The 115,343-nt window shown below is 65.1% G+C and carries 97 protein-coding genes (1 of these 97 cut by a window edge); 60 read left to right on the top strand and 37 right to left on the bottom strand.

Annotation, left to right across the window (positions count from 1 at the left end; translation table 11 throughout):
* Positions 1-212: 212 nt before the first annotated feature.
* Together ACQR1B_RS15675 and ACQR1B_RS15680 are read left to right on the top strand one after the other, a co-directional pair.
* Positions 213-1,715, top strand: a complete 1,503-nt coding sequence (locus ACQR1B_RS15675) for an MBOAT family O-acyltransferase (protein ID WP_434832418.1) — start codon at positions 213-215, stop codon at positions 1,713-1,715.
* Positions 1,716-1,949: 234 nt separating this feature from the next.
* Positions 1,950-3,062 carry a hypothetical protein gene (locus tag ACQR1B_RS15680; RefSeq protein WP_434832419.1) on the top strand — a complete coding sequence of 371 codons (1,113 nt, stop codon included), beginning with the start codon at positions 1,950-1,952 and terminating at the stop codon, positions 3,060-3,062.
* 23 nt (positions 3,063-3,085) lie between these two features.
* On the opposite strand, the gene ACQR1B_RS15685 is transcribed toward ACQR1B_RS15680, so the two are convergent.
* Positions 3,086-4,141 carry a hypothetical protein gene (locus ACQR1B_RS15685; protein ID WP_434832420.1) on the bottom strand — a complete coding sequence of 352 codons (1,056 nt, stop codon included), beginning with the start codon at positions 4,139-4,141 and terminating at the stop codon, positions 3,086-3,088.
* Between the two features lie 488 nt (positions 4,142-4,629).
* On the opposite strand from ACQR1B_RS15685, the gene ACQR1B_RS15690 reads away from it, so the two are divergent.
* The 16 genes from ACQR1B_RS15690 (at position 4,630) to ACQR1B_RS15765 (ending at position 20,536) form a co-directional block, all read left to right on the top strand.
* Positions 4,630-6,135 (top strand): PfkB family carbohydrate kinase, encoded by a 1,506-nt coding sequence (locus ACQR1B_RS15690; RefSeq protein WP_434832421.1) that lies wholly within the window; start codon positions 4,630-4,632, stop codon positions 6,133-6,135.
* A 9-nt stretch (positions 6,136-6,144) separates the two neighbouring features.
* On the top strand, positions 6,145-6,867 hold the full coding sequence (locus tag ACQR1B_RS15695; protein WP_434832422.1) for a nucleotidyltransferase family protein: 723 nt from the start codon (positions 6,145-6,147) through the stop codon (positions 6,865-6,867).
* A gap of 108 nt (positions 6,868-6,975) precedes the next feature.
* Positions 6,976-7,914 carry an NAD-dependent epimerase/dehydratase family protein gene (locus ACQR1B_RS15700; RefSeq protein WP_434832423.1) on the top strand — a complete coding sequence of 313 codons (939 nt, stop codon included), beginning with the start codon at positions 6,976-6,978 and terminating at the stop codon, positions 7,912-7,914.
* Positions 7,911-8,519, top strand: a complete 609-nt coding sequence (locus tag ACQR1B_RS15705) for an SIS domain-containing protein (protein WP_006608947.1) — start codon at positions 7,911-7,913, stop codon at positions 8,517-8,519. The genes ACQR1B_RS15700 and ACQR1B_RS15705 overlap by 4 nt, the downstream gene beginning before the upstream one ends.
* A gap of 12 nt (positions 8,520-8,531) precedes the next feature.
* The gene (locus ACQR1B_RS15710; protein WP_434832424.1) at positions 8,532-9,530 is read left to right on the top strand and encodes an NAD-dependent epimerase/dehydratase family protein; all 999 of its coding nucleotides are present in this window, start codon (positions 8,532-8,534) and stop codon (positions 9,528-9,530) included.
* Between the two features lie 42 nt (positions 9,531-9,572).
* Positions 9,573-10,421 carry a transketolase gene (locus ACQR1B_RS15715; RefSeq protein ID WP_434832425.1) on the top strand — a complete coding sequence of 283 codons (849 nt, stop codon included), beginning with the start codon at positions 9,573-9,575 and terminating at the stop codon, positions 10,419-10,421.
* Positions 10,418-11,341 (top strand): transketolase family protein, encoded by a 924-nt coding sequence (locus ACQR1B_RS15720; protein WP_434832426.1) that lies wholly within the window; start codon positions 10,418-10,420, stop codon positions 11,339-11,341. Before ACQR1B_RS15715 ends, ACQR1B_RS15720 begins: the two co-directional genes overlap by 4 nt.
* 8 nt (positions 11,342-11,349) lie before the next feature.
* A complete protein-coding gene (locus ACQR1B_RS15725; protein ID WP_434832427.1) occupies positions 11,350-12,387 on the top strand; it encodes a zinc-binding dehydrogenase in 1,038 nt (345 codons plus the stop codon).
* 24 nt (positions 12,388-12,411) lie between these two features.
* A complete protein-coding gene (locus ACQR1B_RS15730) occupies positions 12,412-13,029 on the top strand; it encodes a hypothetical protein (protein WP_434832428.1) in 618 nt (205 codons plus the stop codon).
* Positions 13,007-14,059, top strand: a complete 1,053-nt coding sequence (locus ACQR1B_RS15735; protein ID WP_434832429.1) for an aminoglycoside phosphotransferase family protein — start codon at positions 13,007-13,009, stop codon at positions 14,057-14,059. Before ACQR1B_RS15730 ends, ACQR1B_RS15735 begins: the two co-directional genes overlap by 23 nt.
* A gap of 27 nt (positions 14,060-14,086) precedes the next feature.
* Positions 14,087-14,749 carry a class I SAM-dependent methyltransferase gene (locus tag ACQR1B_RS15740; RefSeq protein ID WP_434832430.1) on the top strand — a complete coding sequence of 221 codons (663 nt, stop codon included), beginning with the start codon at positions 14,087-14,089 and terminating at the stop codon, positions 14,747-14,749.
* Positions 14,750-15,452: 703 nt separating this feature from the next.
* A complete protein-coding gene (locus tag ACQR1B_RS15745) occupies positions 15,453-16,391 on the top strand; it encodes a TylF/MycF/NovP-related O-methyltransferase (RefSeq protein ID WP_434832431.1) in 939 nt (312 codons plus the stop codon).
* A gap of 58 nt (positions 16,392-16,449) precedes the next feature.
* Positions 16,450-17,535 (top strand): GSCFA domain-containing protein, encoded by a 1,086-nt coding sequence (locus tag ACQR1B_RS15750; protein WP_434832432.1) that lies wholly within the window; start codon positions 16,450-16,452, stop codon positions 17,533-17,535.
* Positions 17,536-17,585: 50 nt separating this feature from the next.
* Positions 17,586-18,479, top strand: a complete 894-nt coding sequence (locus ACQR1B_RS15755; RefSeq protein ID WP_434832433.1) for a hypothetical protein — start codon at positions 17,586-17,588, stop codon at positions 18,477-18,479.
* A 7-nt stretch (positions 18,480-18,486) separates the two neighbouring features.
* Positions 18,487-19,473: a hypothetical protein gene (locus ACQR1B_RS15760; protein ID WP_434832434.1), complete on the top strand. Its 987-nt coding sequence runs from the start codon at positions 18,487-18,489 to the stop codon at positions 19,471-19,473.
* 82 nt (positions 19,474-19,555) lie between these two features.
* Positions 19,556-20,536, top strand: coding sequence for a TylF/MycF/NovP-related O-methyltransferase (locus ACQR1B_RS15765; protein WP_434832435.1), 981 nt, complete (start codon positions 19,556-19,558; stop codon positions 20,534-20,536).
* 6 nt (positions 20,537-20,542) lie between these two features.
* Here ACQR1B_RS15765 and ACQR1B_RS15770 read toward each other — a convergent pair whose 3' ends face one another.
* The 3 genes from ACQR1B_RS15770 to ACQR1B_RS15780 are packed head-to-tail and all read right to left on the bottom strand — an operon-like array spanning position 20,543 to position 25,571.
* Entirely contained in the window at positions 20,543-22,522 is a 1,980-nt protein-coding gene (locus ACQR1B_RS15770) for an acyltransferase family protein (RefSeq protein ID WP_434832436.1), read from the bottom strand.
* Positions 22,500-23,579: a hypothetical protein gene (locus ACQR1B_RS15775; RefSeq protein WP_434832437.1), complete on the bottom strand. Its 1,080-nt coding sequence runs from the start codon at positions 23,577-23,579 to the stop codon at positions 22,500-22,502. Before ACQR1B_RS15775 ends, ACQR1B_RS15770 begins: the two co-directional genes overlap by 23 nt.
* Positions 23,580-23,606: 27 nt before the next feature.
* Positions 23,607-25,571: an acyltransferase family protein gene (locus ACQR1B_RS15780; RefSeq protein WP_434832438.1), complete on the bottom strand. Its 1,965-nt coding sequence runs from the start codon at positions 25,569-25,571 to the stop codon at positions 23,607-23,609.
* A gap of 644 nt (positions 25,572-26,215) precedes the next feature.
* Here ACQR1B_RS15780 and ACQR1B_RS15785 point away from each other — a divergent pair.
* Positions 26,216-28,270, top strand: a complete 2,055-nt coding sequence (locus ACQR1B_RS15785; protein ID WP_434832439.1) for a TIGR04372 family glycosyltransferase — start codon at positions 26,216-26,218, stop codon at positions 28,268-28,270.
* Position 28,271: 1 nt separating this feature from the next.
* Here the strand turns inward: ACQR1B_RS15785 and ACQR1B_RS15790 are convergent, their stop codons facing one another.
* The gene (locus ACQR1B_RS15790) at positions 28,272-30,260 is read right to left on the bottom strand and encodes a TIGR04372 family glycosyltransferase (protein WP_434832624.1); all 1,989 of its coding nucleotides are present in this window, start codon (positions 30,258-30,260) and stop codon (positions 28,272-28,274) included.
* 263 nt (positions 30,261-30,523) lie between these two features.
* Positions 30,524-30,793: a hypothetical protein gene (locus ACQR1B_RS15795; protein ID WP_434832625.1), complete on the bottom strand. Its 270-nt coding sequence runs from the start codon at positions 30,791-30,793 to the stop codon at positions 30,524-30,526.
* A 444-nt stretch (positions 30,794-31,237) separates the two neighbouring features.
* Between ACQR1B_RS15795 and ACQR1B_RS15800 the strand changes: the two genes are divergently transcribed.
* The 12 genes from ACQR1B_RS15800 to ACQR1B_RS15855 all read left to right on the top strand — a co-directional run bounded on the left by ACQR1B_RS15800 (position 31,238) and on the right by ACQR1B_RS15855 (position 49,642).
* On the top strand, positions 31,238-32,443 hold the full coding sequence (locus ACQR1B_RS15800) for a methyltransferase domain-containing protein (protein WP_434832440.1): 1,206 nt from the start codon (positions 31,238-31,240) through the stop codon (positions 32,441-32,443).
* Positions 32,443-32,979, top strand: coding sequence for a WbuC family cupin fold metalloprotein (locus ACQR1B_RS15805; protein WP_434832441.1), 537 nt, complete (start codon positions 32,443-32,445; stop codon positions 32,977-32,979). Before ACQR1B_RS15800 ends, ACQR1B_RS15805 begins: the two co-directional genes overlap by 1 nt.
* Entirely contained in the window at positions 32,976-33,716 is a 741-nt protein-coding gene (locus ACQR1B_RS15810) for an SDR family NAD(P)-dependent oxidoreductase (RefSeq protein ID WP_434832442.1), read from the top strand. Before ACQR1B_RS15805 ends, ACQR1B_RS15810 begins: the two co-directional genes overlap by 4 nt.
* Before the next feature lie 70 nt (positions 33,717-33,786).
* Positions 33,787-35,052 (top strand): methyltransferase domain-containing protein, encoded by a 1,266-nt coding sequence (locus tag ACQR1B_RS15815; RefSeq protein WP_434832443.1) that lies wholly within the window; start codon positions 33,787-33,789, stop codon positions 35,050-35,052.
* Positions 35,053-35,210: 158 nt separating this feature from the next.
* Positions 35,211-36,053 carry an ABC transporter permease gene (locus ACQR1B_RS15820; protein ID WP_434832444.1) on the top strand — a complete coding sequence of 281 codons (843 nt, stop codon included), beginning with the start codon at positions 35,211-35,213 and terminating at the stop codon, positions 36,051-36,053.
* A gap of 33 nt (positions 36,054-36,086) precedes the next feature.
* A complete protein-coding gene (locus ACQR1B_RS15825; RefSeq protein ID WP_434832445.1) occupies positions 36,087-36,836 on the top strand; it encodes an ABC transporter ATP-binding protein in 750 nt (249 codons plus the stop codon).
* Positions 36,837-36,878: 42 nt separating this feature from the next.
* Positions 36,879-37,946 carry a glycosyltransferase family 2 protein gene (locus ACQR1B_RS15830; RefSeq protein ID WP_434832446.1) on the top strand — a complete coding sequence of 356 codons (1,068 nt, stop codon included), beginning with the start codon at positions 36,879-36,881 and terminating at the stop codon, positions 37,944-37,946.
* Positions 37,943-40,054: a TIGR04372 family glycosyltransferase gene (locus ACQR1B_RS15835; RefSeq protein ID WP_434832447.1), complete on the top strand. Its 2,112-nt coding sequence runs from the start codon at positions 37,943-37,945 to the stop codon at positions 40,052-40,054. The genes ACQR1B_RS15830 and ACQR1B_RS15835 overlap by 4 nt, the downstream gene beginning before the upstream one ends.
* Positions 40,055-40,240: 186 nt before the next feature.
* On the top strand, positions 40,241-43,129 hold the full coding sequence (locus ACQR1B_RS15840) for an NF038122 family metalloprotease (protein ID WP_434832448.1): 2,889 nt from the start codon (positions 40,241-40,243) through the stop codon (positions 43,127-43,129).
* A 296-nt stretch (positions 43,130-43,425) separates the two neighbouring features.
* Positions 43,426-47,334 (top strand): S8 family serine peptidase, encoded by a 3,909-nt coding sequence (locus tag ACQR1B_RS15845; RefSeq protein WP_434832449.1) that lies wholly within the window; start codon positions 43,426-43,428, stop codon positions 47,332-47,334.
* 143 nt (positions 47,335-47,477) lie between these two features.
* Entirely contained in the window at positions 47,478-48,632 is a 1,155-nt protein-coding gene (locus ACQR1B_RS15850; RefSeq protein ID WP_434832450.1) for a glycosyltransferase family 4 protein, read from the top strand.
* Positions 48,632-49,642: a glycosyl transferase gene (locus ACQR1B_RS15855; RefSeq protein WP_434832626.1), complete on the top strand. Its 1,011-nt coding sequence runs from the start codon at positions 48,632-48,634 to the stop codon at positions 49,640-49,642. Before ACQR1B_RS15850 ends, ACQR1B_RS15855 begins: the two co-directional genes overlap by 1 nt.
* Here the strand turns inward: ACQR1B_RS15855 and ACQR1B_RS15860 are convergent.
* From ACQR1B_RS15860 to rfaD, 4 genes are read right to left on the bottom strand one after another with little or no spacing between them, the layout of a single operon-like run.
* The gene (locus ACQR1B_RS15860) at positions 49,628-51,541 is read right to left on the bottom strand and encodes a polysaccharide biosynthesis protein (protein WP_434832451.1); all 1,914 of its coding nucleotides are present in this window, start codon (positions 51,539-51,541) and stop codon (positions 49,628-49,630) included. The two genes, ACQR1B_RS15855 and ACQR1B_RS15860, sit on opposite strands and share 15 nt — an antisense overlap.
* Positions 51,538-52,821 (bottom strand): O-antigen ligase family protein, encoded by a 1,284-nt coding sequence (locus ACQR1B_RS15865; protein WP_434832452.1) that lies wholly within the window; start codon positions 52,819-52,821, stop codon positions 51,538-51,540. Before ACQR1B_RS15865 ends, ACQR1B_RS15860 begins: the two co-directional genes overlap by 4 nt.
* Positions 52,818-54,290 (bottom strand): D-glycero-beta-D-manno-heptose-7-phosphate kinase, encoded by a 1,473-nt coding sequence (gene rfaE1, locus ACQR1B_RS15870; protein WP_434832453.1) that lies wholly within the window; start codon positions 54,288-54,290, stop codon positions 52,818-52,820. The genes ACQR1B_RS15865 and rfaE1 overlap by 4 nt, the downstream gene beginning before the upstream one ends.
* 37 nt (positions 54,291-54,327) lie before the next feature.
* Positions 54,328-55,308, bottom strand: coding sequence for an ADP-glyceromanno-heptose 6-epimerase (gene rfaD / locus ACQR1B_RS15875; RefSeq protein WP_434832454.1), 981 nt, complete (start codon positions 55,306-55,308; stop codon positions 54,328-54,330).
* 149 nt (positions 55,309-55,457) lie between these two features.
* Between rfaD and waaF the strand changes: the two genes are divergently transcribed.
* From waaF to ACQR1B_RS15890, 3 genes are read left to right on the top strand one after another with little or no spacing between them, the layout of a single operon-like run.
* Positions 55,458-56,522 (top strand): lipopolysaccharide heptosyltransferase II, encoded by a 1,065-nt coding sequence (gene waaF, locus ACQR1B_RS15880; protein WP_434832455.1) that lies wholly within the window; start codon positions 55,458-55,460, stop codon positions 56,520-56,522.
* Between the two features lie 57 nt (positions 56,523-56,579).
* Complete coding sequence (locus tag ACQR1B_RS15885) at positions 56,580-57,176, top strand: D-sedoheptulose 7-phosphate isomerase (RefSeq protein WP_434832456.1); 597 nt, start codon at positions 56,580-56,582, stop codon at positions 57,174-57,176.
* On the top strand, positions 57,177-57,704 hold the full coding sequence (locus tag ACQR1B_RS15890; protein ID WP_434832457.1) for a D-glycero-alpha-D-manno-heptose-1,7-bisphosphate 7-phosphatase: 528 nt from the start codon (positions 57,177-57,179) through the stop codon (positions 57,702-57,704).
* On the opposite strand, the gene ACQR1B_RS15895 is transcribed toward ACQR1B_RS15890, so the two are convergent.
* The gene (locus ACQR1B_RS15895; protein ID WP_434832458.1) at positions 57,686-58,732 is read right to left on the bottom strand and encodes a glycosyltransferase family 4 protein; all 1,047 of its coding nucleotides are present in this window, start codon (positions 58,730-58,732) and stop codon (positions 57,686-57,688) included. The genes ACQR1B_RS15890 and ACQR1B_RS15895 overlap by 19 nt on opposite strands.
* Before the next feature lie 130 nt (positions 58,733-58,862).
* Between ACQR1B_RS15895 and galE the strand changes: the two genes are divergently transcribed.
* From galE to ACQR1B_RS15910, 3 genes are all read left to right on the top strand, one after another.
* Complete coding sequence (gene galE, locus ACQR1B_RS15900) at positions 58,863-59,876, top strand: UDP-glucose 4-epimerase GalE (RefSeq protein WP_434832459.1); 1,014 nt, start codon at positions 58,863-58,865, stop codon at positions 59,874-59,876.
* Positions 59,877-59,978: 102 nt separating this feature from the next.
* Positions 59,979-61,784: an ABC transporter ATP-binding protein gene (locus ACQR1B_RS15905; protein WP_434832460.1), complete on the top strand. Its 1,806-nt coding sequence runs from the start codon at positions 59,979-59,981 to the stop codon at positions 61,782-61,784.
* 44 nt (positions 61,785-61,828) lie between these two features.
* Complete coding sequence (locus ACQR1B_RS15910; protein WP_434832461.1) at positions 61,829-62,527, top strand: fumarylacetoacetate hydrolase family protein; 699 nt, start codon at positions 61,829-61,831, stop codon at positions 62,525-62,527.
* A gap of 306 nt (positions 62,528-62,833) precedes the next feature.
* On the opposite strand, the gene ACQR1B_RS15915 is transcribed toward ACQR1B_RS15910, so the two are convergent.
* The 3 genes from ACQR1B_RS15915 to ACQR1B_RS15925 form a co-directional block, all read right to left on the bottom strand.
* A complete protein-coding gene (locus ACQR1B_RS15915) occupies positions 62,834-63,058 on the bottom strand; it encodes a hypothetical protein (protein WP_434832462.1) in 225 nt (74 codons plus the stop codon).
* Positions 63,059-63,552: 494 nt separating this feature from the next.
* Complete coding sequence (locus ACQR1B_RS15920; RefSeq protein ID WP_434832463.1) at positions 63,553-66,684, bottom strand: HD domain-containing protein; 3,132 nt, start codon at positions 66,682-66,684, stop codon at positions 63,553-63,555.
* A gap of 335 nt (positions 66,685-67,019) precedes the next feature.
* On the bottom strand, positions 67,020-68,138 hold the full coding sequence (locus ACQR1B_RS15925) for a cyclase family protein (RefSeq protein WP_434832464.1): 1,119 nt from the start codon (positions 68,136-68,138) through the stop codon (positions 67,020-67,022).
* Between the two features lie 75 nt (positions 68,139-68,213).
* Between ACQR1B_RS15925 and ACQR1B_RS15930 the strand changes: the two genes are divergently transcribed.
* A complete protein-coding gene (locus ACQR1B_RS15930) occupies positions 68,214-69,326 on the top strand; it encodes a CobW family GTP-binding protein (RefSeq protein ID WP_434832465.1) in 1,113 nt (370 codons plus the stop codon).
* A 236-nt stretch (positions 69,327-69,562) separates the two neighbouring features.
* On the opposite strand, the gene ACQR1B_RS15935 is transcribed toward ACQR1B_RS15930, so the two are convergent.
* The 3 genes from ACQR1B_RS15935 to ACQR1B_RS15945 all read right to left on the bottom strand — a co-directional run bounded on the left by ACQR1B_RS15935 (position 69,563) and on the right by ACQR1B_RS15945 (position 71,720).
* Positions 69,563-70,492 carry an aspartyl/asparaginyl beta-hydroxylase domain-containing protein gene (locus ACQR1B_RS15935; RefSeq protein ID WP_434832466.1) on the bottom strand — a complete coding sequence of 310 codons (930 nt, stop codon included), beginning with the start codon at positions 70,490-70,492 and terminating at the stop codon, positions 69,563-69,565.
* Positions 70,493-70,695: 203 nt separating this feature from the next.
* Entirely contained in the window at positions 70,696-70,851 is a 156-nt protein-coding gene (locus tag ACQR1B_RS15940) for a hypothetical protein (RefSeq protein WP_434832467.1), read from the bottom strand.
* A 176-nt stretch (positions 70,852-71,027) separates the two neighbouring features.
* On the bottom strand, positions 71,028-71,720 hold the full coding sequence (locus ACQR1B_RS15945; protein ID WP_434832468.1) for a PilZ domain-containing protein: 693 nt from the start codon (positions 71,718-71,720) through the stop codon (positions 71,028-71,030).
* Between the two features lie 633 nt (positions 71,721-72,353).
* On the opposite strand from ACQR1B_RS15945, the gene cpaB reads away from it, so the two are divergent.
* The 4 genes from cpaB to ACQR1B_RS15965 are packed head-to-tail and all read left to right on the top strand — an operon-like array spanning position 72,354 to position 76,667.
* The gene (gene cpaB / locus ACQR1B_RS15950; protein ID WP_434832469.1) at positions 72,354-73,157 is read left to right on the top strand and encodes a Flp pilus assembly protein CpaB; all 804 of its coding nucleotides are present in this window, start codon (positions 72,354-72,356) and stop codon (positions 73,155-73,157) included.
* Between the two features lie 11 nt (positions 73,158-73,168).
* Positions 73,169-74,638 (top strand): type II and III secretion system protein family protein, encoded by a 1,470-nt coding sequence (locus ACQR1B_RS15955; protein WP_434832470.1) that lies wholly within the window; start codon positions 73,169-73,171, stop codon positions 74,636-74,638.
* 26 nt (positions 74,639-74,664) lie between these two features.
* On the top strand, positions 74,665-75,402 hold the full coding sequence (locus ACQR1B_RS15960) for a CpaD family pilus assembly protein (RefSeq protein WP_434832471.1): 738 nt from the start codon (positions 74,665-74,667) through the stop codon (positions 75,400-75,402).
* Positions 75,399-76,667 carry an AAA family ATPase gene (locus tag ACQR1B_RS15965; RefSeq protein WP_434832472.1) on the top strand — a complete coding sequence of 423 codons (1,269 nt, stop codon included), beginning with the start codon at positions 75,399-75,401 and terminating at the stop codon, positions 76,665-76,667. Before ACQR1B_RS15960 ends, ACQR1B_RS15965 begins: the two co-directional genes overlap by 4 nt.
* A 4-nt stretch (positions 76,668-76,671) precedes the next feature.
* On the opposite strand, the gene ACQR1B_RS15970 is transcribed toward ACQR1B_RS15965, so the two are convergent.
* The 3 genes from ACQR1B_RS15970 to ACQR1B_RS15980 all read right to left on the bottom strand — a co-directional run bounded on the left by ACQR1B_RS15970 (position 76,672) and on the right by ACQR1B_RS15980 (position 79,935).
* Positions 76,672-77,538 carry a tetratricopeptide repeat protein gene (locus ACQR1B_RS15970; RefSeq protein ID WP_434832473.1) on the bottom strand — a complete coding sequence of 289 codons (867 nt, stop codon included), beginning with the start codon at positions 77,536-77,538 and terminating at the stop codon, positions 76,672-76,674.
* Positions 77,539-77,631: 93 nt separating this feature from the next.
* The gene (locus ACQR1B_RS15975) at positions 77,632-77,877 is read right to left on the bottom strand and encodes a PilZ domain-containing protein (RefSeq protein WP_172112826.1); all 246 of its coding nucleotides are present in this window, start codon (positions 77,875-77,877) and stop codon (positions 77,632-77,634) included.
* Between the two features lie 135 nt (positions 77,878-78,012).
* Positions 78,013-79,935 carry an FAD-binding monooxygenase gene (locus ACQR1B_RS15980; RefSeq protein ID WP_434832474.1) on the bottom strand — a complete coding sequence of 641 codons (1,923 nt, stop codon included), beginning with the start codon at positions 79,933-79,935 and terminating at the stop codon, positions 78,013-78,015.
* A gap of 101 nt (positions 79,936-80,036) precedes the next feature.
* On the opposite strand from ACQR1B_RS15980, the gene ACQR1B_RS15985 reads away from it, so the two are divergent.
* The 3 genes from ACQR1B_RS15985 to ACQR1B_RS15995 all read left to right on the top strand — a co-directional run bounded on the left by ACQR1B_RS15985 (position 80,037) and on the right by ACQR1B_RS15995 (position 82,547).
* Positions 80,037-80,495 (top strand): MarR family winged helix-turn-helix transcriptional regulator, encoded by a 459-nt coding sequence (locus ACQR1B_RS15985; RefSeq protein ID WP_434832627.1) that lies wholly within the window; start codon positions 80,037-80,039, stop codon positions 80,493-80,495.
* Between the two features lie 203 nt (positions 80,496-80,698).
* Positions 80,699-80,962, top strand: a complete 264-nt coding sequence (locus ACQR1B_RS15990; RefSeq protein ID WP_434832475.1) for a hypothetical protein — start codon at positions 80,699-80,701, stop codon at positions 80,960-80,962.
* Between the two features lies 1 nt (position 80,963).
* Positions 80,964-82,547, top strand: coding sequence for a peptidoglycan recognition protein family protein (locus tag ACQR1B_RS15995; RefSeq protein ID WP_434832476.1), 1,584 nt, complete (start codon positions 80,964-80,966; stop codon positions 82,545-82,547).
* A 37-nt stretch (positions 82,548-82,584) separates the two neighbouring features.
* On the opposite strand, the gene ACQR1B_RS16000 is transcribed toward ACQR1B_RS15995, so the two are convergent.
* Positions 82,585-84,045: a flavin-containing monooxygenase gene (locus tag ACQR1B_RS16000; RefSeq protein WP_434832477.1), complete on the bottom strand. Its 1,461-nt coding sequence runs from the start codon at positions 84,043-84,045 to the stop codon at positions 82,585-82,587.
* Positions 84,046-84,213: 168 nt separating this feature from the next.
* Between ACQR1B_RS16000 and ACQR1B_RS16005 the strand changes: the two genes are divergently transcribed.
* A complete protein-coding gene (locus ACQR1B_RS16005) occupies positions 84,214-84,939 on the top strand; it encodes a hypothetical protein (protein ID WP_434832478.1) in 726 nt (241 codons plus the stop codon).
* A gap of 177 nt (positions 84,940-85,116) precedes the next feature.
* Entirely contained in the window at positions 85,117-85,848 is a 732-nt protein-coding gene (locus ACQR1B_RS16010) for an alanyl-tRNA editing protein (RefSeq protein WP_434832479.1), read from the top strand.
* A gap of 27 nt (positions 85,849-85,875) precedes the next feature.
* Here the strand turns inward: ACQR1B_RS16010 and ACQR1B_RS16015 are convergent, their stop codons facing one another.
* A complete protein-coding gene (locus ACQR1B_RS16015; RefSeq protein WP_434832480.1) occupies positions 85,876-86,415 on the bottom strand; it encodes a hypothetical protein in 540 nt (179 codons plus the stop codon).
* Between the two features lie 259 nt (positions 86,416-86,674).
* On the bottom strand, positions 86,675-87,190 hold the full coding sequence (locus ACQR1B_RS16020; RefSeq protein ID WP_434832481.1) for an AAA family ATPase: 516 nt from the start codon (positions 87,188-87,190) through the stop codon (positions 86,675-86,677).
* A 587-nt stretch (positions 87,191-87,777) separates the two neighbouring features.
* Here ACQR1B_RS16020 and ACQR1B_RS16025 point away from each other — a divergent pair.
* The 4 genes from ACQR1B_RS16025 (at position 87,778) to ACQR1B_RS16040 (ending at position 90,896) form a co-directional block, all read left to right on the top strand.
* The gene (locus tag ACQR1B_RS16025) at positions 87,778-88,056 is read left to right on the top strand and encodes a PepSY domain-containing protein (RefSeq protein ID WP_434832482.1); all 279 of its coding nucleotides are present in this window, start codon (positions 87,778-87,780) and stop codon (positions 88,054-88,056) included.
* A gap of 43 nt (positions 88,057-88,099) precedes the next feature.
* Positions 88,100-88,681: a cytochrome b/b6 domain-containing protein gene (locus ACQR1B_RS16030; protein ID WP_434832483.1), complete on the top strand. Its 582-nt coding sequence runs from the start codon at positions 88,100-88,102 to the stop codon at positions 88,679-88,681.
* Between the two features lie 185 nt (positions 88,682-88,866).
* The gene (locus tag ACQR1B_RS16035; RefSeq protein ID WP_434832484.1) at positions 88,867-89,907 is read left to right on the top strand and encodes a hypothetical protein; all 1,041 of its coding nucleotides are present in this window, start codon (positions 88,867-88,869) and stop codon (positions 89,905-89,907) included.
* A 119-nt stretch (positions 89,908-90,026) separates the two neighbouring features.
* A complete protein-coding gene (locus ACQR1B_RS16040; RefSeq protein WP_434832485.1) occupies positions 90,027-90,896 on the top strand; it encodes an urea carboxylase-associated family protein in 870 nt (289 codons plus the stop codon).
* 79 nt (positions 90,897-90,975) lie between these two features.
* Here the strand turns inward: ACQR1B_RS16040 and ahcY are convergent, their stop codons facing one another.
* The 3 genes from ahcY to ACQR1B_RS16055 form a co-directional block, all read right to left on the bottom strand.
* Positions 90,976-92,397: an adenosylhomocysteinase gene (ahcY, locus tag ACQR1B_RS16045; RefSeq protein WP_434832486.1), complete on the bottom strand. Its 1,422-nt coding sequence runs from the start codon at positions 92,395-92,397 to the stop codon at positions 90,976-90,978.
* Between the two features lie 204 nt (positions 92,398-92,601).
* Entirely contained in the window at positions 92,602-93,798 is a 1,197-nt protein-coding gene (metK, locus tag ACQR1B_RS16050) for a methionine adenosyltransferase (protein ID WP_434832487.1), read from the bottom strand.
* An 85-nt stretch (positions 93,799-93,883) separates the two neighbouring features.
* Positions 93,884-95,233, bottom strand: a complete 1,350-nt coding sequence (locus ACQR1B_RS16055; protein ID WP_434832488.1) for a hypothetical protein — start codon at positions 95,231-95,233, stop codon at positions 93,884-93,886.
* Positions 95,234-95,631: 398 nt separating this feature from the next.
* Between ACQR1B_RS16055 and ACQR1B_RS16060 the strand changes: the two genes are divergently transcribed.
* A complete protein-coding gene (locus tag ACQR1B_RS16060; protein WP_434832489.1) occupies positions 95,632-96,009 on the top strand; it encodes a DUF2147 domain-containing protein in 378 nt (125 codons plus the stop codon).
* Positions 96,010-96,012: 3 nt separating this feature from the next.
* Here the strand turns inward: ACQR1B_RS16060 and ACQR1B_RS16065 are convergent, their stop codons facing one another.
* Positions 96,013-96,732, bottom strand: coding sequence for an IclR family transcriptional regulator (locus tag ACQR1B_RS16065; protein ID WP_434832628.1), 720 nt, complete (start codon positions 96,730-96,732; stop codon positions 96,013-96,015).
* Between the two features lie 91 nt (positions 96,733-96,823).
* The gene (locus tag ACQR1B_RS16070; protein WP_434832490.1) at positions 96,824-97,504 is read right to left on the bottom strand and encodes an RraA family protein; all 681 of its coding nucleotides are present in this window, start codon (positions 97,502-97,504) and stop codon (positions 96,824-96,826) included.
* A 185-nt stretch (positions 97,505-97,689) separates the two neighbouring features.
* Here ACQR1B_RS16070 and ACQR1B_RS16075 point away from each other — a divergent pair, with 185 nt between their 5' ends.
* The 4 genes from ACQR1B_RS16075 to ACQR1B_RS16090 are packed head-to-tail and all read left to right on the top strand — an operon-like array spanning position 97,690 to position 101,954.
* On the top strand, positions 97,690-98,724 hold the full coding sequence (locus ACQR1B_RS16075) for a hydroxyacid dehydrogenase (RefSeq protein WP_434832491.1): 1,035 nt from the start codon (positions 97,690-97,692) through the stop codon (positions 98,722-98,724).
* A gap of 32 nt (positions 98,725-98,756) precedes the next feature.
* Positions 98,757-100,094 carry an MFS transporter gene (locus ACQR1B_RS16080; protein ID WP_434832492.1) on the top strand — a complete coding sequence of 446 codons (1,338 nt, stop codon included), beginning with the start codon at positions 98,757-98,759 and terminating at the stop codon, positions 100,092-100,094.
* Position 100,095: 1 nt separating this feature from the next.
* Entirely contained in the window at positions 100,096-101,037 is a 942-nt protein-coding gene (locus ACQR1B_RS16085) for an amidohydrolase family protein (protein WP_434832493.1), read from the top strand.
* Positions 101,034-101,954: an SMP-30/gluconolactonase/LRE family protein gene (locus ACQR1B_RS16090; protein ID WP_434832494.1), complete on the top strand. Its 921-nt coding sequence runs from the start codon at positions 101,034-101,036 to the stop codon at positions 101,952-101,954. The genes ACQR1B_RS16085 and ACQR1B_RS16090 overlap by 4 nt, the downstream gene beginning before the upstream one ends.
* 14 nt (positions 101,955-101,968) lie before the next feature.
* On the opposite strand, the gene ACQR1B_RS16095 is transcribed toward ACQR1B_RS16090, so the two are convergent.
* Both ACQR1B_RS16095 and ACQR1B_RS16100 read right to left on the bottom strand, forming a co-directional pair.
* Positions 101,969-102,898 (bottom strand): amidohydrolase family protein, encoded by a 930-nt coding sequence (locus tag ACQR1B_RS16095; RefSeq protein WP_434832495.1) that lies wholly within the window; start codon positions 102,896-102,898, stop codon positions 101,969-101,971.
* Positions 102,895-104,208 carry an MFS transporter gene (locus tag ACQR1B_RS16100; RefSeq protein ID WP_434832496.1) on the bottom strand — a complete coding sequence of 438 codons (1,314 nt, stop codon included), beginning with the start codon at positions 104,206-104,208 and terminating at the stop codon, positions 102,895-102,897. Before ACQR1B_RS16100 ends, ACQR1B_RS16095 begins: the two co-directional genes overlap by 4 nt.
* A gap of 378 nt (positions 104,209-104,586) precedes the next feature.
* On the opposite strand from ACQR1B_RS16100, the gene ACQR1B_RS16105 reads away from it, so the two are divergent.
* Positions 104,587-105,279, top strand: a complete 693-nt coding sequence (locus ACQR1B_RS16105) for an SGNH/GDSL hydrolase family protein (RefSeq protein ID WP_434832497.1) — start codon at positions 104,587-104,589, stop codon at positions 105,277-105,279.
* Between the two features lie 112 nt (positions 105,280-105,391).
* Positions 105,392-106,522, top strand: coding sequence for an acyltransferase family protein (locus ACQR1B_RS16110; RefSeq protein WP_434832498.1), 1,131 nt, complete (start codon positions 105,392-105,394; stop codon positions 106,520-106,522).
* 46 nt (positions 106,523-106,568) lie between these two features.
* Here ACQR1B_RS16110 and ACQR1B_RS16115 read toward each other — a convergent pair whose 3' ends face one another.
* From ACQR1B_RS16115 to ACQR1B_RS16140, 6 genes are all read right to left on the bottom strand, one after another.
* Positions 106,569-107,687, bottom strand: coding sequence for a cobalamin-independent methionine synthase II family protein (locus ACQR1B_RS16115; protein ID WP_434832499.1), 1,119 nt, complete (start codon positions 107,685-107,687; stop codon positions 106,569-106,571).
* Positions 107,688-108,135: 448 nt separating this feature from the next.
* Positions 108,136-108,852, bottom strand: coding sequence for an ABC transporter ATP-binding protein (locus ACQR1B_RS16120; protein WP_434832500.1), 717 nt, complete (start codon positions 108,850-108,852; stop codon positions 108,136-108,138).
* Positions 108,852-109,598: an ABC transporter ATP-binding protein gene (locus tag ACQR1B_RS16125; RefSeq protein ID WP_434832501.1), complete on the bottom strand. Its 747-nt coding sequence runs from the start codon at positions 109,596-109,598 to the stop codon at positions 108,852-108,854. The genes ACQR1B_RS16120 and ACQR1B_RS16125 overlap by 1 nt, the downstream gene beginning before the upstream one ends.
* Positions 109,595-110,632, bottom strand: a complete 1,038-nt coding sequence (locus ACQR1B_RS16130; protein ID WP_434832502.1) for a branched-chain amino acid ABC transporter permease — start codon at positions 110,630-110,632, stop codon at positions 109,595-109,597. The genes ACQR1B_RS16125 and ACQR1B_RS16130 overlap by 4 nt, the downstream gene beginning before the upstream one ends.
* A gap of 7 nt (positions 110,633-110,639) precedes the next feature.
* Positions 110,640-111,509: a branched-chain amino acid ABC transporter permease gene (locus ACQR1B_RS16135; protein WP_434832503.1), complete on the bottom strand. Its 870-nt coding sequence runs from the start codon at positions 111,507-111,509 to the stop codon at positions 110,640-110,642.
* Positions 111,510-111,748: 239 nt separating this feature from the next.
* On the bottom strand, positions 111,749-112,930 hold the full coding sequence (locus ACQR1B_RS16140; protein WP_434832504.1) for an ABC transporter substrate-binding protein: 1,182 nt from the start codon (positions 112,928-112,930) through the stop codon (positions 111,749-111,751).
* A 314-nt stretch (positions 112,931-113,244) separates the two neighbouring features.
* On the opposite strand from ACQR1B_RS16140, the gene ACQR1B_RS16145 reads away from it, so the two are divergent.
* Positions 113,245-113,499 carry a hypothetical protein gene (locus ACQR1B_RS16145; protein ID WP_434832505.1) on the top strand — a complete coding sequence of 85 codons (255 nt, stop codon included), beginning with the start codon at positions 113,245-113,247 and terminating at the stop codon, positions 113,497-113,499.
* Positions 113,500-113,512: 13 nt separating this feature from the next.
* Here ACQR1B_RS16145 and purU read toward each other — a convergent pair whose 3' ends face one another.
* A complete protein-coding gene (gene purU / locus ACQR1B_RS16150; RefSeq protein WP_434832506.1) occupies positions 113,513-114,376 on the bottom strand; it encodes a formyltetrahydrofolate deformylase in 864 nt (287 codons plus the stop codon).
* Between the two features lie 156 nt (positions 114,377-114,532).
* Here purU and ACQR1B_RS16155 point away from each other — a divergent pair, with 156 nt between their 5' ends.
* A protein-coding gene (locus ACQR1B_RS16155) for a uroporphyrinogen-III synthase (protein ID WP_434832507.1) crosses the window boundary here: on the top strand, positions 114,533-115,343 show its 5' portion. 56 nt of this gene lie beyond the right edge of the window; 811 of the gene's 867 nt are visible here — the first part of the coding sequence; it begins with the start codon at positions 114,533-114,535; its stop codon lies beyond the right edge, outside the window.

The following is a 115,343-nucleotide window of genomic DNA, read 5'->3' on the forward strand; positions in this document are numbered from 1 at the left end:
ACGGGACGTCGCGTCCATTGTCCAGACCTCGGGGATCGCCATGCAGCTGGGAAGACGCCCTGGGCGATGGCCCGTTCGGCCAGCCTGCGGCGCAGTCGGCGCACCGCGGCAAAATACGCGGGATTTCCCGCAATTTGTCCGCGATCAGCTTGGCAGCCCCCGCAATCGTTGGTAAAGCAACGCCACGCGCGGCAACATCAAGAAACCCTGTTATGCTTTTCACGCAATTCGAGTTTCTGTTCCTGTTTCTGCCGGTGACCTTCGCTGGCTACTTTCTGCTGGCGCGCTTTGTCGCTTCGCCGGCGGCCCGCCTGGGCTGGCTTGCCGCGGCGTCGCTCGCCTTCTACGGCTATTGGGACATTCACTTCGTTCCGATCATCCTCGTCTCCATCGTCTTCAATTACACGATGGGCCTCCTGATCGCCGGACAGAGCGGCAAGGGGCGCAGCGGACTTTTCGCAACAGCCATCGTCCTCAATCTCGGAGCGCTGGCGTTCTACAAATATACGAACTTCGGCATTCAGATCCTCAACGCGCTCACCGCGTCGAAATACCCCTTTCTCGCGATCGTGTTGCCCCTCGGCATCTCGTTCTTTACCTTCACGCAGATCGCATATCTCGCAGACGTCTATGGCGGCTATTCCAGCGAGCGGAGCTTCGTCAAATACGGGCTGTTCGTCACCTATTTTCCGCATCTGATCGCCGGACCGATCCTGCATCATCGCGAGATGATGCCGCAATTCGGCTCGGAGGACAGCAGGAAGATCTCGATCGAGAACGTCGCGATCGGCCTCACGATTCTGACAATCGGCCTGTTCAAGAAGTCGTTCATCGCCGACGGTTTTGGGCTGATCGCCAATCCCGTATTCCAGGCCGCCAACTCCAGCCACCTTCATCTCATGGACGCCTGGGGCGGCGCGCTCGCCTACTCGCTCCAGATCTATTTCGACTTCTCCGGCTACTCCGACATGGCGATCGGCATTTCGATCATGTTCGGAATCAAGCTGCCCTTCAATTTCGACTCCCCCTACAAGTCGCAGAGCATCGTCGAATTCTGGCGGCGCTGGCATATCTCGCTGTCGCGGTTCCTGCGCGACTATCTCTACATTCCGCTTGGCGGCAACCGCCATGGTGAGCACCGGCGAAACGCCAACCTGTTCACCACGATGCTGCTCGGCGGCCTGTGGCACGGCGCCGGGTTCACATTCGTGATCTGGGGCGCCCTGCACGGACTGTTCCTCATCATCAACCATCGGTGGGGCAAGTTCGTGCAGGCCAGACCGGCCCTCGCCCGCCATTCCGACTCCGTCTGGTACGCGGCGGCAGCGCTGCTGGTCACACAGTTCGCCGTCGTTCTCGCCTGGGTCTTCTTTCGCGCCGACAATCCGAATGCGGCCGTCCGGCTGATCAAGGGCATGATCGGCCTGTCCTCGCCGGAAAAGATCACGATGACCAATCTCGTCGATCCGCGGTTGATGGTCGCGATTCTGGCCGGCTACGCCGCATGTCTGGCGCTGCCGAACGTCAATGCGATGTTCGAACGATGGAAAGTGGGGCTGGAGACCTATCACAATCCGCGGCCCTGGAGCGTTCTCGCTTTGAAATGGCGTCCCTCCCTCACCTGGGCAATCGGCACGTCGGTGGCGCTGGTCGCGGCCGTACTCATGAACATCATCGCAGGCGACACCTCCCAGTTCCTGTATTTTCAGTTCTGATTGACCAGCGAGGATGAACTGCGGTGCTCTGCGCTGATCTGTCGAACAACATCTGCGCGCACCGAGCGCCTTTGCCGGGACTCAATCGATCTTCAGTCAGAAGGGGGGCCGCAACCGCGCCTGCCGATGGGCATACGAACCCCGGGACAATGCGGATTGCGCGTCAACCTTGCTGCGTCGAGCAAGATACGATCAAGCAGGTATGAAGCAGTGGGCCGGTATGTTGCGATCGTAGTGGCGCTGTTTGCCGTCGTTTTCGTGCCGCCGCTCGCCGTCATTGAATGGGTCGGGTGGGGTCTGGGCGCGACCGTTCCACTGTCCGTCATCGCGGCCGAGCAATCGCGGCATGAACGGCTCGTCTGGCTGGGCGCGTTCAAGGACTATGCGCCCTACAAGCTCGAGCGAATCAAGCAGGTCCAGCCCGAGGTGCTGCTGGTCGGCAGTTCGCGCTGCGGCCAGGCACGCGCGCAGATCTTCCGCCCGTATGCTACCTACAATGCCTGCCTGACCGCCTGGCCGCTGACCCATGTGGTTGATTTCATCGACCGTGCGACGACGGCGGCCAAGCCGCGCGTCGTCATCGTGGCGCTGGACTACTTCCTGTTCGGTGATTTCCTTGCCGATGCATGGCGAAAAGAGCGAACGATGGACTTCAGCCAGGGCATCGAGTCGCACCGGCGGAAGCTGCACGACGTCGCCGACTTCGCAATGCGGATGGGCCTGGACAGCCGTACGATCTTGACGGCCGCCATGTCTCCCCAATTCGAACCGGTTGACAACAACCGGCTGATCGGAACGGAGGCGATCCGCGGAAAGTTCGGCTTTCGCAGCGACGGATCGGTCATGGTGGCTCCGCCCTATCGCGCCGTCGCGGCCGAAACATTGTCCCGCGGCGCTCAATATGTGACGTCTTCGTTCCCGGGAGCCCCTCATTTGAGCGAGCGGCAAATGGGGGAAATCGAGCGGCTGTCCCGGCTGTCGCAGGAACGCGGCTTCGCGGTGGTTGCCATTCAATACCCATTCCTGGAAAGTGCCGCAGCGTTCCTCGACACGAACGAAGCGTACTGGCCCTATTCGGGGCTTTGGCGCGAGCTCCGGAGCAAGCAGACGGCCGAGCGGTTTTCGACGCTGGGAATCCAGTTCTTCGACATGAGCCGCACCCAGATCTCTCAGGACACCGAGAACTTCTTCGATCCCGCGCACCCCTCGGAAAGAGGCATGCTGAAGACCTTTCTCGCCCTGATGGCGCAGCCCGAGTTCGGGAAACTGTTCCCGAAGATCGACCGGGATGCCTTGGCGACTGATCTCGACCGCACCAGGGACGAGCAGTTCGACCTCTATCACTGAAGCTGCGCCGGCGCGTCGGGCCTTCACTCCGCCCTGCTCGTTCTTGACGAAAAAGCGTCCTTGAAAGCTCTCGTCTTGACGATTTCCGCGGCAAGATAGCTGGTGAAGATTTCCGCCCCGTTCTTGTCGAGATGACCTCCGCCATCGAGCGTCGTCAGCCCATCGAAGGGCGGCGCAATGAGCTCGACATCGAGCGCATTCGCCAGTTGCTCGGCCTGACCGCGGCAGGACTGGCTGTGCGGGACCAGCATGAACACGACCCGACCGCCGATCTCCTTCAGGAACGTTCTGGCATAGCTGACGATCTCAGCAGAGGTGCCACAGTCCTGGTCACGCGCGGATCGCATGGCGCCATTGTTGCGCGCGACATAGCCCGGATTGACGTCAAGCGCCATGTCGCCGGTGGAGACGCTCCGGTAGAGACCACTATCGGAGAAATGCCCCGTCTGGACCGCCGAAACGACATCCTCGAGGCGCCAGCGCAGATTGCGTCCGATGACCGTGAGATAGCCTCGGAGCCGGTCGCGGGAAACCGCTGCCACGGGAACCTTTTGGGGACCAAGGGTTACATTCAAGTCGCTGCTGAAGAAATGGGCGAACTGATCATCAACGTTGATGACCCACAGCGGCACGCGCATGTCCCAGCGGGCGATCACGCGACGTGAGAACTCTCCGCCGCGAATTCCGACGAAAGCCATGTTGTAGAGCTTCAGGCGGTCGACTTGGTCCGATGATTGCAGGGTGTGCCGATCGATCGCATAGCTGACGAAGGAGGGCCCGAGAAACACGACGTCGGCATGCTTGGCGGCCGCAATCGATGACCCGATATTGCTATAGAAGACATCCTGATCCTGAATCTGCGGGATGCGCTGGCCACCAAAATTCCGATACCAGTTTCGATCTCCTGCCCGCTCGATCTGAGAGAAATGGTCGGGAAGAGCCCGTGCGTCGAAAACGATCATGAAGGCAGCAGCAAGCGCCAGAATGCCCAGAACGCAGCTTCCGACAACCACGACGTATTTGCGCAGAGCTCCCTTCGAGGCAGCACTTTCAGGCGTGCTTTCGGCCCGTCTCAACATGACCAGCCTCTCAACTCTGGGCGCGTGACGCCCGCCTACCCTGCGCCACACGAGCGATACAGACTGGCCGCCGTCAACTCAAGACGCCCGGGGGCAGACCAGGGATTCGCACCTTGACCTGAGGCCGACAGATTTCGGCATCGCAACTACACCGCCCCTCCTCGCTCGGGACCGAAGCGTGCCCGGAACATGCCCTGCAAGTTCCCGAAGCGCGGTGCACCTCAGAAGGGTTTGTGCTGCTGCGCACACCTGATAAAGAGGTGAGATGAAAGCAGGGACACGCCGTGTTGACCTGAACCGGCCATGAGAATGCATTGACTTTTCACAATGAAATCAACGTCGATAATTAAAGTGAAACATGACGGATCCGGTTCTCCAAAGCCGAAGCCCGAAGCTCACCCTGCATTCTCGCGCCGGCGATTCGGTCAGGCCGCCAGCGCGGTGACCGGTCACACCACCACAGCCCGTTCGAGCCGGAGGCGAATTCGTTGGACCAAGTGATCGATACAGCGCAGATGGATCTGGCGTGCCAGACCATTCGCGCCTCCTGCGAACCTGGGCAGACGATTGCCTTCGTGTCGGGCAATTTCAATGTCGTGCACCCCGGACATTTGCGGCTGTTGAAGTTTGCAGCCGAGCAGGCCGACGTCCTCGTGGTCGGCGTGAACCCGGATTCCACGCCCGGCGTGACCCTGGCGCAGGACATGCGTCTGGAAAACGTGCGGTCGATTGCCTTTGTGCACCATGCCGTGCGTTTGGAGGGATCGGCCTCCGATTTCATTTCTCACCTGAAGCCGACGGTCGTCGTCAAAGGCAAGGAGTTCGAAGACCGCGCCAATCCCGAAAAGGAAGCGGTGGACGCCTATGGCGGTCGCCTGATCTTCTCGTCCGGCGAGTTGCGCTTCGCGTCGCTGTCGCTGCTGGAACGCGACGCGAACATCGATATCTCCACGGTCCGAAAGCCGCAGGAATTCCCCAAGCGCCACGGCTTCGAGATCTCGAATCTGAAAGACCTGCTCCGCAAGCTCTCGGGCATGCGGGTGGCCGTCATCGGCGACCTGATCATTGACGAATACGTCACCTGCGACGCGGTCGGCATGTCCCAGGAGGATCCGACCATCGTCGTGACGCCGCTGATGACCCGCACCTTCGTCGGCGGCGCCGGCGCGGTTGCGGCGCATGCGCATGGCCTCGGCGCAGACGTCAAGTTCTTCACCCTCGTGGGTGACGACGAGGCGGCGCGGTTCGCGCGCAACAACCTGGAACAGCACGGCGTGAACTTCAACGCCTTCACCGACCAGAGCCGGCCGACCACGCGCAAACAGCGCTTCCGGGCGCTGAACAAGACCCTGCTGCGCGTCAACCATCTGCGCCAGCATGCCTCCGACGCCGAACTGCAGCGGCAGATGCTGACATCGGTGGAACGCGCGCTGAAGACGTGCGATCTGCTGCTGTTTTCGTGCTTCAACTACGGCTGCCTGCCGCAGGATCTGGTCGACGCAATCGCTGATCGCGCCCGCTCCAAGGGCGTGATGATGGCGGCCGACAGCCAAGTGTCCTCGCAGACCGGCGACGTCTCCCGCTTCAAGGGCATGACCCTGCTGACGCCGACCGAGCGCGAGGCGCGCGTCGCGCTGAACGATTTCATTTCCGGCCTCGCCGTGATCAGTGAACGTCTGGTCGAGCGGGCCCGGACCAGCAATCTGGTGATCACGCTGGGCGCCGAAGGCGCGCTGATCAACACCATGGCGGACGGTACCTTCACCTCGGACCGGCTGCCCGCGTTCAATCCATCGCCGAAGGACGTCTCCGGCGCCGGCGACAGCTTCTTCATGGCCTGTTCCATGGGCCTGCGCGCAGGCGCCGACATCTGGCAGGCCTCCTATCTCGGCTCGCTGGCCGCGGCCCTCCAGGTCTCCCGCGTCGGCAACCTGCCGCTGACGACGGCGGAGTTGGTCCGGGAGATCGACGAAGCCGGCTTCAGCCAGGAATAGGATGCCGTCATGCGTGCCCTTCTGCTCGCGGCCGGGGTCGGAAGCCGGCTGCGCCCGCTGACGAATACGACGCCGAAATGCCTCGTGCGTGTGCACGACCGGCCTTTGCTGGACTACTGGCTCGACCTCGTCTTCGAAGGCGGCATCGAGCGGGCGCTGCTGAACACGCACTGGCTCGCCGAACAGGTGCGTGCCCACGTCGCGCAGTCGCGCTGGCGCGACCGCATCGACCTCGTTCACGAAGATGAATTGCTCGGGACGGGCGGGACCGTGCTCGCCAACCGCGCCTGGTTCGGCGACCAGCCGTTCCTCGTGGCGCATGCGGACAATTTGACCGATTTCGACGTCAAGGGACTGCTCGACGCCCATCGGGGCCGCCCCGAGGGCTGCATCATGACGATGCTGGCTTTCCGGACCGACGACCCGAGCTCCTGCGGGATTCTCGAGCTGGATGACCAGAACCGGGTCCTCGCCTTCCACGAGAAGGTCGAGAATCCGCCCGGGAACCTCGCCAATGGCGCCGTCTATGTGTTCGATCCCGCCGTGATCGCCGACATCGCCGCGCTCGGAAAGCCGATCGTCGATCTCTCCACCGAAATCATCCCCAACTATCTTGGACGGATATTGTGCATGGAAACCAGCGGTTATCATCGGGATATCGGCAACCCGGAAAGCTTGCGCCGGGCCCATTTGGAGTTTAATCACAAGCCGCGCCGTGGCGGGGACGCTTGACGGACGGCCTTTGCTACTGAGCTGGTCGCCTTTCTCTGCCAATTTGTATAAAGGTGCGCGCGACGCGCCAGCCGGCGAGACGACAGGCGAGCCACGGGGATTGCACAGATGAAGATATTCGTGACCGGAGCGTGCGGCTACAAGGGCAGCGTGCTCGTGCCGAAGCTCTTGAAGGCCGGCCACAAGGTCGTCGCGTTCGACATCATGTGGTTCGGCAATTTCCTCGAGCCGCATCCGGACCTCACGGTGGTCCAGGGCGACGTCCGCAATCCGGACGACATCGACCTCACCGGCGTCGACGCGATCATCCATCTCTCCAGCGTCGCCAACGACCCCTGCGGCGATCTCGACCCGAAGCTGACCTGGGAGATTTCCTGTCTCGCCACGATGCAGCTCGCCGACCGGGCCTATCGCCACGGCATCAAGCGCTTCATCTACGCCTCCTCCGGCAGCGTCTACGGCGTCAAGGAAGAGGAGCAGGTCACCGAGGACCTCGAGCTGCTGCCGATCTCCGAATACAACAAGACCAAGATGTGCGGCGAGCGCATCGTGCTGTCCTACAAGGACGACATGGTGGTGCAGATCGTGCGCCCCGCCACTGTCTGCGGCTACTCTCCGCGCCAGCGGCTCGACGTCTCCGTCAACATGCTGACGATGCAGGCGCTGATGAACGGCCGCATCACCGTGTTCGGCGGCGACCAGACCCGGCCCAACATCCATATCGACGACATCACCGACCTCTATCTGTTCCTGCTCGATCATCCTGAACACACCGGTGTCTACAATGCGGGCTTCGAGAACATCTCGATTCTCGACATTGCCAATCTGGTCACCAAGCACGTGCCGGCCGAGGTCGTGGTGACGCCCTCGAACGACCCGCGCAGCTATCGCGTCAACTCCGACCGCCTGCTCGCCACCGGCTTCCGCCCGAAGAAGACGGTGGAGGACGCGATCAAGGAAATCATCGGCATGTACTCGCAAGGCCAGCTCAAGAACGACGACCGCTGGTACAATCTGAAATGGATGGAGAAGGAGGTCGTGAAATGAACGTCCTGGCCTTCAAGACCCCCGGCAGCCTGTTCGCCGACTACACCAGCCGCTTCAGCACCGTGCTGAAGGATTTCGACTGGAGCCCGGTCGAGAAACTCGCCTATGACCTGCGCGACTGCTGGCAGACCGGCCGGCAGGTGTTCTTCTGCGGCAATGGTGGCAGCGGCGGTAACGCCAACCACCTCGCCAACGACTTCCTCTACGCGCTGTCGAAGACGCCCGGCTCCGGCCTGCGCGTGCATTCGCTGTCGTCCAACCCGTCCGTGATCACCTGCCTCGCCAACGACGAAGGCTACGACCAGGTGTTCTCGCTGCAGCTCGCGGTGCTCGCGCGCAAGGGCGACGTGCTGATCACCTTCTCCGGCTCCGGCAACTCGCCGAACATCCTGAAGGCGCTCGAAGAGGGCAAGAAGATCGGCATGACCTCCTATGCCGTGCTCGGCTTCACCGGCGGCAAGGCCAAGGCGCTGGCCGACGTGCCGATCCATTTTGCCGTCGACGACATGCAGATCGCCGAGGACGCGCAGATGGTGATCGGCCACATGATCATGCAGTGGCTGTACGCCCAGCGTGGCGACATCATCACGACGCGCGAGGTCTGACGGACAGAGACGATGGCTGCGAACGAAAAGTACCTGATCCTCGGCTCGAACTCCTTCTCGGGCGCAACCTTCGTCGACTTCCTGGCCGCGGCAGGTCACGACGTGATCGCGACCAGCCGCTCCGACGAGCCGCATGACGCCTTCCTGCCCTACAAATGGCAGAAGCGCCCTGGCAAGGTCCGCTTCCAGCGCGTCGACCTCAACCACGATCTCGATGCGCTGAAGGCGCTGCTCGCCGCCGAGCGACCGACGCATGTCGTGAACTTTGCCGCGCAGAGCATGGTCGGCGAGAGCTGGCTGTACCCGGACCATTGGATGATGACCAACGTCGTCTCCGCGGTCCGCCTGCACGATATCCTGCGCAACTATGACGGCCTCGACCGTTACGTCCACGTGACGACGCCGGAAGTCTACGGCTCGACCGAGGGCTGGGTGCGCGAGGACGCGCCGTTCAATCCGTCGACGCCTTATGCCGTGTCGCGCGCGGCCGGCGACATGAGCCTGCGCACCTACTTCGCCAACTATCAATTCCCGGTCGTGTTCACCCGCGCGGCCAATGTCTACGGCCCGGGCCAGCAGCTCTACCGCATCGTGCCGCGGACCATCGTCGCGGCCATGACCGGGCAGAAGCTGCGGCTCGACGGCGGCGGCAAGTCGGTGCGCGTGTTCATCCACATGACCGACGTGTCGGACGCGACCGTGAAGATCGGCCGCAGCGGCAAGCTCGGCGAGACCTATCACATCTCCGGCTACGAGCTGGTGTCGATCCGCACGCTGGTCGAGATGATCCTCGCCCGCCTCGGCAAGAACTTCGAGGACTGCGTCGAGATCGGCCCCGAACGGCCCGGCAAGGATACCGCCTACACGCTCGACAGCTTCAAGCTGCGCACCGAGCTCGGCTGGCGCGACACCTTCTCGCTGGAACAGGGCATCGACGACGTCATCGCCTGGGCGCGACGCTTCGGGGATGTCATGGCCAAGCTGCCGACCAAGTACGAACATAAACCCTGATCGACCCCTGCGCTTCCGAACGGGGCGCGACTGGAGAGCACGATGAACGTGGCAGTCCGGAGCACAGCGGCCAAGCCTGACGCCGCCGCCCTGAAGGCGCAGGCGGCGAAGCTGCGCGGCAAGATCATCCAGATGTCGCACAACGCCCAGGCCGCGCATCTCGCCTCGTCGCTGTCCTGCGCCGATGCGATGACCGCGGCCTATTGGCACGTGCTGAACATCGACCCGGCAAATCCGGCCGATCCGCTGCGCGACCGCTTCATCCTGTCCAAGGGCCACGCCGCTGCGGCGCTGTTCGCGACCTTGGCGATGAAGGGCTATTTCCCGATCGAGGAACTGGACACCTACTGCCAGGACGGCGGCCGGCTCGCGGAGCATCCGCCGGCCAATCTGCTGCCCGGCGTCGAGGCGGCCACCGGCTCGCTCGGCCACGGCCTGCCGCTCGGCTGCGGCATGGCGCTCGCGGGGCGCATCAAGGGCGAGAACTACCGCGTCTACGCCCTGCTCTCGGACGGCGAGAACAACGAAGGCTCGGTGTGGGAAGCGGCGATGTTCGCCGCCGCCCAGAAGCTGGAGAATGTCTGTGTCGTCGTCGACTACAACAAGTGGCAGGCGACCGCGCGCTCCAACGAGACCCTGATGCTGGCACCGCTGCGCGACAAATGGGCCGCCTTCGGCTGGGACGCGCACGAGATCGACGGCCATGACGTCGGCGCGCTGGCGGAAGCCATGCAGAACATCCCGAACGGCTCGGGCAAGCCGGTGGCCCTGATTGCACACACAGTGAAGGGCAAGGGTGTGTCGTTCATGGAGGACGACAACAACTGGCATTATCGCGCCCCCACCGCTGATGAAGTGACGAAGGCGTTCAAGGAGCTCGGCCTGTCATGAGAAACGCTTTCGCTGACGAACTGACCAAGCTCGGTAACGAGGACAGCCGCGTCGTCATGCTCTCGGGCGACATCGGCAACCGCCTGTTCGACAAGTTCAAGGACAAGCATCCCAGCCGGTTCTTCAACTGCGGCGTCGCCGAGGCCAACATGATGGGCGTCGCCGCCGGCATGGCCATGAACGGTCTGCGCCCGGTCGCCTACACCATCACCCCGTTCGTGACGACGCGCTGCCTGGAGCAGATCCGCACCGACGTCTGCTATCACGAAGCCCCCGTGACGATCGTCGCGGTCGGCGCCGGCCTCGCTTATTCCGGCCTGGGCCCGACCCATCACGCCTGCGAGGACATCTCGTTCCTGCGCTCGATCCCGAACATGGTCGTGATCTGCCCGGGCGATGCCTTCGAGGTGCGCGGCGCGCTGCGCGCAGCCATGCAGCAGGACCGGCCGGTCTATATCCGCATGGGCAAAAAGGGTGAGCCCGTCGTTCACAAGGGCCCTCTCGCGGATTTCAAGATCGGCAAGGCCATCACGATCGAGGAAGGCTCCGACGTCTGCCTGCTCTCGACCGGCAACATGCTGCCGGAAGTCATTGAAGCCGCACATAAGTTGAAGGAGAAGGGCATCTCCGCCGAGGTCGTCAGCTTCCACACCGTGAAGCCGCTGGATGAGGACAAGCTCAAGCAGGCCTTCAGCCGCTTCAAGCTGGTCGCGACCATCGAAGAGCATTCGCTGATCGGCGGCTTCGGCGCGGCAGTTTCCGAATGGCTCGTCGACAGCGAGACGCAGGCGAAGAAGTTTCTGCGCTTCGGCACGCCAGACGCCTTCTTCAAGAAATCAGGCGAACAGGAATATGCCCGCGAGGTGCTGGGACTAACCGGCCACCAGATCGCGGACAAGATCATCCACGCGTTGAGCTGAGACATCACATGAAGACCCAAGCTGCCCTCCTGGTCCAGACCGGCCAGCCGCTCGTGCTGGCCGAGATCGAGACCCCCGCCCTGAAGCCCGGGCAGGTCCTGGTCGAGATCGCCTATTCCGGCGCCTGCGGCACGCAGGTGATGGAGTGGCGCGGCGACAAGGGCGAGGACAAATGGGTCCCGCACTGCCTCGGCCACGAGGGCACCGGCACCGTGATCGAGGCCGGCAGCGCCGTCACCAAGGTCAAGGTCGGCGACAAGGTCGTGCTGTCCTGGATCAAGGGCTCCGGCATCGAGGCTGGCGGCGCGGTCTATGACTGGGACGGCAAGAAGGTCAACGCCGGTGGCGTCACCACCTTCCAGCGCCATGCGGTCGTCAGCGAGAACCGCCTGACCCTGCTGCCGCCGGACCTGCCGATGGACGTCGCGGTGCTGCTCGGCTGCGCCGCCCCGACCGGCATGGGCGCGGTGTACAACGTGCTGAAGGTGCAGCCGGGCGACGCGGTCGCCGTGTTCGGCACCGGCGGCATCGGCCTCAACGCGCTGATGGCAGCGGCATTGGCCGGCGCGATGCCGGTGATCGGCATCGATCCCAACCCGACCCGCCGCGCGCTCGCGCAGATCTACGGCGCGACTCATGTCATCGACGCAGCCGGTGACGTGCTGGCCGAGATCAAGAAGATCGTGCCGCAGGGCGTTGATCTGGCGGTCGAATCCTCCGGCATTCCCGGCGTCATGGATCAGGCGATCAATTCCACCCGCCAGCAGGGCGGCCGCGCGGTCGTCATCGGCAACGCCAAGCACGGCGCGGCGCTCACGCTGAATCCCGGCGTCTTCAACCAGGGCAAGAGCCTGCTCGGCACCTGGGGCGGCGACAGCGTCCCGGATCGCGATTACGGCCGCTACGGCCGGCTGCTGAGCTCCGGCCGCTTCCCGGTGCGGGACCTCCTGTCGAAGCCCTACAGCCTCGCCCAGGCCGATCAGGCGCTGCAGGATCTGGCCGCCGGCAAGGTCGGCCGTCCGCTGATCGACATGTCCTTGCGTTAAGCCCAGGCCATTTAAGTACAAGCCATGCGGATCGGGATCGACTTCGACAACACGATCGCCTGCTATGACGGCGTGTTTCATGCGGCAGCCCTCGAGCGCGGCCTGATCCCGGCCGATCTCGGCCGCGACAAGAACAGCGTCCGCGACCATCTCAACGGCAGCGGCCGCAAGGACGATTTCACCGAACTGCAGGGCTATGTCTACGGCGCCCGCATGGACCTGGTGTCGCCCTACCCCGGCTTCGCCGAGTTCGTCACGGCGGCCCGCGCGGCCGGCCATGACCTGTTCATCGTCAGCCATAAGACCAAGCACCCCATTCTCGGGCCGAAGCATGACATGCATGCCGCCGCGCGCGGCTTCCTGACCGACCGCGGGCTGATGGGATCGGCCGCCAGCCAGATTGCGCCGGACCGGGTGTTCTTCGAGCTGACCAAGGATGACAAGGTCGCCCGCGCCCATGCGCTGGCCTGCGAGGTTTTCGTCGACGATCTGCCGGAGATCCTGGCGATGTCCGGTTTCCCGGAGGGCATGCGCAAGGTTCTGTTCGATCCGGACAATCAGTTCGCGGCCAAGGCCGTGCCTTACGAGCGCCTGATGTCCTGGGCCGAGATCGCGGCGGATGTCGTCCGTGACCGCGGCTGAGGCCAGTCCCGACGTCGATGCCGCCCTGCTGGCGCTGGCGCAGCGCCTCACCGCGCAGGCGGGCAAGGCCAGCCCAACGGGGCTGACCCGGCTCGCCGGAGGCCGCAACAACCAGGTCTATCGCCTCGACACCGCCGACGGCCCGCTGGTCCTCAAGCGCTACTTCACCGACGCCCGCGACACCCGCGACCGGCTCGGCGCCGAATGGAATTTTGTCAGCCATGCCTGGTCGCGCGGCGTCCACGTCGTGCCGGAGCCCTTGGCCTGCGACCGCGCCGAACAGGCCGGGCTCTATGGTTTCGTCGAAGGGCGCAAGCTCACCGCTGCCGAACTGGCCCCGGTTCATGTCGATGCGGCGATCGATTTCGTGCTCGCGGTAAATGCCCCGCCCCGCCCCGCGCTCGCGCCGGGATCGGAAGCCTGCTTCTCGCTGGCCGAGCACATTGCCACCGTCGAGCGCCGGGTGGCGCGGCTGGCGACGCTCGACGCCGACGTGCCGCATGTCGCGGAGGCCCGGCAATTCGTGGCGACGCAGTTGCAGCCGGCCTGGGCGGACGTCAAGGCGACCATCCTGAGCGGCGCCGCCGCCGAGGGACTTGCCTTCGAGACCGCCATCCCGGCGGATCAGGTCTGCCTGTCGCCGTCCGACTTCGGCTTTCACAACGCGCTGATCGATCACCAGGGCAAGCTCACCTTCCTCGATTTCGAATATGCCGGCCGCGACGATCCGGCCAAGCTCGTCTCCGACTTCTTCTGCCAGCCGGAGGTGCCGGTGCCGCTGGCGGTGCACGAGCACTTCATCGAGCGCCTGACCGAAGGGCTCGGGCTCGATACGGCCAGCGTCACCCGCTGCCGGCTGCTGCTCGACGCCTACCAGGTCAAATGGACCTGCATCATCCTCAACGACTTCCTGCCGCTCGGCGCCACCCGCCGTGCCTTTGCCGACACCGGCGCCTGGGCGCAGCGCTGCGCTGCGCAACTCGCCAAGGCCGAGGCGCAGCTCGGCCTGATCGGCGCCACATCCGACTAACCGACAATCCCACGCCTGGAGATCTTCATGGCCTATCGCGAGTTCGTCAGTCTCGTCCACAAATCGACCAAGCGCGACTATCTCGCGCGCGTCACCCAGCGCGACAAGGCCGACGTCGCCGAGATGGCGATCAAGTTCGACTACGACTATTGGGACGGCAGCCGCGAGACCGGCTATGGCGGCTACAAATATGACGGCCGCTGGCGCAAGGTCGCCGACGCGATGATCGAGGCCTACGGCATCAAGCCGGGCATGCGCGTGCTCGACGTCGGCTCCGGCAAGGGCTTCATCCTGCACGATTTCCGCGAGGCCATCCCGGACCTCGAAGTGGCGGGCATCGACGTCTCCTCCTACGGCGTCGAACACACGATGGAGAGCGTCAAGCCGTTCTGCCAGGTCGGCAATGCGGCCAAGCTGCCCTACCCGGACAAGCATTTCGACCTTGTCATCTCGATCAACACGCTGCACAACCTCTACAACTACGATCTCGATGCCGCGCTGCGGGAGATGGAGCGCGTCAGCCGCGGCGCCAAATATCTCTGCGTCGAGGGCTACCGCAACGAGCGCGAGAAGGTGAACCTGATGTACTGGCAGCTCACCTGCCGCATCTTCCACACCCCCGAGGAATGGGCCTTCGAATTCAAGCGCTCGGGCTACACCGGCGACCACGAATTCATCTTCTTCGAATGAGCGCGAATGACCGACGTCAAGCGGCGCTCTCGCGACGCATTGGCGCCCGAGTGATGAGGTGACCATCGCCCTCTCGATCGAGAGGGCGCGAGGAAGGCCGGGAGCCTGCCGCCCCATGGCCCGCCTGCGACAAGAAATGCAGGCGGCAGGTACCACAGGTTCGGCTGGGACATCCCGGCCTTCCCCGCGCGACGGTTTTACGGTGTCCTTCGTGCTCTCCCTGGGGATCGGCTTTCTTGCCCCCATTTTGCGACAACGCGCCTTGGGCGCGTTGCGCAGACCTCAGCGTCGAGAGGCCAGGACCACACGACTTCGCCGTCCGCAACGGCTCGCGCTCGTCTGGCGCAGCCATCGCGTCCATCGCAGCCCACCTCCACGTATCGTGACGACGCGTACGTCCCTCTGCACGAGGCGGGCTGGGCGTACACAACCACATTTTCTGATAAAACGAAAGATGAATATTTTTCGCGACGGGACTGGACAGGGGTGATGCACCTGAAGACGCGGGCAAATTTGCTGTGCGCGCGCACGCCATGAACAGGTGCGAACACCAGCGCCGCGGATTTCAGGTTCGAGCAAGGCGTCGCGCGCCGAAGACCCACGCAAAACGAGTGAAGCGCCCGCATGCCGCTTTTGCGATCCTCGCAAAATGTATCTATAAACTGAAGGCCAAGATCGAGAACTCAGGGAACGGGGTCCGCCCATGACGAAGTCATTGAAAGTGGCGATCGCCGAAGGTCTGCCGCCTCAGACCCTGTTCAAGCTGCGCTCGATCAAGCGCGCCCTGATGGGACAGCCACCCCCGGAACGGCCGCAGGCGTCTGCCCCCGAGCCCGAGACTGAGCCCGCACCTGTTGCCGAGACAGCGACGGCGCTGCCCGAGCCGCGCACGCGGCAGGCCGAGGCCCTCGAGCGGCTCGACGCCCACAAGATCAGCGCGCCCTATTTGTTCTTTGACGTCGACGACGTGCTGATCCTGCCGGCCAAGGAGATCGCGCGCACGCTGACCCTGAGCGTGATGTACATCAACAGTGCCGACGTCAAAGGCGACATCGCCGAATTCGGCACCATGGGCGGCTTCACCGCGCGCACCCTGGCCAACGCGATGGTGTTCGACCCGCGCTATCAGCCGAACCAGCCGCTGCGCAAGCTGCGTCTGTTCGACAGCTTCGAAGGCCTGCCGGAGATCACCGCGCAAGTCGACCTCGAATCGCAGCACGTGAAATCGGGCACCTGGTCGAAGGGCGGCTGCCGGATTCTGAGCGCCGCCGAGCTGCGAACCATGGTGGAAGCCATCATTCCGCCGAGCCGAGTCCAGATCTACGAAGGCTGGTTCGCCGACACGGTCAAGCTGCTGCCGGACGACACGCGGCTGGCGCTGATCCATTTCGACGGCGACCTCTATTCATCCACCATGGATGCGCTGGTTCCCTGCTTCGAGCGCGGCTTCATCTCGAAGGGCGCCGTGATCTGCTTCGATGACTGGAACTGCAACGAGGCCGACCCTGAGGCCGGCGAGCGCAAGGCCTGGGCCGACCTCGTCAGCCGCTTCGACATCGTCGCCAGTCACTCCGGTGACTATTCGATCCAGGGCACCAAGTTCATCGTCCATTCCTACCGCGGCATGAAGCCACGGTCGTGAGGACGCGCGCGCGATCGCCGAGGCCTCTTGCGGCCTCGATCGGCCAAAAGGTGAATGCATGAGCTGTCCCTATACAACGCTGCCTGCGAGCAGCTTCTGGCGTCAGGCCGTCGCCGAGCGCAGCACGGCCGATCTCGATCCGCATCTGTCCGCGCGGCTCCGTTTCGGCCCCGATCAGCGCATCGCCTCGGCGGGGAGCTGTTTCGCGCAGCACATCTCGCGCGCCCTGCAGGAGCGCGGCTACAATTATTACGTGACCGAACCGGCGCCGGCCCATCTCACGCCCGAGCAGGAGGAGCGCTTCGGCTTTGGCATGTTCTCCGCCCGCTACGGCAACATCTACAGCACCCTGCAGCTGTTGCAGCTGATCCAGCGGGCGTTCGGCGGCTTCCAGCCGGCCGATCAGTTCTGGACCGACCGCGACGGGCGGGTGTTCGACCTCTTGCGCCCGCGCATCACGCCGAAAGGGTACGTCTCGATGGTCGAGGCGGAGGCCGATCTCAAGCGGCATCTTCGGGCCGTCCGGCAGCTCATAGAAACCACGGATATCTTCATCTTCACGCTCGGTCTCACCGAAAGCTGGGTCTCGAAGCTCGACGGCACCGTCTATCCGACCTGTCCCGGCTGCGGCAGCGCCGGTGACTTCGACGATGCCAGATACGCGTTTCACAATCTGTCGGTCACCGAGACCACCGGCTATCTGGCCGAGGCGATCAACCTGATGTCGGCGGCCAATCCGCAACTGCAGATCATCCTGACGGTCTCGCCGGTGCCGCTCGCCGCCACGATGGAACCGCGCCACGTCATGCAGGCAACGACCTATTCCAAGAGCGTGCTGCGCGTCGCCGCCGAGGAGATGGTCCGGCGCTACGACAACGTACACTATTTCGCGTCATATGAGATCATCACCAACGCGAAGAATGCCGGGGCTTATTTCGCCGATGATGCGCGCTCGGTTACGACCGAGGGCGTGGCGCGCGCGATGACCCTGTTCTTCGCGCATTTCACCGCAGACGGCACCGAGGCCGTGGCGCAATCCGCAGGCGTCCCGGCGAAGCGGCCGGCTGCGCCGCCGGTCGAGCCGCGAATCGTCTGCGATGAGGACGAGTTCTATCGCGCGCTGGCGGCCAGCCGGGCAAATTGACGACGAGGGGCGGCCAACGGCATGCCTGTGAAGTGAGGGGGCGTATCAGCGTGGACACGGAGCTCGAAACGGTTCTGCCGGTCTATATCGTCGGCGACAGCCATTCGCTGCCCTATCGGAACATGGTGTTCCGGGAGCGATGGACCGGCGCCTCGGTGATGGCCCGCACCAAATACATTCCGGGCGCCACCGCGCGGGAGTTCTACAATCCCGACACCGGGGAGTTTCATCCCGACTTCATCGCCTTCCTTGAATATGAGGGACTGGTCCGCAACGGTCGTGCGACGCATCTGTCGATGGACGAGGTCGATTTCGCCATTGCCAAGGCCGCTGGCCAGGCCGTGCGGCCGCCACTGATCATGATTACCGTGGGCGAGATCGACGTTCGCGGTCCAATCCTGCAGCTCCTGAAGGACAGCCACGATTTCGTTCCGCCGTTCGCGACCACGTTGCCGCTGCTCGACAAGCCGCTGGTGCCGTGGGACCTCATTGACGAAGTGATCGAGGCGCGGCTCGGGCCGTTCGTCGCCGGGCTCGATCAGCTGGTCAAGGCCGGCTTCAAGCGCGTCTACGTCCAGAGCGTGGTTCCGCCGACCCGGCAGGAAGCGCGCATCCGGGAGCTGCAGAATTACGACTGTCCGGTGTCCGTCCGCACCAAGCTGGTTCAGGCCTTCAACTGGAAGCTGGCGCAGAAGGTGCGTTCGGTGAACCTGTTCATGATCGACCGCTGGTCCGACCTGACGGACGGCGATCTGCTGCGTCCGGAATTCGACTTCGACGGGGTGCATCTGCCACCCAAGGGCGCCCGCCTCCTGCTCGAGACCCTGATCGATCATGCGATCGACAGCCGCGGTCTCGTCGCCAATCATCCTCGTTACGAACTGTATTATCGGATGGCATGCGGCCTGGACCCGTTCCAGCCCGCCAAGCCGGACGCAGCATGAGGACATCATGGCCGTCACATCGTTGATCAGCACCGCCAAGCAGCGCCTCAAGGGCGGCGTCAACCAGGCGCTCAACACGCTCGGCTACCGCCTGGTGCGGGCCGACACGCTGGACCGGCTGGCCCGGCAGCCCACCCCCGACGACGCGACAGGACGGCTCTCCGCGAGCCCGAACGGCGACGCTCGGCCGCGTCGCCTGTCGCTGCTGCCGGCCGCCAATACGGCTCCGGCGATGTGCACGGCGCATGCGCCGAGATTCGATCCGCAGAAGTCGCCGAGCCAGCTGGCCGACAAGATCGTCGCGTTCCAGCAGAACGGCGTCACGGTGATCGGCACGAACCCGGAGAAGGCGGCCGCGTTCCGGGAAACCGAGCAGTTCGACCGCGACGTCAGCAACCGGCATTCGGCGTGGGACTGGGCCGGCAACAGCGTCGCCCCCTACACCCAGGATCTGGCGACCGGGATGCCCTCGGCGGCGCTTCTCGACTATCTGCACGCCCTGTTCAGCGGCGGCGATTTCGACGCGTTCTTCCGCGGCGTGCTCGGCTGTCCGGCCAAGGTCGCCAATGTCCGGCTGGTGCGCTCGAAGCCGCATCTGACCGCAGGCGTCGGTCCGCAGGAATGGCACAGCGACGGCTGTCCCGCCGGCGTGATCCGCGGAGTGCTCTATCTCTGCGACGTCGACGAGCAGACCGGTCCGTTTCAGTACCGCGACGCCAATCACCGCGAACATACCGTCCTCGGCAAGACCGGCGACCTGCTGGTGTTCGACGCGACGCGCCTTCCGCATCGCGGCAGCCCGCCGACGCACAAGACGCGCTCGGCCATCGATATGGTGTTCATGCCGCGCATGCCTGACGAGGAGATGACAATCATGGTCGTCGGCATGAACCACTGGCCGGCCGACCCGTTCTTCGTCAAGCTGCCGAAGGAGCGGCCCGCCGACGCGCAAGATGCGCTCGCCGAAGGACGCCGTTCCGCCAGCCTGTACTGACGCATGGCGGCCCGCTTGCGTCCTGTGCCATCCCTCACCATCGATTTGCGGTGATCGAACATTGCCGCGTTGGAGAATTTGAATGCTGGAACCGTTGAAGAATGCGCTCGCCACCTCGCTGCCGCCGGACGTGCTGTACTGGATGCGCTCGGTCAAGCGCGCGATCATGTTCGAGCCGCCGCTGCCTTGGCCCTATGGTACCAGCAGCAGCAGCGCCAACACCCAAGACAGCACGCCTGCCTTGGCGATTGCAGCGCCGTCCGTCGACGATGCCGATGACGGCCGCATCATCCAGGACATCGCGCTGGAGAAATACAGCGCACGGCAGCTTCCCTCGCCCGCGGCCTATTACAGCTATGCCGACATCCTGATCCTGCCGGCGCAGGAGATCGCCAAGACGCTCACCCTGTGCGTCCAGTACATCAACAGCGCGCATGTCAACGGCGACATTGCGGAATTCGGCACGATGGGCGGCTTCAGCGCCCGCGCCATCGCCACCTCGATGGTGTTCGACCTGCAGCGGCAACCGCTCGGCAAGAGCGCGTCCGGCGAAAACCCGTTCCGTATCCTGCGCCTGTTCGACAGCTTCGAAGGCCTGCCCGAGATTACCTCGCCGGTCGACCAGGTCGCTCCGCACGTCATTTCCGGCGCGTGGGCCAAGGGCGGCTGCAAGGTGCTGGCCGCGCCGCAGCTGCGCGCATTGATCGGGAAGATCATTCCGCCGCACCGCTTCCAGCTGTACGAGGGATGGTTCGCAGACACGGTGAAGACGCTGCCGCCCGAGACGCGCTTTGCGATGATCCATTTCGACGGCGATCTCTACCAGTCGACGATGGATGCGCTGGTCCCGTTGTTCGAGCGCGGCATGATCTCGACCGGCGCGATCATCTGCTTCGACGACTGGAACGCCAATCGTGCGATTCCCACCACCGGCGAACGGCAGGCGTGGAAGGATCTGGTCGAGATGTTCGCGATCGAGGCTTCGAATGGCGGCGACTATTCGGTCGGCGGCACCCGCTTCATCATCCACGCCTACCGCGGCATTCCGGCCGATCCGATCTGATCGCGCTCACTGCGACGGCTGCCCGGCCGGACGGAGCAGATCGTCGAGTGTGTGATCCACCAGGAAGATGGCACCGGGCACCGTAAGGTGTCCGGGATCGAACGCCGTCAGCTGCGAGCCGCCGGGCCCGATCCGGCTCAGACAGCCCTCGTCGTTGCAGAACACGTCGCGCACTGAGATGTAGTCGATGCCGAGCTCACGGGTCAGCTCGCGAAACAGGGCGTCGCGGCCGCGCGTCCACGCATCGTTGGAGCGGAACAAAGTCCGCTCCGGCAACACCGACCCGGTCTGGCGATAGTAGTCGAGGACGTTGTGCGACAGGCCGACGCCCTCCCAGCTCGGCGGCGGCCCCATCAGCACGATCCTGGCAATGCCGTTCGCCCTGAGCTGCGCGACCGTGCGCGGCAAACCCTCGCGCAGCACGGCCTCGGCATGGCCCCAGGTCGCATCGAGGATGACGACGTCAGGCCGGAGGCGGCCGATCCGCAGCACGACATCGTCATTGATGCTCTTGCAGAACGGCCGGGCCTCCAGCGTGTAGCCGATCAACGGCGGACAGGCCGAGGCGGTGTATTGGGCGACGTCGTAGCCGCGCGGCTTCGAGAAGTGCAGCAGCCCCGGATAAAGCGCTGCGCCATACGAATCGCCCCAGATCAGCAGCAGCGGTCGGCCGCCCTGCCCGGCACAGTCGGCACCGAACGCGGAGGCGGGCTGCAGCAGCAGCAGACAGCGGCCGCGGCGCCAGTGCGACGAGGTCTCCGTGCCCGAAAGCATGAAGCCCCGGATCTCCGGCGCGAACCGGATCGGCAGGCCATGCGTGCTGGTTGCCGCGACGCCGAGCGGGATCAGCGCCGCCATCCCCGCCAGCAGCGGCCCGACCCGCCATCCGAGCGGGACGGCTCCGAACCTGATCGGACGTTCGATGAAGCGATAGGTGAGCCAGGCCAGCACGGCGCTCAGGGCGAGCACCGCCAGCATGATCCATGCGGGCGGCGCGCCGCCGACATGCAGCCTGGTGAAGGCGATCAGCGGAAAATGCCAGAGATAGAGCGGGTAGCTGATCAGGCCGACGGCAACCAGCGGAGGCTGCGCCAACGTCTGCTGGGCCAACGTGCCGCGGGTCGCGATCAGCGCCATGGCCGCCAGCACTGGGACAAGGGTGCGCAGGCCTGGCCAGGGTGAACTGCTGCTGAAGCCGACGAACGCAACGCCCAGTCCGGCCACGCCGAGTGCCGCGAGCAGGTTGGCAGCGGCTGGACCGATCGGACGCTCGGCACGCTGGCGCAGCCAGATCGCCAGCAGCGAGCCGGCCAGCAGCTCCCAGCCGCGCGTGGTCGGCGAATAGAACGCCCAGGCCGCCTCCCTCGCCGGGGTGGCAAGGCAGACCAGGAGCGAGCCGAGCCCGAGCGCAGCCACGATCGCCATCTTCCGCGCCGGCCACCGGGCGATCAGCACGAACGCCGCGGGCCAGATGATGTAGTACTGCTCCTCGATGCCGAGCGACCACAGGTGCAGCAGCGGCAGACGTTCCGCCCCCGGATCGAAATAGCCCACGATCTGCTCGTGCAGCATGAAGTTCTCGATGAACGCGGCGGCGCCCTTGATGTTGGATCCGAGCGCTTCCATCTCAGCCACCGGAAATACGAACCAGGCGATCAGGAAGGTCGCCAGCACCACGGTGATGAGCGACGGGAAGATCCGCAGGATGCGACGGGCGTAGAAGGTCGCAAAGCTGAAGCTCTTGTCCGCGCACTGACGGTCGATGATGCCGGTGATCAGATAGCCGGAGATCACGAAGAACACGTCGACTCCGGCGAAGCCGCCGGGCAGCAGCTGCGGGAAGGCGTGAAAGATCAGCACCGCGATCACGGCGATGGCGCGCAGCCCGTCGATATCAGGACGATAGGCCAGCGTGTACGCCGCGCCGTCCGGCTGCTGATCGGCGCGGCTTGCGGCCCGCGGCTCAAGGCTGCCGACGATCGCCATGCTCGCCCAGTTCCTGAAATGCCCGCGTCCGCTCCAGCGCAGTGATGAGATCGCGGGTGAAATCAGCGGCCCCCTTGCCGTCGAGATGGCCGCCGCCGTCCCAGCTCGAATAGTCGGTGCGCGCAGGCAGCGCGGTCTCGACGCCGATGGCCGCCGCGATCTCGCGCGCCTGGGTCAGGCAGCCGTGGAAATTGGGCACGAGGGTCAGGACCACCGGTGCCCCGAGCGACTGCACGATGTCGCGCGCATTGGCGACGACATCAGGCGTGGTGTGGCAATCCGGATCGCGCGTCATCTTCACGGCCGGATTACCGTCGGCGAGAAAGCGCGGAAAGGTGCTCATGTCGGCCGCGCCGGTTCGATCGTCGCGATCGAAGCGCGGCAGCGGCCCCGGGCGCGGACCGGCGAGCGCCTGGCGCCAGCCCCGCGTTGCGTCCTCGAAGCGCCAGCGCAGATTGCGCCGGAGGACCTCATAGGCGGCGCGGAAACGGCTGAGCGTGATGCTCGGGATCGGGCGGACGTCGGCGCCGAAGGCCCGCGTCAGGTTGCGATGGAAGAAGTTGCCGCCGCCTCCGCCGTCGTCGGCATTCACGATCCACAGCCGCGGGCGGATCTGATGCTTGAGCGCGATCTGCCGCACGAACTCGCCGCTGGCGACGCCGACGAACGCCATGTTGTAGAATTTCAGCCCGTAGCGCTGTTCGAGGCGCTCGCGCATGACGGCCTGGTCGACCGCGAACGACACCAGGGATGACCCGAGGATGATGACGTCGGCCTGGCGCGCATGGTCGATCGAGCGGCCGATGTGATGATAGAACAGATCCTGGTCCTGGATCTCGGTGACGCTGTCGCCGGCGAAATTGCGATACCACGCCGGATCATCGGGCCTGCTGATCGCGCTGAAATGGTCGCCGCCTTGCGCCGCCAGCCATGCGCCGAGGCCGCCCAGCATCGCCGCAGTCAGTCCGAGCAGGCAGCCGAGATAGCGTCGTCCGTCGCGGCCGCCCTCGGCGATCTCCGCTCCGGCAAGACCGGCCTGCTCCGTCCGACGATCCATGGTAACCCCGAGGTTCGGACAGCGCGCTTATTTGTCGAAGCCCGGCACGGCATCCAACGCCTGCCGGGCCACGAAGATCGAGCCGGGATAGGTCAGATGGCCGATGTCATAGCTCGTGAGTTCCGCGCCATCCTTGCCGATTCGAGCGAGGCAACCGTCATTGTTGCACATGATCCGTCGGGCCGAGATGTACTGGATTCCGAGCGTCCTGGTCTGACCTTCTAGAAACTCTTCCAAAGCGCGGGTCCAGTTGTCGTTGGAGCGATAGAACGTCCGCGCCGGCAACACCGAATAGGTCTGGAAGTAGTAGTCGAGCAAATTTGATACCAGACCGTCCCCCAACCATGTTGGGGGCGGCCCGAGCAAGACGATCCTGGACACGCCGGTCTCTCTCAATCGCCCCACGGTGAGCTGCAGGCCCTTGCGCAGATCTTCGGCGGAATAGCTCCAGGTCGAATACAGAATCACGAGATCGGGTTTGAGCACGGCGAGACGCTCGGCGACGAAGTCGTTGGCTCCGCGGCAATGGCGACGATCGGGATGCACGTAATCGAGTAGCGGCGGACAGGCAGAAGCGGTGAACTCCGCAACATCGAACCCCCGCTCGGCTCCAAAGTGGGCAAGACCAGGATACAATGAGGATCCGAACGAGTCGCCCCAGACGACGACGAGCGGATGCCGACCGTCGCCGGCACACTCGGCCGCAAAATCGGCGGCACTCTGATCCGGCAGCAACAGGCACTTGCCGCGACGCCAATGGACCGATGTCTCCTCCCCGGTCAGCATGAAGCCGCGGATGCTCTCGGGGATGCGGCTAGGGACGCCGTCGGCTCGGTCGACGAAAAGTCCGACCACGCCCAGGGCGGCCATGCCGCACACCAGTCCCCCGACCTTGAAAGGAACCCAACTGCGTCCGAAGCGCATCGGCTGCTCGATGTAGCGATAGGTCAGCCAGGCCAGTACGGAGCTGGCGATCACGATGCTCCACATCACCGCGGGTGCGACACCATCGACGAACTGGATGCGGGCATAGGCCATCAGCGGGTAGTGCCAGAGATAGAGCGGATAGCTGATCAGGCCGACGAAGACGGCGGGCATCGAGGAGAGAATGTAGCGATGCACCAGCGTGCCGCTGGTCGCGATCAGTCCGGCGGCGCCGAGCACGGGCAGCAGCGTGTGAACGCCCGGATGCGGCGTCGTACGGCCGTAGCGCCAGAACGCGACCACGATCGCCAGCATCGCGGCCCACGCGATGAACTCGCGGACGAGCCGGCGGTCGGCCAGCGGCAAGGCGCGATCGTCCGCGCCGCGCTCACCGACCCAGAGCGCCAGGCCGGAGCCGACCAGCAGTTCCCAGGCCCGCGTCACCGGCAGATAGAACGCATAGTCGGGCGCCCGCGGCTGCACGATCAGGCAGGCGATGAACGACGCCGCCGCCAGCGCGGCCGTGATCGCGAGGCTCCTGCGCCGCCATGAGCCGATCAGCATCAGAATCAGCGGCCAGACGATGTAGTACTGCTCCTCGATCGCCAGCGACCACAGATGCAAGAGCGGCTTCTTCTCGGCGGCGAGGTCGAAATAGCCGACCTGGCCGAGCAGGATGAAGTTCTGGATGAAGACGGCGCCGCCTGCGATGTTGGTACCGAGCGATTTCAGCTCGCGCGGCGGCAGCACGAACCATGCGATCAGGAACGTGATCAGCACCACCGTGATCAGCGCCGGAAAGATGCGGCGAATCCGGCGGGAATAGAAGTCCGCAATGCTGAACGTGCTCGACAGCAACTGCTTGTGGATGATTCCGGTGATCAGATAGCCGGAGATGACGAAGAAGATGTCGACCCCGTAGAAGCCGCCGGGGACGGTGGCCGGAAACGCATGATAGAGCAGGACGGGCAGCACGGCGACCGCACGCAGGCCGTCGATATCCTGACGATAGGCGAGCGGCATCGCGCGAGCCTTATCAAAGGCAAGGTTCGGCTGGGCAAAGTTCATCGGCTCGGGTCGCTCCAGGACAACTTCGACAGATAGCCGCAAACGGCCAAAGGACGTAGCGCGAAGAGCCGCCGGCTGCCGACAAGTTCGAAGATATTGCCACGTTTTTCCCGGACGTGTGCCTCCCCGACCTCACCGACCATCCCGATGGCAGGCGGCGCGCTGATGAAGACAGGGTAACCTCTCGTGGTGGTCTGCAGGACCGCTGGCAGCCTTCAGGGATCCCTCGCAATCCCCCTTCTGCTCGCAATCGGCCTCGCATTGTGGCGACCGGCGCGTCGTTGCAGGGCCACGCTCTGCGATACGCCTCCGGGTCGACCACCACGCGTGAAAAAAGCCTGCGAAGGCTATCTGCAGGTCGGTTCATTGACAAGGGCCACGACATCGAACGAACCGAGATCAACGCCTCGGATTCGCCAGTGCTGCTCCACGGCGCGTCCGTTTCCACCGGCCCAAGCGCGGCCGCCCGGCAGCTTGCGGATAGCTGAATGGCCCTGTATTCAAACAATAGTTGTTTTGATGAGCTGCTCGCCAGTCGCGGTCGGGCATGGGGCTTCAGAATGTCCTTCGAGTCCGTTCATCCGAGTAGGGCCGGCCAGCCCGCGCCACACCGGCAGGGTGTGATCCGATCGCTGAAATCGAGATTGGCTGCACGTGTCGTCAAGGTGATCAGCTGGCACCTCAGGGCAGCCGGCCAGCATGCCGAATCCATCAAGGACCTGCTTTTTGCGCTGCTCACGTTCAGGCAGGCATTCGCCGTCGCACTTCTTTTTCATCGCTATGCACATCGCAATGAGTTCGACCGCCAGTTTCGTTATTTCTGCGGCCCCGACCTGGAAAAGGAAATGGGGTGGGTGCTCGCCAAGCCGCGTTCGGATCAGTACTGCAACGAGCTGATCCTCTTCCTCCTGATCTGCGGCAAAGAGAAGCGCGTTCTCGAGCTGTTTCCCAACATCGACTGGGAGCGGGTCGATGACGAGTTCATGGACGCCATCGGCGAACTGACCAAGAAGCTGATGTCGGGTTATTTCATGGAACTGCTCGCGCAGGCCCACACGATCGACTGGACCGCGCTCCGGCCGCAGCACATGCGCCGCTTTGCCGAGATGATCAAGGTCATGCTCGAGCACCGGAACTTCCGGTTCGAGCAGACCAGTTTCGAAGGGCGGCAATCCGATGCCCGCAGAGACGGTGACCCCGAGCTGTTCGAAGCCCCGCTGGACCGCTACGTTCCGGAATTTTTCTGCGACAAGGAGCTGATCGCGACGCTCGTCAAACAGCTCGATCTGCCCCGGCACGACGACATCCTTGCCGCACGTGAGGACCGCGGCCAGTATTGGGAACGCTTTCCTGCCGACCATCCGCAACGGAAGGTGCTGGCTGAGATCAACCTGTTCTACGCCTATCGCAACCTGCTGCTGACGACCTATCACAGCGGCGAGGGCTTTCACGTCCCCCAGGTCTATTGCAAGCTGACCGACACCCAGCAGCGGCTGCGCCGCCATCTTCCGGCTCCCAGCCCGGAGCTCAAGGCCATTCTCAAGAAGCTCGATACCGATCTGCCGGAGGTCAAGCTGCTGTCCCCGGACTGGAGCGCTCTGATCGGGCACAACGGCCATCTCAACGTCCATCTGATGATGCGGGAGATGGGATGGTGGCAAGGCCAGCCGCTCCTGCTCGCCTACAAGGACCGGATCGCCAACAAGCCGTTCCTGTCGCTGTTCTCCGACATCTGTCCGACGCTGACGTTGGGCGAGAACGTCAGTGCGGGTGTATGGCACGAGCTCGCCAGCCTGACGCCTTTTCTCGGAGATTCGCACCAGGCGTTCCGCTTCGAGGATGGACGCGCCGTGTACTGGAACGATGCGGGATCACTGGCGCTCCAGCAGTGGGAAAGCCGGCAACGCACCTTTCCGCTGCGCGACATCTACGACAGCCGCCTGCGCGCCGACGATCGCGTCGAGCAGACCTATCAGGACTACCGGCGCCGATGGGGCATGGCCGACAGCGACTGGTTCGTCTGCCTGCATGTGCGCGACGCCCAGACGCGCAACGATACCGAGGGTGTCGGCGAATCCATCCGTAACGCCTCGCTTGCGACCTATCTCGACGCCGCCCGCCACATCACCGAATGCGGCGGCTGGGTGGTGCGGATGGGGGGGCGCAAGGTGCCGCCGTTTCCGAAGATGGCCCGGGTGATCGACTACGCCCGCAGCGAGGATCAGTTTCCGGCGATGGACATCCATCTGATGCGCCGCGCCCGCATGTTCATCGGAACCACCTCCGGTTTTGCCTATGTCGCGAGCAGCTTCGGCATCCCGACGGCCATGGTGAATGCCTTGAGCTCGATCGGCCTGTTGTGGTCGACGGACACCCGCTTCGCGCTGAAGCCGGTGCACAGGAAGGACGGCCGCATGCTGTCGCTGAGCGAGTGGACGTCGGAGCAGTATCGATGGGCCTACCCGACACATGAGTCCGTGGCGCGCGCCGAACTCGTCGTCAGCGAAAGCAGCTCGGACGAGATTCTGGAAACGGTGCGCGAGGTTCTCGACATCTCGGATCCCCGGCGCACGGGCCCTGCTCCCGGCGTGGACGGCAGCTGGGAGCGCCACGTTCAGGTGCCGGGCTTCTTCGGCAGCTCGCGGCCGAGCAAGTATTTCCTCGAGAAGTACGCGCAAACCCTGCTGAGAGACCCCTGAGCTACGACACGCATGTCGGCGGCGGCAGCGAGCCCGGTGCCAGGAATGCGCCTTCATACTTGCCGAGATAGTAGGAACTGACCCTGCTGGTGCCGTAATAGTGCGGTGCCGGCAGCTGCTGCCGCCACAGCGACAGCAGACGGTGAGCTTCACCGTTGACCAAGCGCCCCGACGCCAGATCGACGACTTCCTCGGCCACCGCGCGGATTTCGTCCGACGAATTGTTCTGCGGCTGCGCCCCGCTGCGAGCGAGAACGCAGGCATCGAACAGGCGCCAGCGCCAAGGAGCCGATGTCAGCTGCGCCTGACTAAGCATCGTGCCGTCGGTGAGGCGAACCGGCTTCAGCGCAAACCGAACGTCACCGTTCCACAACTGCGGATCCGTCGTGATGCAGTTGACGAGCGCACTCGGAATCCCGAAGCTGACCGCGACATTCGTCAATCCCGAGGTCGTGCCGATGAACGCCCTGGCGTTCCGGATCAGACAAATGTCCATCAGTTCGGAGCGGAAGTCGCTCAAAGCATAGTCGATCGCGCGATCGAGAGACGGAAGCTTGGGCGAGTTCGGCCCGCCGAGCTTGATCACCCAGCCGCCCCTGTCAATGATGGCGCGGATCGCATCGAGGTAGGTCTCGATCGGCGAGTTGCGATGGGTCTGCCCGGTCCCGTCGACCTCGGCGTAGTGGGATGCGTCACGGATATGCAGGCACACATACCAGTCGTCCGGCTTCATGCCCCAGGCTTCGCGCATCCGCCGAAAATCGTCCTGGACTTGCGGCGCCGTCCCGAAGATCCGGTCATACTCGTCGCGCAAAGCATGGCCCCGGCCTTCTTTTTCCCATTGTACGATGGCAAGCGCCCCGGCTTCCTGCCACGGCACGACCTCACCATTCGGCAACTGGAACGCGTTGAAGTTCATGCCGTACCAGCGCTGCAGCGACAGCAGTTCCTCACCGACGGCATGCGAGACCGTCTCACCGATCACGACGACATCGGCGAACCTCTCGAACAGCCGAAAGAACGTCCTGTTGGCAACGAGGTCCGAGCGCACCACGATCAGCGGTTTACCCGACCACCAGCCCAGGTCGCGCATCCGGAACAGGATGTCGAGCATCCCGAGATGACCGATCTGTGTCGTCCATTCCTCCGGAAGCAACCGCAGCTGGTCGAGCGGGATGCCCAGTCCGCTCAACGCGCGGCCGGCTTCCGCTGACACGGCCGGTGCTCCCTTGCTGCGCAGCTCCGATTGCGCCGCGAGCGCCCTCGCAAACAGCCCGATACCGAGATCGCCCCGGCCGACATGCGTCACGCGCTGACCTGTGAAGTTGCAAACGTCGAACATCCGGCCCAGCGAACCGCAGGCAAAGTCGAGAGGATTGGGACGGTAGCCCCGCGCCGGTCGCGACGCCATGTTCTGATGCGGACGCATGTAGTCGGACAGGCCGTGGCAGGCACTCGACACGCTTTCGAGCGCGCTGGTCTCGTCGCCGGCGATAATCTCGAGCATACCCTTGAGAAAGGCCAGATGGGCCTCCAATTCGGATCTGGCTTGCAGAGGCAACTGCGCGGCCAGCAGATGCGCCCGCTCGAAGTCCCCGAGCTCGAACAGCGAACGAAGCGTCGTGTTCGCCAAATCCAGTGAGAGAGGCGCGAGCCGATCCTGCATGACCAGGTCATGGGCCTCACGATCGGCTCCGAGCCGCAGCAGAAGCTCCGCTGACTGGATCGGAAAGTACCGCCTCATCCATCCCGAAAACGTCCGGTCCGGCTTCCGCGCCAGCATCGAGGCGACATGCACCTGATAGGCCCTTTCAAGCAGACGCCGGGCGCGATGTTGCCCGATCTCGAGCATCATGAGGATCAGGAAGGCCAGACGAGGTGGCAGAAGGCTGAGAAACCAGGCGGCCCACCCGATCAAGATGCGTGCCCATCGTTGCGGCTGCAGCACGAACAGCTCCCTCCAGCGCGCAAGTCCGGCCGGCAGCGCCACGACCAAGGGCGACCGCTCGATAGCGCGACGTCTACGCTTTGGGCCCAGGAAATCCAACGACGCCTTGAAGCGCTGCATCCGATACCCCAACTCTGGCTCCGGCTCGCGGTCAGTCCCGCCACCTCAAAAGTCCGGTCAATCCCCGCAGAGGACCAGGACGGATCGAGATCAAGAGGCTCCTGCCGTTCGAGATCCCGGGCCGGCACCGAGATGAGGCCTCGAAACAGCAGGCTTGCAAAGCGGGCGACCTCTCGATCGCGCCGTCAATTCAACGTACGGCCGATGATGGCGACGATCCGGTGAAACCACTCGGCGATTGGCAAGAAGCCTGCCCTGTCGACGATCAGCAGAATTGTGGACCACAGAACCAGTTGCTCGAGCGCAACCCGACCCAGTCCGACCGAGCGAAATATGAACGTCGTAGACGCCGCCAGGACAGAGTTGAGGAACCCCGCACCTAGCGCCAGGAAGACGGCAAAGCATGCCGTGCTCACGCAGACAATCCGAAGAATTGTCCGTAGGACCAGAACCATCTCTTTCACGCAGGTGCCCCCTCTTGCCACCGTCGAATCATGTGACGGAAGACCAGCCGCCCAAAACCAGCAAACACCGTCTACAGCATCTCTCACCGAGACGAACGCGCAAAATCAATTTGGAAAAGCGGACAGGTCTCCAATCCAACGTGGGTGACACAGTTACTGGCGCGTCATTTGGCATCGGGCACTTGCAGCACGGCTCAGAATGGCGAACGTTCAGCACGAACTTTGCATCAGGACGGTTTTTGCAAACGACACAGGTCCAAGGCCCGTTTTTGCCAATCCATGGCACCTGTTGCAGGGCGAATTTTACGTTGTGTTGTTTCCAGTTACACTGCTATTGCGGTTAGCCTTGAATGGCAACATCCTTCGCGCGGCCGGATTTCCGGATGCGGCGGCGGCCAACAGTGTGTCCTCGTTCGATGCGATCCAGCTGAAGCCATGCCCACCAGATCACCGTTCGGCTGTCGCGTATGCGGTCAGCTGATCAGCACGCAAGCTCTCTCGCTTGATGGGCTGTTCGTCTGCAACCGCTTCACGCCCGATGGTCGTGCCCAACGCCCGATGACGCTCGACATCGTCGAATGCGAAACATGTCAGCTGGTTCAGCTTGGCGAGGCCCCGCCGCCGGAAGCCCTTGTTCCGACCGTTCCATGGATCCGTTACCGCGAGCCGGAGGGCCATCTGGACTCGCTGGTCGAACAACTCCTTGACCTGCGACCGCTTGCCAGACGCGCGCTCGGCACCGGGCCGTTCGAGCAGCCATTCCTGGCCCGTCTTGGCGGCAAGGGCCTGGACATCGCCGCCCTAGATATTGATACGAATGGCGCTCCGGGCCGCTATCCCTATCTCGAGACATGGCAGGCTCATCTCAACGCGGCACACCTGTCGGCGCAAGCGGTTCAATCGGGCACCTTCGATATCGTCTCCTGTCGCTATCTGATCGAGCATACCTCCGAACCCGTGGCTGCGCTGCGGGCCCTTCGGCAGACGCTCAATCCGGACGCCCTGCTCGTCATCGAGGTGCCCGACAGCAGCAAGTTCCTGGCAGCCCGCGACTACTGCTTCCTGTGGGAGGAGCACAGCTGCTATTTCGTCGAGGAAACGCTGCGCCGTCTGGCCGAGGCGAGCGGTTATCGCGTGCTGACCGTCCTTCGCTACCCCGGCACGCTGGAAGACGCCCTGGTCGCCGTCCTGACGCCGGCGGATGCGCCGATCCCCGCGGCCGCGTCTTGCGGACCGTCCAGCCTGTTCCAGGCCTATCGTGACCATTTTGCCCCTGCTCGCGCGCAACTGCGCAGCAAACTCATCGGCCTGGCAGGTCCGGGCCACGACCGGATCGCCCTGTTCGGCATCGGCCATCACGCCATCATGTTCGCCAACGCCTTCGGGGTGGCCGACATGATCGCGCTGGCGGTTGACGACGACGCGGACAAGCGGGGCTTTTTTCCACCGGGATTCCGCGTCCCCGTGGTAGGCTCGGACCGCCTGCTGGCCGACGAGCGGATCACCACCTGCCTGTTCGCCGTGGCCCCGCATGTCGAGGGCCGGGTCCGCGACAAGCTCGCCCCGCTCGCCGCGCGGGGCGTGGCGTTCCACTCGATCTACGCCGCGCTCGACAATGCAATCACGAAGGATCTCGCCTGATGAGCCTGGTTCAAAAATCCCCGGAGGTGTTCCTGGCCGAGGGGCCGATCGCCTCCGTCGGACAAGCGGAGATCGCTACACTCAAGGCCGCGGTCCAGGCCAGCCCGAAGCGGCGGGCGCGCATCAACGCCCATCCGGATGGTGACGACCAGTTGCACGAGATGATCATCGCGATCGATTCGAGCTCCTACATCCGGCCGCACAAGCATCCGGGCAAGAGCGAGGCGTTCCACATCGTCGAGGGCGAGGTCGACATCGTCGTCTTCGATGACGCCGGCGAGATCGCGCGCGTCGTCGAGCTCGGGCCGCCGGGCGGCACGCGCCCGTTCTATTACCGGATGTCGAACGCGTTCTTCCACACGCTGATCATCCGCAGCGATCTGCTGATCGTGCACGAGATCACCAATGGCCCGTTCCGGCCCGGCGCCAGCCTATTCGCCGATTTCGCGCCGGAGGACAGCGACGCTGCCGCGGCCGAGACCTACCAGGCCGATCTCGTCCGGCGCGTCGCAGCGCTGCAGGACGCCGCGGCATGACCAGCCATGCCGTCGTGGTCGGCGGCACCCGCGGTCTCGGCCGCGTGGTGGTCGAGCGTTTCCTCGCCCGCGGCTGCGCGGTCAGCGTGGTATCGCGGCAGCGTCCGGCCGATTTTCCCGATCAGCCCGGGCTGAAGCATTTTTCCGCCGATCTCGAGCGTAGCGACAGCTTTGCGGGTCTTTGGCGCGAGATTGCCGATGCGAACGGTCCCATCCGCTATCTCGTCCTGAGCCAGCGCTTCCGCGGCCAGGGCGACCCCTGGGCCGGCGAGATCCAGGTCGGCCTGACCGCCTCGCGTGACCTGATAGAAGGGTTTTCCGGCCATTTTGCCGAAGACGGCGACCGCGCCATCGGTGTGGTCAGTTCCGTCTATGCCGAATTCGTCGGCTCTTCGCAGCCGGTCGGCTACCACGTCGTGAAGGGCGGCCTGAACGCGATGGTCCGGCACTACGCCGCGACCCTCGGCCGGCGCGGCATCCGCGTCAACGCGATCATGCCGCTGACCTATCTGAAGCGCGAATCGCGCGTCTTTTACGAGCAGAACGAGAAGCTGATGGAGACCTACCGGAAGCTGGTCCCGCTGGGCCGGCTCGGGACGGCCGAGGAATGCGCCGACGCCCTCGATTTCCTCTGCAGCGCCCGCGCATCGTTCATCAACGGGCAGAGCCTGTTCCTCGATGGCGGAGTGTCCACAGTCTGGCAAGAAGAGGTCGCCAAGAGCTTCGCGGGCCTGTAAAACCCGCCGCAATTCACTCTTCGGCCGACCGTCCCTGCCACGGGGACTGCCAACCTGGGATCGCCACGAAATGCAGCACGTCAAGCACAAGACCGATTGCCGCCTGTGCGGATCGACCTCCCTCGATCACGTGCTGCCGATCAGGCCTTCCGCGATCGGCGATGCGTTCGTGACGGCCGACCGGCTCGGCGAGAAGCAGGATCTGTATCCGCTGGACTGCTATCTCTGCCTGTCCTGCGGCCATCTGCAGAATCTCGACGTCGTCGATCCCGACATCCTGTTTCGTGACTACACCTACCGCACCTCGGTCTCGCTCGGCCTCGTCGAGCATTTCAAGCGCTATGCCCGGTCGGTGGTATCCACGCTCGGCATCCCGCAGGGCAGCCTCGTCGCCGAGATGGGCAGCAATGACGGCTCGCTGCTCAAGGCGTTCAAGAACGAAGGCATGCGGGTCCAGGGCATCGACCCGGCGCGCGACATCGCCGCGACGGCCACGAATGAAGGCATCCCCACGATCCCGGATTTCTTCACCAGCGCGCTGGCGGCCCGCATCAAGGCCGAGCAGGGCGAGGCCAAGCTGTTCTGCGCCAACAACGTGTTCGCCCATATCGACAACATGTCGGACGTGGTGAAGGGCATCCGGCTGCTGCTCGCCGACGACGGCGCCTTCGTGTTCGAGGTCTCCTACATCGTCGACATGATCGACAACATGGTGTTCGACACGATCTATCACGAGCACGTCTCGCATCACGCGCTGATCCCGCTCGAGACCTTCATGAACCGGCACGACATGACGCTGTTCCACGTCGAGCGCACCGGCACCAAGGGCGGCTCGATCCGCGCCTTCGCGCAGCCGAAATCGACCGGCAAGCGTCCGCGCTCGGCAGAGCTGTCGACCTTGATCGCCGAGGAGGAACGGCGCGGGGTCACCAAGCCGCAGATCTATCGCGACTGGTTCGTGGCCATCGAAGACTGCAAGCGCAGGGTGCTGGCCACGCTCGACGAGGCCATTGCCGCCGGCAAGCTGGTCGCCGCCTACGGCGCCTCGACCACCACGACCACCCTGCTCTACCATTTCGAGCTGGAGAGCCGCATCAAGTTCATCGTCGACGACAACCAGCTCAAGCACGGCCGCTTCAGCCCGGGCGCCCATATCCCGGTGCAGCCCTCGAGCGAACTCGCCACCCGCAAACCCGACATCGTCGTGATTCTCGCCTGGATCTATGCCGACCCGATCCTGAAGCGGAATCAGGCCTATCTGGACGCCGGCGGCCGCTTCCTGGTGCCGCTGCCGGAGCCGCGGGTCGTCGATGCCGCGGGATCGACAGCGATCTGAGCCGCCGCTGACGCCATCGGCGGCTTCCTCCAGCTGGCCGGTTGACAGCCTCCGCATAACATGGTCCAGCAAGCGCTGGCGATCGACTGCCGGTGCGCCGGGGCCGATCGCTTTTCAGCTGTCAAGCCAGACACTTACGGCACTCGCGAGGTAGCAGGATGACCACCGTGACCGATGGACAGGTCGAGCGGTTCGTGGTTGCGGATCGGCGTCGCTTTTCCTGGGAGCGCTGCCGCGAGGACATCGCGCCCTTCATCACGCGTCACGTCACCTGGCGCGCGCTCGCCGCCGGCGACATCCGTTCGAAGTATCGCCGCACCATGCTGGGCCCGTGGTGGATCACCGCGACCAACGCGATCACCGCGCTGATCATGGGCACCGTCGCCGGCCGCTTCCTCGGCGCCGACATGAAGACCTACCTGCCCCACTTCATGGTCAGCATGACGATCTGGAGCTTCATCTCGTCCTCGCTCAGCGAATCCTGCTACACGATGATCAATGCGGGCGGCATGATCAAAGCCGTCGACATGCCGATTCTGATCCACGTCATGCGCATGGTTCAGCGCAACCTGATCATCTTTCTGCACAACATCGCCGTGATTCCGTTCATCTGGCTGGTCTATCCATGGTCGGTCGGATTCGGAATGGTGCTGGCCATCTTCGGCCTGATGATCGTCTACGTGTTCGTCGTCAGCGCCTCGGTGATCGTCTCCATGATCTGCGTGCGCTATCGCGACGTGCCGCCGGTCATGGCCGCGGTGCTGCAGCTCCTGTTCTTCATCTCTCCGATCATCTGGGAACCGTCGAGCATTCGCGGCGGCGAGCTCATCGTCACGCTCAATCCTATCGCCTACCTGCTTTCGGTCACGCGCGGCCCCCTGATGGGAGACATTCCCGGCCTTGCGACCTGGGCCGGTGCCATCGGATCGGTCGCGGTCCTGACCGCCGCCATGATCTTTATCTACACGCGCTATCGGTCGCGCGTGGTGTATTGGGCCTGATATCGTGGCCGGGACGTCTGGATCCGCCTTCCAATGACTCTGATTGAAGCCAAGCAACTCGGCATCGAATTTCCGGTCGCGCCGCCGAACGCACGATCGTTCCGGCATCTGGCCATCAAGGCGGCGTCGCGCGTCGGCGGCCGGGTCGCGAAGAGCCAGGGCTCGTTCCAGTTCGTCCAGGCGCTCGACGACATCAGCTTCACCTTGAAGCAGGGCGACCGGCTCGGCCTGGTCGGCCATAACGGCGCCGGCAAGACCACGCTGATCCGCGTGCTCGCCGGCATCTACGAGCCTACGCGCGGCTCCCTGCGGGTCGTGGGGCGCAACGTGCCGATGTTCGACATCGGCCTCGGCATGGACGAAGAGGCGTCAGGCTACGAGAACATCCGGACACGCGGCCTGATCCTGGGGCTCTCGCCCGAGGAGATCGAGCAGCGCGTGCCGGAGATCGCCGAATTCGCCGAACTCGGCGACTATCTCGAGCTGCCGATCAGGACCTATTCCTCGGGCATGCTGCTGCGCCTGGTGTTCTCGATCGCAGCCTCGATTCACGGCGACATCATCCTGATGGACGAATGGATCGCCGTCGGCGACGCGCAGTTCCGCAAGAAGACCCATGACCGCCTGCAGCAGATCACGCTGCGCTCGGGAATCGTCGTGCTGGCCTCTCACGATCATGGCCTGTTGCGCGACACCTGCAATCTCGGGCTCTACCTCGACGGCGGACGCGTGCGGGCGTTCGGAGACATCGAAGACGTGATGAAAGAGCTGGCCAAGGACTGAGCGGCCGGAGCCGGACAAGATGCGGCATGATGCTCGCTGGACATGACCAGGATGACCGCCTCTCCCGCTGCGCCGACCGTGACCCTGGTGGTCCCGAACTTCAACCATGCTCACTACCTGCGGGAATCGCTCGGCAGCATCGTCAATCAGACCCGCGCCCCCGACCGGGTCATCATCATCGACGACTGCTCGACGGATGACAGCATTGCGGTCATCACACGGTTCACGGCGGACAGACCGACCTGGCAGCTGATCCGCCACGACACCAACCAGGGCGTCGTGCGCGGCCAGAACGAGGCGCTGGCGGTCGCGGACACCGACTGGATCGGCTTCCTCGGGGCCGACGACGCGCTGCATCCGACCTATCTCGAGAAGGCCATGGTGCAGGCAGCCGGTCATCCGGAGGCCGGCCTCATCTTCGCCTGCTGCGAGATCATCGGGCCACGCGGACCATCCGCAAAGCGCATGCTGCGCCCGATCATGCTGCCCGCCTCACGATCGGCGATGCTGGCGCCGGGGGACGTCCGCCGCATCCTGCATTTTGGTGACAACTACTTCTCCGGCACCACCTCGCTTTATCGCCGCACCGCTTTGCAGGCGCTGGGCGGGTTCGACGTCAAGCTCGGCTCGTTCTCGGATGCGTTTCTCGCGCGGCGGCTGGGGCTGACCTATGGCTGCTACTTCATGGCCGAGGCGCTCGGCTATTGGCGCATCCATGGCCAGAACTACTCGACGGCAACCTCGACCGACCCGACATCGCTCAATGCCAAACTGGCCGAGATCGGTTCGCTGATTGCGCAGAGCGGGCTGTTCCCCGAGGGATATGAGGATGTGTTTGCCCGGCGCAACCGCTTCGGCGCGGCACGCATGGTGCTGGGTGGTGACACGGCGCCTGCCGCCAAGGCTGCGCGCGTATCTGCCCTGCTCGACGGCAGCGCCTTCGACACCCGCCTGCTTCGGCTGATGCTGGGCTTCGGGACGCTTGGCCGTCTGGCTGCGCTCACCTGGATCACCCTGCGGACACGGCCGATGTCGCTGACGCGCCTGCTCGCCCAGAGCGGGGCACGGCGTGCGATCATATCCACGACTCCAGGCTACCGCGCGCCATGACGATTCGTGCCCCGATCGGCTCTCTCCGGCATCGCCTCGGCGAGCGGCAGGCGGCCCCTGCCCCGGGCCCAAGCGTACCAGCCGCGCGGCCATGGCCGCAGCAGCAGCCGACAGGCTGGTCGCCAAAGCGATTGCTGACCACGGCGGCGTTTCGTCTCTACGCCTTCCTGAGCGCGCGGCGGCGCCAATTGCTGCCGCTCACCACCCGCGCCGCGGACCTCGTCGACCGCAGGCTCATCGTTGCTCCTGCCGGCGCGAAACTGCTGCGGCTGCTGGACCGCCAGCTGGCAAAAGGCTCGCGGAGCGGCTGGCTGCTGGCCCGCCTGATCTCGACGTCGTTGGCGGCCGGTGCGCAGGTCCATCTCGCCGCGAGCCGCAAGCCGAGCGCGCTGCGTGCGGTCCGTGTGCTGAACCTCATCTTCCGTAGCAATGTGCGTGCGCGCGCCGGCATGGGGGCGCAGGCCTATTTCGCCACGCTGGCGCTGTGCAGCGCCTATGACCGGATCGCCCGCGAGGTACCGCGGCCTGAGACCATCGACAGTTTCGCGATCAATTTCGCGGTCGGCGTGGCGCACATGTATCGCGGCAATCTGCCGGTGGCGGCCCATTTCCTGACGGCGGCTGCGGCGTCGGGCGACGGCAATGCGCTGCGCAAGCTCGGCGCCGTCCATGCCCTGGCCGGCGATCATGTCCAGGCCGCCTCATGCTTCAAGGCCTCGGTCGCGCGTGATCCCCGCTCGGTGATGGCGCATCAGAACTACGCCGGCGGCTACGATCCATCGGCCTACACGCCGAGCGCCTGGGAGCTCGACAATGCCGGCGAGCTGCTGATCTACGACAACCTGATCCAGCTCGGCGAGAACTTCTATCACCAGGGCCGCTACGACGACACATTCCGCTGCTACCAGGCGGCGCTCGATCACCAGGACACGCTGGCGCGCAAATGGTCGATTCCCGACGCGCTGGTCCAGCGCATCGCCGCCACCAGCAGCATCTTCGATCCCGCGCTCCCGGTCCGGCTGCTCGGCTATGAATGGGTGACGCTGATCGGCCACATCGGCTTCATCGACTGCCATTTGCGCATGGCCGCGCTCGGCATGCTGCCGCGCGCCAATACCGTGCTGCTCGCTCCAACTGGCAAAGTGGTCAACCAGCCGTTTCTCCGGCTGTTCGCGCCGCATGTTACGATCATCGAGGACCCTGCGCTCGTCGATGATCTCCTGCCCTATCAGCGGCTGGTCGGAGACCAATTCATCGCCGTTCGCGGCAAGGATGGCCTGGCCGAGCCGTGGGCGCACGCGGCCTCGCGGGCCCAGGTCGCCTGGGCCGAGCAGCAGCGTGGTCCGATCGTGACGGTTCCGTCGGAACTGATGGAGGCGGGCGCGGCCCGGCTGCGTGCCGCCGGCGTGAACGCCGACTGGTTCGTCGCGATGCACATCCGCGAGGGCGGCTATCACGGCGACGGGCCCGGCACCACGCGCCAGCACCGCTCCGCCAATGTCGGCGACTATCTCGCGGCGATCGCTCACATCACCGCGCGCGGCGGCGTGGTCGTCCGCCTCGGCGACCGCAGCATGACGCCGCTGCGCGGTATGACCGGCGTGTTCGACTACGCCCACAGCGACATCAAGTCGGCGGAGATGGACCTGTATCTCTGCGCCGCCGCCCATCTGTTCGTCGGGACGACGTCGGGGCTGACCACGGCGGTGCAGGCGCTGGGAACGCCGATGCTGCTGGTCAACTGCATTTCCAACGACTGCCAGTTCTGGCACGAGCGCACCGACTTCACGCTGCGTCCGGTCTACGATCGGCGCAACAGGCGCTACCTGTCGCTGCGCGAGACCTACCGCCAGCCGCTGCAGGCGCTGCTGATCGACACCGCCGTGCTGGCGCGCTACGGGCTCGAGATCCACCCCAATACCGCACAGGACATCACGGAAGCCGTTCGCTACAGGCTCGATTGCCTGGACGACGCCGGCCGGTCGTTGCGTGCGGGCGGGCCCCTGCTCGATGGCTATCGCGCGGCTCTTGCCGACAATCCCTATAATTTTGGTGCCGCGTTACCGGTGCCGACATTTCTCAACCGGCTGCCCGAACTGCTGGGTTGAACGGGCGGGGAACCTAGGTTCGACCAGGGCCCGCAGCCGGTCGTTTTCCCGTGCTTCGAGCTGCGCATTAACCTCTGAGCAAGATCGTTGCCCTGATAGGTAGTAGGCACGACCGCGAATCGGCTCGGCAGCGAGTCGATACGATCGAGCCATGCGCCGTTCGCGCGAACCGCTGGAACTGAGGCAATGCCTGGAGTGTCCAACTCACAGTCGTCCACGATCTCAACCACCTACGATGCGGAGGCTCCCCGGCCATCGACCCCCGTCGAGCTGCCGGAAGAGGCCGTCGAGGCCCTGCTCGCACAAGGGGATTTCGCCGGCACCGGCGCGGTCACAGCGGTGACATCAGGCGGATTGACGATCAATCTGCTGTTCGACACGGCGGCGATGAATGCACCCGCGAGCTTCCGGGCCGGCATTCAGCAGGCGGCGGCGATCCTCGCCTCGGTGATCTCGGATCACATCACTGTCAACCTCAAGATCGACTACAGCGGCACCGGCGGCGGCGCGGCCGCAGGTCCTGACGGTGGTCAGTGGATGAGCTATTCGAGCGTCCGCTCCAACCTGATCAACTATGCCAGCCCCGGCGACACCACCTTCAACGCCCTGCCGGCGGGATCCAGCATCCAGGGTCAATCCTACGTCGCGGTGTGGAATACGCAGCTGAAGCTGTGGGGCGGGCTCGGCGCCAACGATACCACCACCGACGACGGCAGCGCGACGTTCGCGACCGACATCAACCCGAATCTGCTGGTCGGCGTGGCGCTGCACGAACTGACCCATGCCTTCGGCCGCGTGCCCTACGGGCCGCAGCCGGACATTTTCGACTTCTACCGTTTTTCAAGCCCCGGCGTGCGGTTGATGACGGGTGGCGCGACGGCGTCGACCGCTTATTTCTCGCTTGACGGCGGCTATACCAAGCTCGCCGATTACGGCCAGTCCTCGGATCCCAGCGACTTCCTGAACAGCGGCGTGCAGGGCGGCAACGACCCCTTCAACGAGTTCTACACCTACAGCACCTTGCAGACGCTGACGGCGGCGGATCTCAAGCAGATGGATGCGCTCGGCTTCCATCTCATTTCCGCGACGCCCGTCACGATCGAGGCGCTCGGATCGATCAGCCTGGTTCAGCTGGGCACGAGCTACTTCCTCAATCCGGTTGGCGGCGGCACCGGACCGGTGATCAAGTTCGGCGGCAGCACCGTTCAGCCCGGACAGCTGGGCGGCTGGGTCCCGATCGCGGCCGAGATCAGCGGCAGCGGTTATCAGGTCGCCTGGAAGATGACCGGCGCCGACCTCTATACGGTCTGGAACGTCGACGGCAACGGCAACTACACCGGCAACCCGATCGGCGGCCTTTCGGGAGGCACAGCCGCGTTCGAAGCGTTCGAGACGTCCTTCCATCAGGACCTGAATGGCGACGGCACGATCGGCGTGCCGACCACGGTGATCGAAGCGGTCGGTTCGACGAGCCTTGTCCAGGCCGGCAACGGCTACTTCCTCAATCCGGTCGGCGGCGGCACCGGGCCGCAGATCAGGTTCGGCGGCGCCAACCTGGTCATCGGGCAGCTCGGCGGCTGGGCGCCGATCGCCGCGGAAACCGTCGGCAGCGGCTATCAGGTCGCCTGGAAGATGGCGGGCGCCGATCTCTACACGGTCTGGAACGTCGACAGCAGCGGCAACTACACCGGCAACCCGATTGCGGCGCTCAGCGGCAGCAACAGCGCGCTCGAAGCGCTCGAACCCAACCTCCACCAGGATCTCAACGGCGACGGCACGATCGGAATCCCGACGACCGTGATCGAGGCGATGGGATCGACCAAGCTCGTCCAATCCGGATCGAGCTATTATCTCAATCCGGTGGCCGGCGGCACCGGGCCGCAGATCTCGTTCGGCGGCAGCGTTCTCATCGTCGGTCAGCTCGGCGGCTGGGCCCCGATCGGCGCCGACGTCGTCGGCAGCGGCTATCAGGTCGCCTGGAAGATGGCGGGCGCCGATCTCTATACGGTCTGGAACGTCGACAGCGGCGGTCACTACACCGACAATCCGATCGCGGCCCTCAGCGGCGGCAGCAGCGCGCTCGAAGCGCTCGAACCCAACCTCCACCAGGATCTCAACGGCGACGGCACGATCGGAATCCCGACCACCGTGATCGAAGCGCTGGGGTCGACCAGGCTCGTCCAATCCGGATCGAGCTACTATCTGAACCCGGTGGCTGGCGGCACCGGGCCGCAGATCTCGTTCGGCGGCACCGTCGTCACGGTGGGTCAACTCGGCGGCTGGGCGCCGATCGGCGCCGATGTCGTCGGCAGCGGCTATCAGGTCGCCTGGAAGATGGCGGGCGCCGATCTCTACACGGTCTGGAACGTCGACAGCAGCGGCAACTACACCGGCAACCCGATCGGGGCCCTCAGCGGCAGCAACAGCGCGCTCGAGGCGCTCGAAACCAACCTCCACCAGGATCTCAACGGCGACGGCACGATCGGCGTGCCCGCGCACGTCACGGCAGGCACGCAGTCGATGACGTCTGCCGGCAGCTCCGACGTCGTCCTGACCCTATCCAGCGGCTTCAGCGGCTATCTGATCGGTTTCGGCCATACAGGCGATCAGATCGACCTGAACGGCATCGACGCGACCTCGCTGGAAACGCATTTCGACGCCAGGAACGGGCTGCTGTCGCTCAACAACGGCACCAGCAGCGCATCGCTGCACCTCCTCGGTCCACTGTCGCAGGACAGCTTCCACTTCGCCGATGACGGCCGAGGCGGCACGATGATCTCTGGTGCAGCGGCTCCGGCCGACGGCCCCGCCCAGTCCGTCTCGTTGGCGGGACACGACAGCTTCGTGTTCGCCGAGCATTTTGGCCGGGTCAGCATTGCCGACTTCACCCCGGGCAGCGACACAATCGTCGTCAGCCACAACGTGTTCGCGAGCCAGTCGGCTCTGCTGGCATCGCTCCACGACGACGCGGCCGGCAACGCCGTCATGACCGATGCGGCGCAGGATACGATCACGCTCCAGCATGTCACGACGGCCGACCTGCTGGCCCATCTGTCGAGCTTCCACATCGTCTGATTCGCAAAGCCGCCCGGCCACCAGCAGCGCCGGCATCTGCAGCGGCTCCGCCGGCCATCCTTCCCATCTCGGCGGCACGGCCCCGGCTCAACCGACGGTCGCCCGGTCGCGAACCCCATCGCTTACGTGGGCACTCCCCCTGGCTGACTTCGATCAGGCCAAATCGAACAATGACGTATGGCCGGCACCGCCATTCTTCGGTACGATTTTATACAAGATCACGGGGCATCTGAGCACGATGCTTCAATTCCATCTCACCTGTCGGCCTCCAGGACAGGATCACCGTCGTTGCGCGCATGTTGTACAAACCTGACCGGGCCGAAGACATTTCCCATCGCTGGCGGGAGGCCGCTCAGTCCCTGATCTTCGATCCCGCTGCCGACGGTCAGCACAACGGGCATCTGCAGCAACCGGCCATCGACGCCAGCGCCGAGACATCCAAGCCGGCCTCCGCCGTCGAGCAGGCGACGGATGCGTGGGCTGAGCCGGCCGATCTGTCACCCTCGCCGTCGATGGGCGATCAGCCGATCAGCGCCGTCGCACATGCCGATGGCGAGACGACGCTGGTCACGCAGTTCTTCGGCCTGAGCGCGCATGCCGAAACGGTCGCGCAGGCGACCCCGACGGCCTGGACCCCCGTGGTCGGCGCGTCGTGGCAGGTCATCCAGGCGACGTCATTCACTCCGTCCCCGCTATCTGCCGTCCATGTCGCCGAACCGGCCTCGGCCGTTGGACCGAGCATCGGCTCGATCGCGGCCGTGCTCTCGACCGGCCTCGAGATGTGGTACGGCACCAGCGCTTCACTGCGAACCTGGTCGAGCAGCGGAGGTGCACAGGGTGCACCGGCAGAACACTCCGCGCCGACCGGCGCGGTCCATGCCTCGCTGCAGGAGGCGGTGACGGAAGCCATCACGTCGGCGGTCGGTGCACGAGGCGCGACCGGCGCACAGGTCGTGCAGGCGCTCGGAGGCAACTCCACGGGCGTGACGGGGGCCGGCATCAAGATCGGCGTGCTGTCCAGCAGCTTCAACAATCTCGGCGGGGCGGCGGCCGACGAAGCCAGCGGCGCGCTGCCGTCCGCCTCCAAGATCCAGATCCTGAAGGACATGCCATCAGGCGGGACGGACGAAGGCCGTGCGATGATGCAGGTCATCCACGACATCGCGCCCGATGCGAGCCTCGCCTTCTACACGGCGTTCCAGAGTGAGCAGGATTTCGCCAACGGCATCATCGCGCTCGCCAATGCCGGCTGCAAAGTCATCGTCGACGATGTGAGCTATCCGGACGAGCCGTTCTTTCAAAACGGCATCATTGCCCAAGCCATTCAGACCGTTCAGGCCATGGGCGTGACCTATGTCACGTCGGCGGGCAACAATGGCAGCGTTGCCTATCAGACGTCCTGGTCGTCGATGTCGGGCAGCATCGGCGGCCACTACTTTGCCGGCAACGCGCTGAGCTTCGGCGGCAATGTCGCGCAGACGATCACAGTAACCGCAGGAGCCCAGCTGCTCGTGCAGTGGGACCAGGCTTTCGGCCAGGCCACGTCGAACCTCGCGGTCAGCGTCTACAAGGACGGGCAGTATCTCGGATATATCGCCAACACCTACCAGACCCCTTACATCGGGTTGCAGTTCGGCGTCTCCGGCACCTACCAGATCGTGATCGCCAACACGGGATTTGCTCCTCCGTCGACGATCAAGGAGATCCTGGCAGGCAACGGGGCACCGGTCGCCATCGACGGCGCGAATGTTGGCACGGTGTTCGGTCACGCGATGACGCCGGGGGTGATCACCGTCGGAGCCGTCAACAGCGCCAACACGCCAGCCTTTGGCTCGACACCGGTCTCGGAAAGCTTTTCGTCGTCGGGTGCCGGAACCGAGATCCTGTTCGCCAATGACGGCACACGCCTTTCAACGCCGCTTCAACTCAGCCCCGTCGCGGTCTCCGGCGTCGACAACATCGCGACGACGGTGACGGGACTGACCGACTTCTATGGAACGTCGGCAGCCGCCCCGACCGTCGCCGCGATCGCGGCCCTGATCCTGACCGCCAACCCGTCGCTGAGCTCCAGCGCCGTCGAAGAGATCCTGCAGCAGACCGCTGTGCCGATGGGCAACCAGGCGGTGGCGGGCGCGGGCCTCGCCCAGATCAATCCTGCCGTCGGCTCCGCGCCGTATTTCGCCAACACCGTCATCGAGGCGCTCGGATCCGTCAGCCTCGCCCAATACGGCGTCATCTATGATCTCGTCGGTGGAAGCACGACCGTGGCGCTGCGGTACAACGGCGCCAACGTGATCGTTCACCAGCTCAGCAACTGGATGCCGATCGGCGTCGAAGCCAATGGCAGCGGCGGCTACGAGGTCGCCTGGAAATTCCAGGGGCAGGACCTCTACACGGTCTGGACCGTCGACAGCACCGGCAACTACATCGGCAACCCGATCGGCGGCGTCTCCGGCGGCTCGGCTGATTTCGAGACATTCGAGACGTCCTTCCACCAGGATCTGAACGGCGACGGCACGGTGGGCCTGATAGAGACCGTCATCGAGGCGGTGGGGACGACAAGCCTCGTTCAGGTCTCCAATGGCTATTTCCTTGCTCCCGTCGGCGGAGGCAGCGGACCGCAGGTCAAGTTTGGCGGCAGCGCCATCGTGCCGGGACAATTGGGTGGCTGGACTCCGATCGCAGCGGAGGCCGTGGGCGGCGGCTATCAGATCGCCTGGAAGATGACCGGCGCCGACCTCTACACCGTCTGGAACACTGACAGCAGCGGCAACTACACCGGAAATCCCATCGCCGCCGTCAACGGCGGCAACACCGCGCTGGAGCTGCTGGAAACGAATTTCCAGCAGGATCTGAACGGCGACGGCCTGATCGGCGTTCCGAGCACCGTCATCGAAGCTGCGGGATCCACCAGCCTGGTACTGTCCGGGTCGAGCTATTTCCTCAATTCCGTCAGCGGCGGCGCCGGTCCTCAGGTCAAGTTCGGCGGCAGCGTCGTCGTCGCCGGACAGCTCGGCGGCTGGGAGGCCATCGCCGCGGAGGCCACGGCCGACGGCTACCAGGTTGCCTGGAAGATGGCGGGCGCCGACCTCTACGTGGTCTGGAATACCGATAGCAGCGGCAACTATGTCGGCAACGCGACCGGCGCGGTTGCGGGCAACGCAGCATCGCTCGAAGCTCTGGAAGCCACCTTCCACCAGGACCTGAACGGCGACGGCACGATCGGCGCGCCGAGCCTCACTCAGAACGGAACCGGGATCGAGGCCCTGGGGTCGACGAGCCTGTCGCTGTCTGGCACCACCTATCTCATGGCTCCTGTCTTCGGCGGGTCCCAGGTCCAGGTCAAGTTCGGCGGCAGCGTCGTCGTTGCCGGACAGCTCGACGGCTGGGCTGCGATTGGCGCGGAGACCACGGGCAACGGCTACCAAATCGCCTGGAAGATGGCCGGCGCCGACCTCTACGTGGTCTGGAACACCGACAGCAGCGGCAACTATGTCGGCAACGCGACCGGCGCCGTGTCCGGCACCGCCGCGTCGCTCGAGGCCCTGGAGACCAGCTTTCACCAGGACCTGAACGGCGACGGCACGATCGGAATTCCGACCTCCAACAGCTCCGCGCTGGCCAGCGCGCAGGCCGCAACGACCGCGGGCGCGACCGATCTGGTCTTCACGTCGCCGTCCTACAACGGCGAGCTGATCGGGTTCGGCGGCAGCGCTGCTCAGATCGACCTCAGGAGCATCACGTACACCTCTCTGCAGGCGCATTTCGACGAGACCAGCGCGCTGCTGTCGTTGAGCGATGGCACAAACAGCGCGTCGCTGCACTTCGTCGGCCCGCTGTCGCAGGACAACTTCCACTTCGCCGCTGACGGCCAAGGCGGCACGTTGATCTCCGGCACGTTGATTTCCGCCACGGCGGCACCTGCAGCCGGCACGGCGTCTTCATCGACGTCGCTGCAGGGCCACGACACCTTCGTGTTCGCCGAGCATTTCGGTCAGGCGAGCCTTTCGGACTTCACCTTGGGCTCCGACAAGATCGTCTTCAGCCAGAGCGTCTTCGCGGACCAGTCCGCATTGCGGGCGGCGATCCATGACGATGCGGCGGGAAACGCGGTCATTGCCGACGCGGCGCATGACACCATTACGATCCAGCACGTGTCGGCGGCCGAGCTGTTGTCCCATCTGTCGAGCTTCCATCTGGTCTGAGCCGGAACGTTTCGCCGGCGTCAGCGGTCATCGCCGCAGCCGCCAGCCGGCGCCATTCCAGCCGCCGCCCAGGCAGATAACGGCTCGCGCGAGGCCCGCTCTTGGCCTATACGGCGCTTCGACCGTTCGAGATCGTGAGTTCGATGCCCCCGCCCCGCCCCGCTCCGCCGCGACGTCTGCTCTACGTGGCCAACGAGGATTTCGCCTTCCTGATGCATCGCCTGCCGATGGCGCGTGCTGCGCGCGACGCCGGCTACAAGGTGCATGTGGCGACCAACGTCAACGCCGGCGCGGCCGCGATCGCCGCCGAGCGCTTCGTCCTGCACCCGATTCCGTTCCGGCGCGGCGGGCTGTCGCCGTCGTCGGCCCTGCCCACGGTTCGCGCCATCCGGGCCGTCGAAGCCGCGATCAAGCCGGATATCGTCCACCATTCCGGGCTGCAATCGAGCGTGCTCGGCTCCCTGGCCGCGCTCGGTCAGGCCACGCCGGCCGTCAACGCCATGACCGGCCTCGGCTATGTCTTCACCTCGACGAGCTGGCGCTCGCGCCTGCTCAAGCAGGGCCTGCTGTGGCTGCTGCCCCGGCTGATGAACCGGGCGCCGAGCTGCGTGCTGGTGCAGAATCCGGATGACCGCGACGCGCTGCAGCTGATGGGCGTCCGAGCCGACAAGATCACACTGATCCCGGGGTCCGGCGTCGACACCGATCGGTTCCAGCCGCTGCCCGAGCCGGACGGACCGCTCACCTTCGGCTTCGCGGGACGGCTGCTGAGCGACAAGGGCATCCGCGCTCTGGTCACCGCGCACCGGATGCTGCGCCAGCAGGGGAACGACCATCAATTGCTGATCGCCGGCTCCCCTGATCCGGCCAACCCCGCATCGGTTTCGGCCGAGGAGGTCGAGGCCTGGCGCAGCGAGCCGGGCATCACCCTGCTCGGCCAGATCAAGGACATCACCGAGCTCTGGCGCCGCTGCCACATCGCCGTGCTGCCGTCGCATCGCGAAGGACTGCCGGTGAGCCTGCTCGAAGCCGCCGCCTGTGGCCGTCCTCTGATCTCCACCGACGCACCCGGGTGCCGGGAGATCGCAATCCACGGTCAGACCGGCCTATCGGTCCCGGTCGAGGATGCAGCCGCGCTCGCCCAGGCGATGGCGCAACTGGCGGCGTCCCCGGAGCTGCGCGCCCGCTATGGCGCGGCCGCGCGGCAGCTCGTCGAAGACAAGCTCTCGGCCAGGATCATCGGCCGCTCGGTGGTCGCGCTCTATGATCGCCTCACCTCGTCATCGGGCGCGCGATGATGATCGCCCATCCGGCCGCAATCCTCCTTGCCATCGCCCTGCTCGCCGCCGTGATGTGTGCGGTGCTGATCGTGCTGCTGCGCCCGCTGCTGCAGCGCTACGCACTGGCGCGGCCCAATGCCCGCTCATCGCACAAGATCCCGACGCCACAGGGTGCCGGCATTGCCGTGGTCGGCGCAACGCTCGTGGTCGGCGGCGCGTTTGCATCCGTGATGGGCTTCGCGCCGCTGACGATGCTGTTCATCGCCGTTCCAATGCTGGCGCTCATCGGCCTGGTCGACGACATCAGACCGATTCCGGTGCTGCCGCGGTTCATCCTGCAGGGGCTCGCCGTGGGCCTCGTGGTCTTTACCGCGCCGGATGATCTCAGGCTGTTTCCCATTCCGCTGGCAATCGAGCGCACGCTGCTGCTGATCGCGGGCCTCTGGTTCGTCAACCTCGTCAACTTCATGGACGGGCTCGACCTGATGACCGTGGCGGAGGCCGTGCCGATCACGGCGGCGCTCGTCCTGTTCGGCATCTCGGACGCACTACCTTGGCCTGCGACGGCCATCGCCGCCGCGCTGGGCGGCGCCCTGCTCGGCTTCGCGCCGTTCAATCGCCCCGTCGCCAAAGTCTTTCTCGGCGATGTCGGCAGCCTGCCGATCGGACTGCTGCTCGGCTGGGGCCTGCTGCATCTCGCCTGGCAGGGCTCCATCGTCGCGGCGCTGCTGCTGCCGCTGTATTATCTCGTCGATGCCACTTTCACCCTGCTGCGGCGCATGGCGCGGCGCGAGCCGTTCTGGGCCGCGCACCGCACGCATTTCTATCAGCGCGCCACCGACAACGGCTTCACCATCTCGCGCGTGGTCGGCGAGGTGTTCGCCCTGAATATCGTCCTCGCCATCCTGGCCGCCGTCTCGATCGCACTGCGCTCGATGACGGCCGACGCCATTCTTGTCGTGGTCGGTCTTGGCGCAGTCGCCTTCGTGCTCCACCGGTTCTCGCAGCCGCGTTCACGCGGCGCTTGATCCGAACTCCGGCACGGCATCCTTCAGCACCGACTTGATCGTCACCGGATCGTTGCGCGCGATGGCCTGATCGAGCGCGGCGATCCACGCCTTCAGCGTCGGCATCGGCGGCTCGTTCGGCGTCGCCGCCATGATGCCGGCCACACCGATCTCGATCGGCGGCTCTTCGCTCGCGAACAGGATCTCGTTGAGGCGCTCGCCCGGACGAATGCCCGTGAACACGATCTCGACGTCGTAGCCCGGCTGCAGACCGGACAGGCGGATCATGCGCTCGGCCAGTTCGACGATACGAACCGGCTGCCCCATGTTCAGCACGTAGACCGAAACGCCCGGCCGCTCCGGCGCCAGCGCATGCGACGCCGCCGTGATCACGAGATCGCAGGCCTCGCGGATGGTCATGAAGTAGCGCACCATGTCCGGATGCGTCACCGTCACCGGGCCCCCCGCCTCGATCTGCGCCTTGAACTTCGGCACCACCGAGCCGTTCGAGGCCAGCACATTGCCGAACCGCACCGAGATCAGCCGCATCGGCGGCCGGCCCGCCGGCCGCTCGGCGAGCTGCCGATCGAGCGCCTGGCAATACATCTCGGCAAAGCGCTTGGTGAGACCGAGCATGGACACCGGCTCGATCGCCTTGTCGGTCGAGATCATCACCATCGCCTCGGCGCCCGACGCCACCGCGGCATCGGCGACGTTGATCGAACCGAAGATGTTGGTCTTGACGCCCTCGCTCCAGTCGCGCTCAAGGATCGGCACATGCTTCAGCGCCGCGGCGTGAAACACCAGGTCAGGCTCGAACTCGCCGATCAGCGCGAACACCCGTTCGCGATCGCGGATGTCGGCGATGCGGCCCTCGACGGCGACATCAGCCTCGGGGTCGGCCGCGAGCACCTCGGTGATCGCATAGAGCGCAGGCTCGGAGTTCTCGAGAATCAGCAGCCGGGCGGCGCCGAAGGCGACGACGCGCTGGCAGATCTCGGCGCCGATCGAACCGCCGCCGCCGGTGACCACGACCGCCTTGCCCCGCACCAGCGCTTCCAGCCGGCCATAGTCGATCTTCTCGCTCGGCCGCAGCAGGAGGTCCTCGACCGCGACGGGCGCGAGCCGGGGCGCATCGCCGCTCTCCAGCGACGGCAGGCGGCTGACGATCAGCCGCAGCCTGCGCGCCCGCATCAGGAAGGTCTCCGGATGGCAGTCGGGCTCGAACGCGGACGGCATCATCAAAGCGCGCGCAATCGGCTTGTCGCGCCGCGCGAAGTCGGCCGCGACGTCTTCGACGTCGTCGATACCGCCCAGCACCGGAACGCCGCGGATCAACTGGCCGCGATCAGCGATCGACGGTGACAGAATGCCGATCGGCCAGATCCGCTTGACCGCCCCGCTCTCGATGCCCCGCAACACCACCTCGGCATCGGCCGCACGACCGATCAGCAGTGCCGGCGCGGCATCCTCCGATCTGGCGTGACGGCGCACCCGCGTATAGCGGAAATAGCGATACGCGAAGCGCAGCGCGCTCAGCGCGAAGATCTCCAGGAACCAATAAAGGATGATCGTGAGCTTGCCGAAGAAGAAGGTGCCGCGGACGTTCGGCGCGACGATGATGTAGTCGAGCACCAGCAGCGCCAGCGTCAGCACCGTCGCGACGCGCACGATGTTGAGCGCATCGGGCAGCGAGGTGAAGCGCCACTTCGTGGTCAGCAGGTTGGAGAAGTAGAAGACGACGAAGCTGAAGCCGATGAAGTAAGGCAGGATCTGCAGCAGCAGCGGCACCCGCTCCCAGAACGTACTGGCGCCTTCGAAACGGATATAGAACGCAGCGAACAGCGCCACCACGCTGACCAGCAGGTCATGCGCGGCAATCAGCATGTTCCGGGAGTTCAGTTGCGACAGGCGCATCATGTCACGACCCGCCCCTGCGCCGCGTCCGCCTGCGTCTTCGAACGCAGTACCATGCCACCGGCAACGCCGACGCCGATCACATACATCCATCCCTCGTGGAAATCGAAGATATGGGAGTTGAACAGCGAGGTGAAGATGTTCTGCACGACCACGAGAAGCCCGATCCACGGCACGAGGCCATCGCCGCGGAACAGCAGGAGATGCGCGGCCCACATTGCGTAGAGAATGACGATCCCGAGCGCCCCCCACTGGATCGCGACATAGAGCGTCTGGTTGTGCGGGTTGCCGACCACCGTGCCGGCAGCAAGGTCGGTGCGGCCGCTCGCGGCGAGCTCGAACAGATGGCGCGTCGAGCCCGAACCGTGGCCGATGAGCGGCGCTTCGGCGAAGAAGCGCAGCGACTTGCGCCAGAACTCCAACCGCTCGCCGATCGAGGTGACGCCGCGATCGTTCGTGTAGTCCTGATATTGCGTCGTGAACGTCGCGACCTTGCCCTGCAATTGCGGCGAGACGGACCACGCAGCCACACCTAGCATGAGGGCACTCACCGCGATCAGCAGGTTGGCGCGCCATTTCAAGTGGATCAGGCCGAACACCGCGAGCAGGATCGGGATCGTGACGAGCGCAGTGCGCGAGACGACGATGAAGATCATGTTCGCCAGGAAGGCGATCATGATCGCGGTGAGGATGGCCGCCGGCACGAAACGGCGTGCGTTCAGCAACTGCGCGATCGGATAGGCCAGCGCCACCGCGCAGAGCGAGAATTCCTGGCCCTGGTCGATGTAGTTCTTCACGAAGATGCCGCGGTCGGCATTGGCCTTCAGCGCCAATGCCGGATTGAACGCGACCGCCGTCGACATCACCACCATCAGGACGCAGGAGGCAAGAAATGCGGTGAAGACCCACAGGCCGCGCTCGGAACGCTGGAAATGATAGAGCAGCGCCGGCAGCACCAGAAGCTTGGCCGCCGGTCCGACCGCATAGAGCCGCGCGCCCCAGGCCGCGTCCGACCAAAGCGTTCCCACCAGCGCCAGCACGAACAGCGCAATCGGTGCGAGCGAGATCGGCCGCTTCAGGATCTGCAACAGACGCTCGACGTCGAGATACGGCAGCATCGTGATCAGCATGACCACGCCAAGGATCGACACCAGCGAGGTCGACCACGGCAGCGACGCCGCGAGCAGGACCGCAACGACATCGACCGTTGTCCGCCACGCCGCCGGATCGCGCCAGCTTCGCGCCAGCAGCGCCGGGCGGGGATGACCTGCCAGCGTGCTCATCGCGCCTCGCTCCGGGCGCGGTCGACCAGCGCCGTCGTGCTGTGTCCTTGCAGGATGTCGATCAGGAGCACCGCGCCGCCGCCGGCCTCGACGACCTCGTGCCCCACCACCTGCTCGCGCGTGTAGTCGCCGCCCTTGACCAGCACGCTGGGCCGGACCAGCTCGATCAGGCGCAGCGGCGTGTCTTCCTCGAAGATCGCGATGAGGTCGACGGCCTCCAATGCGGCCAGCACCTCGGCGCGCGCGCGCTCGTCCTGCACTGGCCGGCTCTCGCCCTTTAGCCGCTTGACGGAGGCATCGCTGTTCAGCCCGACCACCAGCCGATCGCAGGCGGCGCGCGCCGCGGTCAGCACCTTCACATGGCCGGGATGCAGGATGTCAAAGCAGCCATTGGTGAAGCCGACCCGCAGGCCGTCAGTTCGCCATGCCTCGACGCGGTCCGTGAGCTCGCTGTCGCTCCGGATGATCTTCTCCTCGGCCGCGCGGTAGGCATGCGGCAGGATCTTCCGGCGCAATTCGGCTGACGTCACGCTGGCGGTGCCCTGCTTGCTGACGGCCACCGCCGCTGCTGCGCTTGCCATCCGCAACGCATCCTCCCAGCCAGCACCGGCCGCGAGCGCTGCGGCGAGAACGGCGACCACCGTATCGCCGGCGCCGGAGACATCGCGCACCTTCACCGGATAGGCCGGCACGTGGATCGGATCGCCCTGGCGCGGCACCAGGGTCATGCCGCGCTCGCTCTGCGTCACCAGGATCGCCTCGCAGTCGGCGAGATCAATCGCATCCTGCGCGGCCGCGGCGATCTCCTGCCCGGTCTCGGCGCGGCTGCGGGTGGCTTCCGAAAACTCCTTGCGGTTCGGCGTCAGCACGCTCGCGCCGCGGTAGATCGCCAGATTCGCGCTCTTGGGATCGACGATCACGCGCTTGCCCGCCTTGCGCGCCGCGTCGATCACGTTGCGCAGCACCCGCGCGGTCAGTACCCCCTTGGCGTAGTCCGACAGCAGCACGATGTCCGCCTGCGCGATCAGCGGCAGGATCGCCGCGATCAGCTTCTGCTCGATGTCGCCGGACGCCGGCGCGGCGCGCTCCCAATCGGCACGCAGCATGTGCGTGGAAAAATGCTCGGAGACGAAGCGCACCTTGCGCGTCGTCGGCCGCGACGAATCGCGCACCAGCACGCTCTCGATGCCGCCCACCTTGGCGAGCTCCGCCTCGAGCTGGTCGCCGGCGGCATCCTGCCCGACGAGGCCGACGAAGATGCAGCGCGCGCCGAGCGCCGCGATGTTGCGCGCGACATTGCCGGCACCGCCGACATTGGTCTCGCTGCGCTGAACCGCAATGACAGGCGCTGGCGCTTCGGGGGAAATCCGCGACACCTCGCCATAGACGAATTCGTCGAGCATCAGGTCGCCGACGCACAGCACCGTCTGGCGGGCGATCGCTTGCGAGAGATCGTCAAAATCGAACATCAGCGGCAGTCTCGGTGCGGGTGGAGCGAACAGTCGTCTAGCGGAAGCGGTCGGAGGAATCGAGATAGTCTCGGACATAGCCGGCGACCGCATCCTCGAGCGACGTGAAGCCGCCGTTGTAGCCGGCGGCCACGAGGCGGTCGACCTTGCTCTGGGTGAAATACTGGTAGCTGCCGCGAATCGCTTCGGGCATGTCGACGTACTCGATCCGCGGGGTCGCGCCGAGCGTGGCATACACCGCCAGCATCATGTCCTTGAAGCTGCGCGCCTGGCCGGTGCCGACGTTGAAGAGCCCGGAGACGGAGGGCGAGGCCAGCAGCCACAGCATCACGCGCACGACGTCGTCGACATAGATGAAATCACGGCGCTGGTCGCCGTCGGCAATGCCGTCGCGATGCGACTTGAACAGCTGCAGGGTATGGCCTGCCTTGATGTCGTCGAAGCGGCGCGTCAGCACGCTCATCATCGATCCCTTGTGGTATTCGTTGGGACCGAACACGTTGAAGAATTTCAGCCCGGCATATTGCGGTGGCAGCCGGTCGCCGCGCGCGACACGCGCGGCGATCGCCATGTCGAACAGGTGCTTGCTCCAGCCGTAGAGATTCATCGGCCGCAGCATCTTCAGCGCAGCCAGCGACGAATCATCCACGAAGCCCTGCGCGCCGTCGCCATAGGTCGCGGCCGAGGAGGCATAGATGAACGGCGTGGTGTTCGCCGTGCACCAGTCGAGCAGGCGCAAGGAACTCCGGAAATTGCGTTCGATCACGAGGTCGCCGTCGACGGCGGTGGTGGCGGAGATGGCGCCCATGTGCAGGACGGCATCGAGCCGGCGCCCCTTCAGCCACTCGCCCAGATCGGATGGCGGCACGACATCCGCCAGCTGGCGCTTGGCGAGATTGCGCCATTTGCCCTCGCTGCCGAGGGTGTCGCAGACGACGACGTCGGTGCGGCCGGCATCGTTCAGCGCCGCGACCAGATTCGATCCGATAAAGCCGGCGCCGCCGGTCACCAGCAACATTCAGCAACCCGTCCCTGATCCCGAAAAACCCGGCCTCCGCGTAGCGCATGCGGGACCAAAGTGTAAGCGCTTTGGTGAGCGCCCGCTCTGCCCACTTTACCTGCGGCGGCCGAGCGGGTACCAGCGCGCCGGAGCCAGGCAGACAAAGAATGAATTTGAATTCGCCCAAGATCGAGGTGGACGCGGCGGACACCAGCCCGATCCTGATCATCCCCTATATGTGGATCGGCGATTTCGTGCGCGGCCACACGGTGGTACGGGTGCTCAAGCAGCGCTGGCCGAATCGTCCCGTCGACCTGCTGGTGACCTCGCTGTGCGCGCCGCTGGTCGATTACATGCCCGGCGTCCGTTCCGGCATCGTCTGGGACCTGCCGCGCAGCCGGCTCGCCCTCGCCCGTCAATGGCAGCTCGCCAGCCTGTTGCGCGAACGCCACTATCGGACTGCCCTGGTGATGCCGCGGACCTGGAAGTCGGCGCTCGCGCCCGCCCTCGCCGGTATCCCGGAGCGGGTCGGCTTCGTCGGCGAGGCGCGGTTCGGGCTGGTGAACCGCTGGCGCTGGGGCGAGAAGGCACTGCCCCGCTTGATCGACAAGAATGCCGCGCTGGCGCTGCCGGACCGCGCGCCACGGCCGCCGGAATGGCCAGTCCCGCAGCTGCGGGTGCCGCCGGAGGACGTCGCGCGCTGGCGCGAAGCCCATGGCTTGGGCAGCCGGCCGGCGGTGGCGCTGGCGCCGGGCTCGGTTGGCTCGGGCAAACGCTGGCCGTTCTATGGCGAGGCCGCGCGGCTGCTGATTGCCGCGGGGCTGGACGTCTGGGTGGTCGGCGGCCCCGGCGAAAAGGCGCTGGCGGCCGAAATCGTCGCCACCGGCGGCCCCGCGGTCCGTGACCTGACCGGAACGGAGCTGCGCAACGGCGTCCTGGCCATGGCCGCGGCCGGCGTGGCGATTTCCAATGATTCGGGGCTCATGCATGTTGCCGCCGCACTGGACACACCGACCATCGGCATCTTCGGCCCCACCAGCCCCTACCACTGGGCGCCGCTGAACGGCCTTGCCGCGACCGTCCAGACCAAGACCCAGGTCCCCTGCCAGCCCTGCCACCGGCCGGTGTGCCGGATGAACGACCACCGCTGCATGCGCGACATTCCCGCGACCGAGGTGGCCGCCATCGCGCAGCGCGTGCTGGCGGACGCGGCGAGGCCGGTCGCCCCCTAGCTTGCGAAGCGCCCGCGAGCCCAATACACCGGCCCCATCGCAACCCGAGCCGCCATCGTGACGTCAGCACCGGACGACCTGATCGCCAGCCATCTCGCCCACTCCCGCGCGGCCATGGAGCGCGCGGCCGATGACGCCGCGATGCTCGCCAGCGCCGGGCGGATCGCGGCGACCATCGTCGCGGCGCTCAGCGCCGGCCGCAAGCTGCTGATCGTCGGCAATGGCGGCAGCGCGGCGGATGCGCAGCACATCGCGGCCGAGATCGTCGGCCGCTACAGGCAGGAGCGGCCGGCCTATGCCGCGATCGCACTGACCACCGACACCTCGGCGCTGACCGCGATCGGCAACGATTACGGCTTCGATCATGTGTTCGCGCGCCAGGTCGAGGGCCTCGGCGTCAGCGGCGACGTGCTGCTGGCGATCTCGACCTCCGGACGCTCGCCCAGCATTCTCAATGCGCTGCGCAAGGCGCGCGAGCGTGGACTGATGACCGTCGGCTTCACCGGCACCAAGGGCCTCGCGATGGGCGAATTGTGCGACGAGTTGCTGGTCGCCCCCAGCGACGACACCCCGCTGATCCAGCAGATCCATCTCGCGACCGCGCACGGCATCTGCGAGACGGTCGAGGCAGCGCTGATGCAAGGCGAGCCCTAGATGTCGACCCTTCAGCTCAAGCCGGCGGCGTTTCTCGATCGCGACGGCGTCATCAATCACGATGACAACTACATCGGCTCGCCCGAGCGCATCCGCTGGATGCCCAATGTGGCCCCCGCGATCCGGCGACTCAACGAGTCCGGCTATCACGTCTTCCTGTTCACCAACCAGTCCGGCGTCGCGCGCGGGCTGTTCGGCGAGGAGGACGTCCTGAGCCTGCATGACTGGATGCGCGCCGAGCTTGCGGCGCAGGGGGCCGTGATCGACGACATCCGCTACTGCCCCTACCATACCGAGGGCTCCGTCGACCGCTATCTGCGCGAGCATCCGTGGCGCAAGCCGGCGCCGGGCATGATCCTCGATCTGATGGCGCACTGGCCGGTCCGGCGCGAGGGCAGCTTCGTGATCGGCGACCGCGCATCCGACATGGCCGCTGCCGAAGCCGCCGGCCTGCCCGGCTTCCTGTTTGCGGGCGGCGACCTCGATGCGTTCGTCACTGAGGTCATCGCTCAGACCAGCCGGCGATAGACGGCCGCGATCTTGTCGGCCTCGGCCTCGAGGCTGAATTTCTCCACCACGCGCGCCCGCGCCCGCTCGCCCATCGCCCGCGCCGCATCAGCATCGCGCATCAGCGGCTCCAACGCGGCCGCCAGCGCATCGACCTCGCCCGGCGGCACCAATACGCCCGTGACGCCGTCCTCGACCACGATCTCGGCGGCTCCCGCCCGCGCTGCGACCAGCGCCGCGCCCGCGGCCATCGCCTCGATCAACGTCAAGCCAAAGCCTTCGTTGCGCGAGGTGAAGGCGTAGATGGTCAGGCGCTGGTACCAGCGCTGGACGTCGCCGATGTCGAGCTCGCCGGTGATGACGATGCGCTGCTCCAGGCCTGCGGCGGCGATCTGCTTTCGTAGCTCGCCAGCGAACGGCATCTGCTCCGGCGTCACGGCGCCGACCAGCACCGCGGAGAAATCCGGATAGCGCGGCAGCAGCCGGCACATCGCCGCGACGAACACGTCGCTGCCCTTCTGCGCGCGGACGCGGCCGAAGCAGCCGATCGCGTATTTGCCCGGCAATCCGCTTTCGGCGAAGGCCGCGGCGCGATCGACCGGCGGCGCGTAGATCTCGGTATCGACGCCATGCGTGATGACAGTCGCGTCGCGCTTCAGATAGGACGCCGAGATGTCGCTGGTGGCGATGATCGCATCCATGCGCCGGATCAGCCAGCGCGTGATCCAGCTGTGATGGCGCTGCGCGGCCGAAGTGAACACCAGCTTGAACGGCCAGCCGAGCGCGCGCAGGAGAACGCCCACGATCATCTCGTCGTTGCGGCGCGCGTGCCAGATCAAAGGCCGGCGCCGGCCCCACAATTTCAGGAGATCGCGCGCGCGCATCCGCGCAATCCCCTCCGGGGCGTATGAGCCGAGCCACGCCGCCCGCACCAGCCTCGCCAGCTTCGGCGCCACCATGCGGTTGGTCGCCGTCACGCCCGAATAGCGGCGGTGCAGGTTCGGCACGATGACGTCGAGATCGGCGGCGGAAAACGGCTCGGCTTGCACCAACAACTCCAATTCTACCGGTTCCCTATACGCAACATTAAGCACGGCCGCCAGTTCGCAATCCCCGCAACCGGTCCTTCATTTCGCGGGCGTTAGTGTGCGGCAAAACAAACAGGGATCGCGTCAAACAATGACCGTGCTTGTCACCGGCGGCGCCGGCTATATCGGCAGCCACATGGTGCTGGCGCTGGCGGAAGCCGGCGAAAGCGTCGTGGTGATCGACAACCTCTCGACCGGCTTTTCCGGCTTCGTGCCGAGCGAGGTGCCGCTGTTCATCGGCGATGCCGGCGACGAAAACCTCGTCGACGGCGTCATCAGCCAGCACGGCGTCGACAGCATCATCCATTTCGCGGGCTCGATCGTGGTGCCGGAATCGGTGCGCGACCCGCTGCTGTATTACCGCAACAACACCATGACCACGCGCAGCCTCTTGAATGCGGCGGTCAAGCGCGGCGTCAGCCGCTTCATCTTCTCCTCGACCGCGGCCGTCTACGGCAATCCGGACCAGGTTCCGGTGCCCGAGACCGCGCCGACGCGCCCGACCTCGCCCTATGGCAGTTCGAAGCTGATGACCGAGATCATGCTGCACGACACGGCCGCGGCGCATGACCTGAACTACGCCGTGCTGCGCTACTTCAACGTCGCTGGCGCCGATCCGCACGGCCGCCTCGGCCTCGCCACCGTCGGCGCCACGCATCTGATGAAGATCGCGATGGAGGTCGCCACCGGCCAGCGCGCCAAGATCGACGTCTACGGCACCGATTATCCGACGCCGGACGGCACCTGCGTGCGCGATTTCATCCATGTCAGCGACCTCGCCCAGGTGCACCGCGCCGCGCTGGCCTATCTGCGCGCCGGCGGCCGTTCGGTCACGCTGAATTGCGGTTACGGCCGCGGCTATTCCGTGCTGGAGACGATCGAGGCGGTCCGCCGCGTCTCCGGCCGCGCCATTCCCACCCAATACGCCCCGCGCCGGCCGGGCGACATGATGGCCATGGTCGCCGATACCAGCCGTCTGCGGTCGCTGCTCGACTGGACGCCGGCCTATGACGATCTGGACACAATCGCGGCACATGCGCTGGCCTGGGAGGAGAAACTGTCCCTGGAACGCAACAGCGGCGCGCTGCAGCGGGCCTCGGCCTAGAATCAAGCACTTAGCCGGAGACCGGGGGGCTTGAAAAAGCCGGCCCGAGCGGGCAAGCACTCTTGTCCGCCCGGCGATTTGCCCGCGCGGCCAGGGACCAGAATGGCCGAATTTCCGAAGAAGATCACCGACGATCCCTATGGCGCCGCGATCCTGATCCGCCGCCTCGTGATGGAACAGGGCATCGTCTACTGGCGCCGCTATCTCACGGCCTTCGCGCTGATGGCGGTGGCCGCCGGAGCGAGCGCCGCGGCGACCTACGTGCTCGGCCAGGTCATCAACAAGGCCTATGTCGAGAAGAGCATCCCCGGCATCGTCGTGCTCTCCGGCGTCACCGTGCTGCTGCTGTTCGTCAAGGGCGTGACCACCTACGGCTACGCCGTCATCCTGTCCAAGATCTCCAACGCCATCCTCGCCAACAATCAGCGGCAGCTGTTTGCCAAGCTGATGAACGAGAGCGTCGGCTTCTTCTCCGAGCGCCATTCCTCCGAGTTCTTGGCCCGCCTCACCTCCGGCGCCAAGTCGATCACCGACATCCTCAACATGCTGATCAACGCCGTCGGGCGCGATCTCGTGACCCTGATCGCCATGATCGGCGTGATGGTCATGCAGGATCCCTGGATGTCGCTGCTCGGCCTGCTCGTGGTCCCGCCGGCGATGCTGGTGCTGCGCAAGCTGGTCAAGCGCATCAAGGGCCTCGCCTACAGCCAGTTCACCGGCACCGCCGACATCCTCGAGACGATGCAGGAATCGCTGCAGGGCATTCGCACCGTCAAGGCGTTCACGCTCGAGGACACGATGCGCGCGCGCATCGACGAGAACATCGCCGTCGTCGAGCGCAACGCCAACAAGATGGCGCGGGTGTCGAACCGGTCCAATCCGCTGATGGAGATGCTCGGCGGCTTCGCCGTCGCCGGCTGCCTGATGTATGCCGGCTATTCCGTGGTCGCGCTCGACGCCACCCCGGGCCAGTTCTTCTCGTTCATGATCGCCTTCCTGATGGCGACCGAGCCGGCGAAGCGGCTGGCGCGGCTCAACATCGACCTCAACAGCCAGCTGGTCGGCGCCCGCATGCTGCTCGAAGTGGTCGACAGCCCCGCCAGCGAGCAGCCCGACGACGACAAGCCGGCGCTGACGCTGTCGCAGGCCAGGATCGAGCTGCGCGACGTGTCCTTCGCCTATCGCGACAACGAGCCGGTGCTGAACCGCATGAGCTTCACGGCCGAGCCCGGCAAGGTCACCGCGCTGGTCGGCCCCTCCGGCGGCGGCAAGTCGACGGTGCTGGCGCTGCTGCTGCGGTTCTACGAGGCCACCGAAGGCGACATCCTGATCGACGGCCAGTCGATCGCGCAGGTGTCGCGCCGCTCCCTGCGCGAGCAGACGGCCTATGTCGGCCAGGACGTCTATCTGTTCCGCGACTCGATCCGCGCCAACATCGCCTTCGGCAAGCCCGGCGCCACCGAGGCCGAGATCATCGAGGCGGCGAAGGCGGCTTGCGCCCACGACTTCATCATGGGCTTCCCGCTCGGCTATGACACGCCGGTCGGCGAGCACGGCACCCAGCTCTCCGGCGGCCAGCGCCAGCGCATCGCGGTGGCCCGCGCGCTGATCCGCAATGCCGCGATCATCCTGCTCGACGAGGCCACCGCCGCACTCGATTCCGAATCCGAGCAGCAGGTGCAGGAGGCGATCGAGCATCTTTGCCAGAACCGCACCACGATCGTGATCGCGCACCGCCTGCACACCATCATGAACGCCGACGCCATCCTGGTGGTCGAGGCCGGCGACATCGTCGAGCGCGGCGGGCATGACGATCTGTTGCGCCGTGGCGGCCGCTATGCTTCGTTCTTCCGCCTGCAACAGCGCGACATGGGGCCGAACGTCATCCCCATGACCGCAACTTCGTGACCGCAACATCCTGAAAAGCCCATTTCACCGCATCGAGACCTTTCATGAGCTCCACCGTCATCCCGGCCTTCCCGCAGCCCTCTCTTCCCGTCACAGGCGAAGCCGGCGTCTTCCCGGTCCGCCGCATCTGGTGCGTCGGCCGCAACTATCTCGAGCACATCCGCGAGATGGGCAATGACGAGCGCGACCCGCCGTTCTTCTTTGCGAAGCACGCCGACATGCTGGCGCCCGAGGGCGCGGTCATCCCCTACCCGCCGCTGACCACGGACATGCATCACGAGGTCGAGCTGGTGGTCGCGCTCAAGAGCGGCGGCCTGAACATTCCGACCGACAAGGCGCTCGACCATGTCTACGGCTACGCCGTCGGCATCGACCTGACCCGCCGCGACCTGCAGCTCGCCTCCCGCAAGATGCAGCGCCCCTGGGAGGTCGGCAAATCGTTCGACCATTCCGCGCCGTGCTCCGCGGTGGTGCCCGCCTCCAAGATCGGCCACCCGTCGAAGGGCAAGATCTGGCTGTCGGTCAACGGCACCGAGCGCCAGACCGGCGAGCTCTCCGAGCTGATCTGGAACGTGCCGGAGATCATCTGGAAGCTGTCCCAGCAGGTCGAACTGGCGGCCGGCGACATCATCATGACCGGCACGCCCGCGGGCGTCGCTGCGGTGGTGGCCGGCGACAAGATCGAATGCGGCGTCGACGGCATCGGCACGCTGAAGGTGAGCATCGGGCCGGCGGCGAAGTAAGCGGCTCGCCGACGACCTCAAAACACTTCCAAAAAGCCGCGCCCTGCGCGGCTTTTTCATTCTGAAACCCGATCACAGCCAAGCACCGTGATCACCCTCCCCTGGAGGGGGAGGGTCGCCTCATGAGGAGCGAAGCGACGCGTGAGGCGGGGTGGGGTGATCTCTCCACGACCACCGGCGCCCGCGGAGAGATCACCCCACCCCGCTCGCCCGCTTCGCGTGCGAGCGACCCTCCCCCTCCAGGGGAGGGTGGGCACCGCTCTTGCGGCGCGCGGCGCGCTCACACTCCATCATCACGAGCGCAGCTCACCACGACGCAAGCGACATCACCTGATCCACAATCTCAAACAGCATCGGGCTTGTCAGGGGAACGAGCATCCACCTTCTCGCGACGCCTTCCGCGCCCGAGTGATGCTCGAAGTCCCGCCCTCTCCACATGGAGGGCGCGAGGAAGGCCGGGCGCTGGCCGCGCCCGTGGCCCGCCTGCTCAAAAAAATGCAGGCGGCAGGTACCACAGGTCTGGCCGAACACACCCGGCCCTCCCCGCGCGATGGTTTTACAAGCTATAGCGCGCTCTTCCTGGTGCACCGGGCTTTCTGGCCACCATCCCCAGCGCGATGCCGTTAGGCATCGTCGCCACGTTGACACTAGCTTCGGAGTGTCAGAACCACACGCCTTCACCGTCCGCGAGCCAAGCGTTCGTCCGTGCTCATCACACGCCGCCGCCCCGCGTCCACCGCTCCCCGCTGCCCGCTGCCCGCTGCCCGCTGCCCGCTGCCCGCTGCCCGCTGCCCGCTGCCCGCTGCCCGCTGCCCGCTGCCAACGTCCGTGACGACCGCGAACCGTCCCCTACCGCGCAACGGGATGGGCGAGACTGTAATGCTGATTTGGCGAACCTGTCAATTGGATTTTCTCACTTTCAGAACTCTTCGCATTTAGCTGAGGGATGCGATCAGTACTGAGCCGCCGCGTACATCGCGAAGGACCCAAACTTACTCGGTCTATGTAATACCTACTACAGCGACTTAGAACGGAATCTCCACCTGAAAATCGGTAAGCCGCCCTCTCACGCCCTCCCAATTTTCCTCACGTTGCGACCAAATGGAGGTATCAAACACTCCCACCGGGCTGCTACTCAGAGCATCTAAGAACTTCTCGCTGCCTTGAACCAATTCTTCGCCCAGATCAGCGGCTATTCTTCGAAGCCTAGAGTTCGCAGCATTTACTCGGTCGTGCCTAAATCCAACTATCGCCCCGAAGACAGCGTTAAAAATGGAAAGGCGCCTCCAACAATCTTCGTCATCAGCCTTTAATGCCAACTCACGCAGAAATTTACCGATCATTGTGTCGCCACGAACAAAGGTTCGATAGTAAGAACTCACACCGCAATAACTATCGCCACCTTTGAACTGAACATCAGGTGCCGCCAGCCACAGGCTATATAAAGGTATATGCCTCCGACCACCATATCGCGCTGAGAATTCAGCGAGGTATTGTACAACCCGCTCATCGAGCTGGTTTCGTAGTCGGAAGCGATTTTGCTGAAGAACCTCCTGCACTCGGACCCACTTACTTGGCTGCCTTTGTCCCCATTGAATATCTACGCGACGCAATGTGTCGCTTGTTCGCACTTCGACAGGCTCAAATTCAAGCTCAACCGAGTCGCGCAGCAATCTACTCACATCCATGTTATACAGTATCGTTTCTGCAGGAAGCTCTTGTGCCTTGTCCCCGAGCGCGTGGACTATACTTGAGACGGTGGAGTCTGCCTTTGACTCTCGCACAAGACCTTCAGCCGAATGAACCAATTGACAGTCCACAGTCCAGAAAATCTGCTCCTTGACTAGCTCCTTGAACGATATGTTTGTCCGCCTCCCATTCTTCTCCACCACATAAACCGGAAGCTCCTTCATCCGTTCTCGCAGTTCATTCGGAAGCAACGTATCTTTTTGATTCAAAAAATCGAAAGGCACAAGCATTATTGCATTGTTGGCAGCCCACGTGAGCGAATAACCTTCTTCCTCGATCAGCCGCTTAATTTCATTTGCCACATGCATAACATACTGTCGGTAGACGGCTGACAACAAAACATCCCGCTCAGGGGTCGCTTCAAGAGTCGACCTCGCTACGTTAGTTTTAGGCGCACCCTGCCCTCGCGCGTTAGCCACAGCAATCAACGAGGACGTTCCGAGTCCTGGAGACCCGAAAACAACTGCTACGCCCTCAACACAAGTACATGGAACCACAGATAGCTTCGTCTCACGATGCGGTACATTTGCGAGAGCCCAATCCCGGTATGATGGCGACCATCGCACCGCGTAAGCAAACTCAAGCCCCTCGAATTCTGACGATATCACTTTGTACTGAGGTGGATCCCCTTGAGTTGACAGCCCCGCATCTTCGAGAATTGCCCTCACTGCTTGGGCGACAGAGGAATATCCAATCTTCACTGGCGCGCCGGAATCGACATCGACAGTCACTTCACATCGAGGAATTACTACCCACTGCCTCATGATATCCACAACAGAACCAAGCCGTGCCGTCGATCGGACCTTGAGGGCCACCTGCGTACCATGCGGCGCCAACGAAGCCACTTCTGGATCCCGGATCTTGTCTAACAATCGAACAAGGTATCGACCATGCACTGAGCGAAGCGAAATTCGTCGCGCCTTGTCCTCATGTGGAGAGCAGGTAGTTATCTCGACTTCGTCTGAAACCATGAATGTAGAAAGAACGCCGATGCCGAATCTGCTTATGGCGGAAAATCGCGGATGTTCCTCCTTGAATTTCTGATCTTGATACCGGGACGATCCTACTTTCAGTAGGTGTTTTTCGATAATCTCCTGGGTCATTCCCGTACCATTGTCGGTGACGGTTAAGACCCGAGAATTACTATCCCAGCTGACCCGCAGCTTGCCTTTTTCTCCTTCTCCAGTCTCCTCTTCATGCAACCGGATAGCGTCCAATCCATTTTGCGCGAGCTCTCTAAGGACGACTCCGGTGTCGTTGTACAACGTGTGCCCTATCAGAAGATCGAGAATCTTGTGCTGATCTATATCGAAGGAGTAAGTCTTCTTTAGAAAACCTTCGGTTTCGATTTGGTCCTCCGCAATTCGCTTCCAGATGAAAGAGTGTTTGGCAGCCCTGGACTTTTTGGAACCTTCGGCCCATTCATGACATTTTCGAAGTTCTTGAGCTACGTATGTGAGAAACGACGTCAAGCCAAAAAAGCCATTTTCTTCCGTGAAGGTGGCATGAACCTCGATTGTATCTTTGGGAGCTTTGGGGTCTGGCAAACGCTCTTCGTTCAATCCCATTCGAGGCATGACGCGCCGCACGGCATTTTGCTTTGCCCACTCACGCTGACTTATCGGATCGGTCGGATTTATTACCCGAAACAAAACGGAGGGCGTCCGATCTCGTCGCATATGAAGGAGGTCAGCAGATCTCAGAATTATAGCGCAGTACTGTACATTGGCAGTCTCAGCATCCGTTGATCCGTAAGGCTGGACTATTTTATACTTAGCAAGGTCGTCCAAATCGTCTAGATGATGGCTTTCCGCAACAAGAGCCAGATCCCGCCGTAAAGTCGGATCGAGACTTGACAGAACACGCTGAACTTCTGCAATCGCCGCAGTAGACACTCCGACATACTGCGAGAGATTTCCCTCAATCCACTGCCTCACTCGTCTGGCGTGATTGTAGCGAACGAACTCTTGATAGAGAAATACGTCGCGATCCTCCCCCACCAACTCATTCACACGAGCTCTATACTCCGCGGCGCGCGGGCCACTAAATAGAATCTCAGAACAGAAGGAAGAAAAGCCAGATTGATTTCGATTCTCGAACTCATTCTTAGTAACTAACATTCCCATATCATGGAAATATATTGACAAAGTAATCAAGAACCAGTCGGCATCTGACATTATCTTTTTAGTGTCATCATCGACCAGCCAATCGGCTAACTTAAGCACTTCGTTGATGTGACTTATGTCATGCTTAGAATATTCTGCGAAGAACCCATGCTTCCCAATCTGCGACAATAATTCAGCGGTAGTTCTCTTAATTTCGGATAAGCTAACCCCGAAGCCATCGTATTTTGTCGCAGCTTGCGCTCGAGCCTCGGGATACGAATCCAACGCAATCTCGACTGTCATGTTTCCGCCCCGCCGCCTTAAGCTTTTGATCCTATAATGGCAATATCTTAGGTTGTTGTGTGCGCTTGACGCAAGCCATTAACGTACGGCATCGCAGCTGGCACGCAACGTGGCCAAGCTGCGATCTGGGCGAGGCAACTGGGATGCGGGGGCGCGGCGCTGATTGGCTGCACACCGTTAGGCGCAATCTCCGGTCGTTAGAGGCCGACATGGGAAAGCGAGCGTAGGGCGGGTTAGCCGTAGCCTAGTCCGCCGCATTTCGCGATGAAGAACGGCGGATTACGCTCCGCTAATCCGCCCTACTCCGTTTCTCACCGAGACGCCGACGCCCCCACTCACGTAATCGCAATCGGGCAGCCGTTGCTGCCCGTGGCGCCCTTGATGGGAGCGGGCGTGAAGGAATAGACGAACTGGTATTTCTTCGCGGCGATCAGCTCGTCGAAGACCAGGTTTTCGTGGTTGTGGATGCCGTGCTTGGTCTGCAGCTCGGCATGGACCGCGAAGGCGAGGGACTTGTCGGGATTGGGGACGACCTCGACGGCCCAGGTGTCGGCGCCGGTCAGCGCCAGATCCTTCTCGATCACCCATTGGGCGGCTTCGAGCCCGATGCCGGGTTCGCCGCTGTTGAAGCGGTCGTTGTTCTTCATCCACAGCGAGCCCCAGCCGGTGTGGAAGAAGATCGCGTCGCCGGGCTTGATGTCGGCCTCGCTCATGTTCTGCTTCTGCAGGGCCGCCTTGATGTCCGCCGTGGTGATTTCCTGGCCGGCGTCCATCATGCCGCCCTTGAGCGCCACCATGTCGATCAGGTGGCCGCGGGTGAACAGCGGCTTCAGCTTCTCGACGCCGAGCTTCTTGAGGCCGTAGGCGTCGCTGATCTCCGCTGCGGAAAAGCCGTTGTAGAATTTCATCTCGCTCTTGTCGCCATCCTTGCCGAGCTGGATGCCGATGTGGCCGAGGCCGTCGAACTGGGTGCCGGTCTGGCCGATCTCGGTGGCGAGAAACTCGTCATGATAGACCATGCGGTTGTCGCCGAACGGACCGCCGGTCGGGCTGCCGGGAATCCGCAGCGCAAACACGCGCGCACCGAACAGCGGCATGCCGCTCTCGTAGACGCGGCCGATCTTGTAGATCGTGCCGTCCTTGATCCATTTGACGGTATCGAGGACCTTCTCGGGCGTCATGTGGTTGGACGCGCCGGCCTCGTCGTCCTTGCCCCATTTCGACGGCCACCACGGCTTGTCAGTTCCCTTCGGCATCGGCGCGGTCTGCGCCTGCGCTTCGCTGATCGGCGCCAGCGAGAATTTGCCATGCATGGAGCCGGCAAGCGCCGCGCCCGCGGCGCCGGCGAGACCTGCCGTGCGCAGCAATGTCCTGCGATCGGTGGTCGTTCCCTCGTTCCGGTCCTGATTGGTCTGCTGACTCCTGACCCCGTCGTCCTTCACCCCGTCGTCCATCGTCGCCTCCCCAGTTGCGCCCATTTGCTGGGCCTTAAAAAATCATTTTCGCCATGCTCCTCCTCCGTTAGTCTGATGTCCAGCGACAAAAACAAGACAGTGGGTGGACGCGCGATGAGCCTGTTCGAGAGCGACAAGTCTGCCCGGCGTCTGCCCGTGTCGTTGATCACCGGCTTTCTCGGCAGCGGCAAAACGACGCTGCTCAATCATTTGCTGCGCCACGATGACATGAGCGACAGCGCCGTCATCATCAACGAATATGGCGAGATCTCGCTCGACCATCTCCTGGTCGAGCGCGTCGAGGGCGAGGTTGCCGTTCTCGCGAGTGGTTGCGTGTGCTGCACGATCCGCAGCGACCTCGAAGAGACGCTGCGCGCGCTGCTGGTGCGGCGCGACCGCGGCGAGGTTCCGCCCTTCCGGCGCATCCTCATCGAGACGACCGGCCTTGCCGATCCCGCCCCGATCCTCCAGTTGCTGCTGAACAATCCGCTGGTCTCACACTTCCTGCGGCTCGACACCGTCGTGACGACGGTCGACGCCGTCAACGCGGCGCATCAGCTCGACCGCCAGTATGAAGCGGTCAAACAGGTGGCGCTGGCCGACCGGCTGTTGGTCACCAAGTCTGACATGGTCAACGATGTTGCCGCATTGGAGCAGCGGCTGCGGCGGCTCAATCCGGGCGCCAGGATTGAACGCGTGAGCCATGGCGCGATCGATCCCGCCGATCTGTTCGGGGCCGCGCTGATCGATCCCGAGAAGAAGGCGGTGGACGTCGCGCGCTGGCTGAACGAACACGCTTTTACGGAAGGGGGCGGCGGCGCGCATGAGCATCACGTCCACGATCATGCCGGTCACGGCCATCACGATCACGGCCACGCTCATGAGTCGTCAGTCACGAGCTTCATGATCGCGTTCGACGAGCCGCTGGACTGGATGACCGTGTCCGACTGGCTCGCTTATCTTCGCAAGGTGCGTGGCGAGGATCTGCTGCGGGTGAAGGGCATCCTCAATCTTCACGGCGAAGCGACGCCGGTGGTCATCCACGGCGTCCACCACGTCTTCCATCCGCCGGTGGCGCTGCCCGCATGGCCCGGCACCGACCGCCGGTCGCGCATCGTGTTCATCACGCGCGGAATCACCCGCGACGATGTGCTTGCGTTGTGGGAAGCAGGCCGCGCAGCGGCGTAGAGGCGGATCAGCCGAAGGCGTCATCCGCCGTCCATCCTCGGAAGCGGCGGACTACGCTCCGCCAATCCGCCCTACTCCGCTGGGGCTTAGTTACTCCGTCATGCCCGGGCTTGTCCCGGGCATCCACGTCGGGCTCAGCATGCCGAACGACGTGGATGGCCGGGACAAGCCCGGCCATGACGAGGTTGAGAAAGACGAACGCAAAATTCCGACCGTCACATGCGATAGCGCCGGTCTCACCGAAACGCCGACACCACGATCGCGCCGACGATCGCCACCGTCAGCGTGTACTTCGCCGCGTAGTACACCGTCCGGTTCCAGGCCTTGACCTTGCGCGTCGCGAGATGAAACTCATACAGCTTGCCGAACACCTTGTTCAGCACGCCGACATGCTCGCCCTCGACGTTCTGGGTGGCGGAGGCCTTGACGATGTGGTGGCTGACCCAGCGGTTGATGGCGGCGAGGAGGCCGAGCTTCATCGGGCGCTCGACGTCGCAGAACAGGATGATGCGGTTGACGTCGGTTGAATTCTCGGCGCTGTGGATGAAGGTCTCGTCGAACATGAAGGCCTCGCCGTCGCGCCAGACGCAAGGAACGCCGTCGACCAGGATGCGGCACTTGTCGGAGTTCGGGGTGACGAGGCCCAGATGATAGCGCAGCGAGCCGGCGAAGGGGTCGCGGTGGGCGCCGAGCTTGCCGCCGGGCGGCAGCATCGCGAACATCGCGCCGTGGACGTTGGGGATCGCGTTCAACAGCTCCACCGTCTTCGGGCACAGCGTGCGCGCCGACGGCAGGAAGTCGTCGTACCATTTCAGATAGAAGCGCTTCCAGCCGCTCTTGAAGAAGGAATAGAAGCCCCAATCGTTGTTGGCGGCGGCGGCGCGAATGAAGCCCTCGTCGAACAGGCGCACCGCCTCCTCGCGAATGGTCTGCCAGTTCTCAGTCAATGTCTTCAGCTCGGGAAACTGCTCGACCGGGATGACGGGCGTGTTCGGCACCGCCGATCCCGCATACATCAGCACGTTGTAGGGCGCGAGATAGGTCGAGTGGTCGCCGAGCTGGCGGGCGAACCGCAGCCGTTCCTTGCCGCGGAAGTGAACGTAGATCGTTGCGCCGATCAGAATGTAGAGGCCAACGAGTTGGGGGGCAAAAATCTGTCTCAGCATCTCCGGGTCCCATGGTCCGGCCGCTCAGAGCGTATTGCGCAAATCCGCGTCGCCGCAAAATGGCGAGGTCAAGGACGGTGATCTGATGCAGGCCGCAAGGCCATAGAATAGCCGGGAGACGGCGGGGCCGCATCCCCTCGCCGCGAGGTTGTGATCGGGCATCCCTCGAAAAAGTCGTCCGGCGTGGCCGGACTGCAACAGGGCTAGCCCCGGCCCATCTCCTGCAGCCCCTTGAAGGTCAGCCGCTTGGGGTCCCGGACGCCAGCCAGATAGATGCGCCGGATGAAGGCAGCCACCGCATCGCGATCGCAGCCGGTCAGAACGACGATGGCATCCACCGCGGTCTTCTGGGCCTCCATTGCAACTCTCCTCATGGCGTGAGCATCCGGCGACACGAGCCTTCACGATGCCGCTTAACACCGCGTTAACCGTGAGACGGGCCGCCAAGTTCCATGCCCCGATTCGCGGCCGCGCCCCATACGCGAAACCGCGCAGGTCAGAGCCGGGATGTCGAAGCCGCAGCCGGCCGGCGCGATCAGACCATGAAGAAATCCTCGCCCGCCCCGGCCTGGCCGTCATCGGCATGCGCGACGAGCTTCTGCCGCGTCGGACGGGTCGGCGGCGTGATGACGCGCCGCTCCAGCTCGCTCGCGGCCTGGATCTGATCGACGAACCGGACGGCAAAGCCGTTGGAGAAATGCCTGACGACGCGGCCGATACAGCTGCCCACCGCCAGCGGCGTCCCGATCTCCGGCCGGACTTCCGCCGAGACCGCGGCGCCCGACATCGACGCATCGATCACGAAGCACGGGACGATGCTGCCGTCGGCGAGCGTCAGCGCCGAATGCGGCGAGTTCGGCACGAAGCGCGCCTCGCGGCGGGAGTCGCGGATGGTCGGATCCTTCTGCTTCTTCTCCAGCCAGACCAGCTTCTCGGCGAGCTTGGCGCGCTCCGCGCGCGTCATCTCCAGCTCGAGCAGGAAGCCGCCATGCACGGTGTCGCTGATCTCGCCCTCGAAGGTGCCGAACTCGCGGAAATAAGAGGTCAGCCGGTCACCGACCTTGCCGACCACGGGCACGTCGAGCAGGGCCCGAAACGGCGACACCCGCGTCGTCCGGCAGGCGAACGACCGCAGCTTTCCCTGCGGGTCGTACCAGTTCGGCAGCGTGTAGGACCCTGCCGTCTGAATCCGCACCGCCCGCTGTCTCAGGAATCGGGCAACCGACATTGCGCGCCTCCCCTCGCCGCCATCCTATCCCCATGGCCGATGATGGCCCCGCCGCGGGGGCATGACACCTCGATAACAATCTTAGCGTGTAAATTTGGTCGAACTAAATCGATCAGAACCGTATCGCGCCTCATGCGCGAACGGTGCGCGCAAAAGACTAACGAATCCTGAATTTCGACATGAAATCCCGCCTGACGGAATCGTAGGGCGAACCCGTTTCCGCCTTATGAAAATGCCGAGCCGTCGAACTACGGTGCGGCGCGAGCACGCAAGAGTTGCTCGCCATGCGCGGCGACAGGCCCGGCGGCGGACGCCGCGGCACCTGCCGGCGCCCTCACCTCGGACGCGGCTCGACTGATGCCCGGCAGCAACTCACGATGAGTCTCCGTCGCGACGGCTGCGACCGGCACGTGCAAGCGCGCTGCGCACGAACAGCTAACACGTTCGCGCCGTTTCACTATTTGCACGCTAACAACCTGTTCACCACTTGCACAATCGGCGCTTCCCACGGCTGCTCCGGCCACCCTCGTGCAAGTTCGCTTATACCATTGGCGCTTAGTCGTTAGTCAGGGGAACCGCTGTCAGTCGGCTCGCGCGTTGCCCCCGGCGTATGAGTAGAAAGTAGTTACGCGTATGATGACCGCACGCATCGTGGTGTTAACCATCGCTCTCGGCGCGGGCGGCGTTGCGGCCTACCTCGTCAGCAACGCCGAGAGCCCGCAGCAGGCGCCGGCCGCGCCGGTGGTACAGCTGCCGACCGTCGAGGTGCTGGTCGCCAAGAGCGACATCGGCCTCGGACAGGCGATCAAGCCCGGCGATCTGGTCTGGCAGACCTGGCCCGAGGCTGCGAGCAACATCTTCATCCGCCGCGGCGACCGCCCCGAGGCCGCCAATCAGCTCGCCGGCTGGATCGCGCGCGCGCCGTTCGTGGTCGGCGAGCCGATCCGTGAGCAGAAGCTGGTCAAGTCGGACGGCTCCGGCTTCATGGCGGCGATCCTGCCCGCGGGCATGCGCGCCATCTCCACCGAGATTTCGCCGGAGACCGGCGCCGGCGGCTTCATCCTGCCGAACGACCGCGTCGACGTCATCCTGTCGAAGCGCGACAAGAATCCGGACAAGCCCAGCGCGCCCGAGTCCGTCAGCTCCGAGATCATCCTCACCAACGTGCGCGTGCTCGCGATCGACCAGGCGCCGAAGGAGAAGGAAGGCCAGAACACGGTGGTCGGCAAGACGGTGACGCTCGAGCTCAAGCCCGAACAGGCCGAGACGCTGGCGCGTTCGCGGCAGGCCGGCACGCTGTCGCTCGCCTTGCGCAGCATCGCCGACGTGAACGCGGCCGAGACCAGCAAGTCCGACACGCAGCAGCAGATGGCGCAACGGGGCAGCGCCATCGAGATCATTCGCTACGGGGTTTCGACCTCGCAAGGCGCAAAGTAAGGACGGGGACAATGAAGGGGCATCAACGCGCAAAGACGGGGATGGGGATCGTCCGCGCGCTTTCCATGTCGGCGGCCGTTGCATTCGCGCTCAATCCGGCGCTCGCGCCGGTGCAGGCAGCCGATGAGCGGCCGGACACGCCGGTCGTGTCGGTTGGCTCGTCGAAAGTGCACTATCTGTCGCTCGGCATCGGCAAGTCCGTCGTCGTCGACTTCCCGCAGGACGTGAAGGACGTGCTGGTGGCCGATCCCAAGATCGCCAACGCCGTCGTCCGTTCGGCGCGGCGCGCCTACATCATCGGCGCCGCGGTCGGCCAGACCAACGTGGTGTTCTTCGACGGCGAGGGCCAGCAGGTCGCGGCCTATGACATCGCGATCAAGCGCGATCTCAACGGCGTGCGCCAGGCGCTGAGCCAGAGCATTCCCGGCGTCAAGATCGACGGCGTCGGCGACGGCGTGATTTTGACCGGATCGGTCTCGAGCCCGGTCGAGGCGCAGCAGGCCGGCGAGATCGCGGCACGGCTGGTCGGCGGAGCGGACAAGGTCGTCAACTCGATCGCGGTGCGCGGCCGCGACCAGGTGATGCTCAAGGTCAACGTCTCGGAAGTGCGGCGCGAGATCGTCAAGCAGCTCGGCATCGATCTCAGCGCCAGCATGACCTACGGCACCGCGGTGGTGAACTTCAACAACAGCAATCCGTTCACGGCCTATGGCAAGTCGCTGGTGGCCGGCAACGGCCTGTCCGCCATCGGCGGCGGAAATCTGTCGTCGGTGTCGGCGACGATGCGCGCGATGGAGACGGCGGGTGTCGTCAAGACGCTGGCCGAGCCGAACCTGACCGCGATTTCCGGGGAGTCCGCGACCTTCATCGCCGGCGGCGAGTTTCCGGTCCCCGGCGGCTACGCCTGCGATCCGAAAACGGGCCTGTGCAGCACGTCGGTCACCTTCAAGAAGTTCGGCATCTCGCTGAACTTCACACCGGTGGTGCTCAGCGAAGGCCGCATCAGCCTGCGGGTCATGACGGAAGTGTCGGAGCTGTCGAACGACAACGCGATCACCCTGTCCTATGCCACGAGCGCGGGCTCGGCCTCGTCGGTCACGATCCCCGCGATCCGCACCCGCCGCGCCGAGACGACGCTGGAGATTCCCTCGGGCGGCTCGATGGCGATGGCCGGCCTGATCCAGAACCAGACCAAGCAGGCCGTCAACGGACTACCCGGCCTCAATCAGCTGCCGGTGCTCGGCCAGCTGTTCCGCAGCCAGGACTACGTCAACAACGAGACCGAGCTGATGGTGCTGGTGACGCCCTATGTGGTGCGCGCCGTCGCCCAGAAGGAGCTGTCGCGACCGGATGACGGCTTTGCGCCGGCGACCGATGCGGAATCGGCGCTGCTCGGCCGCATGAACCGGCTCTACGGCATCGCCGCGCGGACCGACGCTGCGACCGGCCAGCCGGCGGGCTTCGGCTTCATCATCGACTGAGATCACGGGGACGACGGGGAACGATCATGTCGGGATCATCTGCAAACCATGGACGGCGGGCGTGGTGCCGGCTCGGCGCACTCGCAAGCCTCGCGCTGACGCTCAGTGCCTGCAACTATACCAGCGGCGAGGTCGTCGCGACGATCCCCGACGACTACAAGATGCGCCATCCGATCGCGATCGAGGAAGGCCGGCAGGCGATCGTCGTCTTCATCGGCAACGGCCGCGGCGGCCTCACCGTGCCGCAACGCGACGACGTCGCCGGGCTGGCGCGCTCCTGGCGGCGCGAAGGCACCGGCGCGATCATAGCCGAGGTGCCGGCCGGCACGCCGAACGCCCGCGCCGCAGCGGACGCCTATCGCGAGATCCGCGCGATGCTGACCGCGCACGGCGTGCCCTCCCGCGCGATCACCCTGCGCAACACCACGCCGGACGATCCGCGGCAGCTCGCCGTGATCCGGCTGAGCTATCCGAAGATCGCCGCCGTCGCAGGCCCCTGCGGCCTGTGGCCCGACGATCTCGGGCCGAACATCGACAATCCCGGCTACAGCAACAATCTGCACTATCAGAATTTCGGCTGCGCCACGCAGCGCAACCTCGCTGCGATGATCGACAACCCCGCCGATCTCGAGCAGCCGCGCTCCGAGAGCGCCGCCTACACGCCGCGCCGTTCCGCCCTGTTCGAAAAATACCGCAAGGGTGAATCGACGGCCGTGGCCTATCCGGAGGCCGAGAAGGCCAAGCTCAGCGATACAGGCAAATGATCAACGCGTCCCGTCAAGGTCAGGATGAGCAGCCGGCGCCCAGCGGCCCGGCGCTCGACGATCACATCGCACCGGTCCCGCGCGTCTCGGTGCAGGCATTCTGCGAGACCGACCAGACGTCCGCGGCGATCCTCGCCGCCAGCCAGGACCGAAGGCTCGGCAAGGCGCATATCACGATCAAGGCGGGCGGCATGCCGCGCGCGATCGAGACCTATCATTCGCAACCAACGCCCAACGTCATCGTGATCGAGACCAGGCCCGGCGGCGACATCGTCGGCGGGCTCGACGATCTCGCCAGCGTCTGCGATCCCGGCACCCGCGTGGTGCTGATCGGCAGCACCAGCGACGGCGTCGCCTATCGCGAGCTTGTGCGGCGCGGCGTCAACGACTACGTCGTCGGGCCGGTCGAGACCATCGACATCATCCGCTCGATCTGCAGCCTGTTCTCGGCCTCCGAGGCCGTCATCACCGGCCGCATCATCGCCGTGGTCGGCGCCAAGGGCGGCGTCGGCGCCTCGACGATCGCACACAACGTCGCCTGGAGCATGGCGCGCGACCTGACGCTCGACTCCGTCGTCATCGACCTCGACATGGCGTTCGGCACCGCAGGCCTCGACTACAACCAGGATCCGCTGCAGGGCATCGCCAACGCCGTATTCCAGCCGGACCGGCCGGACACCGCGCTGATGGAGCGCCTGCTCGCCAAATGCACCGAACGTCTCAACCTGCTCGCCGCACCGGCCACGCTGGAGCGGGTCTATGATTTCGGCGCCGACGCCTTCGACGCGATCTTCGATACCTTGCGCCTGACCCAGCAATGCATCGTGCTCGACGTCCCCCACCAATGGTCGGCCTGGACACGGCATGCGCTGATCAACGCCGACGACATCCTGGTGGTCGCCGAGCCCGACCTCGCCAATCTGCGCAACGCCAAGAATCTGCTCGGCGTGCTCAAATCCTCGCGTCCCAACGACCGGCCGCCGCTGTATTGCCTGAACCAGGTCGGCATGCCCAAGCGGCCCGAGATCGACCTCAAGCGCTTCGCCAAGACGGTCGAGGCCGAGCCGGTCGCGGTGATCCCGTTCGACTGCAAGCTGTTCGGCACCGCCGCCAACAACGGCCAGATGATCGCCGAGATCGCAGCCCTCAGCCGGACACCGAAGATGTTTCAGGCGATCGCCAACCGGCTGACGGGCCGGATCGACCAGAAGCCGCCGCGCGGTTCGCTGCTGGCGCCGATCGCGAAACTGCTCGGCGCAAAATAGCCGTTCAGTCGTCGGTGCGGCTGAGCGCGCGCGCCAGCGCCTTGTCCGGCTCGCCCGCCACGGGGCCGCGGCGCGGCGACAACTCGCGCTGCGCGACCTTCCGGCGTTCCAGAATCCGCTTCACATAGGCGACGTTGGCGTTGGCCTGCTCAGGCGGCAGCCCGGTGCGCGCCACGTTCTCGGCCTCGCTCATGCGGCCCTGCAGGCCGATGATGACGGCGAGGTTGGTCCTGACCCGCGGGCTCGCATCGGGATTCGCGCTGGCCCTGCGCAGCTGCTCCTCGGCCTTCGGCAGTTCGTTGGAGAGCGCATAAGAGAGGCCGAGATTGGACAGCACCGAGGGATCATCGGGCGCGATCTTCAGCGCGGTCATGTAGTACTGCCGCGCCTCCTCGTGGCGCCCCATCTGGTCGAGCGTGGCGCCCTGCGCCGAGAGAATGCGCCAATCGGGATCCTCGGGCGAATGCGCCCGGCTCAGCACGTCGAAGGCCTGCTGGAAATTGCCGTTGTCGGCGAGCGCGCGGCCGTAGGCTGCGAGCAGCGCCTTGTTGCCGGGATTGCCGATCGTCGCCTGCTCCAGCACGGCGACGGCCTGGGAGCGCTGCCCGGTCGCGCGCAGCGCGCTGCCATATCTCAGCGCCACGTCCGGATCGTTCGGCGTGGCACGGAAGCGCTCGCGGAGCGGGTCGAGCTCGGCGCGAGGGTCGGATGCGGCCCCACTGGGCTTTTCGGACTTGCCGCCGAGCGCGCCGGTGATATCGCCGAGATCGGTGGTCTGGCAGGCGCCGAGGCCGAGCAGCACGGCGCCGAAGGACAGCGCGAACGCCGCAGGCCGGCGCAGAGGGAGAGAACGGAAGGGCCGCGCACGCATGCAACTGAACTACTTCGGGACCGATGCCAGACACGCTGGCAGATTAACCCTAAGGTCCCGTTAAGCCGCCGCCGGCGAGGCCCGATTCAAGGCTCAATCGATGAATTCGGCGCCGAATTCGCAGCCGATGCGCCAAGCCAGCCGGCACTTGCGCTGGTGGTCGGGCGAGAACACGATGGTGAATTGCGGCGGGATTTCCACGAACTCGGCGACCACCTTGACGCCGCCGTCGGAAATATCCGTGACCGTGCAGTCACGCGGCAGGCTGCCGTTGCCGTAGTGAATCTTCGCGATCCTCTTGCACAGCCGACGTTCGCTCTTGCGACGGTTCGCCAACATCAACATTCGACGTCTCACCCACTCAATCGTCCATCCGGAGATTTCGTTGTAGCGGCGAAACGTTGGGATCTGGCTATCGCGAAGGCCGGGAATCCCAGCCTGCGATTTGCATTTCGTTTACCATGCGCCGCCGGCTCAGCGGCCCGGCAGCATGAAGCCGTCGAAATAGGCCGCGAGCCGCCCATAGGCATCGAGCGGCATGATGTCGGCGACATACTGGTCGGGCCGTACGATCACCAGGCAACCCGCCTCGCGATCGATGCCGCGCATCGCGAAGATGTCCTGGCCGCTCTTGAGATCGGGACAGAACATCTTCTCATAGTCGGTCAGGCCGTAGCGGCCTTTCCGCGGCAGCAGCAGCGCCGGCATGGTCTCGATCGCGAGCTCGCGATGGCCCTGCTGGAATACGGCGCGAAGATCGATCACGGCATCGATGTCGGCGCCATCGGGCGTGTAGCGCCGCACCGGCGACGCCGCATCTTCCGCGAGGAATCTGCACAGGCGGCGGATGCCGGACTGCGGCGCCGCCGGATCCTCGGCACCTGCAAAGGCGAAGATGCGGAAGCGGCCATCGGCCTGGACGACATGCCCGAGTTGTAGCGGCTTGGCATCGCCGAGCCGGATCACCGGCGCCGAGTGAAAGCGCTTGCCGATCACCAGGCCCGTGGCGAGCGGCTGGAAGGTGTCGTCGCCGGTGAGGAGCGATGGCCGGTAATGGGTCGCGGTGCCTGCCGTGTAGCGGCCGTGGCGCACGAAGTAGTCCTGGGTCTTGGCCGCGTCGGCGCCGCCCTGCTTGGCGGCCGAGGCCAGGATCGCCGCCCATTCGCGGTCGAAATCGATCAGCTCCTGCGCGATCGCCTGACGCTCGGCCGAGTAGCTGTGCAAGAGCTCCGGCGCGCAGCGCCGGCCCAGCACGGCGGCAAGCTTCCAGCCGAGATTGAAGGTGTCCTGCATCGACACGTTCATGCCCTGCCCCGCCTTCGGACTGTGGGTGTGGCAGGCATCGCCGGCGATGAACACGCGCGGCAGCCGTGTCGCAACATCGCTCTCCGGCACGTCGTCGAACTTGTCGGTGATGCGCTGGCCGATCTCGTAGACCGACCACCACGCGACCTCCTTCACATCGAGCGTATGGGGCGCGAGAATTCGCCGCGCCTTGGCGATGATCTCATCGACGGTGATGTTGCGCCCCGCCACGCGCTCGCCGACATCGAGCTTGGCGAGCTCGACATACAGCCGCACCAGATAGCCGCCCTCGCGCGGGATCACCAGCAGGCTGCCGTCCCTGGCGGACTGGATCAGCGACTTGAAACGGATGTCGGGAAAATCGGTGACGGCGAGTACGTCCATCACGCCCCAGGCGTGGTTGGCGGAGTCACCGTGCAGCTCGCGGCCGATCGCCTTGCGCACCACGCTGCGGGCGCCGTCGCAGCCGACGACGTAGCGCGCTTTGATCGTCTCGACCTGCCCTTCATGCTCCGGATCGATGCGGTCGAAGCTGACGGTCACCCCGTGCGCACCGGCAGCCGCGCCCGGATCGATCTGCAGATCGCGCAGCCGCCGGGCGTAGTATGGCTCGAGCCTGGCTGCGGAGCGCCGTATCATTTCGAGAAAGAAGTCGTGCACGCGCGCCTGGTTGAGCACCACATGCGGCATCTCCGACAGGCCGTCCTCGACGTCCTGCACACGGCCGCTGCGCGCGATGTGCGCGCTGTCGGCAGCATCCGGCTTCCAGAACGTGGTCTCGTTGATCCAGCACGCTTCCTTCAGCACCCTCTCTGCAAAGCCATGGGCCTGGAACATCTCCATGGTGCGGCATGCGATGCCGTCGGCCTGGCCGAGCAGCAGCCGGCCCGGCTTCTGCTCGACGATACAGGTCTTGATGCCGGGAAACGCCGACAGCTGGGCCGCCAGATTGAGGCCGGCGGGGCCGCAGCCGACGATGAGCACGTCGACGTCGGCCGGCAGCGCGCCGGGCGCCCCCTGGCTGGCGACACGCTCGGCGGCATCGAAGATCTCGGGATCGCCCGGCTGGAATCCATTGAGATGAAACTGCACGTGACGGCCCTCCCTCGCTATTCCTTATTGATCAGTATACTGATCATCAGTATACATGTCAAGGGATCATGAGGAGGATGTCGTTGACCGAGATGCAGGACATGCCGGGCCATCTGGCGCGCCGGTTTCAGCAGATCGCCGTGGCCGTATTCCTCGCCGAGGTCGAGGCGGCCGGCTTCGACCTGACGCCGGTGCAATACGCCGCGCTGGCGGCGATCGCGGCCAACCCCGCGATCGACCAGATCACCCTCGCCGGCCTGATCGCCTACGACCGCACCACCATCACCGGCGTGATCGACAGGCTCGCGCAGAAAGGCCTGGTGCTCCGCCAGGCCAGCGCACGCGACCGCCGCTCGCGCGAACTGCGCATCACCGACGAGGGGCGGCGAACGCTGAAGGCGATCACGCCGGCCGTGGAGGCGGCGCAACGGCTGATGGTGCGCGGCCTCAGCGAAAGCGAGGCCGGCGAACTGGTCCGCCTGATGCAAAAGGCAATCGCTGCCGGCAACGATCTCAGCCGCGCGCCGCTCCGCGACGGACTCGCGACGGAACGGCGCTGATCGTCCGGGAGACTCCGCCTCGGCCGCGGCACATGATCGCCGAAGGTAATTAGATCCATCGCCGGTGACCGACGCCGGCGCCGGGCACGCTTGCCATGTATCTTCACTGTATCTTCCCGGCGGATTGACGGATCGATCCGCCGCGCTACTCTCGCCCAGATTGCCAATCATTCATATTACAATCCATGGCGGGGGAGGAGCTCATGCAAATGATCTCGGATACATCCGCGGATCCCCATGATGAGGAAGATGTCGACAGCTGCCTTTGCGGCATGGAGCATGTCGACGACGACTTCACATCCGACATCGAGCTGCCGCCGGCCATCGGCGGCATCGAGATCGAAACCGCGGCCGAAGCCGACGGCCATGACCACGATGACAACGACATCGATGGATGCGAGCTCGACTTCAAGCTGGAAGACCAGACGAGCGACGCGGAATTGCCGGCCACGATCGGAGGAGTCTGAGATGGCCTTCGCGCTGACATGGCTTGCCGAAGTTCTCGAAGATGCCGGCCTGAAGGTCGCCGAACAGCCGGGATGGCGTTCGCGCGGGCGCGGCGAAATGGGCACGGTCAAAGGCGTGATCTGCCATCACACCGCGGGACCGGGACCTGCTCGCGGCATCATGCCGAGCCTCGGCATCATCACCAATGGGCGGCCCGATCTGGCCGGACCACTGTCGCAACTCGGCCTCGGACGTGACGGGACCTACTTCGTCGTCGCCGCCGGACGTTGCAATCATGCCGGCGTCGGCATGTGGCAGGGCCTGCGCAACGGCAATGAAAATTTCATCGGGATCGAGGCCGAGAATTCCGGCGAACCCGATGATCCGTGGCCAGCGGTGCAGCTCGACGCCTATCGCCGCGGAGTGGCTGCGATCCTGAAGAAGGTCGGCGCCAACGCGGTGATGTGCTGCGGCCACAAGGAATACGCGCTGCCTCCCGGCCGCAAGGACGACCCCAGGTTCGACATGGCGGAATTCCGGTCGCAGGTGGCCAGTATCCTGGCGGGCACGGCGCCTGCCCCGATCATCGTTCCAACGATCGACGAGGAGAAGCGTCCGACCCTGCGGCGCGGCGCCCGCGGCGATCTGGTCCGGCAACTGCAGAGCGACCTGAAGATCGACGTCGACGGCATCTTCGGCGCCGGCACCGAGGCCGCGCTGCGCGAATTCCAGCGCCAGCACGACATGGTGCCGGACGGGATCGCCGGCCCCAAGACCTGGGCCGCGCTCGATGAAACGCCCGGGCCCGCATTGCCTGCATCTGACGAACCTGCGCTGCAGGCGCTCGCGGCGCCGGCAGCGGCTCCAACCTCGGTCGACGCGCTGAAGCAGATGGCCGCAAACAGCGCGGTCGCGCGCATCAACTGGAGGGATCGCGGCACCGCGCCCAAGGGCTACGTCGTGGGCATGGCGCTGACGTTCGGCCGCGTCTACCACAAGTTCAAATCCGGCGACGCGGCCGCCCTGGACATGGCCCGCAAATCCTCCGGCAACGTCAATCGCGACGCGCTCGCCTGGTACAACGACGTCTTCACCGCGGCGAACATGAGCAACGCCGCCGATGGCGCGGATACGCTGCGGCACCTGTTCGTGCTGCTGATCGGGCTCGGCATGCGCGAGAGCTCCGGCCAGTACTGCGAGGGACGCGACATGTCCGCCGACAACGTGACGTCGGACACGGCCGAGGCCGGCCTGTTCCAAATGAGCTTCAATGCCAACAAGGCGAGCCCCCTGCTCGGACAGATCTTTGCAAAATACAAGGACAGCCCATCCGGCTTCCTCGCGGATTTCAGCGTCGGGGTGCGGTGCGGCCACGGCAGCCTGGAGAACTTCGGCTCCGGCGACGGGCTCGAATTCCAGCGGCTCTGCAAGCAGTGCCCGGCCTTCGCCGCCGAATATGCGGCGGTCGCACTGCGGTACATCCGCAAGCATTGGGGGCCGATCAACCGGAAGAAGGCCGAGATCCGCCCGGAATGCGACGCTCTGCTGAAGCAGGTCGCAACCGCGATAGACAACGATCCGGCGCTCGGGCGGGCGCTGCAGTGAGAGCGGTCGGCGCCCGCGACGCCGGCGGTTGCGCCGTTCAGGAATAGCGCATCACGCCGTCGTCGACCTTGCCGAGGCGCAGCGAGACGATGTCCAGGGCGTAGTTCTGGTACAGGCGCCACGGCCGCTTCGAGCCCTGCTTCGGCAGGTCGGCGATCGCGCGCTGCACGTAGCCGGAGCTGAAGCTCAGCGATGGCAGCGGCGTGACGGTGGTGTCGTCATTATGCGGCATGCATTGGCGGTAGCCGTGCCGGTCCATGTAGTTGAGCAGCCGGCAGACATATTCGCAGGTCAGGTCGCATTTCAGCGTCCAGGACGCATTGGTGTAGCCGAGCGTCGCCGCGAGGTTCGGCACGTCCGAATACATCATGCCCTTGTAGTTGAGCGTCCTGGCGAAATCGACCCTGCGGCCGTCGACCATGACCTCTATGCCGCTGAGCACCTGCAGCACCAGACCGGTCGCGGTGACGACCACGTCGGCCTCGAGTTCGCGCCCATCGGACAGGCGCAGGCCGTGTTCGGTGAAGGTCTCGATCCCGGCCGTCACCACCGAAGCCCGCTGCTCGCGGATGGTCTTGAACAGGTCGCCATCCGGCACCAGGCACAGCCGCTGGTCCCACGGGTTGTAGCGCGGCGTGAAATGGGTGGCCACGTCGTAGCCGGGGCCGAGCGCGGCGCGCACGCCGCCGAGGATGAGCTGCTTGACGCGCTCCGGCTTGCGCCGGCTGAGCTGGAAGAAATACATCCCGAACAGCACGTTGCGCCAGCGGATCAGATGATAGGCGAGGCCGGCCGGCAGATGCCGGCGCAATTTGTTGGCCAGCGCATCCTGCGCCGGCCGCGACACGACATAGGTCGGCGAGCGCTGCAGCATCGTGACATGGGCGGCAGTCCTGGCCATCGCCGGCACCAGGGTCACGGCGGTGGCGCCGGAGCCGATCACGACGACGCGCTTGCCGGCATAGTCGAGATCGTCGGGCCAGGCCTGCGGATGCACGATGCGCCCCTTGAAATCGGCCATACCCTTGAAATCCGGCAGATAGCCGTTCTCATAGCGATAATAGCCGGAGCACATGAACAGGAAGCCGCAGCTGATCAGCACGGTCTCCGTCGCGCCCTGCTCCGTCCGCCGCTCGACCTCGACGGTCCAGCGCGCCTCGGCGCTCGACCAGGACGCGCTGGTCACGCGGTGGTTGAAGCGGATGTGACGGTCGATGCCGTTCTCGGTCGCGGTGTCCCTGACGTATTTCAGGATCTGCGGCCCGTCGGCGATGGCCTTCGGATCGGTCCACGGCTTGAACGAGTAGCCGAGCGTGTACATGTCGCTGTCGGAGCGGATGCCTGGATAGCGAAACAGGTCCCAGGTGCCGCCGACGGCGCCGCGTCCCTCCAGGATCGCAAAGCGCTTGGCCGGGCATTTGTGCTGGAGATGATAGGCAGCGGCGATGCCGGACAGCCCGGCGCCGACGATCAGCACGTCGACATGCTCAGTGGACATTCGAGCTTCCCTCCGATGTTTCTTGAAGTGTTCTTGGTGTTTTCTTGGCGGTTCCGTTCCGGAACGACAGTCGCAAACCCCGCCCGCTCCTGTCAAATCGTCCACCTGTTCGCATTCGATCAACTCTCCTGCTCTATCAAGGCGGTTGCCATCCAGACGGACCTCGTGATGAACGTTCCCGACCCGCACCATGGAATGCCCGGCGACGGCACCAGCCGGGACCGCGGCGTCGTGCGGGCGCAGCGCATCGCCCTCGGCTTCACGACCGTCATCATCGGGCTCGCGGGGTGGTCGCTGTTTCCGAGCTTTCCGGCCGGCCAGCTGATCGCGGTGGTCACCGTCGTCCCGCTGCTGGCGCTGGTCCTCACCCTGCGCTTCCCCGGCCGATTCCGCATCGGCTTGGGCTCCGGCTACGGCGCCAATCTCGGCACCGCCTGCATCGTGGCGGCCGGCACGCTCGCCGCGCGCACGCTGTCGGACATCAATCTCGTCAGCTGGCTGCCGCTCACGGCGTTCGCTGTCGCCGTCGCACTCATCTTCCTCATCGTCGCCGCGCGCTTCGAGACGCAGTTGCGCCGGCGCGGCTGGCGGCTGCTGCTCGCCGCGCTGTTCGTCGGCGCCTATGCGTTCGGCGCGCTCGGGCAGTTCAACGCCGCGCTCGACCGCTCCGCGCCGGCGCTGCTGCGCAGCCGCGTGCTGGGAAAGCATCTCGGCCACAGCCGGCTCGCGCCACACCAGGTCGCGCTGGAGGCCTGGGGGCCGTTCGCGGCGCCGACCGATGCGCATGTGCCGCAGGCGCTCTACGAGCAGCTGCAGCCCGGCGACAGCGTCTGCCTGCGCCTGCGCGACGGCGCCTTCCGCATGGCATGGTTCACCGTGGCGGCGTGCCGGTGAGGCGCTTCACGCGAGCTGAGCACTGCCGACGATTTGCCGGGAGCGGCGAAGCTGCGTATGTGTAGGAAACAAACCTACCCCGCATGAGCGCAGCGACATGCGGGGTCTCATGGGTCATCCCGGAGAACCCGGCCGTCGCTGCGCTCATCCGGGCTACGATACGGCGAAGCTTTTTGCATGACCGATTTTGTGCCACGACCGTTCGCAGTCGATCATCCCGATGTGCTGGAGCTCGACGTCACCGCGCTCGACGCGCGCCCCGGCGCGGTGCTGCTGGCGCGCTCGCCATTCTATCCCGGCGGCGGCGGCCAGTTGCCGGACCGCGGCACGATTGCCTGGAACGGACTCGTCCGCGATGTCGCGGGCTTCGAGCCAACGGCCGACGGCCTCTGGCACCTGATCGGTGACGATGCCATTCCGGACGGAACGATCGGGCTGCGCGTCGATCCGACATTCCGGCAGCGCATGTGCGAGCAGCACACGGTCGCCCATCTCGTCAACAGCGCCGTCTACACGCTGTTCGACGGCGCGCTGCTGACCGGCGTGCGCATGACCGCGACGGATGAATTCAGCGTCGATTTCGATCTGCCGAAAGTGGCGCCAGAGCAGCTGCGCGCGGTGGAGGACGCGGTCAACGCCGCGATCTCCGACGACCGTCCGGTGCGCGCGTTCGACATGGCCTACGACGAGGCGCAGGCGACCGCGGGCCTGTTTCGCGCCAAATCGGTCGCTCCGCCCCGCCAGGCCGACGGAATGATCCGCATCGTCGACATCGAGGCCCTCGACCGCCAGGCCTGCGGCGGCACGCATCTGGTCTCGACGGCGCAGGCGCGGCGCGTGCGCATTCTGAAGGTCGACAACAAGGGACGGCAGAATCGGAGGTTCAGGGTCGGGCTGGCGGCGGACTGAGAGCAACGCCGAACGGTTGTCACCACCTTATGGCCGCTGAGGTTGACCCGCTGCAACAATGCCGCCCCGATTGGTATTGAACGTGACCCCGTCCCACTCGTTCGGTCCTGTCGGCCTGTCCTTGATTGGAATCGGCGCACCGTAGCCGTTGACGACGGTCAGCACATCCACCCGGTAGCCAACTGAATAGATGTGGGACTGCCTACCCTGCACCACCACGGAAAGGCACGCCAGCAATTGCTGGAGTGCCGGCGCCGCCAGGCCGATATCGACCGACCACAAATCCGCAGTGGCCGTCAGGATCGAGGCGACCGCGTCGGTCTGCTTAGTCCAGAGGCTGGCAAGTGCCACGGTCGCGGTTGCACCTTTGAAGCCGTCGTTTGATCTCACGGGCAACAAGAATGCTTCTTGCTTGGGCGGCAGCCCGGGCGGGAAAGCTGTTGGCGGAATCGAGCCCAGCGGTCGTTCCGCGATGAAGCACAGCGGATGAACAAACTGCTCCGGCGCGAATTTGGCGCTCGCCGTTCCATATTCGAGATTGAGGACGCCGGAATAGGTCGTCAGCATTGCAGGGTTTCTGTTCGACAATTGCACAACCGTTTGCATGGATTGCGGAAGCGCGACACTCGTCGCGCCCAACCAGTGCGGCCCCATCGAAACCTCCATCATATCGGAAGCCGGGAACGATCGGCGTTTCTACCTTACCGTACAACCACGCTACGCAACAACCCGAGGAAAATACCGCATTGGTGAGGGTTGACGCAGGGTGCCGATCCATAGGACGCCTCGGCCAAACGGTCGCATGCCAACTTCACCGCCCCGCCTCCTACATGAGTGATCCGGCGTCGAGTTTGGGCCGGTGCACGATCACGTCGAATCCTTCCTCGGGCGTCGGTGCCACGAAGTAGCTAGTGAACAGATCGAACTCCCCGTCCGTCACCGTGAAGGCGTGGCCGCCTTCCGCGTTTCGCGCCCGCAGCCGCGCCTTGCAGACCTCGTCGGGGACATCGAGATGATGCAGCTGGTGCGGTACACCGGCGGCTTCGAACAGGCCAAGCATCCAGGCCCGGCTCGCCAGCGTATTGGCCGGGAAATCGAGCACGACCGAGATGCCGGCGCGCAGCAGCGCCACCACATGCGGCCCCATCACCGCACGTAGCCGTGATGAATTACGGACGTAGTCGGCAAGGCTGGTCTGCTCGCCCGGATAGAGCTGCGCCAGCCAGTTATCCTCGGCGACCACGATCGTGGCCGGGCGCCGGCCCAGCTCCGCGACCAGCGTCGATTTGCCCGCAGCGATCTTGCCGCACACGAGGTGCAGCGTCGGTTGGTTCGGAGACATGGAGACCTCACATGCGGCGCCGCCTCGGCGCCGAAATGTTCACAGGATCAATTCGCAGGCAAACGCGCCCGGCCCGACGGATCAGGCCGGGTCAGTAATTCGGCGGCTGAGGGCCGCGCCTGCGAGGTGAACACGTGAGATCATTGCGTATCTGTGACAGATCCTCGGGGCGCCGTCCAGATGGTCCCGCGTTGCGTCCGCTGGGCAGGTCGGCGCGTGTGGCACTTGCCTCTCCTCCGTCATGGCCGGGCTTCGTCCCGGCCATCCACGTCCATCGACGTCCTGGAGGGACGGGGATGCCCGGGACAGAGCCCGGGCATGACGAGTAACTAATTGCGGGTCTCGCCGTGGCGATCGCTATCGCCAAGACCGTGGGTCCCCAAGGGGGGCGATACCCTGCTGATCGGCGAGACCTAACGTCGCGGATGGCGCCGCCTTTGCCAAAGCCCTTGTTTCGCAGGCTCCGCACGAATTTGGAAAAGCTCTAAGAGCAATTCCAGCCGCCGCTCCGTTGACACATCCCGGCCATTGCCGTCTCCACTTGTCCCACGACGCATCGTTTTTGAATTTGCGCATTGGAGGACATGATGAGACTGACCACCGCCGCCGTGCTCGCCGCAGCACTCGCCGGCTTCGCGATCTCGCCGGCCCTGGCCGACGGCTACAAGGACTGCACCAAGCTCGACAAGGCCCAGTGGAAGCCGGCCGCCGAGGCCGAGGCGAAAGCCAAGGCGCTGGGATACGAGGTGCGCCGCTCCAAGGTCGAGGGCAGCTGCTACGAGGTCTACGGCGTCAAGGAAGGCAAGCTCTATGAGCTGTTCTACAGCCCGGAAGATCTCAGCCTGAAGCACACGGTCGCCAAATAGTCGGCGCGCGTGCAGCACCGCTGCACGACGTGATGTGACGGCCATGCACGGCACAGCTCCCAGATCGCCCGTGAAAGACCCAGACCAGGCAGAAACCGTGCTGGTCTGGGATTTGCCGTTGCGCCTGTGGCACTGGTTGCTCGCCGTGCTCGTGCTCGTCGCCTGGGTGACGCCGAACGTCCATGACGGACTGCATCGGGTCGCGGGCTACGCGATCCTCGGACTGCTCGCCTTCCGCCTGATCTGGGGCGTCATCGGCACGCGGCATTCGCGCTTCCGCAGTCTCCGCGCCCGGCTGCGGGCGACGCCTTCCTATTTGTTGAATCTGCGACGCGGCAAGCCCGGCCGCTATCTGGGCCTCAATCCCGCGGGCACGGCGATGCAGCTCACGCTGCTGCTCGTGCTCTTCGTCTCCGCCGTGAGCGGCGCGATGCAGGTGACGGTGCGCTTCTTCGGCGTCTGGTGGGTCGAGGACAGCCACGAGGTGACGTCGTATCTCCTGATCCCGCTCGTCGTGCTGCATGTCGCCGGCGTCGTGCTGGTCGGCCGGCTGCAGCGCGAGAACCTCGCGCGCGCCATGGTGACGGGACGCAAGCTGCTGCGGCGGACCATGCGCGCGCCATAATTCGGCGCGCAGCGAACTGATGAGCCACAGCCGGAACTCAATCGTTGCGCGCAAGCCACAGTTCCCGCAAAAGCTGCTGACGGCACGCGCTGTGTTATTGCGCCCAGCCTGCTTGCACCGAACAATCCCAGGTATCGGATGCCTGACCGCTCCTGTTCGCAGGAGCACGGATCTTGGGGGGCCGGATGATGAGCTCGCAGCAGTTCACCACGCGTGCGTTGTGCCGATCTTTTGTCCTCGCCGGCTGCGTCATGGCCTGGCCCGCAACCGCCGCAGAACCGGAGGCCACAACGCCGCCGGTCGTCGCGGAGGTGACGGCATCCACCACGGTCGAGCAGATGACGACGCAGCCGCCAGCATCGGAGCCTGCGCTCACCACCGCATCGATCAGCCCCTCGGCTGTGCTGCCGGCAGATGAGCAGGCCTCGCCGACAGCGGCGGGCGAAGCACCTCGGTCCACCGTCGCCAGCGCCGATCGCACCGAGATCCTCGATGAATGTCCCGACATCGACGCCTGCGTCGATCGCTATCTGTGGGCGCTGTATGAACGCGCGCCGAAGCTCGACAAGATCAGGGAGACCGAGCGGCGCGTCGTCACCGTCAAGCGCAAGGGCCGCATGGTGAAGGTGACGCGCAGCGTCAGCAAGCTCGTCGACAATGATTTCACCTGGAAGGATCCCAAGGCCGCCGAACGTGTCGGCCGGACCATGATGGAGTACGTGATCGGCGGCATGGACCGCGGCTTCAAGCTGAAGCTGTTTCACACCTTGCACGCCGCCGAAGCCGCCGGCCTCGCGCCGGGCATCACCAGCGCGTTCCGCGACGACTATCGCCAGGAGATCGCCAGCGGCCTGAAGGCGGCCAGCAACCGCTCCTATCATGGCGGCAGCCTGCGCGGCGGCTATGGTCACGGGCTCGCGGCGGACATCGTCAGCGTCAACGGCGCGACGCGCGCGCAGCGCTGGGTGGCGACGGAGCAATTGTGGAAATGGGTCGACGCCAACGGCAAGTCGTTCGGCATCGGCCGACCCTATCTCGATCACGACCCGCCGCATGTCGGCCCGGTCGACGGCGAGGAATATGCCAAGCATCGCAGCCCAGCTGTGAAGGTCGCGGCGGCCGAGACGAAGAAGCACAAGCGCCTCGCCGCGCGGCAGGAGCATCACGCCGGCAAGCGCGTGAAGGCGATCCGCGCATCGGCTCTCGCCTCGCGGCGAACGGGCTGACGCAGGCGGCGCGCCCCGAGCGATCGGCTGTCCGGGCGGCGATCGCCCCGCCGGGACAACTGCGGCCGGGAGGCGCTATGGTGACCGCCTCGCCCCTCCTGCCGCCTCATGGGAAGATCATGCCATCTCGTCGTCCGCCCGAGCCCGCCGATGCCGCCGCACGGCGCGCAGTCCGCCCCGCCATCGTCTATCCCGCCGGCACGCTGCCGCGGCCGGACATGGCGATGCTCGAGGCCGCACGACAGACCGTGACCAAGGTCGACGAGGTGGTCGTGCCGCCGCGCGATGCGCGCAGCTTCCGGGTCGCACGCGGGCAGTTCTTCCGCATCGTCAGCGTCGACGGCCCGCAGGTCGGCGATCTCAATCTGTGGAACGCGCATGATCTGTCCGAGCGTTTCTTCGGCGGCAAGACACGGGCGCTGCACGCCACGCATGTCTCGACCGGCGACCGGCTGTGGAGCACGATGCCGAGCCTGCGGCCGATGGCCACGATCAGCCACGACACGCTCGGCTGGTATGGCTTCGACGCCGACGGTGCCGGCATCCACGACGTGATCGGCACGCGCTGCGATCCCTACACGCACCGCCTGCTCAGCGGCGGCACCTACGATTTCTGCTGCCATTCGAATCTGGCGCGCGCGCTGGCCGCCGAGTTGAAGGCGGAGCCGCGGGCCGTGGAGCAGCACGTACACGACGTGCTCAACGTCTTCATGTGCACCGGCTTCACCCGCGACACGCAGCAATATTTCATGAAGGCGAGCCCGGTGCGGCCCGGCGACTACATCGAATTCCTGGCCGAGATCGACCTGCTCGGCGCGCTCTCGGCCTGCCCGGGCGGCGACTGCGGCGCGACGCATTCGAGCGATGCCGCGGCCTGCCATCCGCTGCGCATCGAGATCTACGAGCCCGATCGGGCGACGCTGGCCGGCTGGCCCTGGCCGTCGCCCAGCGACTATCACCGCGGCCACGGCGCCGCGTCGGATCGTTGAGCGACGGGGCCGTAGCACCAACGCAAAAGGCCAGGGCAATGCCCCAGCCTTCGCAATCTCCGCCGCGCATGAGCGCGGATCAGTAGCGGTAGTGGTCCGACTTGAACGGGCCTTCCGGCTTGACGCCGATATAGGAGGCCTGGTCGGGGCGCAGCTTGGTGAGGTTCACGCCGATCTTGGCGAGATGCAGCATCGCCACCTTCTCGTCCAGCGACTTCGGCAGCACGTAGACTTCCTTCTTGTACTTGCCGTCCTTGTTGTTGGCGTAGAGCTCGATCTGCGCCAGGGTCTGGTTGGTGAAGGACGCCGACATCACGAAGGACGGGTGGCCCATCGCATTGCCGAGGTTCACCAGACGGCCTTCGGACAGCAGGATCATGCGCTTGCCGTCGGCGAAGGTGATCTCATCGACCTGGGGCTTGATGTTGGTCCACTTCAGGTTCTTCAGCGCGGCGACCTGGATCTCGTTGTCGAAATGGCCGATGTTGCAGACGATGGCGCGATCCTTCATCGCGCGCATGTGCTCTATGGTGATGATGTCCTTGTTGCCGGTCGCGGTCACGAAGATGTCGGCGCGCGGCGCGGCATCCTCCATCGTCACCACCTCATAGCCCTCCATCGCCGCCTGCAGCGCGCAGATCGGATCGACCTCGGAGACCATGACGCGGCAGCCGGCCTGGCGCAGCGAGGCGGCCGAGCCCTTGCCGACGTCGCCGAAGCCCGCGACCATCGCGACCTTGCCCGACATCATGACGTCGGTGCCGCGGCGGATGCCGTCGACCAGCGATTCGCGGCAGCCATAGAGGTTGTCGAACTTCGACTTGGTGACGCTGTCGTTGACGTTGATCGCGGGCCACAGCAGAGTGCCGGCCTTCTGCATGTCGTACAGACGATGCACGCCCGTGGTGGTCTCTTCCGAGACGCCCTTGATCGACTTGGCGATCTCGGCGAAGTAGCCCTTCGGCTTCTCCTTGAGCTGCTTCTTCAGCAGCGCGAAGAACACTTCCTCTTCCTCGGACGCAGGCTTGTCCAGGAACGCCGTGTCGCCATTCTCGGCGCGCAGGCCGAGATGGACGTACATGGTGGCGTCGCCGCCGTCATCGAGGATCATGTTGGGATGACCGCCGCCGTGCCAGTCGAACAGTTTTGCGGTGTAGTCCCAATAGTCGACCAGCGTCTCGCCCTTGACGGCGAACACCGGGATGCCGGCCGCGGCGATCGCGGCGGCGGCGTGATCCTGCGTCGAATAGATGTTGCAGGAGACCCAGCGGATGTCGGCGCCGAGCGCCTTCAGCGTCTCGATCAGCACGCCGGTCTGGATGGTCATGTGCAGCGAGCCTGCGATGCGCGCGCCCTTGAGCGGCTGCTTCGGGCCGTATTCCTCGCGCGTCGCCATCAGGCCGGGCATCTCGGTCTCGGCGAGCGAGAGCTCCTTGCGGCCGAACTCGGCGAGCGAAATGTCCTTGACGATGTAGTCGTTGAAGCCTGGCTTGGCGGTCATGTGGGGTTCCTGATCGGATGAATTGAGAGTTGGCAGCACGGCACGCCTCACGACGCAGTCTGCTCCCTCACCCCGCTTGCGGGGAGAGGGCCGGGGTGAGGGGGACTCTCCACGCACCGGATTCGTGGAGAGTCCCCCTCACCCGGATTGCATCTGACGATGCAATCCGACCTCTCCCCGCAAGCGGGGAGAGGTAAGAAGCAACTACACCGCGCGCTTCAGCGCCTCGACGAGGTCGGTCTTCTCCCAGGAGAAGCCGCCCTCATTGTCCGGCGTGCGGCCGAAATGGCCGTAGGACGAGGTGCGCGCATAGATCGGGCGGTTGAGGTCGAGGTGGGTGCGAATGCCGCGCGGCGTCAAATCCATCGCCTGCGCGGCAGCCTTCTCGAGCACGTCCTCGGACACCTTCCCCGTGCCGTGGGTATCGATATAGATCGACAGCGGCCGCGCCACGCCGATCGCATAAGCGAGCTGCAGGGTGCAGCGGTCGGCGAGGCCGGCAGCGACGATGTTCTTGGCGACATAGCGCGCGGCATAGGCCGCGGAGCGGTCGACCTTGGTCGGATCCTTGCCGGAGAACGCGCCGCCGCCATGCGGGGCCGCACCACCATAGGTGTCGACGATGATCTTGCGGCCGGTCAGACCGGCGTCGCCATCGGGACCGCCGATGTAGAACTTGCCGGTCGGGTTGATGTGCCAGATCGTCTTCGGCGTGATCCAGCCTTCCGGTAGCGCCTTGCGCACATAGGGCTCGACCCGCTCGCGGACCTGCGCGGAGGTCATGTCCTCGACCAGGTGCTGATGCGACACCACGATCTCGCGGACGCCGACCGGCTTGCCGTTCTCATACTGCACGGTGACCTGGCTCTTGGAATCCGGGCCGAGCACCTTCTCGACACCGGCGTGGCGGGCTTCCGAGATCAACCGCAGGATCTTGTGGGCATAGAAGATCGGCGCCGGCATCAGATCCGGCGTTTCGTTGGTCGCATAGCCGAACATGATGCCCTGGTCGCCGGCGCCCTCTTCCTTGACTTCGCCCGGCTGCAGCGCATCGACGCCCTGAGCGATGTCGGCGGACTGCGGATGCAGCAGGATTTCGATGTCGCAGTTCTTCCAGTGGAAGCCGTCCTGCTCGTAGCCGATGTCCTTGATGGCCTCGCGGACGACGTGCTCGATATGCTCGTTGGTGACCGAGGACGGACCGCGGGTCTCACCGGCGATCACGACCTTGTTGGTGGTGGCGAGCGTCTCGCAGGCGGCGCGGATGGCCCACGGATCGATGCCGGCCTTTGGCCCCTCGCGGTAGAACAGGTCGACGATCTCGTCGGAAATACGGTCGCAGACCTTGTCCGGATGGCCCTCGGACACCGATTCCGAGGTGAACAGATAAGACGCGCGCATCAAGCAACCCCTTCTTCGCCGCCCACGGCGGTCGTTTGTATTGATCCCAAGTGCCTTGATCCCAAGTGCCTTGATCCCAAGGATGTCAGTCGCGACGCCGCGAGATGACGTAGGACTCGTCGTAGAACCACAGCCCGTTGTGCTTTCGCAAAACCTCTCGGGCGGCGTCGAGCGCACGAGACGAGTGGGCCACCTCGGTCAGGCGGTCTTCCTCGATCTGCGCGACATACACCGCCGCGTTCCAGGCTGCAAAGGCCGTCGAGGTTCCGATCGCACCGGTGACCTCGTTGGGCAGAGCCTCCATCTCATACCTGAAAATCGAGCGATTGTCCGCATAGGCGTTAAAATTTAAGTCTCGCCCACTGGAGCCCAGCTCGTACTTGACGGCGCGCAATAGCTCATGCCGGCTGACCGAGAAAGGATTTTCTCCCGGCCACACCGCCTGGATGATCTCCAGGCCCGGATCCTGGCCGTGGGAGTGGATTCCGATCAGCCGGCCGCCCGGTTTCAGCGCCCGCGCCAGCGGTGCGATGATGCGCTTGGCGCGGAAATTGACCGAGGAACGGGCCCGATAAGGCTGCGAGGCGATGATCAGGTCGAAATTGGCCTCGACCCGGCCGGCCCGCGGGATGATGCCGTCGAGCACGAAACGGTGATCCTCGCGGTAGAGCACCAGCGCGATCGGCCGCTCATAGACCGGCATGCCGGTGCGCGGCGACACGTTGGCGCGCCAGTTCTGCTCCAGGAACGGCTTCAGCGCCGTGATCTGGGTCTCGAAATCGCCGGACGAATCGCCCTGCAGCACCACCTCGTGCCAGATCATCGAGGCCGCCACCGCAGGCGACGCCGGCGTCAGCCAGGGCGCCTCGGCATAGTTCATGTTGGTGAACACGAACACGGAGGCGGGATGCTCGAACAGCCGGTCCGGCACCTTCTCCAGGGTCAGCCGGACATCCTCCAGGCTGAGCTCCTTGCCGGCGACATAGAACGGGATGTGGGGAAAGCGGCCATGCATCGTCCGCAGCACCTTGGACAGCACGGTGCCGTCGCCGACGCCGGCGTCGAACAGCCGCAGCGCCGGAGGCCGCGGATGAATGCTGGCGAGCTCGAGGCCCACACGCTCCGCCACCACCCGCTTCTCGCTGCAGGTATGCACGAACAGCAGATATTTCTGCCGGTTCTCGAAGAAGCGGAAATTGCTCTTGGGGTCGCGCTTCTCCGGCACGACATCGAGCCGCGGCGGCGGCAGAGTGCCGGTGGAAGCTGCGATATAGGCCTGGATGCGATCCAGCGTATCGATGGTGATGCGCTTGCCCTCGCGCAGCCGCTGCACCAGCTTGCCGTCGTTGACGGCGCGCCGGCCGAACGTCGACTCCGCCATGTCGGACTGGCGGCAGAACTCCGTGATCTGGACGAGCAGTTGGTCGTTCTTCATCGCGCCGAGTGAAGTGGGAAATGCGAGTGGGCAAGACGCCCGTTGCCCAACGTCCTAGCACCATCTGCCCACCAATGGGAAGGGGCTGAACCCGGAACCCTCCGGCCGCAACACAACGGATAAGATCCCCGAGCTCCAGCCTCACGCGCAATACGACCGTACCGCACGGTGCGGCCGTCGGAACCGCCCGGCGCGGCGAGGGTGGATTTCAAGGCAATCCAGTTGGCCGTCATCCGGTTCGACGGCTCTCGACAGCCTGCACCGGGCAAAGTGCGGCACGCCGAATCCTGATATCCTCTTCAACCAACGCGGACCAAGCTCATCGCGCGTCGACCCGCCGCGTCGACGACACGATCGGCATGCAACACGGTTCGTCGCAGAATGCACGGGAGGCTCGCATGATCGGTCGGTTTGTCCTTGGAATTGGTTTTGCGTTGGCGCTTGCGGCGGGTCCGGCACGGGCCGACGACGTCACCGGCGTCTGGCTGCGCGAGACCGGTGCCTCCAAGGTCAAGTTCGCACCCTGCGGCGGCGCCATCTGCGGCACCCTGGTCTGGATCAAGGAGGGCACCGACACGCCGGCCAAGGTCGGCCAGCGGCTGTTCTCGGGCATGAAACCGACCGGGCCGAACGCCTGGGCCGGCAGCTACAGCAATCCCGACGACGGCAAGACCTACGACGCCAAGATGACGCTGTCGGGCGGCACCTTGACGACCGCGGGCTGCGCCCTCGGCGGCATGGTCTGCCGGTCCTCGACCTGGACGCGGGCGAATTGAGAGCTAGCCTCCGCAGGCCTTGGTGAGGTCTTCGCCGGCCGTCTTCAGCACGGAACGGATCTCCTGCGCATGGTCCGCCGTCAGGCGCGTGACCGGTCCGGACAGGGCCAGCGCGCCTAACAGGCCGCCGCCCGGACCGAACACCGGCGTCGCGAGTGCGGCGGCGTGGGGGTCCGTGACGCCGCTGGTGAAGATCGGCACGTCGACCGCCACCGCTGCACGACCGCGATCGAAATGCCGCAGCACCTGGGCAATGGCCGATTTGTCCATCGGGCGCAGGTCACCGGGCTGGACGTGCATGCGGATCTGATTGGCGCTCTCGACGCGAAACAGGCAGAGGCGTTGTTCGCCCCGGCGGGTGTAGAATGACGCGGTTTCGCCGGTCGAGCGCGCCAGCCGCTCCAGCACCGGCGTCACGTGGTCGGCGAGACCGAACGCGTGCTGATAGCAGGCCGCAAGGCGCATCACCTCGGCGTCGAGCCGGTAGCCGCCGTCGTCTGCCCGCCGGATCAGGCCGACACTTTCCAAGGACAGCGCCATGCGCATGACCGTTGTCTTGACCAGGCCGGTGCGCTTGGTCAGTTCGGCAAGACTGAGCTCTCCGTCGCCGCGCTGAAAGGCCGTCAGCACGCTCAGCGCGCGATCGACGGCGGAGACGCCCTTCAGTCCCGGCGACTTCTCCGGCTTGACGGTCTTCCGGGGTTTGCTCGATGTCTTGGCCACGTCCCTCGTCCCGAACAGGCCGCCGATCAGGCGGCCGTCCGGCACGGTATACACATCCCCGCCGTGAAGTTCACGGGGCGGTGACGGATGTTCAGCCCATATATTCGACGCCGCGCCTTTTCAGTTCCTCGTCGACCCAGCTGCGGTCGTTGCGTCCGGCGGCGATCGCTTCCAGCTGTGCGGTCTCGGCGTCGTGCTTCTTTTTGGTCGCGGCGTAGATGGCCTCCGCGTCGGCGAGCGGGATGCAGACCAGCCCGTCATCATCGCCGAGCACAAGGTCGCCGGGGTTGATGACCATGCCGTCGATCGCGATCTGAACGTTGATCTCCCCGGGACCGTCCTTGTACGGACCGCGATGGGTGATGCCGGCCGCGAAGACCGGGAATTTGCCGGCACGCACCGAGGCCGCATCCCGGATCGCGCCGTTGATGACCACGCCGCCGAGGCCGCGGCGCACCGCATGCGCGATCATCAGTTCTCCGATCAGGGCGTTGGTGAGATCGCCACCGGCGTCGACGACGACCACGTCGCCCGGCTCGGCCATGTCCAGCGCCTTGTGCAGCATCAGATTGTCGCCCGGACGCGACTTCACCGTGATCGCAGGACCGGCGAGAACGCCGCTGCCGTGCATCGGACGCAGGCGCGCACCCGCAGCATTCATTCGCGACATGCTGTCGCTGACATTGGCGACCGGCAGCTTGCGATAGCGCTCGACGAGATCGGGCGAGGCCTTCTGTTGCGGGTTTGGATAGATGCGGAAACCGACGGTCATGGCGTGCTCCTCGAGGTCATCCCAGCGGCCCGGCCGATCGGCGGTTGACAATGCGGGCCATCGGCGCAATACCTATAAAAAATGCAACGCCGTTTCAATTTCAAAATGGCGATACGGGAAACGGTCAACGCCTCGTCATATGAAAACGGACGGGTCGGGCGGCTCAGTTGCCGCTGGATTCGGCCGTGCGACATCGCACGAAGGCCGAGGGCGTTGCCGCCAGACGTGAAGGCTGCAACATGCGCTACAAGATTCTGATCACCGGCCCTGCCCTGACTCCCGAAGCGACCGAAGCCGCCACCCGGCGCGGCGCGATGCTCGTGGACCATCCGCACTACGTGAGCTCCGAGGAATTGGCCGGCGTCGCGGCGGTTCAGCAGCCCGATGCGATCATCGTGCGTCAGGGCAGGATCGACGACCAGGTGATCGGCGCGTCGGCGAAGCTCAAGGTGATCGCCAAGCACGGCGTCGGCTACGACAATATCGACATCGACGCGGCCGACCGGCGCGGCATTCCCGTCTTCGTTGCGCGCGGCGCCAATTCGCAATCGGTCGCCGAACTCGCTCTCGCCTTGATGTTCGCCGTCGCGCGCGAGATTCCGTATCTCGACGCGCGGATGAAGTCCGGGCATTGGGACAAGGCGACGACCAAGGGCGCACAACTCCTCGGCCGCAGCCTCGGTGTGATCGGTTTCGGCGAGATCGGCCGCATCCTGGTCGGCCTGGTTCAGCCGCTGCGCATGCATGTTCGCGTCTTCGATCCCTACATGCCGGCAGACGCCGGCATCGAAGGCGCGGAGCGCGTCGGCAGCCTCGACGACATCCTGGCGACGAGCGACGTCATCAGCCTGCACTGTCCATTGACGCCGCAGACGCGCAACATGATCGGCCGCGATCAGATCGCGCGCATGCGCCGCGACGGCATCCTGATCAATACCGCGCGCGGCGGCCTCATCGACGAGACCGCGCTGTTCGAAGCGCTGCGCGACGGCGTCATCGCCGGCGCCGGGCTCGATTCCTTCGCCGAGGAGCCGGCACGGCCCGACCTTCCGCTGCTGACATTGCCGAACGTGGTCGTCACGCCGCACGCCGGGGCCAGCACGCAGGCCGCGCGCGACGCCATGGGCGTCATCGCCGTCAATCACGTCATGGATATCCTTGAAGGCAAAGCCGCCGACCTGCGCGCGATGGTCAACAAGAAGCAACTGCGCGTCGCCTGAACGGCGCACATCGATAAAAACGGGAGGAGACGATGGCTGAAGCCGTGACGGCGCCGAGCGCGCTCGAACAGACGACCATGCGCCGGGTCACCTGGCGCATCATGCCGTTCATGATGATCTGCTATCTGTTCGCGATCCTCGATCGCGGCAATGTCGGCATGGCATCCCTGCAGATGGTGCAGGACCTCAAGATGTCGAAGGCGGCGTTCGGCTTCGGCGCGAGCCTGTTCTTCTTCTCCTACTTCCTGATGGAAGTGCCGAGCAATCTCGCCTTGCAGCGCTTCGGCGCACGGCGCTGGATCGCCCGTATCATGATCACCTGGGGCGTGATCTCGGCCGGCATGGCATTCGTGCAGGGCCAGAATTCGTTCTACGTCATGCGCTTCATTCTGGGCGCCGCCGAGGCCGGCTTCTTTCCGGGCGTGCTGCTCTATCTCACCTATTGGCTGCCGGCCAATTATCGCGGCCGCCTGATCGCCCTGTTCGGCATTTCGATTCCCGCCGCGACCTTCATCGGCTCTCCGCTCGGTGGCCTGCTGCTCAGCCTCGACGGCATGCTGGGTCTGCGCGGCTGGCAATGGCTCTTCATCGTCGAAGGCGTTCCCTCGGTGCTGCTCGGCCTGCTCTGCCTGTCCTTCCTGACCGACAAGCCCGAGCAGGCGCGCTGGCTGAGCGATGGCGAACGGGCGTGGCTGTGTACCGAGCTCGAACGGGAGAAGGCGGGCCGCCCGGCGGCATCGGCACAAACCGGATGGGGCTCCTTCCTGCACTTGTTGCGCAATCCCTATGTCTGGGCGATGGCGCTCGCCTGCTCCGGCGCGTCGGCGGCAGGATCCGTGCTGGGCGTCTGGCAGCCGCAATTCCTGAAATCGTTCGGGCTCACCAACCTCGAGACCGGATTGATCAACTCGATCCCCTATGGGATTGCCTGCGTCCTGATGGTGCTGTGGGGCCGCCACTCCGACAAGACCAAGGAACGGCGCTGGCATACTGCGCTGACACTGCTCTTGATCGCGTGCGGCTTCCTCGGCGTCTTCGTCATCCATTCCCTCATTGGAACGGTCATCCTGCTCAGCCTCGTGCTCGTCGGCGCCTATGCGTTCAAGGGTCCGTTCTGGGCGCTGACGTCGGGCTGGCTCGGTGCCGGCTCGGTGGCGGCGGGCCTCGCCATGATCAATGCCGTGTCGAACCTGATCGGCGGCGGCCTGATGGTGAACATCTACGGCAGCGTCCTCGACGCGACGGGCAACTACGGATTGGCGCTGCTGCCGATCGCGATCGTGACGGTCGTCGGCGCCTCGCTGATCCTCTTCATCAGCCGGCAGAAGCGCGCGGAGACCTTGAGCGCCGTCGTCGCCAAGGGGGCATGACATGAGCCGATCCACCGCCATCTCGCGCCGCGGCCTGTTGATCGGCGCCGCGGCTGCCGCCACGCTGCCGCGCCTTGCGACCGCCCAATCGGCGGACGCCGTCCGCTGGTCGGCCGGTACGGCGCCGCCTGCGGCAAAGGCGCCGCCGAAGGCGACGGACTGTCACTTCCATACCTACGATTCGAACTATCCCGCGGCGCCCGGCGCGACGCTCACCCCACCCGACGCGTCGCCGAATGACTACATGGCGCTGCGGCGACGTCTCGGGACCACGCGGGGCGTGCTGGTGACGCCGTCGACCTATGGCACGGACAACAGCCTGCAGCTCGCATCCATGAAGGCGCTGGGTCCCGACAATTTCAGGATGGTGGCGGTGGTCGCCGAGGATGTCAGCGATGCCGAGCTCAAGCGGCTCGATTCGCTCGGCGCCCGCGGTGTCCGTTTCAACCTGCCCTTCCCCGGTCCGCTGTCGGTCGCTTCGCTCGAAAAACTGTCGGCGCGGCTGGCAGCGCTCGGCTGGCACTGCGAGATCAACATGCGGCCGCAGCAGCTCGAAGCGGCGCAGGACATGCTCTCCAGGCTGCCGTCGCGCATCGTGATCGATCATCTCGGTGCGCTGCCGGCCGAAGGCCTCAAGAGCGCATCCTATGCGATCATTCGCAGGCTGCTCGACAAGGGCAACACCTGGGTCAAGCTCTCCGGCGCCTATCTGACCAGCAAGTCGCCCTATGCCGAAAGTGCCGCCATCACCGCAGCCTATGTCCGCGCCGCTCCGGAGCGCGCGGTCTGGGGCAGCGACTGGCCGCATCCGACCCGCAAGGCCGACGACAAGCCCGACGATGCCGAGCTGTTCGACCTGATGGCGAACGCGATGCCGGACCAGGCCGCGCTGCAGCGGGTGCTGGTCTCTTCGCCCGCGGAGCTCTATGGATTTCCAACATGAGCTGGTTCGCACCGCCTCGTCGTATCGACACCCAGGTCTTCACCCGGCTGCCGGATCAGTTCCGCCATGCGCGGCGCAGCGCCTGGGCCGACGCCAATCAGGGCGGCCGTGCCATCGACAGCTTTCTCGAAGGCCCGTCCTTCGATCGCGACGGCCGGCTCTACGTCACCGATATTCCGTTCGGCCGGATCTTTCGGATCAGCCCGGACGGCGTGTGGACTCAGATTGCCGAATATGACGGCTGGCCGAACGGCCTGAAGATCCATGCCGACGGGCGCATCTTCATCACCGACTACAAGCGCGGCCTGATGCTGCTCGATCCCGAGACGGGTCGGGTCACGCCGTTCCTCGAAACCGTTGCGACCGAGAGCTTCAAGGGCGTCAACGACCTGGTGTTCGGGCGCTCCGGCACGCTCTACTTCACCGACCAGGGGCAGACCGGCATGCACGACCCGACCGGCCGCGTCTGGCGCCTCGGCACCGACGGCCGGCTGAGCTGCCTGGTCGACACCGTCCCGAGTCCGAACGGCATCGTGGTCGATCCCGAGGAGAGTTTTCTGCTGGTGGCCGTGACCCGTGCCAACCAGGTCTGGCGCATTCCGCTGCCGCAAAGCGGCATCACCACCAAGGTCGGCGTGTTCGTCAACCTGCACGGCGGGCCCGGCGGTCCGGATGGCCTGGCGCTCGACCGCGACGGCAATCTCCTGATCTGCCACACCGGCTTCGGCTCGGTGTGGCGCGTATCCCCCATGGCCGAACCGCTCGACCGCATCGTGTCATGCGCCGGCGTCGGCACCACCAATCTCGCGTTCGGCGGTCCCGACAATCGCAGCCTGTTCATCACCGAAAGCCGCACCGGCGCGATCCTGCGGGCCGAGCTCGATACGCCCGGCCTGCCGATGTATTCGCACGCCTGAGAGGCTGCGCGCGGTCAGGCGAAGCCGAACAGCTTCGCCGGATTGGCGACGAGGATCTTGTCGCGGACCGCGGCATCCGGCGCCCAGTCGGACAGCAGATCGAACAGCACGGCGTCGTCCGGCTTGTCCTTTTCGGTCGGATGCGGCCAGTCGCTGCCCCAGATGACGCGGTCCGGTGCAGCCAGCACACAGGCGCGCGCAAGGGCGCTCGTGTCCGGATAGTGCGGCGGACCGATCTTGGTGTCGGCATAGGGCTCCGACAGCTTGACCCAGCCGCGGCCTTTTTCAACGACGCGCAGCATCGCCTGAGCGCCGGGATGACCGAGCCCGCTGGGCTGCGGAATCCGCCCGAGATGGTCGAACACGACCGTCACAGGAAGTCCCGCCAGCACCGCCTCGTGCTGGGCGATCTGGTCGCCGGACATCAGCACCTGAACGTGCCAGCCGAGCGGGGCGATCCGCCTGGCGGTCTGCTCCAGACGCTCCGCCGTGGTGACGCCCCAGGATTGCGGCGTCAGGAAGTTGACGCGGACGCCGCGCACACCGAGCCCGTCCATCCGCTTCAGCTCGTCGTCGCCGGCCGTCTCGTCGATGACGACGATGCCGCGGGCCTCGCTCCCAAACTGTTCGAGCGCGTCGAGCAGGCACCTGTTGTCGACGCCATAGGTCGAGGGCTGCACGATGACGTGGCGGGTGACGCCGAGCCGTTGCTGCAGCAGGCGATAGTCGGCAGCGGTGGCGCCATCGGGCCGGCCGCCGCGCCAATGCGGCGAGACCGGAAACCGCGCATCGTAGATGTGGTGATGGCTGTCGCAGGCATAGGCCGGTGCTTTCAGCTTGGGCATCTCCGTGCCCGCGGAGTTCGGGACGAAGCCGGCTGCGGCGGTCCTGCGACCTGCCAAGACGATGGCACTGGCGGCCAACAGACTGCGACGGCTGATCATGCGATCTCCTTCGGTTTGTCGCCGGCGGGATCGCCGAGCAGAAACATCACGGTCGCGCCGACCAGCACGATGGCCGAGAGGACATAGAGCGGGGTGGAGAAGCTCTTGGTCGATTCCCGGAGATAGCCGATCATGTAGGGGCCGACGAAGCCGCCGAGATTGCCGATCGACACGATCAGCGCGAGGCCGGCGGCGGCGGCGCGGCCGGTGAGGAAGCCCGACGGAATCGCCCAATAGGTCGCCTGGAACGACAGGATGCCGACCACCGTGACGGTCAATGCCAGCATCGCCGCCAGCGGCGCGCTGAAGCTCGCACTGACCGACAGTGCGACGCCGGCGGTGGCGAGTGCGCCGCAGACGAACCACAGCCGGTGCCGGGCACGGTTGGCGAGGCGCGCCCACAGCAACATGCAGACGGCGCCGAGCGCGTAAGGCGCCGCGGAAATGAAGCCGACGGCGACGTAGCTCACGCCGAAGCCGCGGACGATCTGCGGCAGCCACAGGCCGACGCCGAGCGAGCCGCAGATGCCGCAGAAATTGACCAGCGCCAGCACGAACACCTTCGGATTGGCGAAGGCGTCGCGCAGCGTGTTGCCGTGCCGCGCCGTCAAGGCCGCCTGCTCTGCGGTCAATTGCGCACCGAGGTTGCGACGTTCGTTCTCATCGAGCCATTTGGCCTCGTTGGGGCCGTCCGACAGCACGAACAGGCAGGCGATGCCGAGCAGCACGGCCGGCAGCCCCTCGATGATCAGCAGCCATTGCCAGCCGGCCAGGCCGCCGAAACCGTCCATCGTCAGCAAGGCGCCGGAGATCGGCGAGCCGATCATGTTGGCGACGGGAATGCCGACCAGGAACGCCGCGGTCGCCCGGCCGCGCCAGACGCCGGGAAACCAATAGGTGAAATACAAATAGACGCCCGGCGTGAAGCCCGCCTCCGCCATTCCGAGCAGCAGCCGCATCGCCGAGAAGCTCACCGGCCCGGTGACCAGGCAGGTGAAGGTCGACAGCAGGCCCCAGCTGATCATGATGCGCGCGATCCACAGCCGTGCACCGACCCGCTGCATCATCAGATTGCTGGGAATTTCGCAGAGGAAATAGCCGAGGAAGAACAACCCCGCGCCCCAGCCGAACTGCGACGGCGTCAGGCCGAGATCGCGATTCATCTGCAGGCCGGCAAAGCCGACATTGATACGGTCGAGATAGCTGACGACGTAGCAGACGAAGATGAACGGGATGATGCGCCGCATCACCTTCGTCATCGTTGGCGTGATGTCGACCGCCGGCGCCGCGGGCGCGGCTTCGCTCTCCATGGTCCCTCCTGGTGACATGTTGTCGCTGCCCTGCGGGCGGCCCTTTGCGCCGGATCATAGGGGGGAATCAACAAAATGCAACGTCGTTTCATTTATTCTACGAGGACGGCGGCCGTGGTGGCCCGCTGATCTGGATGATCGCGGGGATCCCACGACGAGATGCCGTGGAATTAATCGGACCTTCAGATCGCCACGCTAGCCTCCAGCACCGACGGTTCGGCCGGGGAATCCTCGATCGCCGGGGCGTCGCGCATGGGGCGATTGGGGTCCGTGCGTTGCATGAGGACATGGTGCCGTCGGATGGCACGCACGCATGGGCGCTGCAGCCGCATGGCGCTCGTCTCGCGGCTGGATCAAGCAAGGGGCATCACAAGCAGCATGGCAACCAACACGCAGGCACGACTCGGCATTGTCCTGTTTGCGGTGATTGCCACCGCAGCCGCAACCTACGTGCTGGCGCGCCGCTCTGCGGAGCTGTCCAGCGGCGATCACCGCACGGTCCGCCAGATCGTCGTCCACTATAACCTGCTGGCCCGCCCCGAAGACCCGATCATCGTGCTCGGCGACAGCATCGTCGAGGCGGCGACCCTGCCGGCCAGCGCCTGCGGCCATCCGATCGTCAACGCCGGTCTTGCCGGCTCCGGGACGTTCAGCAACCTCGCCGGCTGGCTGAAGCCGGCGCTCGGACCGAAGCGGCCGTTCGCCATCATCGTCTCCCTCGGCATCAACGACGCGCTGATCTCCGATCCGGACCCCCGCGAGGTGTTTGCCGGACGCTATGAGGCCTTGCTGCGCGAACTGTCGAAGCTGACCGCGCGCCTCTACATCGTCGCGTTTCCCCCGGTCGAGGCGCGCGGCCCGTTGACGCCGGCGATGGAGAAGACCGTCATGTCGATCGTCACGGGCTATCACGCCGTGCTGCCGGACCTTGCCCGGCGCACCGGCGCAACCCTGCTGCCCCTGCCGCCGATGGAGGCGCCGTTCACGCTCGAAGGCATTCATCTGAATGCGGACGGCTACCGGTCCTGGAACCAGACGGTCCAGCGGGGAACCGAACTCGCCTGCGGCTGACGTCGCGAGTGAACCGCGCCCCAAGAAAACAATACCGGCGAAAACAATCCTTCACTTCCGTACCGTTAGGATCAGCCCTGCGCATCCCGTCGCGACGGCTCACGATCAACGCATGGCCCTGCCTCAAACGTCGACATCGCCTGGAACCCACAAGCTCCTCGGACTGGAGGTGCTGCGCTTCCTCGCCACGATCGCGGTGCTGTTGTGGCACTACCAGCACTTTGCCTATCTGGCCAACAGACCGGTGGATTTCGTCAGAAGCGAGCAGCCGTTCTACAGCGTATTCTTTCCGTTCTACGAAGCCGGCGAATACGGCGTCGTGATCTTCTGGTGCATCTCGGGCTTCATCTTCTTCTGGAAGTACAACACCAGCATCACCGACGGCACGGTCGGCGGATGGACCTTCTTCGTCAACCGGCTGTCGCGGCTCTACCCGCTCCATGTCTCGACGCTGCTCCTGGTCGCGGGGCTGCAGGCCATCTATTTTGCCCATCGCGGTTTCTTCTTCGTCTATCAGGACAACGACGTCTTCCACTTCGTCGCGCAGCTCTTCATGGCCAGCGAGTGGCTGGCGGTCACCGGCTCGAGTTTCAACGGACCGATCTGGTCGGTGTCGGTCGAGGTTCTGGTCTATGCGGCGTTCTTCCTGACGCTGCGCGTCTTGCCGGCATCGCCGGTGGTCAACCTCGCGGTGATCCTGGCCGGGATCGCGAGCGGCACGCTGATCGGAAAATGCTTCGTCTTCTTCTATGCGGGCGGACTTGCCGCGATGGCCCGGCAAGCCGTCGCCGACGCTCCGTTTCGGCGAAACCTGGAAGCGATGGCTGCATGCGCGACCGTGGCGGTGCCCGTGACGCTCTGGCTCGCCGGTATCGACCTCGCCAAGCTCTCTGCACCGCTACTGCTGATCACCGCGCCGCTCCTGCTGTTCTGCTGCTCCGGACCGATCGTTTTGCCCCGACGGGTCGAGGCCGTGCTGGAAACCGCCGGCAACATGACCTACTCGTGCTATCTGCTGCACTTCCCGATCCAGCTCATGATTGCGCTGGTGTTCGCATCGCTCGGCCGTCCGATTCCTTACGTGAACCATCTGTTCTGGATCGGCTTCGCCGCGTCAACCCTGACCGCGGCCTACCTCACCTATCGCTGGTTCGAAGCCCCGGCGCAGCGGCTGATCCGCCAGGCGCTGCTGCGCAAAGAAGAAGCGGGGCGGATTGGTCCGGCCCCGCTCCCCAATCGCTGAACGACACAGACACGCCCGACGTTCAGGCGGGCACGGCCCCGACCGATTATTTGCCCCAGATTTCCCCGGCGAGCTCGACGCAGAGGCGCAGCTTGGCCCACTGTTCTTCTTCGCTCAGGATGTTGCCCTCCTCGGTTGAGGCGAAGCCGCATTGCGGCGACAGCGCGAGCTGCTCGAGCGGCGCGAACTTGGAGGCCTCCTCCAGGCGGCGCTTGATGTCGTCCTTCTTCTCCAGTTCGCCGACCTTCGAGGTGACGAGACCGACCACGACGACCTTGTTGCCCCTGGGCAGGAAGCGCAACGGCTCGAAGCCGCCGGCGCGCTCGCTGTCATACTCCAGGAAGTAGCCGTCGTAATTGGTGTTGGCGAGCATGGTCTCGGCGACCGGCTCGTAGCCGCCCGAGGAGATCCAGGTCGAGCGGAAATTGCCACGGCAGACATGGGTGGTGATCGTCATGTCGGCAGGACGATCGGCGATCGCGTAGTTGATGATGCGCGAATAGATCTGCTGCAGGCCATCCGGATTGTCGCCGCGCTCTCTGGCCTTCTGCAGCTCCTCCTGCGAGCACAGATAGGCCCACACGGTGTCGTCGAACTGCAGATAGCGGCAGCCGGCGTCGTAGAACGCCTTCACGGCCTTGCGGTAGGTCTTGCCGAGATCCTCGTAGAAGGCGTCGAGATCGGGATAGACGTCCTTGGAGATCGACTTGCGGCCGCCGCGGAAGTGCAGCACCGCCGGCGAGGGGATCGTCATCTTCGCCGTCACATGCGCGATGTCGGCATGCTTCTTCAGGAAGCGGAAATGGTCGAGCATCGGATGATCGGCCGGGAAGTCGAGCTTGCCGATCACGCGCACAGCATCGTGACGGGTCTGCACGCCCGTGAACTGGATGCCGGTGTCCGGATGAAACAGCTCGCAGCCGGTCAGCTTGGCGAGGAAGTCGAAATGCCACCATGAGCGGCGAAACTCGCCGTCAGTCGCAAGCTTGAGGCCGGTCGAGGCCTGGCGGTGCACGACCTTCTCGATCTCCATGTCCTCGATCTTGCGCAGATCATCGGCCGAGATCTCGCCCTTCTCCAGCTTGGCGCGGGCCTCCTTGATCTTCTGCGGGCGCAGGAGGCTGCCGACTTCGTCGGCGCGGAATGGGGGCTTGGTGCGTTGCATGTGCTCACTCCTTGGAAGCGGTCGATTTGTTGAATATGGTTGTTGGGCCGGTTTCGATCTGCTCTGGCGTGCGATCCGGGCAAAGCGTCATGGACAGGGTCAATCCCCTACCTCGTATCCGGTCGGTATACAATTCCGTTTGGAAGAGAGTTCCCAGGCGGAACGGGGTGGCCCCCAGCCACATCTGCGGCTGGCCTGCCCGACGTCATCACGGGGGCAATTTCGCGACAAGCGCATCAAAACGGAGACATCGGTGCGGGCGGCGGCTGGCCGATTGATCAACTGCGCTTCGCCGATTGCCCCCGCCCATAGCGAATTCCTGCATACCGCGGCGCAAAGGCCGCCTCGCGCACCGCAATCGCGCCCATGCCCAAAAATGCACGAACCTCTCTATTGTCACAACCAAAGATGGCGCGATCCCCGCGACCGTTCAAGCCGGTCGCAAGGATCAATGCGCGGCGGCGCTGGCCACCCCGAGATGCCGCTCCAGTGGCGCCGGATCGGCCTTCAGCGCGCTGGATGGCGCGTCGTGCACGATGGCGCCACGGTCCAGAATCACGACGCGGTCGGCCAGCGCGAGCAGCTTCTGCGCATGCTGCTCGACGATGATGGAGCACAGCCCGCCAGCGCGGCTGATGGTGCCGATCGCAGCCAGCAGTTCCTCGACGATGATCGGCGCAAGACCTTCGGTCGGCTCGTCCAGCAGCAGCACCTTCGGGTTCAACGTGAGCGCGCGGCCGATCGCCAGCATCTGCTGCTCGCCGCCGGAGAGCTGGTTGCCGAAATTGTTGCGACGCTCTTTCAATCGCGGAAACATCTGGTAGACGCGCTCGACCGTCCACGGCCCGGGCTGCGCCACCGCGGTCATGTTCTCCTCCACCGTGAGCGAGCGGAAGATGTTGCGCTCCTGCGGCACCCAGCCGATGCCGGCGCGGGCACGCTGGTCGGCGCGCAGGCCCGTGATGTCGGTCCCACCAAGCGCGAGCGTGCCGGAGAAGCGGCTGACGACGCCGACGATGGAATTGATCAGCGTGGTCTTGCCGGTGCCGTTGCGGCCGAGCAATGCCAGCACCTGTCCCTCCGGCAGCTTCAGCGACATGTTCGGCAGCACGACCGCCTGCCCGTAGCCGGCGCGTAGGTTCTCGATGGTGAGCAGATCGGTCATCACGCCGCCTCGCCGAGATAGACGGCCTTGACCTGCGGATCGCGCGCGACCTCCTCTGGCGTGCCCTCGACCAGCAGCGCGCCGGAGACCAGCACCGAGATGCGGTCGGCGAAGGAAAAGACGAGGTCCATGTCGTGCTCGATCAGCAGCACCGTGACCTCGCGCGGCAGCGCGGCGACGGCAGCCAGAATGTCCTTACGCTCGCCCTCGGGCACGCCGGCGGCGGGCTCGTCGAGCAGCAGCACGCGCGGCTTGGCGGCAATGGCAACGGCGATCTCCAGCAGGCGCTGCTTGCCATAGGGCAAGGTCGAGGTGCGGTCGTTCATGACGTCGAGCAGCCGGAAGCGCTCCAGGGTCTCGGCGATCTCGGCATTGATGTCGTCGCGCGTGCCCATGCGCCGCCACCAATTGCCGCCGCCACCGAGCCGCTCGGACACAGCGAGCCCGATGGTCTCCAGCGGCGTCAGGTCGGGATAGAGCTGGTTGATCTGGAAGGTGCGCGACAGGCCGCGCAGCACGCGCTTGTGCACCGGCAGATCGGTGATGTCCTGGCCTTCGAGCAGGATGCGGCCTGCGCTCGGCTCCAACACGCCGGTGAGCTGATTGATGACGGTGGTCTTGCCGGCGCCGTTCGGGCCGATCAGCGCATGCCGCGCGCCGGGCGCGATCTTGAGCGACAGATCCCGGGTGACGTGGAGGCCGCCGAAATGCTTGTCGAGGCCGCGAGTTTCCAAGGCGTAGGTCATGGCGCCTCGTTATCGGTGAGGGCCACCGCGGCCTTGCGGCCGGCGATCTGCCGAAGGATCAAATTGGGCAGCCACAGCGCATAGGCATGGATGCGATGGCGGCCGACCAGCACGATGATCACGAGCACGAGGCCGATCCAGAACATCCAATATTGCGGCGTGATCCACTGGAACAGCTCCTGCAACATCCGGAACACGGCGGCGCCGATCAGCCCGCCATAGAGATAGCCGGAGCCGCCGATGACCAGCATCAGCACGAGGTCGGCGGAGCGTTCGAACGAGAACACGTCGAGCGAGGCCAGCGCCGTGGTCTGGGTGAACAGCGCGCCCGCAATGCCGGCGTAGAACGCCGCGACGGTGTAGATCGCGATCAGCCGCTTGTTGACGGGAATGCCGACCGCGGCTGCGCGCAGCGGGTTGTTCTTGATCGCCCGCAGCGACAGGCCGAACGGCGAATGCACGATCGTCCGCGCCAGCAGGAACAGCACGAACAGCACGGCCAGTGAATAGAAGAAGCCGGTCTTGCCGAACATGTCGAAGGCGAACATTCCAAAGATCGGCTGGATGTCGATGCCTTGCAGGCCGTCGGTGCCGCCGGTGATGTTGGAGAAGCGCTCCGCCAGCGCTTCCATCAGCAGCGCGATGCCGAGCGTCACCATCAGCCGCGTCAGGTCGACGCCGCGGATGACCAGGAAGCTCGTCGCGAAGCCCAGCACCATCGCCGCGAGGCCGCCGACGATCAGCGCCAGCACCGGCTCATTGATGAGGCCGTGCACCGACAACAGGCCAGCGCTGTAGGCGCCGACGCCGAAAAAGGCCGCGTGCCCAAGCGAGACGATGCCGGCATAGCCGAGGATCAGGTCCAGCGACAGCGCGAACAGCGCCAGCCGCAGGATTTCGGTCATGATCAGATAGCGCGACGGAAACGCGAGGCCGACCGCCAGCACGACGATCCAGAACGCGAACTCGCTCCAATGCCAGCGGCCATGCTGCCTGGCGAGGATGCCGACTTCGGTTTGTGCATTCGTGGTCATGCGATCCTCACCGCGTCGCCGTGCGGCCGAACAGGCCGTTCGGACGCCAGATCAGGATCACGATCATGATCGTATAGATCACGAACGGCCCGAGCTTCGGCACGTAATACTTGCCGGCAACGTCACCGATGCCGAGCAAGAGCGAGGCCAGGAACGGTCCGGTGATCGAGGACGAGCCGCCGACCGTGACCACGATCAGGAAGTAGATCATGAACTTGAGCGGGAAATACGGGTCGAGGCCGAGGATCTCGGCGCTGAGCGCGCCGCCGAGGCCGGCGAGCCCGCAGCCGAACGCGAAGGTGAAGGCGAACACCTGCGGCACGTTGATGCCGAGCCCGCTTGCCGCGCGCGGATCATCCACGGCGGCGCGCAGCCGGCTGCCGAACCGGGTCTTGGAGAGCACGAGTTGCAGCCCCACCGTGAGCAGGCCGCAGATCACGATGATCATCAGCCGGTAGCGGCCGATGCCGACGCCGAAGACGTCGAACTGGCCCTGCAGAACGTCGGGCAGTTTGATGAAGATGCGCGAGGAGCCCATGATGTAGTCGACGGCCGCGACCGTCATGAACACCAGCCCAATCGAGAACAGCACCTGGTCGAGATGGCTGCGCGCATAGAGATGCTGATAGAGCGTTCGCTCCAGCAAGGCCCCGATGACAGCGCTCGCCACGAAGGCCATCGGCAACGCGGCGAAGAACGGCCAGCCGATCCGGTTGACGAGCACGGCGCAGACATAGCCGCCGGCCATGGCGAAGGCGCCGTGCGCGAGATTGACGAAGTTCATCAGGCCGAGCGTCACGGCGAGCCCGCAGGCCAGCACGAACAGCAGCATGCCGTAGGCGACCCCGTCGAACAGGTTGGTGAGGATGGAGGTCATCGAAGTGTACGTCGGTCCCCGGTCTCATCCCTTCAATGGAAGGGTACGCCTACAACGCTTGCTCGGTCTGCGCCTCCCCCGCGTGCGGGGGAGGTCGGATCGCATCGAAGATGCGATCCGGGTGGGGGAATTCTCTCCACACAAACAGTGTGCCGTGGGGCGCCCCCACCCCGGCCCTCCCCCGCAAGCGGGGGAGGGAGCGGAGCCGCCGTGCGCTCCGCCCTCACGACGCTATCGCGTCACTTCTTCGCCTTGCCCGGATCCTTGACGGCGTCGAAGGTCTGGAACTCGACGTTGTAGAGTTCGCCGTCGACCTTCTCGACCTTGCGGATGTAGACGTTCTGGACGATGTCGCGCGTCTCTGGATCGATCGAGATCGGGCCGCGTGGGCTCTCCCAGGCCATGCCCTTCATCGCAGCGATCAGAGCATCGCCGTCGGTCTTGCCCTCGGTCTTCTTCAGCGCCGCATAGATCAGATGGATGCCGTCATAGCCGCCGACCGCCATGAAGCCGGGACGGCTGCCGAAGGCCTTCTTGTAGGCGGCGACGAACTCCTTGTTCTTGGCCGAGGGATGCGCGGCCGAATAAATATGCGCGGTGACCGTCCCGAGCACGGCGTCGCCCATGTCGTTGAGCAGGTCGTCGTCGGTGACGTCGCCTGGTCCGATTACCTTGATGCCGCCCTTGTCGAGCCCGCGCTCGGCATATTGCTTCATGAAATTGCCGCCCTGCCCGGCCGGGACGAACACGAACATCGCGTCCGGCTTGGCATCCTTCATGCGCTGCAGGAACGGCGCGAAATCCGGGTTCTGCAGCGGGACCTTCACTTCCTCGACGATCTCGCCGCCACCGGCAACGAAGCGTTCCTTGAACGAGGCCAGCGCGTCATTGCCGGGCGCGTAGTCGGAGGTCAGCGTAGCGACCTTCTTGATGCCGTTCTTGACCGCCCAATCACCGATGATGGTGGAGGACTGCGGCAGCGTGAAGCTGGTGCGGACGATGTAGGGCGACTTCTCGGTGATGATGGAGGTGCCGGCGGCCATCACGACCTCGGGGATCTTGCCCTGGGTCGCGAGCGGCGCCGCCGCGAAGGCCGCAGGCGTCACGCCGAAGCCCGCGATGACGTTGACCTTGTCGTTGACGATCAGCTCCTGTGCCAGCCGTTTGGTGTTGTCGGGCAGCGCGGCGTCGTCCTTGAGGATGACCTGGATCTTCTTGCCGGCGACGGTGTCGCCGTTCTGTTGCATGTACAACTTGATCGCATTGTCGATCTGCTTGCCGGTCGACGCCTGGCCGCCGGTCATCGGCACGATCAGGCCGATCTTGAACACGTCTTCGGCCCGCGCCGCACCGGACGCGAGCGCAGCCGCGGCCAATGCCGCACTGGCGGCGAGCGTCAGTGTCTTGATTCGCACGAACATTGAAACCACCTCCCTGGTCGGATCAGGACCGCAGCCCCCGGCCATTGTTGTCTTACCTAGGCGATGTCGTTCACGATATCGCGCGCGCATCGCTGCGGACTCGGCACGATCTTGTCAATGGCGTTCATGGAAGCGTTCACGGACTGTCGGTTTCCGGACCCGGGACAGGAAAGTTTAACGGGTAATATATTACTCCGACTTCGAACGGCCAAATTTTACCAATTCATGGCAAACCGTGAGAGTCGCTCGCGACGATGAAAGGTCACCCCTCCATGCCGGCCAGGACTGCAATTCGCGCGAGGTCGCTTGCCGCGATGACCGTGCTGGCCCTCGCTGCGCCGGTCCTTGCCGGCTGCTCGTCGATCAATGAGAAGGTCGGAGCCGGGATGGGCGACATGATCCCGCAATGGGCCGGCGGCCTGCCGGCCGGCGCTCCCCCTCGGCCGGGGACGCCCGAATACGACCGTTTCATGCAGGAGCGCGAACGCGAGCGGCAGATTCCGGCGGCCGAGCGCGACAAGGAGACGCAGTCCAAGGCCAACGCGCAGGCGGCAGCTCCAGGCCGCTGAACGCCTGAGCCGATCAGTCCATGAACACCACGGTCTTGCGGCCGTTGAGGATGACGCGGTCCTCGAGATGATAGCGGATCGCCCGCGCCAGCACCCGCCGCTCGATGTCGCGGCCCTTGCGCACGAGATCGTCCGGGGTGTCGCGATGGCTGATGCGCTCGACGTCCTGGTCGATGATCGGGCCTTCGTCGAGATCGCGGGTGACGTAATGCGCGGTGGCGCCGATCAGCTTGACCCCGCGCTCATAGGCCTGGTGATAGGGCTTGGCGCCCTTGAAACCGGGCAGGAACGAGTGATGAATGTTGATGCAGCGGCCGGACAGGCTCGCCGACATTTCGTCGGACAGGATCTGCATGTAGCGCGCCAGCACGACGAGATCGGTCTGGGTGTCGTCGACCAGTTTCAGGACCGCCTGCTCCTGGTCGCGCTTGGTTTCCTTGGTCACCGGCATGTGGTGAAATGGAATGTCGCCGAAATCGAGCCCGGCATAGGTCTCGCGCGGATGATTGGAGACGATCGCGGTTGGGATCATCGACAGGTCGCGGGTGCGCCAGCGATACAGGATGTCGGCCAGGCAATGGTCGAACTTCGACACCAGCAGCATCACGCGGCGCTTGCCGGCGCGGTCGCGCATCTGCCAGTCCATCGCAAACCGCTCGGCGATGGCGGCGAAGCCGGTCTGCAGCGACGGCAGGTTGACCGCGAGATCGGCGGCCGTGAACACCACACGCATGAAGAAATGACCGGTCTCGAAGTCGCCGAACTGCTGGGCATCGAGAATGTTCTGCCCGTTATGGGCGAGGAAGGTGGAGACGGCCGAGACGATCCCGGGACGGTCCGGGCAGGACAGGGTCAGGACATACTGGTGGTCGGGCATGGCGATGGCGTACCGGGCGGATGGGGAGGATCTGAAATCATGCGGCAGGCTTGGCGGCCGTTTCGGCCCTGCTCTATCACCCTCCACGCCCTTGCGCCAACGCTCGACGCGGGGGCAGGATGAACAAAAGATCACCTCTGATGATGGAACGTGGCCATGGCTGACCGGCTGACCGGCAACCGCATCCTGATCCTGGAAACGCGCGAGGAAGCGCAGTTCTCGCGGCTGCTCGTCGAGCAGGGTGCCGACGTGTTGCAATGTCCGATGTTCACGATCCAGGACGCGCCGGACCCGGCGCCGATCGAGGCGTGGATCCGCCGCGGCATCGACCGACCGTTCGACGACCTCGTGTTGATGACCGGCGAGGGTCTGCGCAGGTTGATGACCGTGGTGCGCCGGATCGGCGTCGAGGCCGAGTTCATCGCCGCACTCGGACAGGCGCGCAAATTCACCCGTGGCCCAAAGCCGGGGCGTGCTTTGCGCGAGCTTGGGCTCGAGCCGCAGGTCACGACCGAGAAGCCGACGTCGGAAGGCGTGGCTGAACTGCTGTCGCGATACGATCTCGCCGGCCATCGGCTCGGCCTGCAGCTCTATCCCGACAAGGACCATTCAGCGCTGATCGGCACCATCGAGGCCACCGGCGCCGAGGTCGATCCCGTGCTGCCCTATGTCTACGACGCCAAGGCGGCCGATGCGAACATCCTCACCGCGATCGACGAGATGACCGCGGGCAAGGTCGACGCGATCGCGCTGACGAGCTCCGGACAGCCGCGGCGACTGTTTGATGTCGCCAAGGCGCACGGCGTGGAGGATCGGCTAAGGCAGGGACTGGCGCGCACGACGATCGCTTCCGTCGGGCCCGTGGTCACGGAGGAGCTTGCTTCGCATGGACTCACGCCGTCGATTGTCCCGACAGGCGAGGCCTATTTCATGAAGCCGCTGATCTCGGCGATGGCGACGGCGCTCC

Origin of the sequence: Bradyrhizobium oligotrophicum, from assembly GCF_051168495.1 — a bacterium.
Lineage (GTDB): Bacteria > Pseudomonadota > Alphaproteobacteria > Rhizobiales > Xanthobacteraceae > Bradyrhizobium > Bradyrhizobium oligotrophicum_A.

What these genes read in the sequence shown, in the direction of transcription:
- ACQR1B_RS15865 (WP_434832452.1), bottom strand. Translation starts at nt 52,821, where the DNA reads ATGAGCACGCTGGCAGGTCATCCCCGCCCGGCGCTGCTGGCGCGAAGC.
- ACQR1B_RS16100 (WP_434832496.1), bottom strand. Translation starts at nt 104,208, where the DNA reads ATGGAGAGCGAAGCCGCGCCCGCGGCGCCGGCGGTCGACATCACGCCA.
- ACQR1B_RS15735 (WP_434832429.1), top strand. Translation starts at nt 13,007, where the DNA reads ATGTCGTCCGTGACCGCGGCTGAGGCCAGTCCCGACGTCGATGCCGCC.
- ACQR1B_RS16030 (WP_434832483.1), top strand. Translation starts at nt 88,100, where the DNA reads ATGCACGGCACAGCTCCCAGATCGCCCGTGAAAGACCCAGACCAGGCA.
- ACQR1B_RS16145 (WP_434832505.1), top strand. Translation starts at nt 113,245, where the DNA reads ATGACCGTGCTGGCCCTCGCTGCGCCGGTCCTTGCCGGCTGCTCGTCG.
- ACQR1B_RS15960 (WP_434832471.1), top strand. Translation starts at nt 74,665, where the DNA reads ATGTCGGGATCATCTGCAAACCATGGACGGCGGGCGTGGTGCCGGCTC.
- ACQR1B_RS15955 (WP_434832470.1), top strand. Translation starts at nt 73,169, where the DNA reads ATGAAGGGGCATCAACGCGCAAAGACGGGGATGGGGATCGTCCGCGCG.
- ACQR1B_RS15935 (WP_434832466.1), bottom strand. Translation starts at nt 70,492, where the DNA reads ATGCTGAGACAGATTTTTGCCCCCCAACTCGTTGGCCTCTACATTCTG.
- ACQR1B_RS15800 (WP_434832440.1), top strand. Translation starts at nt 31,238, where the DNA reads ATGCCCACCAGATCACCGTTCGGCTGTCGCGTATGCGGTCAGCTGATC.
- ACQR1B_RS15825 (WP_434832445.1), top strand. Translation starts at nt 36,087, where the DNA reads ATGACTCTGATTGAAGCCAAGCAACTCGGCATCGAATTTCCGGTCGCG.
- ACQR1B_RS15835 (WP_434832447.1), top strand. Translation starts at nt 37,943, where the DNA reads ATGACGATTCGTGCCCCGATCGGCTCTCTCCGGCATCGCCTCGGCGAG.
- ACQR1B_RS15905 (WP_434832460.1), top strand. Translation starts at nt 59,979, where the DNA reads ATGGCCGAATTTCCGAAGAAGATCACCGACGATCCCTATGGCGCCGCG.
- ACQR1B_RS15845 (WP_434832449.1), top strand. Translation starts at nt 43,426, where the DNA reads ATGTTGTACAAACCTGACCGGGCCGAAGACATTTCCCATCGCTGGCGG.
- ACQR1B_RS15925 (WP_434832464.1), bottom strand. Translation starts at nt 68,138, where the DNA reads ATGGACGACGGGGTGAAGGACGACGGGGTCAGGAGTCAGCAGACCAAT.
- ACQR1B_RS15920 (WP_434832463.1), bottom strand. Translation starts at nt 66,684, where the DNA reads ATGACAGTCGAGATTGCGTTGGATTCGTATCCCGAGGCTCGAGCGCAA.
- ACQR1B_RS16020 (WP_434832481.1), bottom strand. Translation starts at nt 87,190, where the DNA reads ATGTCTCCGAACCAACCGACGCTGCACCTCGTGTGCGGCAAGATCGCT.
- ACQR1B_RS15740 (WP_434832430.1), top strand. Translation starts at nt 14,087, where the DNA reads ATGGCCTATCGCGAGTTCGTCAGTCTCGTCCACAAATCGACCAAGCGC.
- ACQR1B_RS15770 (WP_434832436.1), bottom strand. Translation starts at nt 22,522, where the DNA reads ATGGCGATCGTCGGCAGCCTTGAGCCGCGGGCCGCAAGCCGCGCCGAT.
- ACQR1B_RS16110 (WP_434832498.1), top strand. Translation starts at nt 105,392, where the DNA reads ATGGCCCTGCCTCAAACGTCGACATCGCCTGGAACCCACAAGCTCCTC.
- rfaE1 (WP_434832453.1), bottom strand. Translation starts at nt 54,290, where the DNA reads ATGTTCGATTTTGACGATCTCTCGCAAGCGATCGCCCGCCAGACGGTG.
- ACQR1B_RS15700 (WP_434832423.1), top strand. Translation starts at nt 6,976, where the DNA reads ATGAAGATATTCGTGACCGGAGCGTGCGGCTACAAGGGCAGCGTGCTC.
- ACQR1B_RS15985 (WP_434832627.1), top strand. Translation starts at nt 80,037, where the DNA reads ATGCCGGGCCATCTGGCGCGCCGGTTTCAGCAGATCGCCGTGGCCGTA.
- ACQR1B_RS15855 (WP_434832626.1), top strand. Translation starts at nt 48,632, where the DNA reads ATGATCGCCCATCCGGCCGCAATCCTCCTTGCCATCGCCCTGCTCGCC.
- ACQR1B_RS15685 (WP_434832420.1), bottom strand. Translation starts at nt 4,141, where the DNA reads ATGTTGAGACGGGCCGAAAGCACGCCTGAAAGTGCTGCCTCGAAGGGA.
- ACQR1B_RS16130 (WP_434832502.1), bottom strand. Translation starts at nt 110,632, where the DNA reads ATGACCACGAATGCACAAACCGAAGTCGGCATCCTCGCCAGGCAGCAT.
- ACQR1B_RS16140 (WP_434832504.1), bottom strand. Translation starts at nt 112,930, where the DNA reads ATGTTCGTGCGAATCAAGACACTGACGCTCGCCGCCAGTGCGGCATTG.
- rfaD (WP_434832454.1), bottom strand. Translation starts at nt 55,308, where the DNA reads ATGTTGCTGGTGACCGGCGGCGCCGGCTTTATCGGATCGAATCTGGTC.
- ACQR1B_RS15705 (WP_006608947.1), top strand. Translation starts at nt 7,911, where the DNA reads ATGAACGTCCTGGCCTTCAAGACCCCCGGCAGCCTGTTCGCCGACTAC.
- ACQR1B_RS15995 (WP_434832476.1), top strand. Translation starts at nt 80,964, where the DNA reads ATGGCCTTCGCGCTGACATGGCTTGCCGAAGTTCTCGAAGATGCCGGC.
- ACQR1B_RS15820 (WP_434832444.1), top strand. Translation starts at nt 35,211, where the DNA reads ATGACCACCGTGACCGATGGACAGGTCGAGCGGTTCGTGGTTGCGGAT.
- ACQR1B_RS15750 (WP_434832432.1), top strand. Translation starts at nt 16,450, where the DNA reads ATGAGCTGTCCCTATACAACGCTGCCTGCGAGCAGCTTCTGGCGTCAG.
- ACQR1B_RS15775 (WP_434832437.1), bottom strand. Translation starts at nt 23,579, where the DNA reads ATGGATCGTCGGACGGAGCAGGCCGGTCTTGCCGGAGCGGAGATCGCC.
- ACQR1B_RS15940 (WP_434832467.1), bottom strand. Translation starts at nt 70,851, where the DNA reads ATGGAGGCCCAGAAGACCGCGGTGGATGCCATCGTCGTTCTGACCGGC.
- ACQR1B_RS15725 (WP_434832427.1), top strand. Translation starts at nt 11,350, where the DNA reads ATGAAGACCCAAGCTGCCCTCCTGGTCCAGACCGGCCAGCCGCTCGTG.
- ACQR1B_RS15715 (WP_434832425.1), top strand. Translation starts at nt 9,573, where the DNA reads ATGAACGTGGCAGTCCGGAGCACAGCGGCCAAGCCTGACGCCGCCGCC.
- purU (WP_434832506.1), bottom strand. Translation starts at nt 114,376, where the DNA reads ATGCCCGACCACCAGTATGTCCTGACCCTGTCCTGCCCGGACCGTCCC.
- ACQR1B_RS15795 (WP_434832625.1), bottom strand. Translation starts at nt 30,793, where the DNA reads ATGGTTCTGGTCCTACGGACAATTCTTCGGATTGTCTGCGTGAGCACG.
- ACQR1B_RS16000 (WP_434832477.1), bottom strand. Translation starts at nt 84,045, where the DNA reads ATGTCCACTGAGCATGTCGACGTGCTGATCGTCGGCGCCGGGCTGTCC.
- ACQR1B_RS15890 (WP_434832457.1), top strand. Translation starts at nt 57,177, where the DNA reads ATGTCGACCCTTCAGCTCAAGCCGGCGGCGTTTCTCGATCGCGACGGC.
- ACQR1B_RS15840 (WP_434832448.1), top strand. Translation starts at nt 40,241, where the DNA reads ATGCCTGGAGTGTCCAACTCACAGTCGTCCACGATCTCAACCACCTAC.
- ACQR1B_RS15780 (WP_434832438.1), bottom strand. Translation starts at nt 25,571, where the DNA reads ATGAACTTTGCCCAGCCGAACCTTGCCTTTGATAAGGCTCGCGCGATG.
- ACQR1B_RS16120 (WP_434832500.1), bottom strand. Translation starts at nt 108,852, where the DNA reads ATGACCGATCTGCTCACCATCGAGAACCTACGCGCCGGCTACGGGCAG.
- waaF (WP_434832455.1), top strand. Translation starts at nt 55,458, where the DNA reads ATGAATTTGAATTCGCCCAAGATCGAGGTGGACGCGGCGGACACCAGC.
- ACQR1B_RS16085 (WP_434832493.1), top strand. Translation starts at nt 100,096, where the DNA reads ATGAGCCGATCCACCGCCATCTCGCGCCGCGGCCTGTTGATCGGCGCC.
- ACQR1B_RS15760 (WP_434832434.1), top strand. Translation starts at nt 18,487, where the DNA reads ATGGCCGTCACATCGTTGATCAGCACCGCCAAGCAGCGCCTCAAGGGC.
- ACQR1B_RS15815 (WP_434832443.1), top strand. Translation starts at nt 33,787, where the DNA reads ATGCAGCACGTCAAGCACAAGACCGATTGCCGCCTGTGCGGATCGACC.
- ACQR1B_RS15965 (WP_434832472.1), top strand. Translation starts at nt 75,399, where the DNA reads ATGATCAACGCGTCCCGTCAAGGTCAGGATGAGCAGCCGGCGCCCAGC.
- ACQR1B_RS15695 (WP_434832422.1), top strand. Translation starts at nt 6,145, where the DNA reads ATGCGTGCCCTTCTGCTCGCGGCCGGGGTCGGAAGCCGGCTGCGCCCG.
- ACQR1B_RS16005 (WP_434832478.1), top strand. Translation starts at nt 84,214, where the DNA reads ATGAACGTTCCCGACCCGCACCATGGAATGCCCGGCGACGGCACCAGC.
- ACQR1B_RS15720 (WP_434832426.1), top strand. Translation starts at nt 10,418, where the DNA reads ATGAGAAACGCTTTCGCTGACGAACTGACCAAGCTCGGTAACGAGGAC.
- ACQR1B_RS15970 (WP_434832473.1), bottom strand. Translation starts at nt 77,538, where the DNA reads ATGCGTGCGCGGCCCTTCCGTTCTCTCCCTCTGCGCCGGCCTGCGGCG.
- ACQR1B_RS15710 (WP_434832424.1), top strand. Translation starts at nt 8,532, where the DNA reads ATGGCTGCGAACGAAAAGTACCTGATCCTCGGCTCGAACTCCTTCTCG.
- ACQR1B_RS16070 (WP_434832490.1), bottom strand. Translation starts at nt 97,504, where the DNA reads ATGACCGTCGGTTTCCGCATCTATCCAAACCCGCAACAGAAGGCCTCG.
- ACQR1B_RS15810 (WP_434832442.1), top strand. Translation starts at nt 32,976, where the DNA reads ATGACCAGCCATGCCGTCGTGGTCGGCGGCACCCGCGGTCTCGGCCGC.
- metK (WP_434832487.1), bottom strand. Translation starts at nt 93,798, where the DNA reads ATGCGCGCGTCTTATCTGTTCACCTCGGAATCGGTGTCCGAGGGCCAT.
- ACQR1B_RS15675 (WP_434832418.1), top strand. Translation starts at nt 213, where the DNA reads ATGCTTTTCACGCAATTCGAGTTTCTGTTCCTGTTTCTGCCGGTGACC.
- ACQR1B_RS15730 (WP_434832428.1), top strand. Translation starts at nt 12,412, where the DNA reads ATGCGGATCGGGATCGACTTCGACAACACGATCGCCTGCTATGACGGC.
- ACQR1B_RS15830 (WP_434832446.1), top strand. Translation starts at nt 36,879, where the DNA reads ATGACCAGGATGACCGCCTCTCCCGCTGCGCCGACCGTGACCCTGGTG.
- ACQR1B_RS16095 (WP_434832495.1), bottom strand. Translation starts at nt 102,898, where the DNA reads ATGATCAGCCGTCGCAGTCTGTTGGCCGCCAGTGCCATCGTCTTGGCA.
- ACQR1B_RS16135 (WP_434832503.1), bottom strand. Translation starts at nt 111,509, where the DNA reads ATGACCTCCATCCTCACCAACCTGTTCGACGGGGTCGCCTACGGCATG.
- cpaB (WP_434832469.1), top strand. Translation starts at nt 72,354, where the DNA reads ATGATGACCGCACGCATCGTGGTGTTAACCATCGCTCTCGGCGCGGGC.
- ACQR1B_RS16125 (WP_434832501.1), bottom strand. Translation starts at nt 109,598, where the DNA reads ATGACCTACGCCTTGGAAACTCGCGGCCTCGACAAGCATTTCGGCGGC.
- ACQR1B_RS16025 (WP_434832482.1), top strand. Translation starts at nt 87,778, where the DNA reads ATGAGACTGACCACCGCCGCCGTGCTCGCCGCAGCACTCGCCGGCTTC.
- ACQR1B_RS16115 (WP_434832499.1), bottom strand. Translation starts at nt 107,687, where the DNA reads ATGCAACGCACCAAGCCCCCATTCCGCGCCGACGAAGTCGGCAGCCTC.
- ACQR1B_RS15910 (WP_434832461.1), top strand. Translation starts at nt 61,829, where the DNA reads ATGAGCTCCACCGTCATCCCGGCCTTCCCGCAGCCCTCTCTTCCCGTC.
- ACQR1B_RS15860 (WP_434832451.1), bottom strand. Translation starts at nt 51,541, where the DNA reads ATGATGCGCCTGTCGCAACTGAACTCCCGGAACATGCTGATTGCCGCG.
- ACQR1B_RS16040 (WP_434832485.1), top strand. Translation starts at nt 90,027, where the DNA reads ATGCCATCTCGTCGTCCGCCCGAGCCCGCCGATGCCGCCGCACGGCGC.
- ahcY (WP_434832486.1), bottom strand. Translation starts at nt 92,397, where the DNA reads ATGACCGCCAAGCCAGGCTTCAACGACTACATCGTCAAGGACATTTCG.
- galE (WP_434832459.1), top strand. Translation starts at nt 58,863, where the DNA reads ATGACCGTGCTTGTCACCGGCGGCGCCGGCTATATCGGCAGCCACATG.
- ACQR1B_RS15805 (WP_434832441.1), top strand. Translation starts at nt 32,443, where the DNA reads ATGAGCCTGGTTCAAAAATCCCCGGAGGTGTTCCTGGCCGAGGGGCCG.
- ACQR1B_RS16010 (WP_434832479.1), top strand. Translation starts at nt 85,117, where the DNA reads ATGACCGATTTTGTGCCACGACCGTTCGCAGTCGATCATCCCGATGTG.
- ACQR1B_RS15975 (WP_172112826.1), bottom strand. Translation starts at nt 77,877, where the DNA reads ATGTTGGCGAACCGTCGCAAGAGCGAACGTCGGCTGTGCAAGAGGATC.
- ACQR1B_RS16080 (WP_434832492.1), top strand. Translation starts at nt 98,757, where the DNA reads ATGGCTGAAGCCGTGACGGCGCCGAGCGCGCTCGAACAGACGACCATG.
- ACQR1B_RS15765 (WP_434832435.1), top strand. Translation starts at nt 19,556, where the DNA reads ATGCTGGAACCGTTGAAGAATGCGCTCGCCACCTCGCTGCCGCCGGAC.
- ACQR1B_RS16105 (WP_434832497.1), top strand. Translation starts at nt 104,587, where the DNA reads ATGGCAACCAACACGCAGGCACGACTCGGCATTGTCCTGTTTGCGGTG.
- ACQR1B_RS15990 (WP_434832475.1), top strand. Translation starts at nt 80,699, where the DNA reads ATGCAAATGATCTCGGATACATCCGCGGATCCCCATGATGAGGAAGAT.
- ACQR1B_RS15850 (WP_434832450.1), top strand. Translation starts at nt 47,478, where the DNA reads ATGCCCCCGCCCCGCCCCGCTCCGCCGCGACGTCTGCTCTACGTGGCC.
- ACQR1B_RS16035 (WP_434832484.1), top strand. Translation starts at nt 88,867, where the DNA reads ATGATGAGCTCGCAGCAGTTCACCACGCGTGCGTTGTGCCGATCTTTT.
- ACQR1B_RS15930 (WP_434832465.1), top strand. Translation starts at nt 68,214, where the DNA reads ATGTCCAGCGACAAAAACAAGACAGTGGGTGGACGCGCGATGAGCCTG.
- ACQR1B_RS15945 (WP_434832468.1), bottom strand. Translation starts at nt 71,720, where the DNA reads ATGTCGGTTGCCCGATTCCTGAGACAGCGGGCGGTGCGGATTCAGACG.
- ACQR1B_RS16060 (WP_434832489.1), top strand. Translation starts at nt 95,632, where the DNA reads ATGATCGGTCGGTTTGTCCTTGGAATTGGTTTTGCGTTGGCGCTTGCG.
- ACQR1B_RS16015 (WP_434832480.1), bottom strand. Translation starts at nt 86,415, where the DNA reads ATGCTGACGACCTATTCCGGCGTCCTCAATCTCGAATATGGAACGGCG.
- ACQR1B_RS15745 (WP_434832431.1), top strand. Translation starts at nt 15,453, where the DNA reads ATGACGAAGTCATTGAAAGTGGCGATCGCCGAAGGTCTGCCGCCTCAG.
- ACQR1B_RS16055 (WP_434832488.1), bottom strand. Translation starts at nt 95,233, where the DNA reads ATGAAGAACGACCAACTGCTCGTCCAGATCACGGAGTTCTGCCGCCAG.
- ACQR1B_RS16090 (WP_434832494.1), top strand. Translation starts at nt 101,034, where the DNA reads ATGAGCTGGTTCGCACCGCCTCGTCGTATCGACACCCAGGTCTTCACC.